We start from the raw sequence: 115343 nt of genomic DNA on the forward strand, positions 1-115343 counted from the left end.
TCTATTAATAGAGTAAGACCCCTCAGAGATGATGAGGTAGATAGGCTAGAAGTGGAAGTGCTGTGAGGCATGTAGCGGACTAGTACTAATCGGTCGAGGACTTAACCAAAGTCAAGAACGGAAGTTCAAGAAAAGATATGAGTGGTTTAATTTAGAAGAAGAATTTGATACTATTTAGTTTTGAGTGTAAAACTCAAAGAAGGTGTCGTATTGATAGCATAGAGGACACACCTGTTCCCATTCCGAACACAGAAGTTAAGCTCTATCACGCCGAAAGTAGTTGCCGGATCGCTGGCTGCGAGGATAGGAAGATGCGGTGCCATACATAGGGAGTACTCTGAGAGGAGTACTTTTGAAGGTAAGAAAGTAACAAAAGCAGAGAGAACGGAAGAATCGGGAGAGGTGTCCGAGTCAGGCCGAAGGAGCATGGTTGGAAACCATGTAAGCAAGGAATTGCTTCAAGGGTTCGAATCCCTTTCTCTCCATAGGGACGCTTAGCTCAGCTGGGAGAGCACCTGCCTTACAAGCAGGGGGTCACAGGTTCGATCCCTGTAGCGTCCATTGGTCGCATGGTCTAGCTGGTTAGGACGCCTGCCTGTCACGCAGGAGATCGCGGGTTCGAGCCCCGCTGTGACCGCTAATTACTGACAAACATGAACTATTAGTGTTATATATGAGGTGCAATTCCTCATCATGTTTTATCAGCTTTAGCTGAGAAATATTATTTATTGTAGGGATATAGTTAAACGGTAGAATAGCGGTCTCCAAAACCGTTGATGGGGGTTCGATTCCCTCTATCCCTGCCATGGCGGTAGTGGTGAAGTGGTTAACACACTGGTTTGTGGATCCAGCATGCGAGGGTTCGATCCCCTTCTACCGCCCTAATAAGGTGAAAACTTTATATTTGCCGTTGTGGCGGAATTGGCAGACGCGCTGGACTCAAAATCCAGTGGTGGCAACACCGTGTGGGTTCGACTCCCACCGACGGCATGATAAAAAATAGTATCTTACGAGATGCTATTTTTTTATGTAAATCGAGTTAATTTTACTCTGAAAATATCGTTAACGTTATTAGTATAATAGTACAATATGTTGCTAATAAATCAGCCCAATCACCAACTATGCCAAAAAAATGACACGTTAGGCCATTTTTATTGTTTTTTGTATGATTTCATTTTACAATTCTATTATTAACTATTAATGAGGTGTTCGAATGGAGAGTAAAAAGGGTAGTACATTTACAACTTTATTATGTTGTCTAATGGCTAATGGCATTTATTTAAACTTAGGGTCATTATTGACGCAAGAGAAAGTGGTGGCAGTAAAGGTAACGGATAAGTTGGTGAAAACGCTACATTTTGATACAATAGAGACATGATAATTGGAATTGGAAATGATACAGAATCAATTAGCCGTGTTGGACAAATTGATGAGCGTCAAATAAACTTTATAAATACGATTTTAACCGAATCGGAACGTGAGCAAGCTTCGAAACGTAAGGGAAAACATTACAATGAATTCGTTGCAGGCCGTTTTTCAAGCAAAGAAGCGTTTTCTAAAGCTACGGGATATGGCATCGGTGAAAAAGTACATTGGCATGACATTGAAGTTTTAAATGCTGATAATGGGCGTCCGATTATGCGTGTTAAAAATTTTGCATATATTACACATGTGGCAATTACTCATAGTGGTGATCAAGTTAATACGGTAGTCATTATTGAACGACTAACATTATGGGATCGTATGAGTTTGATATTGTTTCCGAAACGTGGGGTTTTGAAGTGATTGAAAATGATAATGTCGTTACTAGACCAACCTGGATTGAAATTGATTTAAAAGCAATTCAATACAATGCGCGACTCATTATGAAACATGCTGACGCAACACGAATGATTGCTGTGGTTAAGGCTGATGCCTATGGTCATGGTGCAGTTGCTGTGACGAAAGCGCTGTACGATATTGGTATCCGTGATTTTGCAGTGGCCACAATTTCAGAAGCACTGATATTACGACAAGAGGTGGATCATGATGATTTCAACATTCTGTTACTGGGTGTTCAAGATGTTTCACAAGTAAAGCTAATGGTAGAAAATCGTTTAATGCCTGCTGTTGGTACATTGGAATGGCTGTACCAAGCTGTTTCATTCTTGACAGATAGTCAAATATTAGATGTACATCTTGCCGTAGACACAGGAATGGGTCGTATGGGTGCTAATTCTCAGGCGGATGTAACTGAATTATATCACTTCATTCAAAAATCAAGTCAGTTACGTTTGAATGGTGTATTTACACACTTTGCTACTGCCGATGATGATAATGAAGCTTACTATAAGCAACAAGTCACGAAACTTTATCAATGGGTTAATGGTGCTGGTATTCCTAAAAAGTATTGGCATTTAGCTAATTCGGGTTCAGCGTTGTGGCATCATAATGAAATTGATACCGATACAATACGCGTAGGGTCAGTATTGTATGGGTTTAATCCTGGTTCACCTGCATTAGATATGTCTATTAAATTGAAAAATGTGTTATCGCTCAAATCACGTATGGGGGCCGTTCATCAATTACAAGCTGGTGAATCGGTGAGCTATGGCGCAACTTACACAGCTGAACATGCACAGTGGGTTGCTACCCTACCAATTGGGTATGCCGACGGCTATTTGAGACGTATGGGTGGCATGAAAGTACTAGTGTCAGGAGAAGAGGCACAGGTGGTTGGTCGTATTACGATGGATCAAATTGTTATCGCATTAGATAAACAATATCCTGTTGGCACCGAAGTCACGTTAATTGGTCGTGATGGTGATGAAAAAATTACCATTGAAGATTTTGCAACCTATGCTGGCACGATTCCCCATGAAATATTAACATCTTTTGGTGTAAGATTACCAAGGATATATCATTAAAGCGCTGAGGCGCGTACATAATAAGTGAGAAATTTATGAAAGAACTTAAAACAGTGATGCGAGGCGATGTTTTTTATGCAGATTTAAAACAGGGCATTGGTTCGGAGCAATCAGGTATTAGGCCGGTATTAATTATTCAAAATGATATTGGTAACGCAAACTCACCAACAACCATTGTAGCCGCAATTACATCACAAATATCAAAACCAAAATTACCAACACATGTCCTATTACCAGCTCATATGGGTGGTATCAAGCGAGACTCTGTCATCTTAGCAGAGCAGGTAAGAACAATTGATAAAAGGCGTTTACGTGACAAAATTGCCCATATAAATGTTAATTCACAGGAAATGCAGCAAGTAGCTCATGCCTTACGTATTAGTGTGGGATTGAAATAATTCTGTTAGACTATGTGACAATAATTAATTGTTGGGAAAAGTAATATGATTCAAAAAAGAATTTTATGGTTGGATTTAGCAAAGGGATTTACTGTTTTTTTGGTCGTCCTTGTTCACGTTATTGAAGGCATTTATAAAACGAATCAATTTCAGCAGTATAATTGGTTTTCAGAAATGATAATGGGACTATTATTTACGGTTGTTATGCCTATCTTTTTTGCTTTATCAGGGTATGTTTACAAGGCGTTGCCAACAAGCAAGTTGTTAATTAAAAGCTTGGTTCACAAACTTGTTAGTTTAGGTATACCGTATATTATTTTTTCAGTCATCTATGTTAGTTTGCAACATATGGGATCTGAAGTACATCAATTAAGCACATGGCAAGATCTAGGCAGAATTTATGCTGTACCAATTGGTTATTTATGGTACTTGTACGTGTTGTTTTTTATTTATGTTTTAGTTGGTATGATGAGTCTTTTGAAGGTGCCTGTTTTTTTACAGATAGGGATATATAGCATACTACTTTTATTAAATTTAGAGCATGTTATCACAATGCCTTATGCTTTTGACCGTCTGTTTATGTGGACTATCAGTTTTTATTTAGGGTATTTTTTTAAAGAAAATCCTACCATTTTGAACCGCAGAGGATTGTTTATTTTCAGTCTAACAATATTTGCTTTAGGATTGATATGGCAATTTCAACATGGTGATCCCTGGTATGATACAAACATGATGACACGAACAGATTTTATTGCTAAACTGGCTAGTGTGCCACTATTTTTATACTTATTCTCACATGTTAAGCTAGGCAAGGTCGGCAAATATTTTATTAAATATGGTCGTCACTCACTGATCATTTATTTGATTCATGCGCCAGTTGCGTCCATCGTGCGTGTTTTGTTAATTAAAATTGGTGTGCAACATTATTTTTTGTTAGTTATCCTGACATTCATATTTGCTTGGTTAATCAGTGTGAGCGCAGTATATATTGCACAAAAAGTCAAGTGGATTGATATCATCTTTAACCCTTATCAATATCTAGAGAAAATCAAATGATTTGGATAGGTAATAATGGCTAAAGTAAACATAAAATAAAAACCTCTTGACGGATCCAGTAAATTCTAGTAATATTAGCATTATCTTAGAGGATTAAGCAAATACATGTAAAGAGAGCTGATGGTGTTGAGAATCAGCGATGTTAATGCCCAAGGTTGCTAAGTGTTTATAATTGAAAGTAGTAAAAGTGGTTGTTAATACGAATAATATTAACAGCAATACAGGTGGTACCACGGTGAAAATCGTCCTAATTTAATTTTGAGGACGATTTTTTAGTACCATCATATTAAAGGAGAAAACATGCGCGATATTGATATGTCAACAAAATACAATCCCACAGCTGTTGAAACCGGTCGTTACGATCATTGGCAAGAAAAGAAATTGTTTGCCCCAGAATCCAATCAAGCAATTCAAGGTAATGAACCCGAACCGTATGCGATTGTTATTCCACCACCAAACGTGACGGGAAAGTTGCATTTAGGTCATGCTTGGGACACAACGTTACAAGATATGATTATCCGTCAGAAAAAAATGCAAGGTTTGGATGTGTTATGGTTACCAGGCATGGACCATGCTGGTATTGCAACACAAGCTAAGGTAGAACAGCGTTTGCGTTCTGAGGGTGTTTCACGATATGATCTGGGCCGTGAAAAATTTGTCGAACAAGTTTGGGACTGGAAGAACGAATATGCGGCGACGATCAAACAGCAGTGGGGTAAGATGGGCTTATCTTTAGATTTTGATCGTGAACGATTTACGTTAGATGATGGTTTGAATAAAGCTGTTAATAAAGTGTTTATTGACCTATATAATAAAGGCTTAATTTATCGTGGTGAGTATATTATTAACTGGGATCCACAAGCACGAACAGCCTTATCTGACATTGAAGTGATTTATCAAGACGATCCTGGTGCTTTTTATCATGTGCAGTATCCATTTACTGATGGCACGACATTTAATGGTAAAAATTATATTGAAATCGCAACAACGCGTCCTGAAACGATGTTTGGTGATGTTGCTGTTGCTGTGAATCCAAGTGACGAGCGCTACCAAGATTTAATTGGTAAAAAAGTCATTGTACCGCTTCTTAATCGAGAAGTACCAATTATTGCTGATGAATATGTTGAAAAAGATTTTGGAACAGGTATGGTTAAGATCACACCAGCTCATGATCCAAACGATTTTCAAGTTGGTAACCGTCACGATTTGGAACGTATTAATACGATGACAGAGGATGGCCATTTAAACGAAAATGCCGGTAAATATAATGGTATGGAACGTTTTGAGGCACGCCAGGCAATTGTTGCTGACCTTGAAAATGGTGGCTTCATGCTCAAAATAGAACCTATCGTGCATTCTGTTGGTCATTCGGAAAGAACTGGCGTGCCAGTTGAATCACGCTTATCCACACAATGGTTTGTTAAGATGGCGCCACTAGCTGAGCAAGCATTAGATATGCAAAAAAATGCTGATGAAAAAGTGACGTTTGTACCTGCAAGATTCGAGGATACATTCACACGTTGGATGGATAATATTCGAGATTGGGTTATTTCACGTCAATTATGGTGGGGTCACCAAATTCCAGCTTGGTATAAGAATAAGGGAACAGCGCAAGAAGAAATTTATGTAGGTGAAACAGTGCCTGAGGGAAATGGTTGGCAACGTGATCCAGATGTTTTGGATACTTGGTTTTCGTCAGCATTGTGGCCTTTTTCAACAATGGGTTGGCCTGAAAATCAGACAGATGATTTTGCACGATACTATCCGACCAATACACTTGTAACTGGCTACGATATTATCTTTTTCTGGGTAGCACGTATGATGTTCCAAGGCAAAGAGTTTACTGGACAACGACCATTTAAAAATGTTTTAATTCATGGTTTAATTCGTGATGGCGAGGGGCGTAAAATGTCTAAATCGCTCGGTAATGGCGTTGATCCTATGGATGTGATCGAAAAATATGGTGCTGATGCCTTACGATGGTTCTTAGCTACCGGATCAACACCAGGACAAGATGTTCGTTTTACGTATGATAAAATGGATGCGGCTTGGAATTTCATCAATAAAATTTGGAATGCTTCACGTTACGTTATTATGAATTTAGATGATGATACACCATCGACTTTGCCGGATGTGGATAAGTTATCATTGGGCGATAAATGGATTTTGTCACGCTTGAACAAAACAATTGCACATGTCACGCGTAATTTTGATAAATTTGAATTTGGTGAAGCAGGACGTGAGTTATATAACTTTATTTGGTCTGATTTTGCGGACTGGTATATCGAAATGACCAAGGAAACGTTAAATGGTCGTGGTGACAAGGCACCAGTTCAACAAACATTAGCGTATGTTTTAGATCAGACGTTACGTCTTTTACAACCAATTATGCCATTTGTTACTGAGGCTATTTGGCAAGAAATGCCTGATCAGGTTGGTCGGCAAGCTGATTTTTCAGTGACACGTTACCCAATTGTACAAGATGAGTTACTGGATGAGACGTCTGAGAAATCGTTTAAGTCGCTACAAGATTTAATTGTTGCAGTTCGTAATATTCGATCCGAAGCAAATGCGCCAATGTCAACGCAAATTGATTTGTTGGTGAAGACATCTGATGAAAAGCTGGTTGATATATTTAATACTAATGTTGATTACATTAATCGATTTGCTCATCCTAAGTCACTTCAAATATCGGCAGATATTCGCGTGCCTGATTTAGCAATGTCGCAAGTCATATCAGGAGCCGAAATATATGTACCACTGGCTGAATTAATTGATATTGACGAAGAAATAACACGTTTGTCAAGTGAAGTTAAGAAGTTTACTAACGAGGTAAACCGAGCAGAAAAGAAACTTGGTAATGAAAAATTTGTTAATTCAGCGCCGGAGTCGGTTGTTGCTGGAGAAAAATTGAAGCTTGCTGATTGGCAAACTAAGTTGGAGGCAACACAAGCACGTTTAAATGCGTTACAAGCAACGAAGTAAGTGATGGAAAGTCGGTTTTGGACCGACTTTTTCATTTATAGTGAAGGTACAATGACTGAATTTTATAAAGAAAATAAAAACCATCCTAATAATTATGAGTTAATACAAGTATCTGATCTTGATGTAGCAAGCGTTTGGGCGTTACAAGCGATGGCCCATTCAAAAGGTAAAGGACTCATAGCAAATGTTGATGATCCAATTAGTCTAGGGTTTTTAAAAGATCGCGGTTTTATACCTATTTACACCACTCATTTTGCTAAATTAAATGTACGAGATTATGCAGGTGAACCAGTTGTAACTGTAGGCGAATTAGAGGAAGACCTGAGACAAGAATTAGTTTTGCTATTACGTGATCATTATGAGCGTATTCATCGTGTAAATCCTGCTTCTAAAAAAATTAATTACCGAAATTTAATTTTCAAAACCAAAGATTTTGACTTCGAACATAGTGTTGTTCGGTTGTCGCATGAACATATTATCGCAGCAATTTTAATTTTCAAACGTACTGATGGTTTTCATCTCGGTTGGACATTCGGAGATGATGTGCCAACGTTATTAGGGCTTTGGCGTGATTTATTAGGCATTTTGCCGGTGGGGGACGTTTTGAAAGCTGAGTTTCAAGATAATGATGTGTTGGCGATGAGTGTCTATGATACTTTTTTGTGGCATCAGACGGAGCAGGTACAACAAACGCTATTATGGCAAAGTCATGCAAATGGGTTGCTTAAAAATTAAAATTCGATACAATAATATAAGTACAAAAAAACGTGTGCTGGACATACGCTTAGAGGGGAAAAAACATGCCCGGAAGTAAAATATTGGCGAGCGCGCATTATTTACCAACTGATATTGTGACTAATGATGATTTAAGCCAAATCATTGACACTAATGATACTTGGATTCAATCACATACAGGTATTAAGACACGGCATATATCACTACAAGGCGAAAATACAAGCGATTTAGCAACAAAAGCTGCTTTGTTAGCTTTGAAAGATACCAATTTAACAGCAAATGATATTGATGTCATTATTGTGACGACGTTTACACCTGATGGTCTAGCACCGTCAACTGCGGCACTTGTCCAACGTAACTTAAATGCTAAGAAGGCATGGGCATACGACATTATGACAGCTTGTGCGGGGTTTGTATTTGGATTAAGCACAGCTGATAAGTTTATTCGTTCTGGTGCGTATAAAAACATTTTGGTGATTGCCGCTGAGGTTAATTCCAAGATGATGGATTTTTCAGATCGAACAAGTACGGTTTTTTTTGGTGATGGTGCCGGCGCAGTTATTCTCACTGCTGATGATAATGATACGGGTGTCGTTGTTGGAGAAGAGTTGCATACGATTGGTAACCCAGATGTGGTACATTCTGGTAGAATTGCACCATTAAAAGAATTGTCAGCTACCAACTATCCAAAAACAGATGCGTTTTCTCAAATGGGGCACGATGTTTTTGATGAGGTCACGACACTAATTCCAAAGCATATCACAGACTTTTTGGCATCAAAGCAGTTAACACCACATGATGTTGACTACTTTATTCCACATCAGGCTAATTTACGTTTAATAGAATATATTGCCAATGCTTTGAACGAACCGTTGGAAAAATTCTCGACAAATATTGTTCGTAATGGGAACACCTCATCGGCTGGTATTGCTATAGGATTTGATGAACTTAACCATGCTGTTAACTTGCTAGGGAAAAAGGTATTATTAACAGGATTTGGTGCAGGATTTACTTATGGTAGTGTATTACTTGAATTCTAAAGAATTGTTTAAGGTGCTTAATAATATATAAGTCTTCAATAAAAGTTAAAAGTGGGTAAATAATATAGTTATTTACCCACTTTTAATTTGCGATATATCGTAGTAAAAGCTTGATGTATATAGGGTTACGCCTTTTTTTATGATGTCACACAAATGCAACATTGTCATAATATTGAAAAAGTGAAACAACCTATGTGTTATACAAGAAAGATATACTAGAAATTGTTCTTAAGATTTGTGTAACAACAGGTCTAAAAATTAATAAACATAATAAAAATTAAAATATTTGGAGTTATAACATGGGTGATACATTAAAGAAAACATTATTAGCAACAGCAGCCGGTGTTGCTACACTGGTGGGTGGACATGCAGTGGCCTCAGCTGATACAGTCGATGTTCAATCAGGTGACACGTTGAGTGGTATTGCTCAAGCAAACAACACAACAGCTGAAGAATTAGCAAAAGCAAATCATATCAGTGATAAAAACTTAATTATTGCTGGGCAAAAGTTGACAGTCTCTGCACCGACAGCCACATCGATTTCGGCAGACGGCACGACTTATACAGTGCAAGCAGGCGATACGCTATCTAAAGTTGCACAACAAACTGGTATTGATGTGACAACGCTGGTTAGTTTAAATAATTTATCAAGTGATAACTTTGTTTTGGCTGGTCAAGAATTGACATTGAAGCAAGCACAAACAGAAACCGTACCAACGGTTACGGCAACTGAACAGCAAGCAGCTACGCCCGCTGCCGCTAATGACAATCAAGTACTGACTGAAAAAGTAGCATATATTGCAGCCGCAGATACAGATAAAGATGGCTTTATGTCAGCAGCCGAATATAATACGTACAAGGCAAATGGTGGGGATACAACGCCGGCTCCTGAAGCTGCAGCAGCCCCACAAGTGCAAGCACCACAAACCCCACAGTCAACTACGACTGTTCCACAGAATGTTCAATATATTGCAGCCGCAGATACCAATAAAGATGGTTATATGACGGCCGCGGAATACACAGCCTATCAAGCTAATGGTGGTCAGCAGGCGCAAACAACAACAACGACACAAACACAAGTGACGCAAGTATCAACAGCCGTAACATCAGCACCTGCAGCTTCTTCAGATGCACAGGCGTTGGTTAATTCTTTGAACGCAAAACGTGCCTCATTAGGTTTGTCACCAGTATCATTGGATGCTAGTTTGTCAGCCCGTGCGCAAGCCCGTGCACAAAACGCAGCTGCTAATGGTGGTATTCCAACAAATCATTTTTCAACAAATGGTGAAGTTGTTGCCGTTGGTTTTTCAACAGGTTCTGTTATTGATGCTTGGTTCAATGAAACAAACATGATGACCCCGAACGGACAACCAGGACACCGTATGTGGGTAGCAAATTCACGTGCATCTGCTGTCGGATTTGGTATTGTTGGTGGTGTTATTGTGGGCGTTTCAGATGCCGGGCAATTTTAAATTACGAAGTTTATGATAGATAATTGGTTAGACATTGCATTAGCGCAGTTGGGGAAAAAGTATCGCTCCTCAGGTGCGTTTGTTGCATTTGTAATGAATGCATCGCAAAAACAACCCGTAAACCAGACTGGTGATTGGTCGTCAGAAATAATTGACTTAACTCATGAGGTTTACCAAATTAGTCCAGTCCCAGAGTCTAGTCCGGGAGACTTATTATTTTGGGGTATTGCACAACAACCGTATAGTGTTGGTATTTATGTTGGCGGTGCACATTATATTGCGGTAAATGAAAAAGATGCAACGGTTCAAGTACAAACTTTAACCCACAATTGGTATCCAACATTTTCAGGTAGTACAAGTTAATTTTGTAATGTAAATGTAACACACGGCATAAAAAACATTGTTTTGTAACGATAATGTATTTTTGAAAGCAAAGTGACAAAAATATAAAACACGGACGTTATGCTATTTTGATACAATTATCACTGTTGAGGCAAACTCAAATAACATTAACTTACATTTGACCAATTGAATTTTAAGGAGCTACTACTATTATGAAATCATCTACTATTATCAAATCTGCTGTTGCGACGGGTGCATTGGCCGTGGCTGGTGTTACGACAGTTTCTGCCAACACTGTTACTGTTAAATCAGGTGACACGCTATATAGAATTGCGGCTGAAAATGGCACGAGTGTTGCCGAATTAGCTAAAGCAAACGGTATTGCTGATGCTAACTTAATTTTCATTGGTCAACAGTTAAATACACAGACTTCAAGTGCCACACCAAAACAAGAATCTTCAACATCAAATGCTGCGCCAGCAAATAATGGCACATATGCTGTTAAGTCTGGTGACACATTGTACCACATCGCCGCATCAAATGGTGTGTCATTGGCTACCTTAGTTGCTGCTAATAACATTCAAAATATTAATTATATCTCAGTTGGACAAGTGCTGAATTTGTCAGGTCATACTGCTGCTAATACAACACAAGCACCAGCGGCTTCTGCACAAACGCAAACGTCATCAGCTGCAACAACAACACCAGCAGCTCCTGCACAAGCACAAACATCATCAGCTGTAACAACAACACCAGTAGCTCCTGAACAAGCACAAACATCATCAGCTGCAACAACAGCACCAGTAGTTCCTGTACAACAGACACCTGCACCCGCTGCCGCTAATGACAATCAAGTACTGACTGAAAAAGTAGCATATATTGCAGCCGCAGATACAGATAAAGATGGCTTTATGTCAGCAGCCGAATATAATACGTACAAGGCAAATGGTGGGGATACAACACCGGCTCCAAAAGTAGCCCCACAAGTGCAACCAGCACAAGCTGCGCAACCAACATCAACACCTGCAGCAGCTCCTGCACAAGTGACACCTACAGCTAATACAGCAGCTGCGACACCAGCGAGCGTCGCTCCAGTAGCTAACTCAACAGCACAGACTTTGTTGAACTCGCTTAACGCTAAGCGTGCAGCATTAGGTTTGTCACAAGTGACTTTGGATGCGGGCTTGACAGCCCGTGCACAAGCTCGTGCAGCTAATGCTGTTGCTAATGGTGGCTTGCCAACAAATCACTTTGCAACTAATGGTGAAGTTGTTGCTATTGGTTGGGGATTAGGTCAAGTTATTGATGCATGGTACAACGAAACAAATATGGTAACTAATGGTACACCGGGCCACCGTATGTGGGTTGCCAATGCAAATGCAACTTCTGTTGGTTTTGGTATCGTAGGTGGTACAATTGTTGCCGAGTCAAATGTTGGACAATACTAATAATTTTTTTAAAACGTCCACGAGGCGTTTTTTTATTTTGTATAATAGTATTAGAGGATAATATTTTATGACGTTACAGTTTATCGAATTATCAACTGAATCATACGCTGATTTTGAATCAAAACATGTACTTGGCACGTACACGCAATCAATTGCGCAGTATCAACTATTGTTGAAACGCGGACATAAGGCATTCTTAGTGGGGGTGACTGATAACAATGGCGTTGTGGCTGCAGCGTTAGTCACTACTGAAATAACAAGGTTAGGTCCTGCTTTTTTGTTTGATCGCGGACCGCTTTTAGATTTTCATAATAAAAGGTTGTTGAATTTTTTTGTCAATGAATCGCGTAAATTTGCGAAACAGCATGGCGCTTTGTACATGAAATGGGAACCGAATGTCACTTATGTTAAGACAGATAATAAGGGAAATTTACTTGAGGTACCAAATGATAATTTCCTGAGTCTAATGGTGCAACAGAATTTTGAACATGAGCCCTTTGAGTTTGGTATGTCAACAACAGGGTCACCAAGTTGGGAGTACGTGAAAAACTTATCTGGGTTGGTGGATAGTCAATCAATCGATAAAACATACAGTAAAAACGTCCAATATTACTTGAAAAAAAATAAGCAATTTGGTATTCAATTACGGCAGTTGTCACGAAAAGACTTACCGAGTTTCAAAAAACTAACACAGAAAACAGCTGAACGATTAAATTATCATGACAAGAGTCTCGATTTCTATGAAACAGTTTATGATACATATGGTGATCAGGCAACGTTTGTTTTTGCTGAACTTAATTTTGAAAAGTATATTACGTCTGAAAATCAAAAAATTATTGCTTTGGATCAAAAGTTGGCTAAGTTACAAGAAAAAATCGATAAATACCCTAAGTTAGAAAAATTCAAACGACAATATTTCGAATTTGATGATCAAAAAAAACATCATGTTAAGCGTAGTAACGTAGCGACAACACAAATGGCTGATGCTGGTATAAATGTTGTGACGGTAGCTGGTGCTTTGTTTATTGAACAACCACAAGAGGTAACTTATTTATATTCAGGTACTTATGAAGAATATATGGCATATTACGGGCCTTACCAAATTCAAGACATGATGATTAAAAAAGCGGCAAATGATGGCATTAAGCAGTATAATTTTTATGGTATTTCGGGACGTTTTGACGGTTCAGATGGTGTATTAGGATTTAAAACTGCTTTTGAAGGTGAGGCACGTCAATTGGTTGGACAATTTATACTGCCAGTCAAGCCACTGAAATATAAAATATATCGTTTGTTAAAAAAAATAACTGGTAGAAACTAGTCGTTAATACGTCACAACCCGTTTAAATTTTAATGGTATAATATTTAATATTGAACGGGGGTAATCATGGATAACCAAGGTACGAGTCGCACAGCGCGGCGCACACAAAACGATATGGGCCGGAAGCAACCACGGGACCCAAGACCACCACGCAAGCGTCGCAAGATTTGGCGGTGGCTCTTTATGATTATCATCATACTGATTATTATTCTTGGTGTTGTTTTTGCCAAGGCACTCAGTAATGTACACAAATCAGTTGATAATATGCAACGAAGCGCTAATATAACAAAAGCACGTGATGTCAAACAGGTTATAAAAGAGGGAAAACCGTTTTCTGTGTTGGTTTTAGGTACTGATACTGGGGCACTGCGAAGGGATCGTACAGGGCTAACGGATTCGATGATGTTAATTACGATTAATCCGAAGTCAAAGACGACAACAATGATGTCAATCCCACGTGATATTATGATGGCCATTTCTGGTGCTGAAAATACATTTCCGCAAAAACTTAACGCCGCTTTCCCAATTGCAGGAGTTGGCGCAGCAATGTTAACTTTACAGAATTATCTCAATGTGCCAATTGATTTTTATGTTTTGGCTAATATGGGCGGACTAGAAAAACTAATTGATCAAGTTGGTGGTGTGAAAGTTGCATCGCCATTGACTTTTACTTATACGCCAGAGGCTGATACAACGCCAGAAACGTATAAATTTGTTAAAGGGCAAGAGCAGTTTGAATATGCTAAGGATGGCAAAAATTTTAAAACATTTACAACAATGAATGGTAATGCTGCGTTGTCATTTTCACGCATGCGCTATGATGATCCACAGGGTGATTATGGTCGTCAGTTACGTCAACGTTTAGTTCTAAAAGCTTTGTTAAAAAAATCTGCTAGCATTTCGACGTTATTCAATTCTAAGTTTATGGCATCTATTTCAAAAAATGTTGAAACAGATATGAATTATAATGAGATGATGAATGTTGGTAAAAAGTATATGTCTGCTACAAAACATCAAGAATCCGATTACTTACATGGGGTTGGGGATATGTATGATGGTGTGAGTTATCAGATGGTGCCAGAATCTGAAAAACAACGTGTGACCAATAAATTACGTGAATCACTTACCTTAACAAGTAAGAAGACAGGGACACAATTTGGAAGTGCTGTACCGACATTGTCATATGGTGTAGCGGAAACAAATCTAAATACAATTAATGAAACTTTAGATCCACAATAGAGATGAGTTTGTTGCAGATAAAAAGCCAGTCACTTTCATGTGACTGGCTTTTTACATTTTCTAGATACAAAATTGACAGGAGGAAAACATATTAAGTTTACACTGAAAGTATTGAAAGAGGAATGGGGTATAGCACGTATGCAGTTGACAGGTAATCAAGTTCATCAAAATCAAGTTGATATTAATGAACAAAGGCAAAATGCATCTTTTCGAACCACTGATGGCGAAAAAAGAGTTGTTTTGATTTTACTAGGCGTGGGCATTTTATCGTTGTTAATTGCAACGTTTTTTGACAGAAATGTGACGCAAGCTGTGATGAATCAAAATTCTATTTTTGGCAATATTTTTCAAAACTACGCCGACCAAGGTGCACAAGTTGTGGCTTTTGTGTCTGCTGAGGTGATTGCTTGGTATATTTGGCGCCGTATAAATGACCAAGGTCTGAGGTACATAATGACTGGCGCGGCATTATTGCTAGCTTTTAATCAGTTATTGTCGTTACTACAAGATGCGCTAAGTTATACATTTTCAATGTTAAATAATTTATCAAAGGGTATACCGATGGGTGTAGCAAATAATACGGCTGCAGTTCAAAATTACCCAGAAATATTACGTTGGCTTTTAGCATTTGTAGCTATGATTATATTGTCTGCTATATTTGCTAATTGGTTTAGTAAAATATCTGATGCAGATGTTAATTATTTAATTGTCGTTGCCGTTGTTGGGATTGCAACAGTATTTGTTGCTCAGTTGATGATTGGTGACATGAAAGCGTTATGGGGACGTTTTAGGCCATATGAAATGACTACCGTATCGGGACAAACCATGAGTGAATTTACGCCTTGGTATCATATGAATGGTATTAATGGTCATAATTCTTTTCCTTCGGGTCATACGATGTCAGGTTGGCTGTTCTTATATTTGGCACTCTTCGTTCCACGACGTCATGTTACTACGCAAAAGAAGATGGTTATATTTGGTCTAGCGATGGGTATTTTGACAGCTATGAGCCGTGTTAGAATTGGTGCACATTGGTTGAGTGATGTGACAGTATCAAGTATTTTAGTTGGCTTGTTAATCTTTGCTGCTAGTCGTTTGATTGGTGCTCACTTTGTTGAAAACGCTGAACAGCAATCTTAGAATTAGTGTGCGTGCATTAATGCTTTTCGGTGAAAAGGCAATGCAAGTAAGGTTTGCACCTTAAATAAGAATGAATATAATATTTTTGGAGACAAAGCGCAATAGGCTGTTATGGTAAAAACGCTCAAAATCAGTTTTCTGATTTTGAGCGTTTCGTGTTTTGTGTAAACGGGATACCGTCACGCCATAAATAGCCGTGATAGTAGCTTTCCATGGCAATAATTTGAGATAGCGAAGTCAATGGCAGTATGCACCTTAACCATAGCATATCTGTTTTGAAAAAGGGAATAGCCATCATCAAAGCAGTGATCAAATAAATCACAATACGTCCTTTGAATGATAATTTACGTTCAAAAACAGCCTCATCAACATATATTATATAGTAACGATTATGATGAAGCCAATTTTCCAAACGTGGAGAAGATTTTGACCATAAAATAGTTGTTAGTACGTAAAAAACCGTAGTTGGTAATCCAGGAATCCAAATTGCAATGGTACCGATCGTAAAACTAATTAGACCAAGTAAGATGTAAATTATTTTCATAATGATATTGTAACATGTTTTAATACCCGTATGACGGCTTTTTTGATATACTAGTAAGTAATAAATAACATCTAGGATGCCAAAATGAGCTATTTAGCAATTGTCGATCTCGGTAGTAATTCAGCTCGCATGGTGGTTGAAGAATTACATGATGATGGCACGTACACGGAAATAGTCCGTGAAAAACAAGATACACGTATCGCGCAAAACATGGGTCCAGAACTGACTTTAAAAGAAGAACCCATTGCTCGTACGATTGAAACTCTGAAATATTTCCAAACGAAATATGTTGATTTCAATCCTACATTACGCGCCATTACAACAGCAGCTGTACGAATGGCACGTAATCAGGAGGCATTTTTAGCTCGCGTTGAAGCGGAAACGGGCATTGTATTTCAAGTGTTGTCTGGTAAAGAAGAGGCCTATTATGATTATCTTGGTGTTGTCTCAACGTTGACTATTACCGATGCAGTTATTTTAGACACTGGTGGGGCATCAGTTGAGCTGATTGCAATGCGTGATGGTAAAAACACTGCTGATGTTAGTCTGCCTTTTGGGGCAGTATCATTATCAGAACGTTTCAAATTAGCAAATAATGTTAACCCACTAGATATTGAAAATGCCTGTCAAAACATTTTTAAACAGTATCAGACGTTATCGTGGTTATCTGAACAACGTGGGTTACCGGTAGTATTATTGGGCGGCGCGAATCGTTCTTTAGCTCGTATGGGACGAACAGCTTTAGGCAAAGTGGCTGTCAATAACTTTCATGGGTTTAACATGACAATTGATAGAGTTAGTACGATTTTTGACAAAATCAGTCACATGACACGAGCACAGAGGGAAAATGTTGCCGGTCTTGAAATTGCACGTGCGGACATTATTATTAGTGGCTTATTACCCTTACTAACGCTTATGCGTATCATTGATGCACCAGAAGTGATTTTTTCAGAAAGCGGCGTACGTGAAGGCTTGATTGCCGAAACGATAAAAAATAATGACTAAAAAATACTATGAATTGACGCCGGATGAACGTTTGGCGTTTTTAAATTTAAATGAGTCGATTCGTAATGAGTTGCATGAAAATCAAAGTGCTAATAATGCACAAATTATTGAAAATTATATTAGTGATTTTCGTGTACCTATGGGCGTTTTAAAAGATATTATTGTCAATGGACGTCATGTATCAGTGCCAATGGCGACTGAAGAACCAAGTGTGATAGCTGCAGCAAATAATGGTGCACGACTACTAAATGGTGGTGATGGTATCAGTGTACGATTACCTGAACGAACAGCCATGATTGGTCAAATATTATTTACGGGGTGCCCATTTCATGAAATTGAGCATTATGTCGCGGCGCATCAAGAAGCGTTTTTTAAAACAGCACGCCAAGCTAAGCCTTCAATTTATAAGAGAGGCGGTGGATTACTATCAATTAAAGCACGTCAAGTTTCGAATGATGAGGTCAGTGTTGACTTTGAGGTAGATACAAAAGACGCTATGGGTGCAAATATTGTTAATACCATTTTAGAAGCTGAAGCGCCCCTGTTTAGTCATTTCGAGTCACATATATTGGGTGCTATTTTGACGAATTACGCCACATCACAATGTGTAACTGTCACTGGATATGTACCGGTAGAATTATTAGGTGGGTTACAGGTTGCTGAAAAAATTGTGGCATTGAACCAATTTTCAAAGCACGATTCATATCGGGCAACAACTGAAAATAAGGGCCTGTTTAATGGCATCAGTTCAGTTGTATTAGCAACTGGCAATGACTGGCGTGCTGTTGAAGCAAGTGGGCATGCATTTGCTAGTCAGTATGGCACATATCAGTCATTGACAACATGGCGCATCCAAGACAATAAACTATTTGGTCAGTTGTCGCTGCCTATTTCAGTGGGCACTGTTGGTGGTGTTATTTCTGCCATGCCACAGGCAAGAAATGCACTTCGCATAATCGATATTGCCTCAGCCGATGAGTTACGCGGTGTTATTTTAGCAGTTGGGCTGGCACAAAATTTGGCTGCGCTAAAAGCCATTGCATCTGGCGGGATTCAACGTGGTCACATGCGTATGCAATATCGTGCATTAGCATTACAAGTTGGCGCCTTGCCAGAAGAATTAGAATTACTTGTATCACAATTAAACAAATTGGAACACGTTGATGCAACCATTGCATCAAGATTATTAATGGAGATGAGAAAATGAATCCTAAAATTAAAACGTTACTACACGATGTCAATGCCGTTTATCCAGGGACAGTTATCACACGTGTGGCTGGTGAAGCGACAGGTGAATTACATGTTGATCGTATTGCTCAAGAAGTCTTAGGGGATAGGTTGCTGATTGAATTAGCTGAGGGGACGGAGCCAGACTTTTTATTTGGTGATGAGTTGTTAAAAATGTTGCTGACGTTGAACGGGATTGCACCGCAAATTTTCTTTGCTCTGACATTCAATGATGAAACACTCGATCAACAATTGATTCAAATTGCCACACGGATGCATCGGACAGTTGTGCACGCTATCACGTATCGCGAACTTCATAAACAAGGTATCTTGACAGCGAACACGGTGACTGCCTATTTAGCCGGTGTGAAATCAGAATTAACAATTGAACAAGGTGATTTAGATGATGAAAGTTTGTGGCGATTGCTTGTCTTGTTGGATGCGTTAATTTTTGCAAATGCAAGTGGTGCTGATTTTTCTGAGTTATCATCTGATTATCCATTGGCTTACACTGCGGCAAAAAAATTAGTATCTCCCATATTAGAAGCAGATCTTAAACAATCACGTCATATTCGTCGGCAAATCGTGTTGCTATTTGCGGGTGTTGATGATACTTTGACAGCTTGGGGGAAACCAACAGTGAATGCCAAAGAATATGTCACGTTAACAAGTGTATTATCGCAACGCCAATTAGATTTACCAGTAAGTCAGGCTTTTACAATTTTTCACTCTGAGATGACAGATTTTCAAACAAAGAAAACAGCTTACGTTGGTTTATCAAAAGTAGATTCGCAAAATAGCTTTGTAATTAGTAAGCCTGAGAATCAAGATTCTGCTAGCTTTTTTAAAGCACTTTACAAATTAAAAGTAGGAGACTTATTTAAACAGTTAGCGTTGCCTTATATTAATAGAGTGTAAATGGGGGAATCATGTTAATCACGCAAGAAATTCAAGAAAGCTTTGACCGTGCACAACGGATTGTTTTTATGACAGGGGCGGGCGTGTCAACACCGTCAGGCATCCCTGATTATCGTTCAAAAAATGGTATATATCATGGTGTGAATTTGCAGCCAGAATATTTATTATCTACTACTGCTTTTCGCGATGAACCTGAGAAACAATATCAGTTTATGATGGATAACATGTATTTTCCAAAGGCACAGCCTAATATCATTCACGAGAAGATGGCAGCATTAACGCGTCAAAATCGTGCTAAAATTATTACACAAAATGTTGATGATCTACATGTTAAAGCCAACACAAAATTGGATGATTTAGTGCGTTTTCATGGCTCATTGTATGATATTTATGCGCCGATTGATGGTAAAAAAGCACATGTGGCGGATTATTTAAAAGCGATGACACGTTTAGATGGCGCATTACTTAGACCACGCATAACATTTTACGGAGAGATACCCTTTGATGTTGAAAAATCAGCTTTATGGGTACAATCATCCGATTTGATTGTGATTGTCGGCACGAGCTTTCAGGTTTATCCTTTTGCAGGATTATTAAATTATGCTAATCCAGATACAAAAATTATTTCAATAAACCTTGAAAAAATTGAAACGTTGTTTAATATTAATCAAATTATTGGTAATGCGACAGATTTTTTTAAAGCATTAAGCATCTAAACAGCTTCGGCTGTTTTTTTAGTTATTGATATATAGAATGATTCTAACTTATGAAAGGCGTATGGCTAATGAGAAATGTGTATGCTATCATTAAATTATATTGAGAATTATCATCTAGCTGTGTCAGCCAAGAAGCAGCCAGATGATAGTTCATCAATTAAAAAAATAAAAATGTCACGACGCACTTATTTCAACTGTAGATTTTAAACGCGCCATTTTTGCGTGCATGAAAGTTTTTGGCTGGAAGCATTCTAATTTAAAAGTTTACACTCGAGTTAATGTCGATAACATTAGGAGAGTACAAACAATGATAAAAGTCCGAAATATGACGGTTGCCTATAGTGGGCAACCAATATTCACGAACCTATCAATCGCGTTTGAACCTGGGAAAATCACAGGGATTATTGGACCAAACGGTGCCGGTAAGTCAACAATGATTAAAGGTATTTTGGGATTGATACACAAGCAAAGTGGCGATGTGACTTTGCATGATAAACCGGTTGCTAAGCAACTAAAAAATGTTGCATATGTTGAACAACGTGCAGCGCTTGATTTAACATTTCCGATTAATGTTTTTGATACTGTTTTAACTGGAACCTATCCTAATCTTGGATTATTTAAGATTCCAAGTGAAAACGATAAAAGTGCTGCACGTCAAGCGCTAGCTGATGTTAATTTGTCGGAATTTTCACAACGCCAAATTGGTGAACTCTCGGGTGGACAATTGCAACGCGTTTTCGTTGCACGGGCAATTGTACAAGAAGCAGATGTGATTATTCTAGATGAACCCTTTGTAGGAATTGATATGAAATCCGAAGCAGAAATCATGTCAATTTTGAAACGTTGGCAAATGGCTGGAAAGACAATTATTGTTGTGCATCATGACCTTAATAAAGTGACCAAGTATTTTGATAATTTAGTTATTATCAATCGTGGTATTGTTGCTGCAGGACAGACGACAGAGGTCTTTACCAAAGAAAATATTACAACGGCCTTTAGTGGGGATTTGTCAACAATATTATTCTCAGATAAGGAGCCTGAACATGCGTAGTATAGGATTATTTATTGATGGTTTGATGCAATATAACTTTTTACAAACCGCGTTAATTACCTCAATTTTAGTGGGTATTATGTCGGGTATTATTGGCTCATTCATTATTTTAAGAGGTATGTCTCTGATGGGGGATGCCATCTCTCATGCCGTCCTCCCTGGTGTCGCTGTAGCATATATGTTAGGGATTAATATTTTACTTGGTGCTTCAGTATTTGGTATCTTAGCTGCATTGTTAATTGGCCTAGTGACATTAAAATCAAAATTGAAGAATGATACGGCAATAGGTATTGTATTTTCTGCATTCTTTGCATTAGGTTTTATTTTAATTTCATTAGCAGAATCAGCTACCAATTTACACCATATTTTGTTTGGAAATGTATTAGCAGTGTCGGATAACGATCTAATCACAACAGCCATTGTTTTAGCAATTGTCTTGATTTTTGTTGTGGTATTTTATAAAGAATTATTGATCACGTCATTTGATAATACTTTTGCGAAAGCATATGGATTAAAGACACAACTGATGCACTATGCCTTGATGTTGGTGTTGACGTTGGTAACTGTGACTGCATTGCAAACTGTTGGTATCATTTTGATTGTGGCGATGCTTATTACACCTGCTGCAACAGCTTATTTACTAACTAACCGTCTATCACATATGATGATTGTGGCGGCAATTTTTTCAGTCATTTCATCCGTAATTGGTTTATACATGAGTTACACATTCAATTGGGCTTCAGGCCCAGCGATTGTTTTGACAGCAGCAGTGTTCTTTAGTTTGGCATTTTTGTTCTCACCAAAACAAGGTATTATTTTTAAGAAAAAAATAAATTAATTCGAGTTTCAAAGTTAAAAGAAGACGGAGAAAAAATTATGATTAAGCGTTTAAGTATTATTGTTGCGACAGTAGTTGTTGTTTTGGGTGGTGTATTATGGTTTGTGAATAGTACTCACGGTGGGCAAACTAAAAAGCATAATAAGCTACATGTAGTTGCGACCAACTCAATTATTGGTAATATGGTTGAGGAAGTTGCAGGAGATAAGGTAGATTTGTATACAATAGTGCCTCGTGGTACAGATCCACATGAATATGAACCACGTCCGCAAGATGTATCAACAACCCAAGAGGCAGATGTTTTATTCCACAATGGTCTTAACTTAGAAACAGGTGGTTCAGGTTGGTTTAAAAAGATGTACCAAAATGCGGGGAAGAAAAACAATAAAGAAGTTTACTCTGTTTCAGCAGGTGTTATAGCTAAGCATTTGACGGATGCTGGTAAAGAAGATGAATTAGATCCGCATGCCTGGTTAGATATTCAAAATGGTATCAAGTATGTGAAAAATATTGAGAAAGTATTGATTGACAAGGATCCTGATAATAGCGATGCTTACAAGAAAAACGCACAGGCTTATATTACAAAACTGACTGATTTAGATAAAAGTGCTAAAACAAAGTTTAACGATATACCAGAAAACAAAAAAGTGTTAGTGACTTCAGAGGGCGCATTTAAATACTTCTCAGCAGCGTATGGTGTTAAACCAGCATTTATCTGGGAAATTAATACAGAATCACAAGGCACACCAGAACAAATGAAACAAGTGTTGGCTAAAATTCGTGCGAGCGAAGTGAAGTCACTATTCTTAGAAAGCTCAGTATCGCCCAAGGCAATGGAAAAGGTTTCAAAGGAAACAGGGTTGTCTATATATTCTAAAATTTATACCGATTCACTTGCCAAAAAGGGAACCGACGGGGGACACTTATTACAGCATGATGAAATGGAATTTGGATAAAATCGCTGAAGGTATGGCGAAATAAATGTAAAAAGTCATCACGTCATTGATGACTTTTTATTATGTTTATATATGAAACATAATTCATTTAAAAGTGGTATATTTAATATATAAAAAATATTGTGAGGAAAAGACATGACACAAATGAAGCAAAAACCCTATATTATCGGGATTACGTTGAATTTAGTATTCGTTCTAACAGAAATTGTATTTTCCCAATTAGCGCACTCAACAGCCTTGTTTGCTGATGCATTTCATAATTTGAGTGATGTACTAGCACTTGTTATTGCTTGGTTGGCTGTCGTTGTATTTGGGTTGAAGGCGACAAAGCGACATACATATGGCTGGCATAATTTATCAATATTAGCAAGTATCTTTAATACATTACTGTTGCTGTTTGCGGTTGTGATTATTTTCTATGAAGGCATCTCAGACATTATTAGTCCACCATCAGTATCGACGAGTGGTGCTACAGTGATGATTGTTGCTGCAGTGGGTATCGGCATTAACTTTTTCACTGCAATGCTATTTAAAGCCAGTGGTGCCCCAGATGAACATGGGCATCATCATGAACAAGACCTAAATTCAAAAACGGCCTATATTCATTTATTAGCTGATGCGGGTGTTTCTGTTGGTGTGATTGTTGGTGGTCTACTAATTCAGTTAACAGGTTGGAACATGATCGATGCAATCATATCAATGATTATAGGTATAATTATTATTGTTACATCATGGCCAGTCATGGCGTCAACTTTTAATTTGGCTATTAATGGGGTTCCTGACAGTGTTGATGAAGAGGCTATATTCAATTATCTAAACAATCATCCAAATGTCTCAAACTTGCATGATTTGCATATTTGGCCATTGTCTACTACAGAAACTGCCTTGACAGTGCATTTGTCTGCTGTAAAAAATGTTGATTCTCAAGAATTATTAGAAGATATTGCTGGCACATTACGTCGGAATTATCATGTGAACCATGTTACAATCCAAATTGAAACAGCAAAAGTCACAGAACCTTGTAATTTAATTTGACAAGTCACACAAATGTAACATTCTCATGAAAGGGGTTACAAAAACTAACAATACTGATTTTTTTCACATTTAATGTGAATTCATATTGAAAATAACATGTAAAAAATTTTTTTATAGACATTTCGTGTTGACGAATTAATAAAAAAGTGTAATATGTAATATGTATTAGGGCAGGAATAGTCGAGTTAGATACCTTTCATAAGCTTTTAACAACCCAGTTGAATGAAATCCTTTATGAAAATTATTTAGCACTACAATGCGTGTTTATTAACGTTAAGTGTTTGAAAAGTGAATACTAAATACGTATTTTAGTGAAAATTCGTTTGTTTTTGTCTTGAGGAGAAATCTAAAGGAGAATTAGAATGGATAATTCTAAAAAAGCAGATCATCGTATCGTGCAAGATGCGACTGATAACTTAAGTTTGAGCGATGTCAACAGCTCAATTGAAGCCCCAAAAGATGGGTCTTTCTGGCGAAAATTGTTGGCCTTTTCAGGTCCTGGTGCCTTAGTTGCCGTTGGTTATATGGATCCAGGTAACTGGGTAACATCAGTTGGTGGTGGTGCACAGTATCACTATGTCTTGCTGTCTGTTGTTTTGATTTCATCATTAATTGCAATGATGTTACAATATATGGCGGGTAAGTTAGGTATTGTTAAGCAAGAAGACCTAGCGCAGGCAACACGTGATCGCACAAATAAGCCTGGTGGTATTGCGTTGTGGATTATGACTGAATTAGCATTGATGGCCACAGATATTGCTGAAGTTATTGGTGGTGCCATTGCTTTACACTTGTTATTTGGGTGGTCAATGATTGCATCTGTTTTAACAACGGCATTTGATGTTATTTTACTGCTATTGTTAATGCGGTTTGGGTTCCGTAAAATCGAAGCCATTGTTATGACTTTGATTATCACAATTTTGGTTATTTTTGGATACTTAGTTATATTATCAAGACCTGAGTTATCAGCTTTATTTGGAGGTTATTTACCTCAACTCCAAGCAGTTTCAACACATGGTCCAAGAGGTGTTGATTCACCTATGGTTATGACATTGGGTATTATTGGCGCAACTGTTATGCCGCATAACCTTTACCTGCATTCATCAATCTCACAAACACGTAAGGTTGATCGTACTGACAAGTCTGCTATTAAAGAAGCTGTGCGTTTCATGACATGGGATTCAAATATTCAGTTGTCATTAGCGTTTGTAATTAACTCGTTATTGTTAATTCTTGGGGCAGCATTGTTCTTCGGTCATGCCGATAAAGTTGGGACGTTTGGTTCAATGTATAATGCTTTAGGTGATAATACAATTGCTGGTGCAGTTGCGTCACCAATTTTGTCAACGTTGTTTGCTGTTGCCTTGTTGGCGTCTGGTCAAAATTCAACAATTACCGGAACATTAACTGGTGAAATTATCATGGAAGGTTTCCTTCACATGCGTATTCCAATGTGGTTACGTCGAGTTGTTACACGTGGCTTGGCATTAATTCCAGTTATTGCCTTTACCTTGATTTATGGTGGTGCAGAAGATAAATTAGACCAGCTTCTGGTTTATTCACAAGTGTTCTTATCAGTTGCTTTGCCATTTGCGATGGCGCCATTAATTATGTTCACATCGTCAAAGAAGATTATGGGTGAAGAATTTGTTAATCCAAAATGGATGACCATACTTGGCTGGTTGACTTTCGTAGCACTGACAGGTTTAAATATTCAATTAATTGTTCAAATTATGGGACAAATGTTTGGCGCATAATAATAAGGTTAGGAGATCAATCATGAGCGAATTAAATTTAAATATCGAACCATTACAATTTAAAAATGTCGTTGTTGGTGTTGATGAGTCAGAACAAGGATACTTTGCTCTAGCCAATGCCATTCATCAAGCAAAAGAAGATGATGCAAATTTAATCATTGCGTCTGTGCTAGAGATGGGCGACTTATCAACAATTGATGCTTTACATTTGGGTGTCATAAAGGAAAAACGTGCTGAAATTGAAGATCATCTAGCTAAGTACAAGGCTTACGCTGAGTCACAAGGTACTAAGCACGTGTCAACAATATTTGCTGATGGTGCTAAGGCAGGTGAAGCACTGCTACAGGAAGTTGTGCCTAAGGTTCATGCAGATTTGATTATTGTTGGGGCCCATTCACGTGATGGGTTCTGGGAATCGCTAGGATCACAAGCTGCATATATTGCACGCCATGCTAAAATCTCATCAATGGTTGCGCGTAAAGCTAATTGATATATGTTTTAAAAAATGGTTTGAAATTATTTTAAGCTTAAAAACACGAAAACCCGATGATCTATAAGATCTTCGGGTTTTTTATACGATTAATGCATGTTTGGGAGGAGAGAGATCATCGAGATTTCGTGTGCTGGTATGACGCCCCAGCAATGATACCATTCACAACCAATACCTACCTTTCTAAAACTTGTCGTTGTTTGAGATGACTTGTTTTATTATTAAGACTAATATAACGTTAACAGATTAAATCAGTATAAACATAAACAACAAATGATTGGTTTGAGTTATTAATGTGTTAGTTACAGCTTGGGTAATTCAATACTTGTCGGGCCTGTTATAATATAGTTATGGAAAAAGAAATTATTGAATTGGAACAAATTTTCAAAATATTAGGTAATAAGCAACGCTTGACTATTCTTGAATTATTACGTGAGAGATCATATACTGTATCTGAAATTATCACGCTTTTAAATATGGAACAATCTGCAGTTTCACATCAGTTAAAAATTCTTCGTGAAGCGGAATTAGTGAAAACGCAACGGCATGGACGTGAAATTGTTTATTGCTTGAGTGATTCGCATATTCTGATTTTACTAGATAATGCCTTGAAGCATGTCACCCATGTGTTTAATCATAATAATTAGTCGGAAGGGTTGACGCCAGTTTATATATTTGGTATCCTTATATAGTTGTAAAGACAGAAGATAAGATACTTGCCGTTGTGGCGGAATTGGCAGACGCGCTGGACTCAAAATCCAGTGGTGGCAACACCGTGTGGGTTCGACTCCCACCGACGGCATAAATAGAGAAAAGTGCTACGAACTTATGGACAACATAAATTCGTAGCACTTTTTTATAATTCAATCGATAAGTCTAGTATTTTAAAATGATACAGTGCTTAACGTCTATCAAAAAAGGGTATAAAAAACCAAATCGCTAATATTTTGGTTTTTAAAAACGCTAATATTTATTTATTTGACCAGCCTTGTGACTGAAAAGTAGTTAAAATCCGGTCGAATTCTAATATTTTCGTGTCGTTCGGTAATTGCTGGGCTAAATAAAAATCATCCCATAGTTGTTGAACGCTTACAGGTACGTGTTCAAATGATGTATCGCCAGTAGTTAGAGCGTAAGCTTCCCGGCTCCATTCTGTGGTGATGTTGTATTCTAATCCATTCATTATGCTGTTTACCTTCAATAATAAAATTTTAGTTAGATATCTAATATAACACATAATTCAGCATACGACTATATATTGACCTCATCACGATAATAATGATTTTTCATTATGCAATTATATGATGAATATTCTTATTTATGATTGAATTTATCAATATTAGCAATGTTATGATATATAAATAACTGTAATAAAATAACAATTCAGTGTTGTTAATAAATTAAATTAAAATGATGTTTAATCTAATTAAAAAATACAAATCAACTTTGATAGTCAGTCAACATAAAACGATTAACCACCAATAAATAAAAACTATCACATGAGTTTCATCTAAATGAGTCTCCGTGATAGTCCTTCTGCAATCGTTTCGACCGCTTTTCCGTTAAGCGGCCAAAACAATTGAGATATTTCGATTTGAATGACTCAAAAGTTATGACCCCCTTTCCTAGATTACCTAAATCATACAACGTAAATCATTAAAAATCAATAAAATATTGCTAACAAGTTTGATATAATGAAGATAGTGTATGATAGTGTGCTACAAAGAACGAATATGACACGTTACATGTGAATGATATCAGGGATAATTAGTGGTAGAAAACTTGAAAATTAGGCTTTTTTCAGGTATTCTAATATTAGTTGTAATTAGCGCTTTTTGTGCTGCACAAACTTGAAACGGAGCAAAAAATTGACAGTTGAAGCGTTTATTTTAGCATTAAAAGAAGCTGGTATTACTTTAACAGATCAACAAATCAGACAATTTGAACAATATTTTAATTTATTAGTGGCTAGAAATGAGCAAGTTAACTTGACAGCCATTACTGAAAAAGATGATGTCTATCTCAAACACTTTTATGACTCACTCACTGTATTGTTCTATGAAAAAAAATTAAAGGTACCTGGGAAAACGTTAATTGATATTGGAACAGGTGCAGGGTTCCCATCATTACCTTTAAAAATTGTTTTGCCAGATTTGCAGATAACCATGGTTGATTCATTGCAAAAGCGTGTCAATTTTTTGCAAGAGGTTGTCACAGAATTAGGCTTATCTCATGTTGAAATTGTTCATGGTCGAGCTGAAGACATTGGACAAAAGCCCAAGTATCGCGAACAATTTGATTATGCTACAGCTCGTGCTGTCGCGCGAACAAGTGTATTGGCTGAATATACGCTACCGTTTGTTAAAATTGGTGGTCAATTCTTGGTTATGAAGGGGTCCGCTGCACAACAAGAACTGGTAGATGGTCAAAAAGCGCTTGTCACCTTAGGCGGTACTTTACAAAGTGACTTTGAGTTTACGTTACCAAACGGGGATACGCGTTCTATTCAAATTGTTGACAAAACCAAAAAAACACCAAAGCAATATCCAAGACAGGCCGGTACGCCTAATAGAAAACCGATTGGATAAACGTCTAAATATTAAATTGTTACAAATATTTTGATAAAGCATCGCCAGATATATTGACAGAAAGGACGTCAAAACGACATGGCACAAATCATTGCATTAGCCAACCAAAAAGGTGGCGTCGGAAAAACAACCACCAGTGTCAACTTAGGAGCAGCACTTGCTCAAGCTGGTAAGCGTGTTTTACTTGTAGATATTGATGCACAGGGTAACGCAACGAGTGGCTCTGGTGTCGATAAATCGGAATTAGAACGTGATAGTTATGACGTCATAGTTGACCTTGTACCCATACGTGATGTGATTGTTCCTACAGATAACTACGATCTCATGCCTGCTACTATCCAGCTGTCAGGTGCTGAAATTGAATTAGCTGGTCAAGAAAAACGTGAGTATCGATTAAAAAAGGCATTAGCAGCCGTTGATGATGATTATGATTTCATTTTGATCGATAACCCACCTGCATTGGGCTTACTAACAGTGAATGCATTTACAGCAGCAAATGCTATCTTAATTCCTGTGCAAACTGAATTTTATGCACTAGAAGGATTGGGCCAATTATTGAATACAATTGAACTTGTAAGAAAGCAATTCAATCCCGAGTTAGATATTTCTGGTATTTTATTGACCATGTATGACGGTCGAACTAACTTAGCCAAACAAGTTTCAGAAGAAGTGCGTAATTATTTTGGTAGCAAGGTCTACACAACAGTTATTCCACGTTCAGTTAGATTGAGTGAGGCACCTTCTTATGGACAGGCAATTATTGACTTTGATCCACGTTCAGTAGGCGCGCAAGTTTATAATGAGCTGGCGCAGGAGGTATTGAAACAATATGGCAATTAAAAAAGGTGGCCTTGGCAAGGGTTTAGGCGGATTATTTAACGCCAATAATGTAACTGAAGAGGCATTAGAGCATACAAAGGCGGTCACCAAGCAGGCGACTGCGACTGAACAGGTGGTGCGTATTAATTTGGTTGATGTTGAAGCCAACCCCTTTCAACCACGTCACCGGTTTAATGATGAGCGGCTAGAAGAATTATCTCGTTCTATTAAGCAAAATGGTGTTTTAACACCTATTATTGTTCGTAAGCATGACCGTGGGTATCAGATTATTGCTGGTGAACGTCGTGTCCGTGCATCTAAATTAGCTGAACTAACTTATATTAGCGCAATTGTGCGCGAGGTTGATGATGACACGATGGCCGCAATTGCTTTAATTGAAAACTTGCAGCGTGATGATTTAGATGTGATTGAAGAGGCGCAAGCTTATGATAATTTAATGCAGCAATTACATTTGACACAAGCCCAAGTTGCTGAAAAAGTTGGCAAGGAACGTACAACCGTTGCCAATGCGTTGCGCCTACTTAAATTGCCACAATCCGTGCAAGAATTGGTAGAAAAAGGTGACTTGTCCATGGGCCACGCCCGCGCTTTGCTTGGTTTAAAATCAAAAGCAAAGCTAGAGGAGGTGGCACAGTTAATCATTACACGTCATCTAAATGTGCGACAAGTAGAGTCTTTAGTGAGACAAATAAATAATGGTACGACTGAAAAAAATGAGAAAGTAGTGTCACCTTATATAACGTCACTGGCAACGCAACTGGAGGAAAAGTTTGGCACAAAGGTTAACGTCAATGTTGGTAATAAGGGTCATGGTAAAATTGAAATTAGCTATTTGTCCAATGATGATTTAAGTCGGATTTTGAATTTACTAGATATTGAGGTTGATTAGTATGGCCGAGGCAATCGATTATAAATTACAAGATATCGTAGAAATGAAAAAGCCACATGCATGCGGTACTAACGCTTGGAGGATAACGCGCGTTGGTGCTGACATTAAGCTGACATGTACAAATTGTGGCCGTGGTATTATGATGTCTCGCTTTGATTTTAATAAGCGATTAAAGAAAGTTTTAGTATCTGCTGAAACAAATTAGCAGTTTTGGTTTAGGAAAGGAAACGTGCTCCAAGTAGCAAACGATTGTTGTTCTCATTTTTCTAGATGAAGGTATTATTTTCAGTAGTAAAATTGATGATGTTTATGGCAGTCGGTTACTTGTCACACATTAAAATTATGGCACTTACAGCAGGAATTGTTGGTCTTCCAAACGTCGGTAAATCAACGTTATTTAATGCAATTACGCAAGCAGGCGCAGAAATGGCTAATTATCCATTTGCGACGATTGAACCAAATGTGGGGATGGTTGAAGTTCCTGATGATCGATTGGCTCGTATCCAAGAGATTGAACCTGCCGATAAAATTATTCCGACTACTTTTGAATTTACCGATATTGCTGGTATTGTAAAAGGTGCCTCACAGGGTGAAGGACTCGGGAACAAATTTTTAGAAAATATCAGGCAAGTTAATGCTATTATTCATGTTGTTCGTGCCTTTGATGGTGACGATATTATTCATGTGAATGGTATTGTTAATCCATTAGATGATATTGATACAATCAATACGGAGCTTATTCTTGCTGATCTTGAGACAATTGACAAGCGGTACAGTAAGGTTGCTCGTGCGGCCAAGGGTGCAGACAAAGCTGCTAAAGCAGAATTTTCCGTGTTAGAAAAAATCAAGCCAGCATTAGAAGCTGGAAAATCTGTCCGGACCCTTGATTTTACTGATGAGGAACAAAAAATTGTTAAGGGCTTATTTTTGTTAACAACGAAACCAGTACTGTATGTTGCTAATTTAGCAGAAGATGATATGGCTGATCCTGAAGCATCTAAGTATTTTAATGATATTAAAACATTTGCTGCGACTGAAGGTGCAGAAGTTATTGGTTTGTCTGCTAGCGCAGAGGAAGAAATTGCACAGTTGGCAGATGAGGATAAGGCTGAATTCTTAGAAATGGCTGGCGTTACAGAGCCTGGATTAAATAAATTAATTCGAGCGGCCTATCATTTATTGAATTTACGTACTTTTTTTACTGCTGGCGGGAAAGAAACGCGTGCTTGGACATTTAAATCTGGTATGAAAGCACCACAAGCTGCTGGTGTCATTCATTCAGATTTTGAACGTGGCTTTATTCGTGCAGAAACAATAGCTTTTGATGATCTAGATCGTCTAGGATCAGTTAAAGCCGTTAAAGAAGCAGGTAAATTACGTTCAGAAGGTAAAGAATACATTGTTAATGATGGCGACATCATTGAATTTAGATTTAATGTTTAAATCACTTAAACCTAGAGTAACTTTACCTAAACATCATCAATGTATATCCTTGGAGGAAGCAAAATGTCAGAAGAAAAACAGCATTTGACAAATAAAAATGAAGATTTTATATTTCGTTTTAAAAGATTACTTGCCCAAAATGGTCAACTATCTGGTGAAAAAATAGACGAAATTACTACTGAGGTTGAGCAACGATTATTGAGTGCCCAAGGAACTGGAAAAACTGCAGCACAGTTATTTGGGACACCGACTCAAGCAGTTCAACAGTACTTAGATCCACGTAATAATACTAAAAAACTACATGAATATAAGTTTTGGAATTTAGCGTTAGATACGTCGCTTGCTATATTAATGTTGTTTTTGGCTGTTTTTGGGGTGTCCTTATTCTTCTCAAAAAATGCCAATAATCAGGGCGCGGGCATTGTGTCGTTAATTTTGATTTCGGCACTTGGTGGATCAATTTATACGGCAGTCGTTGTGAAGCTAACACCTAACCCAAAAGGCAAACAACAAGCTAATGCTAAAAGCAATCGTTGGTTGTACCTGATTGGTGCTGTCTTAGCCTGGTTAATTGGCTTTTTGGTTCTTGGTATGTTACCACCAATGATCAACCCAACACTGCCACCAGTAGTTTATATTGTTTTATTAGGTCTAGCTTATCTCCTTTTCCGTTGGAATCGGCAACAGTCGGGACTAAAAGGTGGTTTCTTAGCAATTAGTCAGTTATCACAGCAAGCACGTTTGGAAGCATCACAAGCCAAAAAGTAAGAGGATCTGAAAATGAAAATTTTAGTTGTCGACGATGATATTGAAATTGCTGAATTACTTGAGATTTACCTTAAAAATGAAGGCTATGAGCCTATTATGGCAGTTGATGGCAAAGAAGCCTTGTCTAAGCTCAATACAAATCCAGACATCGCATTAATGATTTTGGATGTGATGATGCCAAATATGAATGGTCTGGAAGTTGTAAAAGTCGTTCGTAAAGATAGTCGTATTCCAATTCTAATGTTATCAGCAAAGTCTGGTGATATGGATAAAATTCAAGGATTGATAACTGGTGCGGACGATTACGTTACTAAACCATTTAATCCACTGGAGGTTATGGCACGTGTTCGTTCTTTATTGCGCAGAGCAGAAAATTCAGTGCAAGACAAAACACCAGATGTGTTAGATATTGGCTCATTATTTATCAACAAAGATAGTCATGAAGTGAAAACAGCGGATGGTGATCTTGTTAACCTGACTGCCTTGGAATTTGGTATTTTATATTTGTTGGCATCGCATCCTAATCGTGTCTTTTCAGCAGATGATATTTTCGAACGTGTTTGGCAGCAAGAATCAGTTGTTTCTGCTAAAACAGTGATGGTTCACGTGTCACATTTACGGGATAAAATAGAAGAGGCAACGAGTGGCGATCAGGTTATTCAAACTGTATGGGGCGTTGGCTATAAGATTGAAGTAAGCTAATGAAAAATTTTGCGTTGCTTTTAAAGCACAATCGCACAAAAATTTATTATGCGGTGGTGACGATCTTGTTACTGCTGCTTTTTAGTTGGACTGTGATAACGAGCATACCAATGATAATCACAGTTGAAGGCTTTTCAAACACTATTGGCCGGTGGTTCATGTTTGTGTTATTGATAGTTGGTGATGTTGGCATCTTAAGTTGGCAATATGTCAGGTGGCGACAGACAGAAAGTATTTTAAGGCTAATTCGCCATTTACAGCGTATGGCAGATGAAAATTCGGACGGTATAATTGATTGGCGAGCCGACTATGCACCAAAAACCCAAGCGCTAATTAATGTTTCTAACCAGATTGCTAAAAATACCCGTCAAATTAGAGAAGAAGAGCGACAAAGTGAACGGTCGAAAGATGAAATGATAACTAATATTTCACATGATTTACGAACACCGTTAACTGCCATCATTGGTTACTTAGGTTTAGTTGAGATGAACGCTGACGTATTGAGCCCTGCAGAACGAGCAAAATACATTCACACGGCCTACGACAAATCTAATCAAATGAAGGTGTTAGTTGAAGACTTATTTGCATTTTCACAGACTCAAGCACATGATGCAGTTCTTAATATGACGACACTCAGCCTTGGTGATCTATTTGCCCAGTTATTAGCCAGTTATGAAATTGAGGCACAAGAAAAAAAGATTGAATTGACCCAAATTACTAATCCAGAAACAATTATGTTAGAAGCTGATTCTGATAAACTAGCGCGTGTTTTAATGAATCTAATTACCAATGCTATGAAGTATGGAGAAGGTGCGACTTTTGTCAAATTAACTGCGCAAGTGAAAGATAAAACTGTTGAAATACGCGTCGTCAATGATGGTGCTAAAATTCCAAGTAAAGATATTGTAGACATTTTTGGTCGTTTTTATCGGGTCGAAAGCTCACGTAATAGTAAGACGGGAGGAACTGGGTTAGGGTTAGCTATTGTTAAAGGTATTATCGAGCAACATCAGGGGTCGGTATTTGCTACATCAGATGATGATTTAACATCATTTATTGTAACAATGCCGTTAAAGCAACACTAGGGAGAAGAAATAATGAGACGTATTAAGGTTATTGGGGTGAGTGTTGTCATGCTTTTTTTGATGACAACAACGGTTTCAGCAAGTACATTAGCTAAACCACTAGACATCAAGCAGGATGTGAGTTCGGCTATTGTGATTGATGCTGGAACTGGTCAGATACTAGCAGAAAAAAATTCTGATGAACTAGGACCTATTGCATCACAATCTAAACTATTAACTGCTTATGCTGTTCTAAAGGCCATCGATTCAGGGAAAATAAAGTGGTCAGATAAAGTTACAATATCAAAAAAGGCTGATTTATCTAAACAAGATAGCCATATGTTTTCTCATTTAGCAGTTAAAGCAGGCGATCGATTAACTGTGCGTGAATTATATAATACGATGATTACTTTGTCCTCTAATGATTCAGCCTTTGCACTTGCTGAATATTTAACACCAAAAAAAATGACTACAGCCCAAGCTTTACAGTCCTGGGCTGAAGAATTACAATTAACGAAATCGAAATGGTATAATTCTGCAGGTCAAGTTAATCAGGATGCCTTTGAAAATAAAGTGACCAGTGCACCAGATAATGCAGTGAATTTAGCAAGCCCAAAACATGTTGCAATGATTGCACGAGAAATAGTGAGATTAGATCCAGATATTCGTAAACTAGCAACAAGTACACATGTTTCATACCATTTAACAAAAAATTATGTTGTTAATGAGCCAACAGAAATGACAAAAAATTGGCCATATTTAATTAATCCTAATCATCTCATTATTGAGGGGCTGAAGACAGGTTCTACACCAGAATCTGGTGCGGCATTTACGGGTATCATTAAAGATGCCAGTGGTCATGAATTCATAACTGTTGTTAATGGTGCAGCAAGTTATATGGATGAGGTGCAACGTTACCAAAAAACGTTAAATATTGTTAATGCCGTTTTAGCTGACAAACAAGCAACGACTTTTAGCAAGGGAACAGTTTTGTCACAAGCTAAACACGTGGATTTACCTCGCATGAAGCAATCTCATATGCCAGTAAAAATTGCGCAAACAAAGACAATTTGGGTTAATAAAGGATCAAAGCTGACACCAGAAATAAAAGTATTTAACGTTAAAGGTAAATCTGTGAAAAAAAATCAGAAAGTTGCGAATGTCACGTTCAACTTAAGTGGTGCACAGTATTTACCAAATGGGCATAATCATAATCACGCTGTTGAGTTGGCTGCGACACAAAAAACAACGAAGGCTAATTTTATCGTACGCGCATGGCGGTCAATTGTGCATTCATAATTGATTTTGTAACAACTTGAAAAAGTTGTTTTTTTTTAACTTCTCAAATGACGTATAATGTGTTATTATATTGGTATAGACCAATGTGGTATAGACCAGTTGACAAGGAGAAAACGATGGAACTGATTAAAGTTAAAAATCCAGCAGAAGGTGCTCAAAAAGCCTTTGATATTTATCAAGCAGCGTTAGCTAGTGGTGTAAAAGTACTTGGTTTAGCAACAGGGTCGACACCAATTGCATTATATGAAAAATTGACAGAAAGTACGTTAGATTTCTCAAATGTGACGTCAATTAATTTAGATGAATATTTAGGGTTATCTGGAGATAATGAGCAAAGTTATCACTACTTTATGAATCAATATCTTTTTAACAAGAAACCCTTTAAAAAATCGTATCTACCAAACGGTATTAGTGATAATCATGAGGCCGCGGCTGTACAATATGATAAAATTATTTCTGAAAATCCTATTGACTTACAGTTACTAGGTATTGGTCGTAATGGCCATATTGGTTTTAATGAACCAGGTACATCATTTGAGTCAACAACACATATTGTTGATTTAACACAATCAACAATTGACGCAAATGCACGGTTTTTTGACAAGTCATCTGATGTACCGACGCAGGCGATCTCTATGGGAATCGCATCAGTTATGTCTGCAAAAAAAATCTTATTAATGGCTTATGGGATTGATAAAGCTGACGTCATTGCTGCCACTGTTAATGGTCCAGTGACAGAAAAGGTACCAGCTTCAGTACTTCAAAATCACGATAATGTTACAATTATTATTGATGAAGCAGCTGCAACAAAATTGTGATAGAATAATATTGTAAGCGCTTAACATATATTAAGGAGGAAAGCAGTCACCTGGGCATTTTAAACAGGTGAAATTGCGGGTAATACTATGGCACACATCACATTTGATACAAAGAACATTGAAAATTTCGTGGCTGATCATGAGTTTTCTGAAATGCAACCCTTGATTACAATGGCTGATCAACAGTTACGGAATCGTACGGGAGCTGGTGCAGAATATTCTGATTGGGTGACACTACCAACGGATTACGATCAAGAAGAATTTGCTCGTATCCAAGCGGCAGCAAAAAAAATACAATCTAATTCAAAAATCTTGGTTGTTATTGGTATTGGTGGTTCATACTTGGGTGCCAAAATGGCCGTTGATTTCCTCAACCCAGTATTTAACAATGAGTTAGCAGATGATCAACGCCAAGGTGTTAAAATTTACTTTGCAGGTAATTCGACATCCGCCGCATATTTGAATGATTTAGTTCGTGTTATTGGTGATCAAGATTTCTCAGTTAATGTGATTTCAAAGTCAGGAACAACGACAGAACCATCAATTGCTTTCCGCGTTTTCAAGCAATTACTTGAAAAAAAATATGGTGCAGCTGCCGCTAAAGAGCGTATTTACGCGACAACAGATGCAAACCGAGGAGCCTTGCATGATGAAGCTCAAGAACAAGGTTACGAAACATTTACGATTCCTGATGGCGTTGGTGGTCGTTTCTCTGTATTGACTGCTGTTGGTTTGTTGCCAATTGCCGCTTCTGGTGCAGATATTCAAAAGTTAATGTCTGGTGCTAAGGATGCACAAGACGAGTATTCAGATTCTAATATTGAAAAGAATGAAGCTTATAAATATGCCGCTGCTCGTCGTATTTTGTACGATAAGGGTTACACAACAGAGTTGCTAATTAATTGGGAACCATCTATGCAGTACTTGTCAGAATGGTGGAAACAGTTGATGGGTGAATCAGAAGGTAAAAATCAAAAGGGTATTTATCCATCATCTGCTAATTTCTCTACGGACCTACATTCGCTTGGTCAGTACATTCAAGAAGGTCGTCGTGATTTGTTCGAGACAGTTGTGAAACTTGACAATCCTGTTTCAAACTTGGACTTGCCACATGAAGATGGTAATAATGATGGTTTGCAGTATTTAGAAGGCATTACCATTGATGAAGTCAATACAAAAGCTTCACAAGGCGTGACATTGGCTCATATTGATGGTGGTGTACCAAACTTGGCTGTGCATTTGCCAGCACAAGATGCTTATTCATTGGGTTATTTGATTTATTTCTTTGAAATGGCAGTGGGCGCATCGGGTTATACATTTGGTATTAATCCATTCAACCAACCAGGTGTTGAGGCTTATAAAACAGCTATGTTTGCACTGTTGGGTAAACCTGGCTATGAAGAAGCTACCAAGGCATTTCGTGCACGCTTAGGCGAATAATTTGTTGGATTACCATATTTATTTTTAAAACACTCAAAGACTTTGAGTGTTTTTTTGTGAGCAAATAAAAAGTTAAACGTATTATGCCAATGATCCTGAAAGGCATAGGCTATGAACAAAATAATAGATGAAGCAATTAAGCAACAAGCAAATGATATTTACATATTACCAATTTCTGATAATTGTTATGTTATTAAATTTCACGTGGACGGTAGTGCTTTCGAGTTGAAAAATATTAGTGAAACAGATGCACAATTGATGATTTCAGCAATTAAATACCGCGCTAAAATGAATATTTCTGAACGACGTCGACCACAACTAGGACGTTTTCAGCATGATAATATTTGGTTACGCGTATCCACTGTGGGTGATTTTTTAAATCGAGAAACAGTTGTGCTTAGAATTATTTATCAACAACAAAACAACCAACAGTGGTTGGAATCTAAACAATTCGAAGAATTAAAGCAATCTTTACCTAGCTCAGGATTGTTTTTGATTTCTGGACCTACGGGTTCCGGAAAAACAACAACACTATATCGTTTGTTAGAACAAGTATCAAATGAAAAATTAGTCTTAACAATAGAGGATCCGGTAGAGATTCAGCAACCAAAATTTGTACAGTTACAAGTTAATGAGGATGCAGGTATATATTATGATGATCTCATTAAAGTTGCGTTACGCCATCGGCCAGAAATTTTATTGGTCGGTGAAATTCGAGATGGGATAACAGCAAAAGCTGCAATACAGGCAGCTTTAAGTGGACACCTTGTTTTGAGTACTGTTCACGCAATGTCTGCACGAGATGTGATTCTACGTTTACAGGATTTAGGTGTCGACAAGCAGCAATTAGGAACAGCATTGTCTGGCGTTGTCTATCAACGTTTAGTACCAACGACTAGTAATCAACAGGCTGCATTGATAGATAGACTTGATGAGATGCTTATTAATCGTGTATTGCGAGACGAACCAGTGCTGAAATTTACCAAAAAATGGCAGGAGGTTTTAAAATATGCTGCATCAACTCACAAGATATCACAAAAAACAGCTCACACGTTCCAAACGCTTTAAAATCCGAGAACAAATTTTATTCTTTCAAGAATTAGGAGAATTATTGCAATCAGGGTACAGCATATCACAAAGTTTAGATATTCTAGCGAGCGCGCATAGTAAGTGGTATCAGTGGCTGACAGAGGTGAGGTATGGTTTGAATCAAGGATTAGCATTACATCTTATTTTGCAAAAAAACGTCAGTAGTCAAATTTTACTACAGCTCAAGTTGGCGGATCAACATGGTAATTTATCGGAAACGTTAGTAGCCATTGGACAAAATTTGGCTAAGTTACAACAACAACAAAATAAGGTCATGCAAGTGATGCGCTATCCTTTGATTTTGTTAAGTATACTTGGTGCAATGTTGGTGGGATTAAAATATTTATTATATCCAATATTAAATCAGTGGCAAGATAAAGCAGCATCATCTGACATACCGAATCCTGCGTATACTTATTTTTTTGGTGGTGTGGCTTGTTTGTTATTATTTGGATTAATCATTATATGGCATCGTAAAACGGCACGTCAAAGATTAATTATTTTAGTTAAATTACCTGTGATTCGTACCATCGCTAAAACAATTGTGACATATCAAGTCACGCAACAGCTAGCAACATTATTAGCCAGTGGACTAACTGTTCCAGAAATTTTGGAAGAAATGGTTCAATCTGATTTACAAAATGCAAGATCAACGGTATTTGCAATTGTGAATCATGCGCATATCAGTTTAAAACAAGGGCAAACGATTGAAAATTATGTTTTAGCACAACCTTATTTTAATCGATCATTAGCAGGGTATTTTTCGCGTGGGCATAAGCCCAAAGAACTTGCAAAGTATTTGTCTTACTACGCAAAAACACAATTTCAGTTGCTTATGCAACAAACTGATCGTTTAATTAGCACAATGCAGCCATTGTTTTTTGGCATTATTGGGGTAGCCATTGTTGGCTTGTACATGTCAATGTTATTACCAATGTATCAATCTATCGGAGGATTATATCAATGAAATTTTTTAAGAAAACGAAAAAAGCTTTTACATTAATTGAGGCGGCAATTGTTTTGTTCATTATTAGCTTGCTCATGCTATTAATTTTACCTAATTTAAATATGCAGCGTCAAAAGGCTGTTGAAACGCACACGACTGCTATGGTATCTACAGTGCAGACGCAAATTGACCTTTATGCCAACGAACATCCTGAAAACCAGTCAATAACAATAAATGACCTTGTATCCGGTGGTTATTTAACGACTAAACAATCACAAAAGGTGAAGGATTTAAATATTACAATAACGCACAATGAAGCACACAAATAAGGCATTTACATTATTAGAATCTTTGATGGTATTGGGTGTTTTGGCAAGTATGTTATTAGTGGGTTTTACAAAGATACCGAAATCTCAGCACACCAATCAATGGGAAGCAACTTTTAAATCACAATGGCAACATGCTCGTTTGACTGCGCAACAGGAACAAAAAACACAGGTGGTTAATTTTGAGGCACAAACCATATCTTTTGGCCGTGAGGTTATTAAATATCCTCACGGTTATCAAAACGCTTCACCTAAAAGTATACGTATTTTAAAAACTGGCTATGTCGCGCCGACGACAATAACATTAACGAGTGGTCATCAAACATTTAAACTCATTTTTAATTTAGGGGGTGGTGATTATCGTATCGAAAAAAAGTAAAAAAGGATTTGTATTAGCAGAAGCTTTAATGACGCTCATATTAGTTAGTACAGCACTTTGTTTTGAATATGAACAACTAAAAGATTTTAACTATCATGACAAGCGATTAAAAAAACAGTACCAAAACGCGACGCAAGAACGAATTAATGCTTTGGAAGTATGGTATGATTATGCTAAAAAGTAGGTATACTGCTTTTACATTGATTGAATCTTTAATCGCACTCATTGTCGCCTCGCTTATTTTACTAACCATACAGTTTAGCTTGCCATTACTAAAAGTACAAGTTAATTTACCGTTGGATGTGGCGTTGCAAACTGTTATAAAACAAGTTGAGACGCAAAAATACACCATGCTAGCAACTGATTTACATAGTATACGTTTGAATAATACTGAAGGTAAAAAAATGAATTTGATAGTTCATAACAATAAATTGCAATTATCAGCGGAAGGTGCAGGTCAAATTATTTTATTACGTGATGTTAAAGCGTTGAACGTTGTGGATTTTCAGAGTTATTTAAAACTGGAAATTGTATCTGAAAATGATCAAAAAGTAATGGGTATTATGCACCTGAAAAGGGAAAAGCGACATGAATAAACGACGATCAGGAACTATTTTTGTTTCGGCAATTATCATGTTAGGTCTGCTTGGCGGGCTTTTCGTATTACAAAATGCAGCGTTTAATGCACAATTAGGTTCGCGTGCTAAAATGATTACACTAGCAAAGGTAGATACAATACAATTACAAGTCAGTTTAGCTTATCATAAAAATCAGCAGAGTAATCTCAAAATAGAAAACACACAGATAATTATGGTCGAAAAAGATATCCACATAAAGATGGGAAATAAAACATATGTTAGAGAGCTACTTGTGAAATCACCTTGAAAACTTTGTGAAAAAACGCTAAAATAAGGCTATGACACAAGAAAAAATAGCACAAGGTTTTGATGCCTTAACAACAAGTATGCAGGCATTAGCACAGGATATGGACGTGAGTATCACTGATGCCTTGATTGAAATAATAGAAGATGTCCATGCTGGTAGTATACATCATGAACTTGGTAAACCTACAGATGAAGTTACCCAAGAGATTAGCCAAGCAATAAACACGGTTGATTGGTCAAATATTGCGCGAGGTGATTTACGCAAAATCTTGCAGTTGGCTATTTTAAAAGCTAATCGTGATGATAAATTACAAGCGAATCATCAGTTGACACCTGATGGATTGGGCTATTTACTGGCTGATTTTTTGTTGCAAACAGCTAATTTATCAAATGGCGATACCATCCTAGATTTAACAGTTGGATCTGGTAATCTACTAAATACAATTAATGATGTCCTACTAATGCATGATATAACTATTAATCGGGTAGGCATTGATAATGATGACACGCAATTAGCTTTGGCGACCGCTGTTGACCAATTATTAAATCAAGGTACGACTGAATTCTATCAAGAAGATGTTATTGCAGTAGATAATGCACCAAAAGCTAAAGCGGTCATTGCAGATCTACCAGTAGGTTACTATCCTTTAGTGCCATCAGATAGCTATACAACACGTGCTAGCGATGGGCGTTCGTTGACACATCATCTTTTAATTGAAAAGAGCTTAGATTTTGTTACTGACGATGGCTGGGTATACCTGATTGTACCAGCAAATGTGTTGTCAGGTGCGCATGCAAAAAAAATCTTACAATTTGTGACGCAAAAAGCGCAGTTAAAAGCATTTTTACAATTGCCTAATGATTTTTTTAAAGATCAACGGGCAGCAAAAGCAATTTTAGTTCTTCGTAAGACGGGTGTTGGCCCTTATAGTGAAGTGTTGATGGGACAGTATCCTAACTTGAAAGATATTGATGCATTGAAAAAATTTTTGCAAGAAATTGCAGCTTGGGTTAAACTTAATAAAGAACAAGACAGAGCGTGATGCTGCCACATGGCATTGAGATGTAAGGCGCCTGGACAGAAATATCCTGAAAGTACCCTATATTTTTTAACATGTAGTTAATACAAACGCGTTTAAGGAAGACAGGTAAAAATAGAATCATGGCTAAGACAATGGCTGTTAATGCAGGTAGTTCATCATTAAAATTTCAATTATTAGAAATGCCAGCTGAACAAGTAATTGCACAAGGTGTTATCGAACGAATAGGCATGGATGATGCCATTGTGACAATTAAGTACGGTGCAGATGTTCAAGGAGAAAGGTTGATTGGTCATTTAGAAGAAGACGATGAACATATTACTTTATCCAAGAATGGTAAAGGCAAAAAGTATGAAAATGTACTTGCAATTAAAGACCATCAACAAGCAATTAATTTCATGTTGCAAAAATTGACAGATCTTGGTATTATACAAGACTTCAATGAAATTACCGGTGTAGGGCACCGAGTAGTTGCAGGTGGTGAATGGTTTAATCATTCAGTTGTTGTCACTGATTCAGTCTTAGAAAAAATTGATCGTTTGGCAGATTATGCACCACTGCATAATCCGGCAAACGCCATGGGAATACGTGCTTTTCAGAAGCTATTACCTGATGCATTATCTGTGGCAGTATTTGACACGTCTTTCCATCAGTCTATGCCCGAAGAAAATTATCTTTACTCACTGCCGTATGAGTACTATACACGCTATGGCGCGCGTAAATATGGTGCACATGGGACTTCACATCGTTATGTTGCTGCTCGTGCAGCTGACATGATGGGAAAAGATTTATCAGCGTTAAAGTTAATCACTTTGCACTTAGGTGCTGGCGCCTCAATTACTGCTATTAAAGATGGCAAATCACTTGACACATCAATGGGATTTTCACCACTTGCTGGTGTAACAATGGCAACTCGTTCTGGAGATGTTGATTCATCGTTAGTTTATTATATTCAAGAGCGTGAAGGATTAACCAATGATGAAATGCTGACCATTCTAAATAAGAAGTCTGGTTTACTCGGATTATCAACAATCTCTTCAGATATGCGTGACCTGTTAGATGTACAGGATACAAATGATCATGCTAAATTAGCCGTGAAAATATTTGTTAACCGTATTATCAAGTATGTGGGGCAATATATTGCTGAAATGGGGGGCGTTGATGCCCTTGTATTCACTGCAGGTATTGGTGAAAATTCGGCGCCAGTTCGAAAAATGATTATTGATCGACTGAGTTATTTTGGCATCGAACTAGATGCCGACGCGAACCAGACACGTGGTCAAGAGATTGAAATTTCAACAAGTAGTTCACATGTGAAGGCATTATTAATTCCAACAAATGAAGAACTGATGATTGCACGTGATGTTGAAGCACTGAAGTAACATCTGTTAATCTTTCGGATAGAAAATATGATAGAATGTAAGGACGACTAGTGTGTAATATGCTAGTCGCTTTAATATATAATGACAATTTTAGAGGTCAATCATGGAATCCAGAAAAGCACGACACCAACACGAAATTAAAGCTGCCGAATCATTGGATGCAGCACAAAGCACATTAAATAACCCAACGCCGGGTAAGAAACGTAAAAAAGGGCGTGGTAGAAGAAATCGAGTGATTGCATTTATTTTATTAATTATTGTATTAATTGGTCTTGTATTTGGTGTAAAGAATTTGTTAACGGATAAGAATGCTGCGTTGAATCCTAAAGACACAACGTTTAAAAGAGTCCAAATAGCTGCAGGATCGACACCGGCGCAGATGGGACAAATACTTGAAGACAAAAAAGTCATTAAGAGTAGTAAGTATTTTTATAAATATGCGATGTCACAGGGTGCAGAAAAATTAAAGGCTGGTACGTATCAGCTGTCACCTTCACAAACAATACCGTTAATTTTTGAACAAATGGCGAGTGGTCCATCAGCAGCACCTAAATTATCTAAGGGCTATGTTTTTGTTGCTGTTGGCGAATCAGCTGATCAAGTTGCAAGAAATATTGCTGGACAAGCGAAAGATGTCTCAGCACAGGCTATTACTTCTGAATTTGACAATAAAGCATTAATTTCAGAGATGCACAAGAAATATCCTGATTTGTTATTAGGTGTAGAGAAGTCGAACACGAAGTCAGGAAAATTGCTTGATTATGTTTATCCACAAGCATTTGATGTTCATAAGGCTAAAACAGCTAAAGAAGTTATTTCAATACTACTTGAGTCTTCTAACAACACAATGCAACCATACTATAGTACGCTTAAAGCTAATGGCCTACCAACACCAAACGTTATGGCACTACTCGCAACATCCGGCAAATCAGAATTTGAACGTCGCTTGGCTTTTGTCAAAAAAATTGCACCATATGCACAAGAACTATCGAAAAAATATGGTCTGTTAGCCTCCGTCTCAATTGCACAGGCTGCACACGAATCTAACTGGGACAATTCGAAGTTGTCTTCGAAGTACAATAATTTTTACGGAGTCAAAACACAAGATGAAACACCTGGAAAATCGGTTGTACTAGATACCACAGAGTATGTTGATGGGAAGCCAGAAACGCAGAAGGCACGTTTTGCTATTTATGATAGTTGGAAGGACAGTATGCGCGAGCATGCTGAAACAATTGTTAACGGGAACACATGGAACCCAGACCAATTTAAGGATGTTATAGCGGCTAAAAATTATAAACAAGCTGCAGAAGCACTTTACGATAATCATTATGCAACAGATGTGAATTATACAAAACTGTTAATTAATGTTATTGAAACTTGGAATATGCAACGTTATGATAAATAAGGAATTAAAAAAACGCATATTTTATGATGTGCGTTTTTTGCGTTAGAAGTTTTCGGATAAGTGAATGGCAGTATATTGAATGATTAATTTATCTTTCTAAATAGATGGTTTAATCTGACCACAATATAAATAATGAAAACGTTTACAGAAAATTCGAAAAAAGGTTGTGTAAACGTTTTCATTATTGTACAATAAGGAGTGTTAAAAATGGTGTTAGCACAACACTGTACGAAAAAGGAGTTTTATCAATTATGAATTTAGCGATTTTACTAGCATTAGTGCCAGCACTGGCGTGGGGCTCAGTTGGCCTGGTTAATACGAAAATGGGCGGGTCTGCCGCACAACAAACATTGGGGATGACCTTCGGTGCACTTATTTTTGGTTTAGGGACAATGTTTTTATATGTGATGCCAAATCATGCCTATATGGGACGTGAAATTTGGACCGTTGGTATTTTGTCAGGCTTAGTCTGGGCAGTCGGAACAGCGGGGCAATTTTTAGCAATTAAAGATTTAGGTGTTTCCTTAGCGATTCCGTTATCAACAGCAGGACAGATTGTTGCCAACGCTTTAATGGCTGCCGTTGTTTTGGGTGACTGGAAAACAGGTAAAATGTGGGCGATAGGTATTATATCTATTGCAGCCGTTGTGATTGGTGCAACTTTAATTTCTGCACGTGATAAAGCCTTGAATTCTGGCATTACTGGTCAAGCACAGGCCAAAAGCATGACAAAAGGTTTGATTTATTTAGCTATTTCAACTGTTGGCTTTATGATTTATTTTGTGTTACCTAACTTTCTAAACAAAATTAATTACATTTCAGATGCCATTAAAAATAAAAATAGCGGCGTTGACTACATGACCGCTATTGTTGGACCGCAGGCCATTGGCCAGGTGATTGGTGCATTTTTGATTGTTATCTTTGTCTTGAAAGAGGCAGACAAAATGTTTGCCAAACCAACTTGGAAAAATATATTGACAGGATTAGTTTGGGCCGTTGGTAATATTTTCATGTTTATTTCAGCTGCCAATCCAGCAATTGGTCAAACAATTGCAACCACATTTTCACAGCTAGGCATTATCGTGGCGACGTTTGGTGGGATTTACTTATTGGGTGAAAAGAAATCAAGTTACCAAATGAAATTAATCATTACTGGTACAATATTAGTTGTTGTTGGGGCCATTATTATTGGTAATATCAATAATTTTGTCTAACTTATCATTATTTGGTTATCACCACACAAAAAGGCTTGCTATTCTTAGCAAGCCTTTTTGTGTGGTATTACTTTTCAACTTTCAAAATTTCAACGGTAATATTATCACCACTAGGCAGTGGTACGGCAACCTTATCGCCAACTTTTTTACCAATTAATGCGACAGCCATTGCTGATTCATTTGAAATCTTTCCTGATAATGGATCTGATTCTGTTGAACCAACGATAGCGTAAGTTTCAGCTTCTTCATCTGGTAACTCTTTAAATGTAACTGTTTTACCAAGTGATACTTCATCAGCAGCTGTTGCGTTAGGGTCAATAATTTCAGCGTTTTCAATCATCTTTTTTAAGGTTTGGATTCGGCCTTCTACGAAAGCTTGTTCATCTTTTGCTGATTGATATTCGGAATTTTCAGATAAATCGCCGTATGAACGAGCGATTTGGATTCTTGTTGTAATTTCTGGACGTTGTCTAGTAATGAGATCTTCCAATTCAGTTTGTAGTTTGTCACGACCTTCGGCCGTCATTGGAAATACTTTTTCTTCTGACATAAAAACAGTTTCCTTTCAAAATTGCAGTTTTATTGCAAATAATAAGCAGAATGAGCATATCATGCAGAGCACTTTCTTGCAAGCTTTTTATGATGGATAGCAGAAATAATAAGGAACAAGCATGCGAATAATGAGAGCCAACTGCCGATGATAAATAGTGGTGGCGTGTATTTGAATTGAATCGTGTGTTTTCCAGGTATTGTTTTAACCGCTAGAAAATAATTTGCGACCTTTTGTGATGTCACGGATTTGCCGTCTAATGTCACCTGCCAACCTGGTACATTAGGAATTGTTGTCATGATCAGTGGTTGTTTAGCGGTGGTAGTGATATTGCCCGTAATTTTACGCTCATTACGACTAGTTATTTGGAGCGGATGACGCTTTAATGTGGCAACATTATTTTCAAATTGATGATTATTCAGTCGGTAAAGTGTGAAATTGTTTAAAACAAGCGTCTGAGTTTGTTTAAATCGGACAGTGACCGTCTGCGTTTTATTTTTGGCATTTGTAGCGAGATTAACAATAACTGTATGACGATATGAACTAAACTGGGTAATGATTTTGCCATTAATCAATAAGTCAAAGTTTTTAATTGGCAAAGCTGCACCGAGAGTGAGATAGTAACTATCGTTAGTTGTTGGTGTGAATTTCAAATCTAATTGAGCTGGCTTTGTCTTGTCGTTTTTAATCAATGTTGCACCTGTGATAGCTGTTGGTGCGTTGACATTTTTACCAATAGATTGCTGGAAATTTGCGACGTTAACAGACGAACTTGTATCACCAGATAATCCTTGCCAAACGTTACCTTGATTTTGAAGGGGATTATTTTGTAGCATTTTTGTCTTCAACACGTCATGATGTGCGGCAAACGCAATTGGTAACGCGTTTTTATTCTGCCAAACACGAACTTGATCTGAATTAGATGTTGGCAAATAGTGTGCCGTATCTGGACGATAGCCGATTAAATGCGTGTTTGGTTCTCCTGGTTTGTTAGAAGCTTTAGCATTAGGGGTTATCATATATTTCATCCCCAGTAGTGCATCAGACAATAAGCTACCATTGCTGTAAACGACATAATTATCGCCCTCTGGTTGACCAAAGTCACCAAAAAAACTTGGTGTCATTTTTGGTAAAGCTGAACTAAAGTGCGACCCACCATAATAATCAAGCATCATAGAATCGCCACGTGTTCGTTGAAATGTCTGCGCGACACGATACCATGACTTATCGTTTTTAATCGTGTGATCAGCAGTATTGAGGGCTTTGATCGCATTTTGGTATTCAGTGTTTGTTAAATAAGAAAAACGATTGAGAGATAAGGCTAGATTAGCCGTCAAAGAAAGCATTGTGAGCAACATCAAGAAAGGAAACCAAAATCGGTCATGTTGTTTAAACATCAATTGTGCTAGTGTCAGTAGAAAGATACCTATAAAAATAGCAATACTTTGTTGATTGATATAAGCAATCGTGTGATCGACAGTCAGTGCATAACTACTCAAGCAACCCAAAGCAATCAGTAATGCTAGAACTGTTTTTAATCGTGGTTGCCAAGTAGGCTGCCATGATAATGCTGCTAAATAAATGATGAAGAAGCTGATGATGAAACTAAATCGGTAAGGATACCACACTGGATATTGAAAGCCATGAAATAATAATGTTAAAGGCGCCCATGTTGTTGCTAAAAATAAGAAAGCAAGGATAATTGTACCACCAAGCTTAACGTACCAACGCAAGATCTTCGTGGTGAAAAAAGTGATGAGTGTGATTAATATAAACGCAGAAACATAAAAATTTGCTTGTCCTGTTTGCATTTGATCAAAATCAAAACTACCAGGAATGAGTTTGAGTAAAAGTTTCACGGGATTATTATCAAATTTTAAGGACCAGTCAGAATTATATTGTGATTTTCCTAGTTTTAATTGGTAATAGGTTGGGAGAATAAGCCAAGCGCTTAACGCACCACCAGTCAAGCTTCCTAAAACAAACTGTTTAAAGGTAATCCACCGTGATTTTATTTGATTTGGCCATGTGATACGCCAAATGAAGTAGATCGTGATAAAAATGGCAATCATGTACCCAATGTAATAGTTACTGATAATTGTTAAAGCCAGAATAAGGGCATATTGCCACCAAGTTGCACGATAAAAAAGCTTCTCTAACTGTAAAATGAGGAGGGGGAGTAAGATGGCAGCATCTAGCCACAGTAAATTAAGATCGTTTGCAATGAACCAACCAGAAAGCGCATAATTAATTGCAAATAATGTGATATAGTAACCATTTTGAAGCTTGAGTTTTTTGATAAGGTAGGCCATTGAAAGACCAGCCATACCAAATTTTAAAACAGTTACTAATAAAATGGCGGCAGGTAATTGTATAATAGGAATAAAGAGATAAATGAAGTTAAATGGGCTCATCAAATAATATGCCCATTCGCCAATCATATCACCACCTAAAGCATTACTAAAAGAATAAAAGAAACTGCTTGGATGTGATAATAAAGTGTGCTTAAAAGCAGCAAATTGATCAATGTACTGTTGACCTAAGTCAACTGTTAGAATAGAATTAGTGCCAAAAGGGGCCATGCCACGGTAAATAAAATACCCTAACATGAGTAATAAAGGCAACCAAAAACTAAGGGCTAGTGGTGAGATGAAGCATTGTTTTTTACTCATGCTACTAATATACCAAATTTTTACTGTAATTTTAGCGCAAAAACTGTATTTGTGGTAATCTAGATAGATAGTTTATTGATAAATTGGGGTCAAACATGCAACGTAATCCTTACCTAGAAGATCGTGATAAAAAAAATAACGCCAGTGCTAATTTGCCTGTTCGTTTGAATATATTACTCGGTATCTCACTGACATTGATGATCGCCTTAATCGTTCAGTTAGCTTTTTTAACGATTAAACAAGGTGCCTATTACCAAAGTGAAGTGAACCGAAATGATGAAACAATTGAAAAAGGAAACACCCCACGTGGGATGTTTTATGACGCAACAGGCCGTGTGATTGCCGGTAATAAGGCTCAGGCAGCCATTACCTTTACACGTGGGACGTCAGTAACTGGTCTCACTATGCGTAAGACAGCCATTAAATTAAGTAAATTAATGACGGTTGATACTAAACGCTTGAGTGAACGTTCAAAAGTTGATTTTTATTTGGCTAGCAAGGCTAATAACGAAAAAATATCGAAAAAAATTACAAAAGCGCACAAAAATGACAAAATTGCGTTAACGCCAGATCAAATTAATAATTATCAAGTCGCGTATGTACAAAAACATCATTTGGCTGATCATGTGGATCCAAATGCGGCTATGATTTTTCAACGTATGAGTGGGGCGTATACGTTGTCTACGACTTTTATTAAAGAATCAGATGTGACTAACAATGAATTAGCAGAAATTGGGGAACACCTAAGTGAATTTCCTGGCATTAAACTGGGTACAAGTTGGTCACGCCAATATCCAGAAGGAACAGAGTTTAAATCCCTAGTTGGCACAGTAACGAATGAAGCAACTGGCTTACCTGAAGATCGACTACATACGCTATTGGCACAAGGTTATTCACAAAATGAGCCCGTGGGAAATTCAAGTTTGGAGAAGGGCTATGAATCTATTTTAAAAGGTTCTTCTTCGCAAACACTTGTGACTACTGGTAGTGACGGGCAGGTCAAGTCGTCTCAGATCAAGTATAATGGACAAGCTGGTGACAACGTTAAGTTAACCATTAACGCACAGTATCAAAATGCTGTGCAAAAAATATTGGAAGATAATTTACCTGCTGGTGATGTTGAAGGCGCATACGCAACGGTTATCAATCCCTATACTGGTGGTATTTATGCAATGGGTGGCGTTAGTCGTGACTATGCAACAGGTAAAAAAACAGCTAATCCACTTGGCAATATGAATGCAGCGATTGTTATGGGATCAGTAGTTAAGCCAGCTGTACTGGCGACTGCTTTTCAAAAGGGCGTTATTTCGCAAGATAATACTGTGCTTTCGGATCAAGGCATTAAAATTCAAGGCACACAAGAAATTACTTCATACTGGAACAAAGCCGGTACGCCAATACCAGTTGATGCACAAACAGCGTTAGAACGATCATCCAACACGTATTTTGTGCAATTGGGGATGAAAATTGGTGGGCAGACGTATAGTCCAGGTGCGCCATTAGGGTTGCGAGCTGACGCTTTTCAAACGTTACGTAATGGTTTAGGTCAGTTTGGCCTAGGAACTAAGACGGGTATTGATATTGATGGTGAAACGGCAGGCTATCGTGGACCAACTACTGGTGAGGCACAGGGTAAATATTTGTATGAATCCTTTGGACAGTATGATTCATACACGACTTTACAGTTGGCACGCTTTGTATCAACAATTGCCAACGGTGGCTATCTTGTCGCACCACATGTAGTTGGCTCTGTGCTACAGAGTCAACCAAACAGTGATAAACAAAAAACTGTTTGGACAGCTTCACCATCAGTTCAGGGTCAAGTTAATCTAGATTCTGGAGAATGGGATACGATAAAATCTGGTATGAATCGTGTTGCCAACGGATCCGATGCTTGGAATACAGGTGGCTCAGATTTGCATAAGTTGACACCACACGTATATGCGAAAACAGGGACAGCAGAAACCAAAACCAATGGTCATGACACTTTTACAGAATCAATGGTTGCCTACGTACCTGGACAACCAATGGCTATGGCGTTAGCGATACCTGGCATGAACAATTATTTGGATGGCACAAACGGTAAAATAGCAGCGCAAATTATTGATGCTTATTGGAAATACGTTCAAGCTAAGCCAGATACAAAGTAAACAGATTGAAAAGCGCAGTGATTAATCACTGCGCTTTTGTATTAAAAATAATGTTGTCATGATCATAAAATTAATATTATATTTTTTTAATTTAGAATTATTCTTGATTAAATAACGTGTACGTCATAAAATAGACTTATACCACATTTAGATAACGGGGGAAAATATGTTAATCAATCCAGATAAAGCGCAAGATGTGTGGAAAGATGCTGGCGAACATGTGCAATTTACGGTTTTAAAGTTAAATAGGGATAATCAGGAAGCAGCACAAGAGGCCATACAAGTATTTGCAGACCGATCACAAGCAATTATTAGATCGTTACGCATTAGAGACGCTCATCTAACAGCTGCGTCAGGATTAAAGGTTGCTTTTGGATTTAGTAACCGTGCTTGGGACTACTTATTCCCCAACCAACCTAAACCAATTGAGTTAGAAACTTATGAAACATTGAGTGGGCCGAAATACAGCATGCCTGCAACTGATGGTGATTTATTTTTTCATATTAGAGCGAGTAATGAGGCTGTCGTATATGAAACGCAGACACAGTTTATGCGATTTTTAAACGCATTCACAACTGTTGTTGACGAAACCAAAGGCTTTCGTTACTTTGAGGGACGTGCAATTATTGGCTTTATAGATGGTACAGAAGCACCAGGTGTTGAAGATTCTGCTGCTTATGCATTAATTGGTGATGAAGATCAACAATTCATTAATGGGTCGTATGCTTTTGCACAAAAATGGCAACATCATATGGATTTTTGGAATCACCTCAAAACAGAGGCGCAAGAAAAAGCAGTTGGTCGAGAAAAGTTTACAGATATTGAACTTGAAGATGAGGATAAATATAGTAACGCGCATAATGTGACGTCAAAATTTGAAAAAGATGGTGAAGAGCAAAAAATCATTCGTATGAATGTGCCTTTCTCTCAGCCTGCTGCTGGACAAACGGGTACTTATTTCATAGGCTATGCGAGACATTGGTCTATTACTAAAGGTATGTTACAAAACATGTTGGACCAGTCCGATTTTTTATTGACGTTTTCAGAAATATTATCTGGTCAGCTTTTCTTTATTCCTTCCCGAGAGACATTGTCACAAATTGCTGATGGTCGCTTTAATCAGTAATTGTTAAAAAGAAGTCAAACACCTCGTGAGGTATTTGACTTCTTTTAGGTTAACTGATTGTGTCTGATATGGCGACAGAATCTGAAACATACGTTTCAGGACTTAAAATAATTTTTGTGATAAATTCAGCTACACTAGTACGTGTGATTGGACCACCAGAAACAAGTTCATCGCGTGCTATTTGAACATGAAGGTTTTGCATGATATTATCATCAATAAGTTCATTAGGACGAATGATTGTGTAGTCTAGTGCCGATTGCTCAATACGTGAAACGGCGGCTGCCTGATCTCCCATATAAGTGTTTTCATTGTCCACTGTGCCTAATATATTAGCCCATAAATCCTTTTTGTCATCAGGAAGTTCATTGTGAACACCAATCGTTGCGACCCAAATGAGTCGTTTGACACCAGCAGTATGCATCGCATTAACAACACTGTTCGCAGCGGACTTTTGGCGGCCTTCCGCACCAATGTTCGCATAAACAATATCGATGTCTTTAAGTGCTGCAACCATAGCCTCTTCATTAGCAGCGTCGAGCGCCTTGATGCCTTTATTTGGACGGGCATGAAGTGAGGTTAATGTTATTTGTGTGTCGGTTTCTGCTAACATAGGCACAACGAGTTTTGCAATTTGGCCGTTAGCGCCAAGAATTAATAGTTTTGTCATGCCTTTATTTTAGCATGAAACGATCAGAAGCGGTAAAATTGATATAAGAAAGCGTGAGGTTTTTAATGTCATTATCTTATCAACAGCTATTAACTGCCATACCCTTAATCCTACAAGGTGGTCATGTGCCCACAATTGTCGGGGAAGCTGGTATTGGTAAATCTGCTTTAGTGTTTGAACTCGCTAAAAAATTAAATGCTAAATTATTTACGACAGTTGTATCGTTGTCAGAAAAGGGGGATTTGGCCATACCAATTCCGCCTTTAACCGAATCAGCTTTTCTGACGACAAAGCATTATGGGCAATTAGCTGACGTGAAATTTGGCTATACACATACAGTGATTCAAATTATTCAGCAAGCTGAACGCCATCCGAATCAACCGATTATTTGGTTTTTAGATGAATTTAACCGTGGATCACAAGCGGTACAAGGTGAACTAATGAATTTGGTGTTACAACGCCAAATTAATGATTTGATTTTACCATCAAATGTGCGTCTTATTTTGGCTGAAAACCCAGATGACACGATGGCGGGATTTGAAGAATCTGAATATGCTGTGCAAACATCTGACGCAGCGATTAAAGACCGTACCACACGTCTCGTGATGTCGGTATCAGTTAGTGATTGGTTGACTTGGGCAAAACAGGGCAATCAGCGTCCAAATATTCATGAGTCGGTCCAACAATTTATTGCTGAAAACGCCGAACTGTTGTATCCTGAGGCGCGGAGTGACGATCTCGATCCGACACCACGTGCATGGCAACGCGTATCGGATAATTTATATGAGTTGCATCACTTATCTCAAAAATTACAAGATGAACTGTTATTTGATATCGTAGCTGGTGATTTAGGACAACCTGTTGCGACACAATTTGTTAGTTTTATACGAGACCATCTGCCGAGCTTGTCAGCAAGTGACGTTTTCGAGTCATTACCAATGGGACCCGAATTGCCAATAATAATTCGGGAAAAGTTCAAAGAGATGTCGGAAATACAAAAAGCGACTGTGATGAAAACAGTGTTGTTAACTGCAGATGTGACGTCAAATGATCATGCTGGTCGCTTTAGTGCAATGTTGAATATGATGGCACCAGATGGTCAATATGCCTTGGTAAAACAAATGACTAGTGCACCTATTTTGGATGATTTATATGCTTCGGAGGCGCACTATGCTAACGTTTTGTATCAGCAAATTATGGACATAGCGACACGATGAACAGCAGTCAAACAAACAATTTGATTATTGATGGTATTAAAACATTACTAGATGAGGCACCTTTTTATGGGCATGTTATTATGAATTTGTCGCGAGAAATGGATGTCAACGCACAAAATGCATTGTCATTAAAATGGCAGGCACACCAGTGGTTGTTGGTGATTAATCCAAAAATATTGACGCAATTATTGACAAATCATAAACAAATTGCGTTAGCATTAGCCCATGAGGCGCTGCACATTATTTGGCAGCATCCACTGCGTTACGCAAAAGAACGGCGACAAAATAACGTGGTTGATATTGGTACAGATATTGCTGTTAATCAATATTTGCCTCAAACGTTGGGTGAATTACCGCATGCTATGACATTACAAACGATTTTTGATATGTCTGGTAAACTGTTACCATTGCATGAAGACTCGTCAACTTATATGGCGCTTGTTGCCCAATTATTTGACAACGTGCCATCTTTGGGTCAAGATAATGTTGATGGGCATGGCAGTTGGTCTAGTATTGGGACGGCCACGGAAGAATCGGCTGCTGCCTTGGCCTTGGTAATTAAAAAAGCTGATGAAGACACGAAGTTATCTGGTCGTGGTAAAATAGACAGTCGTGTACAACAACAAATTGATGAGATTGTCGTACCGAAACGTCATTGGCGATCAGTGTTACGTATGGGGTTAAGTCAAATGCCGAATAAACGTCAGTCATCTCGTGCACGGTTTAATCGAAGACAAGCTTATCGTTTAGATTTATTAGGCGAAATTAGTACATATGATGCACAGGTTGCTGTTTTTATTGATAATTCTGCCTCGATTTCTAACCAGCAAGTCGGGCAGATGTTGGCCACTGTTTTACAGCTAACACAACAACTTGATGCTGACGTGCGTGTTTTCTCTTTTGATACACAGGTTCACGATATTAAAAAAGTGACAAAGTGGGTACGACATGCAGGCGGTGGGACAACATTTCAATGTATTTTTGATACCTTGTTAGAACGCCAGTTCAACCCGATGCAGACCGTTGTCATCATTCTAACTGATGGTGAAGGTGAAAAAAGTCAGTTAAAAACAAAATTTAAGCATGTGTACTGGTTACTACCACCCCAAAAAACGCTAAGTATCCAGAAGCCTTTTGGTCAAATATTACGCTTTTGAGCGTACACGCTATCATCAAGTTCAGACATACAAGAGGTTAAAATGACTGAAAAATTAAATCCAACAGATTTACGTAGTTTTATTAACAAAGACGGTCGTTTTAAACGCGCTGAAGCCTTACTCAATAATCATTGGGAATCACTCATTTTGAATGATACGTGGGGTATGATGTTAATTACCTTAGCAGACATTACCTTTGCTAAAAAATTAAGCGCTGCAAATTTGGTAACAACAACTGTTGATTTGACAACGTTTGCCGGTGTACAGGCATTTATTTTATCAAATCAAACACGGCTATCACCAAATGTTGTCAACGCACTAAAGGAGCCTTTTTTATGAAAATTAATTTAGTGTTAGCGCCAGAACAAGAACCTGCTGAACTTTTAGCCTTGCAATCGATGCATCCAACAAACTGTTTTTATTTGGCCAAAGAGTCGCAACTGGCTGGTACAAATATGTTAATTTTAGATGATCCGGATTTAGTCGATAAGTTTCAACGGCCTATTAGTTTTGATAGCGTGATTATTTCTGGATTATTGCAAGGTCAAGTGATACATCAAATAGCCTTTCAAACTAAAGGTCATCAAGATGAACTGGTGACACAATTGCTACCTGATGATGCTGTTTTGGCACAAAATAGCCAAGGTAAGGCTGAGTTCATGTTGTGGAGTTTTTGGCCCGATCATTCGGCATTGGCTGATTATTTGGTGAGTGATAACTATACGCAGATGAAACAATTAATGAAAAATCCCTATACAACAAGTTACACACATGTCACTTCAGAAAGTCAATTATCACTGACACATCAGATGCGGGATTTTGATAATCAAACATGGTGGGGATAATTTCCTCTTGCATAGGGCACTATTCTGGTCTACAATAAATGCATAAACTAATATTTTTATCTGGGGTGCCGTTTGGCTGAGAAATACTCATTGAACCTGATCACGATAATGCGTGCGAAGGGAGATACGTTGACAAATATGAAATTACAGCATAATGATGCCTACTTTTATAACTGTTGACTGTTTTTCCTTTGTGAAAATCAGTCAACAGTTTTTTATGTTAAAAAGTGCGAACCATTTTTTAGACAAAAGGAGATCATTTTGGAAATGAGACAAGGTATAGGAACGAATAAGGTATTGCGTAAACTCGCGTTGTCCGGCGTTATCACGGCGTTATCATTTGCAACGTCAAGTGTTGTCGTATTGCCTAATATGGCACCTTTTCAACACTTTTTTAATGTCATAACGGTCGTCATTCTCGGGCCATGGTATGCAGTTGCTATCGCATTTTTAACAGGTGGGTTGCGTATGATTTTAGCTGGTCGCACGATTTTGGCTATCGTTGGTGCCATATTTGGTGCCGCTATTGGCGGTATTTTATATCGTCTGACTGGTAAGTATATTGCTGTAGTTATTGGCGAAATCATTGGAACAGGGATCGTTTCAGCGATTGTTTCAGTACCAGTGATGAACTATCTTTACCACGCTAAAGTACCAAGTATTTATTTTTATGTTCCGTTCTTCTTGCCGGCAGCCGTAGTCGGTGCAATGTTGGGATACATCTTTTTAAAGTTTATGAAACAAACGAAACTATTAGACAAGCTACAGTGAAACATATTAATCAAGTAACGAAAGATTAAAGGATGGTAAAATAATGGATTTATTAGAATTAAAATCAAAAACACCGTTAGTTTTTAACTATGCAAATTATGTGACGCCACAATTTGTTGCCAATGTCGTTAACGTTGTGGGAGGCTCACCAATTATGGCACGTGAAATTGACGAGTTTAATGACTTGGTAGCTATCAGTGATGCTGTGGTCGTCAATACAGGGACTTGGAGACGGTCAGAACTACCTGAAACAATTAAACTCATTCAAATAGCTAATCAAGCCAAAAAAGTTGTGGTTTTGGATCCTGTTGCTGTTGGTATCCCTTCAAGAAGTGTACCAGTTAAAGCTGTGATGACTGACTCACAAGTTAATGTTATTCGTGGTAACGCTGCCGAAATCGCGTGGTTTGCAGGAATTGATTTTACGAGTCATGGGATTGATGCCACAGGAAACGGTGACGTCCAAAAAATTGCCAGCTTGGCTGCGCAAAAAACAGGCGCTATTATTGCGCTCAGTGGTCAAACAGATGTCATCAGTGACGGACATACAACTCAAATGATTGCTGTTGATGTGCCACTTTTAGCGACAAATGTTGGGACAGGTGATGCCTTATCCGCTTTGGTGGGGATGTTTAATAGCGATGAAGTGACCGTAGAGAACACTGCTCGTGCTATGGCAATGATGAAGTTAGCAGGTGTGAGAGCAAGTCAAACAGTGAAAACACCTGGATATTTTGCCAATCAAGTGTTGGATGAATTATATTTAATTAAACAGGATGAATTAGAAGAATTCATACGTTCGGAGGTTCAAAATGGCTAATGAAACCCCACAAGTAATGACAATTGCTGGTACAGATTCTAGCGGTGGTGCAGGCGTATCTGCTGATTTAAAAACATTTTTTGCACACCACGTATATGGCGCGAATGTGATTGTATCAGTTACTGCTCAAAACACCATTGGCGTCCAGGATGTTCAAATGGTGACGCCAGATATGGTGACACAACAACTCACATCTGTGGGAAATGATTTAAAAATTAGTGCCTTTAAAACAGGTATGTTAGGTGATGCGGTAACTGTTCACACGGTAGCAGCTGCTATTTTGAAACAAGATTTTGGAGACTATATTTTAGATCCAGTAATGATTGCTAAAGGCGGTGCCCGTTTGTTAACTGAGCAGGCTATTGATGCCGTAATAAGCGATTTATTACCCTTGGCAACCCTAGTGACGCCTAATCTACCTGAAGCGGAAGTATTGGCGCATAGTCAAATTAAAACGCATGAAGATGTTGCAGATGTAGCGAAGCGAATTCAATTGCTTGGCGCTAAAAACGTGTTACTAAAAGGTGGACATGGCAATGAGAAAAAGGTATATGATTATGTCTTACTTGAGAATGGCGAGCATTTTTGGATGACAAGCCAACGTGTTGATACAGTTCGGACGCACGGTACAGGGGATACCATTTCAGCAGCTATTACTGCTCAACTTGCTTTGGGGGAAACGCTTAAAAATGCCATTATTACTGCTAAGGCCTATGTCGATGCGACTATTCGAAATGGTATCTATGTGGGGCATGGGCACGGACCGTTGAATCATTCAGCATCAGTAATAGATAGTAATCAACCGGAGGTTTTAGATGATCTTTAAACAAGCTATGTTGGCGCGATATTTTATCTTGGGCACACAAAATGTGGCCAGTGAGGCAGTTTTCTTTGATGTTTTAACACAGGCATTGGCCCATGGCATTACGTTATTTCAATACCGTGAGAAAGGCCCGGGAGCTTTAACTGGATCAGAAAAGCGCAGAGTTGCGCAACGTGTCCGTGAACTGACAACACAGTACCAAGTGCCGTTGGTTATTGATGACGATATTGATTTAGCACATGCTATCAAGGCAGATGGTGTTCATTTTGGTCAAGGAGATGGCGATATTAAAAAAAATATTCAAGCCAGCCAACCACTATTTGTTGGTGTATCTGTTTCAACCCAAGAGGAATATGATCGTATTGCTGGTTTGAGCGGTATTGACAATGTTGGTATTGGCCCAGTATTTGCGACAATGAGTAAAGCAGATGCCAAGCCAGCCATTGGTATTTCGGGGCTACAAGGGCTTGTTAGGCAAAGTCAATGGCCGGCGATTGCCATTGGTGGCATTTCACAAGCTAATTTGCCTGATGTATTAAAAACCGGTGTGGCAGGTGCGTCAGTCATTAGTATGATTAGTGCGAGTGAAAATATTGCCAAGACATTAGCATTTTGGAAGCAACTATCCTAATTAGTTGTTTTTTTTTGCAATCAAATCATATTTGCCGTATAGTATATGTTATATGATAAATAGTATTGGAAAGGACAGGTTATGGGTATACAAACGCCAACGGAATTGCTTGATGGCACGGTTTTAGCTATTTTAGATAAGCAAGACTTATATGGTTATGCACTCACAAAAGAAGTTCAACGTCATGTCAGTGTGTCGGAGTCAACGATGTACCCTGTATTACGGCGACTTGAGAAGGGCGCAGAATTAACAACTTATAGTGAACCTTTTGAGGGTCGTGTTCGAAAATATTACCGATTAACAGCTGGTGGAAAGCAACATCTAACAGTTATTAAATCTGATTGGGAAAATTTTGCGACAGGAATTAATGCCATCTTAGGAGAACAAAAATGAGTTATTTAAATGAATTGGAAGCACACTTACATGCTTTACCACGTGATGAACGTGAAGAAATGATGGCCTACTATGATGAATATTTTAGAGATGGTAATTTATCTAATAATGAGGCACGACAGCAATTTGGTACGCCAAGGCAATTTGCGCGTCGATTAGTAGCTGATTATTATATGAATGCAGACGATGCGACAGCATTGAAACCGAAGAAGCAGTTACACATGATTTGGGTAGTCATATTGGCGATACTAGCCTCACCAGTTGTCTTGCCAATAGCTATAGTTGTGTTAGCGCTACTTGTTTCTTTACTAGCTATAGTTGTTTCAATTGTGATTACAATCGTTATGATTATAGTATCCATACTTGTGGCAGCTGTGACAGCTATCATTGCAGGTTTTGCTGTCATCTTTAGCTCACTTACTGGGGGTATTTTCTCAATTGGTGTGGGCCTAGCGGGAATTGGTGTATTAATTCTTGTTGTACCATGGTTTATAAGGGGCATTTATTCGTTATTTAACGGTTTTGTACGTTTAATCAAATTGACTGGCCGTCGTTTTATCAAGAAAGGGGTAAATCATGAAGCGTAGAACTATGATTGGTTTGTCACTGTTAGTAATTGGTACTGTCATGGCAATATCCTCAGCCTTAATTGAGAGACCAGGCAGTATTAGTTGGCATGATAAATTTTCATACCAAAAAGCGGGTGCATTAAAAACGCATGATTTGTCGCAACAGATACCATCAAAAATTGAAGATATTAAAGTATTGACGATTGATAATAGTGATAAGGCAGTTTATATTGAACGTGGCGATCATTTTGCAATTACCGAAACGCATATTGGTAATGATGAGAAAACGAAAGTGACTTATTCAAAGGGAACCTTAGCTGTTAAAAATGTTGTTAGGTCTCATCACTTGTTATCATTTGACTGGCGTCGATTGTCTGAAAACAAAGCACGTTTAACGATCACTGTTCCAGACAGTGTGCAACTGAAAACCATTAATGTGGCACAGAGTAATGGTGATGTGACAATATCTGATGTCAGGGCAGATGATATTAAAGTGCAGTCAGAAAATGATGATGCCATTCTGACGCGTGTTGCAGCAAAAAATGCTACCATTAATTTAGAAAATGGTGAGGCCGAGTTACATCAATTGACAGTTGACAATTTGCAAGTTCAATTAGACAATGATGATTTAAGTTTGGTTTCTAGCGCTGTTAAAACAATCAAAACTGACCTACAAAACGGAGATGCAGACATTGAGCATAGTCAAATCGTACATGGTGGGTACATCCGTAATGAGAATGGTGACATTTCAATAGAAACAACAAAGTTACCCACATTTTCAGCACGAACGGAAATGGGCGACACCGACGTGGCACCTGGATTTGTTGGGCAACAGCGAGGTAAGGGCGATTTGATGATTCAAACTCAAAATGGTGACATTGAAATTGAATAGCTTAAAAGGGGATTAAAGTGAACCATATTACTCGTCGGGGCACGCATAAAATGAAACTTGGTAAACGAGTAAACCTTAAGCGTCAACCATTAGATATGTACAAAGTCACATTACACACCAGAAGACGACAAATCATTCGTCGGTTGATACAGATTATCGGTGTTATTGGTTTAATCGGTACGCTTGTTATTGGTTTATATCTATGGCATGCTGGATTACTCACAGATCAAATGCTATTACGTCATATGATTGAACGTTTTGGCCTATTAGGGCCAATCGTTTTTATAGGCGTTCAAATCATACAAGTCGTTTTGCCCATTATTCCTGGTGGTATTACGCTAGCCGTGGGGCCGTTATTATTTGGCCCATGGTTAGGTTTCATTTATAATTATGTTGGGATTGTCATTGGCTCCTTATTATTATTTCAAATTGGTCGTACATTTGGCATCCCATTAGTGGAGACGCTTGTGCCACGCAAAATATATCGTAAATATATTGATAAGTTGAACGGTAAAAGATGGGTTAATTTATTTATAATTATGATGGTGCTGCCGATTGCACCAGATGATGCGTTAATATTATTAACGAGTTTAACTAAAATGCCATTTAAACAATTTTGTTGGATTTTAGTTTTAAGTAAACCAATCGGGATTGCTTGTTATAGTTTTGTTTTGTTGTATGGCTTTGATTGGCTGCTTAAAATATTTGGAATGTAGGTCATTATGAAAAAAGATCGTATTAAAAATTGGTTAACGCGTTTTATCAAAGGTGTTTTCATTGCTTTAGGGTTTATTTTACCAGGTGTTTCGGGTGGCGTTTTGGCTGCTATTTTGGGATTATATGAACGCATGTTAAACTTTATGGCGCATGTCCGTCAAAATTTTAAACGTGATTTCTGGTATTTTGTGCCGGTAGCATTAGGTGGTATTGCTGGAATCATTTTATTGAGTAACCCATTAGCCTATTTGCTAACCACTTATAAGGCAATTGTGCTATGGGGGTTTGCTGGTGCCATTGTCGGGACGTTGCCATCCTTATTTAGAGAAAGTGCTAAAGAAGGACGTCATCGTTCTGATTGGTATGTTTTTGCGATAACAGCTATCGTTGGCGGTTTGTTCTTATACTATATGACAGCTATTTTTGGTCATATACCAGTTAATTTCTTCTCGTGGATTTTAGCAGGCGGTTTAATTGCCTTGGGCGTGATTATACCAGGGTTAAGTCCATCTAATTTACTGTTATATTTGGGATTGTTTGACCCAATGATTGAGGGATTTAAAAAGGCAGATCTTGGTGTGTTTATTCCTATGGGCATTGGTGGTTTATTGACATTGCTTCTTTTTTCAAAAATCATGCATTATTTATTGCAGAATTTCCATGCCAAAGTCTATCATTTTATTTTAGGCATCGTTGTTGTATCAACACTTTTGATTGTTGTGCCACCTGTGGCTGACTATTCTGGATTTACAGCCATGAGTGTGGTAATCAGTGCTGTATTATTTGCGTTAGGTGTATGGCTCGGCTACTGGATGAGTCATCTTGAACAAAAATATAAATAAAATATCAAAAAGGCAGAATCATCGTATCCTCGATTCTGCCTTTTTATTATGATGTTGGAATTAAATAAACTGTTCGGATAAGTCTAAGAATTCATTAATATCTGCTTGAATTAAATCAACCCCTGCTTGCCAAAAATCAGGTTGTGTCAAATCAACATTAAGATGTTTTTTTGCGAGATTCTCTGAAGACATATTCGCCGTGTCACGTAATAGGGCAATGTACTTATCTTCAAAATCGGTCCCTGCCTTTTGTGCTTCAGCATAGATTCCAGCTGAGAAAAGGTATCCAAACGTGTATGGGAAATTGTAAAATGGAACAGAATCAATAAAGAAATGCAACTTAGAAGACCAAAAATGGGGATGACGAACATCTAAAATACCGTCAAACGCATCAATTTGTGCTTGATCCATCAACTCATTTAAGCGTTGGGGCGTCACAATACCAGTTTGTCTTTCTGTATAAAAAGCATCTTCAAACAAAAAACGAGCATGAATATTTAAAAACATAGCAATTGGATTGGTCATTTTAGCATCCAGTAAAACAAGTTTTTCAGCATCTGATTTGGCACCTTTAACATTAGCGTCGTTGACAATTAATTCAGCAAATGTCGAAGCAGTTTCTGCAACATTCATCGCATAGGCATCACGCCATAATGGTAGATCAGTCAACTGTGCTGAATGGAATGCATGACCTAATTCATGGGCAATTGTCGCAGCATCATTAACGGACCCTGTATAAGTTAAGAAGATACGTGATTCGTGTAAATCTGGGACAGACTCCATGTAACCGCCGGGTTGTTTGCCAGGGCGATTTTCGGATTCTATCCAGCGATTTTCAAATGCCATTTCTGCAAAATCAGCCATTTTTGGTGAAAATTTACCAAATTGTGCAATAATAAAAGCGGCGGCATCATCATACGAAACTTCTTTTGGTTGATAATCACCAATATGTGTCAAAGGTGCGACTTGATCTTGCCAGCCTATCGTTTTCAAACCAAGGAGTTGCTTTTTACGATCAAAATAGGGTTTAAACATGGCTTTGTTGTCATCAACAACACGCCACATGGTGTCTAGCGTGGCTTGTGACATACGATTCATTTCAAGTGGCTGTTCCAGATGTGACTGACGACCATGTGCTTGTTGGTTTGTTAGACGAAAGCCCGCCAAATGATTCAGTGTGTCTGCGGCAAGATTCTCAGCCTGTTGCCACATCTTTTCGTAATTCGCCATGATATCAGCGCGGGTTTTGCTATCTGGTTCGCCATCAAGCATATTTAACGCTTGACCAGCAGAAATATGCCTTGTCTTGCCATCATTGGCATCTGTATAAGTCATTGATAGTGAAGCAGATATGGTATCATAATGTTGCGACCAGGCTTGTTGACCATCTAAGTCAAATTTATTAATCAAAGTCTCTGTTTTGTCGTCTAGTAGACGTTTGGCATCTGTTCGTAATTCAGTTAAATAGAAAGCAATTGGTGACAGACGTGGTGATTGGCATATTGTGATAAATGTTTGTTCATCTAGGGCTAGAAGTTGTTTTTGAAATTGATTTAAGGGTGCTGAAAAATCAACAAATAGTTTCCCTAGTTTATCAAAGTGTGGGGTATAAATACTGTTACCATAGTCTACTGATGACAAACCGTTGACAAAAATACTAATCGTCCCAAGGCCAGAACCAATTGTTTGTGCCAAATCGGCTAAATCAGCGATTTGGTCGGCGGAGGAAGCTGTTCCGTCAATTTGTTCATTAAATGCTTTAATTTGTTTTCCGACAAGTTCATATTTTTGTGCGAGTTGTGGGGAGTTAATACCACCAGGATAGATACTTTCTAAATCCCAAGTTTGTGAATAAGTCATGTTTGTTGGTCACCTCTTTTTAAGTTTCTTTTAGTATAACATTTTATATGATTGCATTATGATAATTAAATCATGCAATTCTCATCATAAGATCTATTTAAATTATGGTTGTCTTATTGTCATGCAACCACAGGCAGTGTAAAATTAATAATTTAAGGGGTAAACGAATATGCACAACTTAGTCAAATGGTTAATTGGCCTTGTTTTTATCATAACACTAGTCTTATTTGTGGCAGGTATGTATTTCTTCCATGTCGCTCAGGTGCGTGATTCACAAGCTGATCAGCCAGACGCCTTGCGCTCAAAAGAAAATCCACTTTATCATTATGAACATACTTTTTTAGCACGTCCAAAGCAAACGTGGCATGAAACATCTAAAGATGGTTTGAAATTAGTTGCTTGGTATGTTCCTGCCGAGAAAAAGACGAATAAAACAGCGGTTTTGGCACACGGTTGGCATAATAATAAGACAACAATGGCTATTTATGGTGAACTATTTCATGAACTGGGTTATAATGTCTTGATTCCAGACAATCGATCGCATGGCGAATCACAGGGAAGAATAATCGGTTATGGTTGGCTTGATCGGCGCGATTATATCCAGTGGCTAAATCAAGTAGTTGCTAAAAACGGTCAAGATTCGGATATTATCATGTACGGGATGAGTATGGGAGCAGCTACAGTCTTGTCAACATCTGGCGAGTCTGATTTGCCTAAACAAGTTAAAGCTGTTATTTCTGATTCATCTTACACGAGTTTATGGGACGAAACAAAACATGAAGCAGGCGACATGTATAATCTACCGTGGTTCCCACTTGTTCCGGTGGTATCGGGTATATCAAAAGTGCGTGCTGGCTATTTCTATGGTGAGGCTAGTCCGCTAAAACAAGTCGCAAAAAGCACGCGACCAACGCTATTTATACAAGGTGGCGCTGATACGTTTGTGCCTACTCGAATGGTCTATCCACTTTATCGTGCTTTACGCGCACCGAAAGCATTATGGATAGGTAAAGGGTCAAAGCACGTTCAAAGTTTCAATGACCATCCTGTTGCGTACAGGGAACAAATCCAAAAATTTTTGATGCAGTATGATCGCTGATGAGTAGTTAATAAAAACATTTTAAAGTAGTATCACGAAACTATTTTAAAGTGTTTTTTAGCACGGTCTTATCGGGTTGGTATTTTTCATGATATAATAATGGATATTAAATGAGGAAAAATTTATGCAATTAGCATCAGAAAAGATACAACAGGCTGATCACTGGCAGCGCTTAGTGATTAAAGTTGGGACAAGCACAATCGTTGAAGCATCAGGTGAAATAAATTATCCCATTATCAATCGTTTGTCGCAAACATTAACACAGCTGAGAAAAGATGGGCATGAGGTGATTTTGGTCACATCTGGTGCCATTGGCGTTGCACTTCAACAAATGAAGATTGCAAAAAGGCCAACCGCTATTCCAGAGCAACAGGCGTTAGCAGCCATTGGTCAAAGTTACTTGATGGCGATTTATAATCAAAGTTTTGCATTTTATCAGCAACATGTTGGTCAAGTTTTATTGACTTATGATGTCTTTAGTAACAAACAGATGCTATCAAATACGATTAATGCGATTGAATCAATGTTGGCTCAAAATGTTATTCCAATTATTAATGAAAACGATGTCATTGCAGTGGATGAACTAGAACATCAACATTCGTTTGGCGATAACGATCGCTTAGCTGCCATTGTGACGCATGAAACAGGCGCTGAGGGGTTAATTGTCTTAAGTGATATTAATGCTTTATATACTGCTAATCCGTATGTTGACCCTATGGCTGAGCCAATACCATTGGTTACGCGTATCACTGAAGAGTTATTGGCAGGCGCTGTTGGTTCATCCCAATTAGGAACAGGTGGTATGGCAACAAAGCTTTATGCTGCTGATTATTTGATGTCAAAAAATCGAAAAATGGTGTTGATCAATGGCGATAATCCAGCAACTATTTTAGATATTGTGAATGGACAACAAGTTGGTACGTTATTTAAAGGAGAATGATATGGTCTTAACTGTAGAGGAAATTGGACAACGTGCCAAGAAGGCGACAAACCAAGTTGCGGCGCTAACCATTGAAAAACGAAATGCGTTATTATTGCAAATGGCGCAGGCAATCATAGATCAACAAGATGCAATTATTGCGGCCAACAAAGAAGACTTGGCTGAATATGGTCATACATTGAGCGGTCCAATGCAGAAGCGGCTAACCTTGGATGCTGTGGCCATTCAGGATATTGCGCAATCGCTAAAAGCTGTTGCTACGTTACCTGACCCCTTAGCCGGTCCTTATGATCAGTGGCAAACACATGTTGAATTGAAAATCATCAAAAAAATTGTACCACTTGGTGTCGTTGCCATGGTTTACGAGGCACGTCCTAATGTCACTGTTGATGCGGCAGCATTGACTTTGAAATCTGGTAATGTTGTTATTCTACGTGGTGGAAAGGAAGCTATCCATAGTAACACTTTTCTAGCAGGCGTTTTGCGACAAGTGTTGACTGATAGCCAGTTAAATCCTGATATTATTCAATTGATTACTGACACATCGCACGATTCAGTCAATGATTTACTACATATGAGGAAAATAGTTGATGTTCTTATTCCTCGTGGTTCAGCAAAGTTTATTGATTTTGTTGTGGCTAATGCAACCGTTCCGGTGATTGAAACTGGTGCGGGAAACACGCATATCTTTGTGGATGACTCAGCCGATCAAGATGAGGCCATACGTATTATCCACAACGCAAAAACGCAAAAACCGTCTGTTTGTAATTCAGCTGAAAAACTATTGATTCATGAAAGTATTGTGGCAAAGTTTTTACCTAAAGTTGCTACTAAGCTGGTATCTTCTCACGTTGAATTAAGAGGAGACGATGCTAGTCGTCAGATCGACCAAAATATTTTACCAGCAACAGCGTTAGACTGGGATACAGAGTATAATGATCTCATCATGGGTATTAAAATTGTTGCAGATGCAGATGCCGCCATCGATTGGATTAATCAGCATACAACGCATCACTCCGAGACAATCATTAGCGAGACGCCAGAACATGTCGTTAAATTTATGAATGCTGTTGATGCAGCTGTTGTTTATCAAAATGCCTCTAGTCGTTTCACAGATGGGTTTGAGTTTGGATTTGGTGCCGAGATTGGTATTTCAACCCAAAAATTACATGCGCGTGGGCCTATGGGATTACCTGCATTAACAACAATCAAATATGAAGTATTTGGTGATGGGCAAATCCGTGTGTGATAATGAATAACTATCGGTGCTTTGATTGTTAGATTATTGTTTTAACAGACGACAAATAATAGGAGAGTAACCCATGAAAATTTATGCTGTTCGCCATGGACAAACCATATTTAATGTACTTGATAAGGTGCAGGGTTGGGCAGATACGCCATTAACCAAAAAAGGCGAACAAGATGGCGTTGCTGCAGGACAACGTTTAAAAAATGTCCATTTTGATGTCGCGCTAGCATCAGACACATCACGAGCAATCCATACGGCAGAATTTATCTTAGCTAAAAATAACCATCCAACACCGCAGTTGACATATACGCCGGATTGGCGTGAGTTCTTTTTTGGTAGTTTTGAAGGCGGTGATAATAAAGCCATGTGGGGCGCTACTGCAAAATCTTTGGGTATTGATACGGAACAACCTGATGAGTTGGCACGCCATGTAGACATGACAAAAATTATGAACGCAATTCATGAAGTAGATTCAAAACATCTTGGTGAAGATGCCGCTGCTTTTTGGCAAAGAATGGATCAGTCATTGGCTAAATTACAGCAAACGTATCATGATGAGGATACAGTTTTACTTGTGACACATGGTCAATTAATTTGGAATTTAGCACAAAACTATGGGCATTTAGAAACAGCTGATCGACCAAAAAATGGTGCAGTAGCCGTATTTAACCTTGATAAAAATGGCCATTTTAGTGTTGATAACTTTAATGATGTGACAACCATTTTCTAAAGTAACAACGATGTCCGCTAGAATATAAAAGGAAGCTAAATCATATTTAGCTTCCTTTTATATTAATTGCTCAAAACAGAGAGCATCAATGTTTGAAAATCAGTAACAAAACGGTCAGTATCAACTAGTATAGCTGCTTTTGAACTTGTTGGTTCGAGCAGTTTGTCCTTATCACCAATTGTTCGGCCATAATCACCACTTTTTTTATCATATGTTACACGCATAGATAAGGGTAATGTCGTGACATATGTTGGATCAATGCCAACAGCTACAGCTAATGGGTCGTGTAAAGCAGCACCCTTTTTATCAATACCCAGGTTAGCGTAGGCATCAATATAAAAATCCATTAATTCAGCAAATTTATTAGCAGCTTTTGTACCTAAATCACGCCAAGCAGTCGTTTCTTGTTTAGTGAGTAGTGTTCTCAAAGTCACATCTAAACCAACCATTGTGAGGTTCTTTTGATGTGTAAAAACATAATCAGCATCTTCAGGGTCTTGATGAATATTAGCTTCAGTAAACGGTGTCACATTGCCTGGTACTGTTAATGCGCCGCCCATCAAAGTAGTGTTTCCGATGAGTGTTGCGACTGCGGGATCCTTTTTAATAGCAGTTGCTAAGTTTGTGAGCGGACCAGTAGGAATAAAAATTAAATCGTCTGAGAATTGGTGTGCAGATGTAATTAAGAAATCAACGCCACTTTGTGTTTCAACATGACGTGGGGATGTTTCCAAAACAACGTCGCCAATACCGTTTTTACCATGGATCAGCTGTGAAATGGGCATCACATCAAAATGATCAGTTGTTGACGAGTGACTTTCACCAATAAAGGCGGGGACATCATCGGCACCAAGTAAATGCAATAGGTTTAATGAGTTTTGTGCAGCTGTCTCAATTAAGGTATTACCGTAACTTGAAATAATACCAATAAGATCAACATTGGGATCTGCCACTGCATAAGCCAATGCTAGGGCATCATCAATGCCGGTGTCGAGATCAAGGATCATTTTTTTCTGAGCCATATTTTTTTTGTGTTTAGGTAACTACCTGTCAACACTTTTCCTCCGTTTAATTAATAAGTCTATTATACCGATTACAGCAAAAAAATGTATCAAAAGCGCGTGATATAATGGTAAGGTAAAACATTGTAGTTGAAAGGATATGTGTCCTCTTATGGAACAAGAAATATATGATATTGCCGTGATTGGTGGTGGACCAGTAGGCATGTTCACGGCTTTCTATGCCAGTTTACGTCACGTTAAAACAATATTAGTTGAGAGTTTGGCAACGCTAGGTGGCCAAGTCACTGCCCTTTACCCCGAAAAAACGATTCTAGATGTTGCTGGTTTTTCTGGTATTAAAGGGTCAGCATTTATTGCAGAACTAGATAAACAATTACACTTATTTCCAGTAGATATTAAAACAGAAACAACTGTGGTTAATGTTGAACAAACTGGCGAGTTATTCACAGTAACGACGGATGTCGGTGAACCATTTCAAGCTAAAAAAGTCATTATAACAACTGGCAAGGGGGCGTTTGAACCACGTAAAATGCAAGTTGAGGGTGTTGATGAACTTGTGGGCCAGGGTGTGCATTATTTTGTGACGCATAAACAGGATTTTGCTAATCATCATGTCGCAATTGCTGGTGGCGGTGACTCGGCAGTCGATATGGCAACGATGTTAAACCAAGTCACGGCATCAACAACAATTATTCATCGTCGTGATAATTTTCGTGCGATGGAACAAAGTGTGTTGGCATTAGAACAATCAACCGTCATAAGAGAAACGCCGAAAAAAATAACTCATATTGAAAAGGAAAATAATGGTCAGCTAAAAATTACTTTAGAACAAGTAAAGGATAGTGACAGTGTTAGTGACATATTAGTTGATGATTTAATTATTAATTACGGGTTTATTTCAGAAAACAAAACGATTCAAGGCTGGGCAATTCAGCCAGAAATTTCTGGACAAGTTTTTAAAGTAGATCAAGCAATGCAAACTAGTGTACCAGGCATTTTTGCTGTCGGGGATGCGAGCCATTATAGTGGTAAGTCTGATTTAATTGCTATTGGATTTGGTGAAGCACCACATGCGGTGAACGCGGCAATACGTCAATTTGATCCCTTACGTGGTGGCCCTGGTCACTCAAGTTCTATGGTATTAAAAGATGGCACAATCAGTTAACAAGAGCGTTAAATATATTAAAGCTTATCAACATAATGTTGATAAGCTTTTTTCATTTCTGGTGAAACCGTTGTTTCAAATAGATGTTTTTTCAGTAAATCATAATTTAATTCTTCAAGTTTCAAACGGTATTTGTCTGGATACAGGGTCACAATGGCTTGACGGAATGCCGCGTAATTTTTCTGATATGTCGGAGAATCTAATAAATATAGTTCGCCAATTGTAATCATTTTTTGTGATGCAAAATGATATAACGACAATGGTGTGTAGTGTGCGCGGGCGTTTAATTGTATCACTTGAAATAATAGTGGTACATATTGCTGTGCTTTTTCACTAGACTTGATGCTCGATAAAGCACCAAAAGCAAACCTGAGCCCAAGTGACTGGTTAAAATAGATGACACTTTGTTGCGCAGCCGACAAATCGCCAAAATTGTGCGAATTATTAATGCTTTTAGTGAGCGTGGCTAATAAATTATGTAAAACATTCACGAATTCTGCTTCTTTAAAAATAACATTATCAAATTCTAATTTAAGTGATACCAGTAAATTGACTTCTTCTAAACCGTATTCACCTTCAAGTAGGACCGATTTTAAAGCAAAGCGTAAATCGCTCGGTATGTCCAAGTTAAAAGCATTTTTTGAAGTCATACGGTAGAGCCTGACGGCTGATTTTAAACGTTCGATATTATGCGTTAAATAAAACTCATTGAGCGAGATGTCATAAGTTATAACTGAGGGTAAATTGGTTGTTGATTCATATAATTGAAATTTGTTGTCTGCTATTGTTTTCATATGGGCAACTTCTGAGAAGGTTGTCCGTAGGTAGCGGACGGCGTCCAGAAATTGTAGTGTTGTAATATCAGTTTCACCTTTAACATAACGATACCAAGCAGAATTTGACACATGAATGAAATCTAAAAGACTTGATAATTTAACGCCTTTGTTCTTGCGTATTTCATTTAAAAGGCGACCAATGGTTTGGTTTGATCATTAGTTGCCCACTATTCTGAATATGATATGTTTAATATTCATTTTAATATATTATGTTAGGAAAAACACCCCGATTTTGGGACAAAGTCGTTGAGTGTACGTTGGGCTATTATAATGTCAAAGGTATCGCTTTTTTAAAATATGTAAATAATATGTTTATATATAAGAAAAAGGCTTAAATTAACGGGCCATATAGGGAGCAGAGAGTCAATGAAATTAAAAAGGGTTTTATTATTGTTATCAGGAGCAGTGATAGTGATTGGTGGGGGTGGTTATGTTTACATGCAGCAGACGCATGTCAATCAGGCGACTAAATCAAGTCAACCAACAAATTCTAAAATTAAATCACAAAAAAAACCATCATCAAAGATTAAAAAGCAACAAACTGGTATGAATTTACCACAATTAAGTGATCAGAATTTTTCAAGTGTCGCAGGCACTTGGAAAAATTCTGCAGGCGATACATTAGTAGTGACCGAAAAAGGCATGTTGTCAATAAAGTATGATGGTCAAGTGAGTAACGATCAAAAGATATATATCGCATCTGGGTCAATATCTTCAGGAGAACAAAGTTATCATATTGGTTCAAAAGTAGAAGATGGTATTTTGCAAACAGTCATGGGGAATGATCCCTTACCGACGACGCCTGGTGCTTCGGTACTTACCCCTTTTTGGTTTATTCCTAAAGGTGTAGATGTTAAGAAAGTGACTAGTATGACTTTTAATGGTCAATCTGATCAATCTCAGGATCGCTTATTTACAGGGCAACAATTTGATGAACGTAACATCTACGTGCGAGAACAAGCAACAAATAGCCAACAAACCAATACAAATGATTTCAAATTACCGCAAATAAATGATCAGTTGACCTTTTCTTCAGGTGCTGGTGGGTGGCAAACAACTTTAAAATTGAATCCTGATGGCCAATTTTCGGGTGAGTATTTGGCATCTTCTATGGGTGATACAGCAGCAGATCACCCCAATGGTACAAGTCAAAACGCGATTTTTAGTGGTAATTTCAATAAAATTAAACGCGTCAACGAGACAAGCTATCAAATGCGGATTGATCAATTGAATTTAGATCATGCCATTGGTCAAACTGAAATTGTTAACGGTGTTAAAAAAACATGGGTAAAGCCTTATGGTATGGATGATCCCGACAAATTCACTTTGTATTTACCGGATCAAAAAATATCGGACTTACCATCAAATTTCTGGCGCGACAAATCGGGGACAACCTGGAATGAAAACTTAAAAACGCAAGATAAGCTTAATCGCTATGCTTTACTGAATCAATCGACGGGATATACTTTTTTGAGTCCGGAAATAAGTAACGCAAATTAATATTGTTGAACATACAGCTATACATTGGCTGACAAAAAAGAAAAAGAGGAAAAATTATTATGAAAGATTTAAACTTGAATGATCTACCTAAAAACGATTTGATGGCATTGTTAACAACTGCGTATCAATACCTATCTGATGAGAAAAAAGCCGAGGATCAAATTGCAACAATTAATCGACGTATACATCAAGCATTGCAAGCACCTATCGGTTTTCAAGTCGTATTTCGATGGGGGGTGCCTGTTGGTGCTTTTGTGATCACCATGGTTGTGATATCTAGTATTCTTGGACCTATTATTGGTTTTGTTGTCGGTGCCGTAGCAGCCTATTTTGCTTATGGTTATAGTAGTGGTAAAAAAGATAAGATTTTATCAAAAGAAAAAATTTCTAAATACCAGCAACTAGCATCAAAAGCACAATCTGAATTGACTGTTTATCAAGAAAGTGGTGAATTCAATGATAGTCTGGTGTTTTTACCTAGAGAATGCACAAATATCTATGCGGTAGCAGCTTTATATAATATTTTGTTAACTGGCCGAGCAGATACTTGGAAAGAAGCTATTAACAAATACGATTTGGAAAAAAACAATGCTGAAATTAAAGCTAACCAGAAAGCAATGATACAAAATCAAAAGTCACAGATACAAGCTGCTGAAGCAAGTAATATTTTATTAAACAATGTGCAAACTAGTATTGCAGCACAAACAGGTGTCATTATGGCACAAATGGCTCAGATTGATAATATGAACCGCAGTATTAATAGTGTTGGTCAAAGTGCCTCATCTATCGCTAATAATATTAGCAATATCAGAAACAGAAAGTAATTGGGGATAAGTAAATGGGTTTATTAAAAATGTTCGGTAATCATATTAAACAGCAAACACTTCAGCAACTAGCCGATTCAAGTGGAATTGCACGTGATATGATCAAAATAAATGATATTAAAAAACGTAAAAGTGCACAACATCAATATGGCGTACGGCTGGAATATGTACCAGATACAGCTGAAGAAGCATTGATTAACTTATCTCATGAATTACTTAATATGTCAGAAGAGGAAGTTTTCCAATTGGTAGCAACAACACCAGTTATCTATGCTAGTGGTTTGAGCCTAACGGAATCTAAAGAAATTGTTAAATACTTAAAAAATATTGATGTTAAGGCAAGCGTTGCAGGTTAGAAATAATATCTAATCTAGAGAAACATTCACATGTTTAAAGAAAAGAGAAAGAATCCATGAATAATCACAAAATGACACGTAGAGAACGTTATGCAGTGAAAACGCCAACTCAAAAATTAGGTGTTGCAACGGCCACAGCTATCACACTGGCAACGATTGCAACGGGGACAACGAAGGCTAGTGCTGATAGTGTTCAACCAACTACAAGCACACCTGAACAAGCAACACCTTCAACACAACCAGATGAAAAGGCACAAGCTACCGCTAATTATGATGCTGCCAAGGCATCTGAAGCTCAAAAGTTAGCCGATGCTCAAGCACAACAAAAAGCGCAAGAAGAGGCCACAGCCAAGGCAAACGCCGAAGCTGAAGCGGCTAAACAAGCTGCTAATGAAAAAGCACAAGCTGATGCGCAAGCGCAACAAAAAGCAACTGACGAAGCTAATGCACAAGAAGCCGCTCAAAAGGCCGCTGAACAAGAAGCCGCTAACCAAGCAGCTCAGGCCCAAGCTCAAAAAGATGCTGAAGTTGCCCAACAAGCAGAAATTGCTAAGCAACAACAAGAAGCTGCTGACTTTGCAGCGCAACAAGCAAAAGAAACTGGTTCTGCTCAAGAGCAACGTGATGCTGTCACAGCACAAAACCAACAAGATATTGCTAATGCACAAGCCGCAAAAGCCGCTCAAGATGCAACAATTGAGGCAAATGCCAAAGCTGAGCAAGACGCTGCCAAAGGGCGTCAAGATGAAGCCAACAAGTTAGCTGATGCAACGCAAAAGGCTGACACAACAACAGCTCAAATCAAGCAAGCCGATGAAACAAAGGCTCAAACTGAGGCCAACACAAAAGCTGAAGCAAATCAAACTCACAGCAATGTAACTTCAGAAAAAGCTTCTCAAGCCACAGTTGATGCTGCCCAAAAGACAGTGAATAACTCAAGTTCAAAAACAGTCAAACCAGCAATACCGGCAAATCCATATGACGATAATGCTTTCAATGAAGAACATCTCATTGAAGAAGAGGGTAACTTACCAACACATATCAGTGACCCTCATATTCCAGCTAGTCACGTTAATGATGCCGGTTATTATGATTATTATCCTTATTCAGGAGAAAATGATACTACTGCCAAAATCAATGGCGATGCAACAACAGCACAACAAGCTGAATTATCAGATTATGCCATGACGTTAATCAATTCATATCGTACAGCCAACGGCAAGTCTGCGGGCATCTTATCAACAAATAACCAAAAAGCTGTTGATGAATCAGTTAAATATCGAAAAGAAGCTGGAGCTGGTTTCACACACACTCAATCTCTTGGGTCATCTGCTACAACTAAGACAACTCAAGCCTACGCTGACTTAAACCTATTCAACAATTCTGAAAACATGGGTGTTTCATCATTATCTGAATTGACAATGTTATCAGCTAAGACCGCATTATTGAACATGATTACTGCAATGATTTACCAAGATGGTGCTCATGGTAATGGCCATTTACGTAACTTTATGACAAATGACTTACGCATGGCATTTGCTTTGCAACAGTCTACAGCTGGAGATTATCCATATATCTTCATTTTCCAAGGTTCTGAAATCAATGACAAAAGCAACCCTGCCAATGCAGATGACCAACCTTTGACATTGAAGTCAGCTGCTCAAATTGAAGCTGCTCGTGGTGGCAACAATGACGCGGCTGTAAAAGCCTTAGTTGCAGCTCAAACAAGCTTGGAACAACTCCAAAAAGACAATGCCAAGAAGTTGGCTGATGTTCGCATTAACAACAAGCAAGCTTTGGATAACATCAACACAAAGTATGCCAAGATTATTGCCGACATTACAACATCCCACGATGCAACAATTGCCAACAATGCAACAAGTTATGCCAATGACGTTGCTCAAATTAAGGCATTAGCAACAGCGCAACATAATGATAACGCCACAAAGTTAGCCGAAACATTGGCAACACTAAAGGACAATTATGATGCCAAGTTAGCCAACATCAAAGATGTACCGGCTGACGAACTAGCAGCCAAGAAGGCATCAGACAAGGCAAAGTTTGAACAAAGCCAAGTCCAAGCCTTAGCCGACTTCAAGGCCGACCAAGCAAAAGCTGAAAGTGCCTTAGAAACAAAGTTAGCCAATGACTTGGCAACATTCAAGGCCCAATTGGATGCTGATGTCGCAAGTAAAGCGGAAGCAGGAGCCAAGAATCTTGACGCCTTGAAAGCTTCAAATGACAAAGCTTACAACGATTTAGTTGCTGCAAACGCCCAAGCATTGGCTAATTTGAAGGACTCAAATGCCAAGAGCTATGCAAAGGCACAAGCAGATAGTCAAGCATACTTGGACAGTATTAACCCAGCCAATGCTAAGCCTGCAACGCCCAATAAGCCAGCAGACAAGCCAACGACTGAAACACCTTCAAAGACTGATGACGGGGTGAAGCCAAGTTCAGTTGGATCAATGACATTAGATGAATACTATGCAAAGCTTAAAGAAACAGCTATAAATCAAACAACAGGTGCAAGTAATCATTCACCTAAATCAACAACGAATCAGCAAACGTCAACTAACAATGACCATACGACACAAGCTTACTTTGATCGACTGGTTCAATTAGATCACTCAACTTTGCCAGTTGGCGGTTCAAATCAGACAACCAATAACCAGGCTAATGTAGTAACACCAGGTTCTAATAACCAGCATAACGATAATGTTGTCTACGATGCGAGTGCCAAAGTGCTTAATACGGTAACAGCTGTTCAAAACAAAAAAGTTATAGCGACTTTACCTAGCAATGACGCCATTTCAAACGTACCACAATCACCCGTGGACTTACCAAAGACCGGCGTAGAATCATCAAAGTCACTCGCAGTATTAGTTGGTATGGTTGGTTTACTAGGTATATCCGTTTATGTACCAAAGCATATGAAAAATAAACGAGTATGATATCGTATTAAGGTGATAATCATGTTTAAACTATAAATACTAAAAATATTATGTTGCGCAATTAAATTTTCTAAAAATTTACTCAAGCGACATAATATTTTATTATTTACAGGGGTTAACCTGGTGATTTTAAAAAATTTTGATTAACGTTGATATTTATATTACAATAAATAGCGTACTGATTTTAATAAGAAAAGTAATGATAGGGAGAAAAGGTATGGCAACAAAGAAAGAATGGACAGAATATTTTGAGCTTATCAATGATCGACAGCCTAACGCAGAAGAAGTTTTGGCGGCGATTGAAAGTGGCGAGATTTCAGTGCATACAAATGATACGCAAACAAACAGCACAGCGCCTAAAGCAGAATTGTCTGAAGATGCCAATCGCGTATACACGAATGCCAAGCAACATGCAGGTAATTACTGGACTTGGATTAAGCCTATTGTGGTTCACCCAAGTGAGCAAACTAATGTCACAAGTAACATTTTCTTGTGGCTGACATTTGCTATTGCAACTATTACGGGTGCCTTTTCATTTTCAAATGTTGTGCGACGAGGTCTTAATACTGCTTACCAATCGTATTCATCATTTAGTGGTAGTGAGGCTACCACAGTCCGTCAACAATTGAGTTCATTCAACACGCAATTGTTTTTCTATACGGTTGTTGTATTTGCTATTTTGTATTTAGCTGCTATACCTGGTTTATTGTTGATCAATCGACAAGCTTTTAACCTCAAGACAAACGTATTAAAGTACTTAAAGTGGTTTGCACCATTAGCTTTGATTAACATCATTGGTGCTATTTTATCATTCTTAGTACCCATTCCATCGATTTCTATCTCATCAATAGATGATGTTTCATCAATCATGCAAACTATTTTTAGCTCATTTGGCATTATAGCAGCGGTTATTGTGATTGGTATTGCGATCTTAACTAGTGGGCAACAATTTATTGTGACCGAAGCACATCAAGGTAAGCAAAGAATAGATGCTTTATGGTTAGTATTAGGTCAGTGGATCATTACGATTATTGTTATCTGGATTGAACTGAAGTTTATCATCGTGCCATTACTAGAGACTTTGTCAAAATCAATTGGAAATGTGTGAGGTGAGATAAGATTAACATGGATCAGAAAAAAGTTTGGTTGGCCGCATTTAAAGCAGCTAACCATCGTAACCCAACAATAGAAGAGGTCAGCAAAGCCGCAGAGCAAGGCTTTGTTTTACCAAATGACGACGCAACAGAAACAAGTCAGGCCGATGATACAGTAGAACCAGTGACGCCGTTAGTCACACCTGCAACAGCGTGGCGTGAAAAGTTTAAGTTAGATAATGGGCGGTTACCTAATCTTGATGAAGTACGTAACGCTAAGCAAAATGGTTTTCAAAGTACAAAGCCATTAGCACAACCAACACCAGAACCAACGCCGGAACCAGTGAATACAGTGCCGAAAACACCAATGGCAAAAGGTAAGAAAATTGCCTTGACTATTGGTATTGTCGTTGTTGCCATCATTATTGGCCTCTTTGTTTGGGGTAATAAGTATTACGCTAAGTCAGCCACAGCAGACCGCACGTTAACAGTATTGAAGTCTGGCAGTGCAACAAAATATGCTAAAAACATCGTGTGGTCTGATACTAAAAAGCCGATTAAATCAGATGAGTTAACACCTTTTGTGAATTACATGAATGATGATAGTTGGTCAAAGCAACGTCAAAATAATGTCTATGATCAATTGATGTCTGGTGCAAGTGCAGACGGTTATACTTTCACACAGGTCGGCAAACATTTCTTGTTTTTCCCTGATTATAAGCTAACAATCAAGCCAGTTGATTTTGATGTTGCAACCAATAATAAGGGAATTACCCTTAAGATGAATGGCAAAACGATTGGCACATCTGATTCTGACAGCTATTCAAAACCCTTGAAGAGACAAGTCAGTGGTTTATATAAGTTTACTGCTACCGGAAAAATTAACGGGCAAGATGTTGCAACGAGTGATGAACGCACAATCAGCAGTAACACCAATGTCAACCTAGCCATTGATATGATTAGTTTTGATGTGAATTCAAACTTAACGTCAGGTGATCTATACATTGGTAATACGAAGATTGACACGTTGAAAGATGGGTTATTACAAGTTAAAAATATGCCAATTAGCAAGGGCGCAACGGCCTACGTTGAAGCTAAATTTGGCGATCAAACAATCAGATCAAGTAAAATGAGCTTGAAGGATTTGTATGATGGCGAGAGTATTGACTTAGATGCGAAGGGCTTGATGACTGAAAGTGACGCTGATAATACGATTTCATCTATGTACAATGCGTTAGGTTCTTACGCATCCGACGAAGAAGACAGTGATAGCTTGACAATGTTTAAAAATGGTGCCAACAATAAAGCTTATCAAGATTATAAGCAGATGATTCGCCATAATTTACATGATGCCAAACGTAATGCTGATTCTGTGTCATTTAACACGCCAGATGTGAAGTCTGTTAAGCAAACAAGTCTGACCACAGCAGATGCGGTTTACCAAGTTAAAACTGATTTTTATTATGCTTCAGATACCGATAAAGATGGTGATACATCTGGTGATTTGACGCAAACGTTCGAATTAACTGCTCATTTAGTTTATGACAAACGAAGTGATACATGGCAGATTGATTCGATTGATCCGGATCAAAAGAAAATTTCAGAAGATAGTACAGTCGACTAAAAAATGACCCAATACATACAGTATTGGGTCATTTTTATTTTACTTGATTGGAAATCTTGACCTTAGCAGTTTTATAATCGATTTGAATACCTGGTTGAACATTGAAAATCCAATAGTTGAAATTTAACGTCTTCCCGTTATCTTGAACTGATTTAGCCATATAGTGCACACCGCGTGCCAAGCGGTCGTCACCAACATAAAGTGGGGTCACTTGCGCGCGAATTTTTATATTTGGGTGCTTTTTTATGGCATCACGAATATCATCTTCAGGTACAAGTTGACCAGGGTAAGCATTTTGTACACGGGTACCAGTGGTCATATTTTCAGTCACCATCGTTGGCATACCAAAGAATTGATAACCGACAATATGTGACTTATTCCATAGTGCCTGTTTCCCGTTTCCTAATTTGACATTAGGGTTATTATGATAGCCACCAACCCACTTTTGACCATCAAAGCGATCATTGATAAACCAACCTGAAGGACGGACATCATAGCCAATTCTTTCTGGACGCGCAGTTACTTTATTAATAGCGGATTGACTAGCTAAAAAGTTACCTTGCTGTGAACGCCCTTGATTATCAAGCGGGGATAAACTCAGACCATCAACGGGACGTAACTTTGAGGCTTGTGACGGAAATGTTTGTGTCAATTCTTCATTTGTGAAAGTTGCTTGATTATTATTGATATGAACAATGTCACCATCTAGTGTGCCATCCCATTTCAAATTTAAGAGTGCTTGGTTATTTGTAGCTGTTACTTTGGCATACTTTGATTTTGGTGCAGGGGTGCCATGATGATCTTGTTGACTTTGCCAAAAATAAAAGCCAAACAGCGCAATAACAATAATTAAAGATAATAATTTATTTTGTGGGGGTTGTTTCCGTTTATAGGTCCGTTTTCTTGCCATCGTTATTCTCCATATCAAATCTTTTAAAATCATACCATTTTTAACGCAAAATAAAAACCAGACCATGCTGTTTAATTAGCATGACCTAGGTTGATTAAATCATTTCGACAAATCCCATTCTGCTTTAAATTGTTCGAGGAAATCAAGCATGAATTGATGACGACTGACAGCAATTTGACGTGCAGTTTCAGTGTTTAAACGGTCTTTTATCAGTAATAATTTTTCATAAAAGTGATTAATTGTTGTACTATCATCGTTACGATATTGCGCTTTATTTTTCGCAATGCGCGGGGCAATATTTGGATCATATAAGGTGCGGTTTTTGACAGCACCATAAGTTATTGCCCGCGTGACAGCAATAGCACCAACAGCTTCTAAGCGATCGGCATCTTGTACAATTTGACCGTTAATATCAAGCGGTTTAGCTTGACCCTCAAGTGACTTGGACCACGACATATTGTCGATAATTGCAATGATATGATCAATCGTATCTTGTGTGATTTCAAGATGTTGTAAAAATTGTATGAGATTGGCCTTCGCTTCTAAGGCTTCGGCTTCAGTATTGAATAATTTATCATCGTACACATCATGTAACAATGCAGCAGCGCGAACTACAAAAGCATCGGCACTTGGTTCGTTAAGCAAAATTCTGTTAGCTAAAGCAACGACACGATTGATGTGGTCCACGCTATGACCTGAATTGTCTTGATCCAATGCTTGTTGCATATAATGCGTGATTTCTGTAAGTTCTGTCATGATTCATTCCCCTTTATCAATCATCATTGTTCTAACGTAGTTAGTTTATCAGTTTTATGCTCACGATGAAAGGCCAAAATTTGTCTTATATGGGTGAGCGTCGTTTAATTTCAGAGAAAAACTATGAAAAATGCGTCAACTTCGTTATAATTATCTTATAAAGTAGGCCTCATACGGCAAGAACACGTCTCATTAATTGATGGCGTGATAGAAAGAGAGACTCATATGTCAGAACCAAATAATGTCCTTTTTAACACAGCTAATCTTACAGATTCGGCAGTCGTTTATGATAAATTTTCAAAAGCAGAACAACAATTTTCTGTCAAGAAAGATAAGACTTTCTATATTACAACACCAATTTATTATCCATCTGGTAAATTACAATTAGGGAATACCTATACAACAGTTTTAGCAGATGCTGCTGCACGGTACCATCGTTTACTTGGTGAAGACGTTCATTTTTTGACAGGTACGGATGAACACGGACTTAAAATACAACAAAAAGCGCAAGCTGCAGGTATATCTGAGATTGATTACTTAGATGGTATGGCTAAAGATATTAAAACACTTTGGTCTTTGATGGATATTTCATATGATGACTTTATTCGTACAACAGAAGATCGTCATGAAAAAGCAGTTCAAAAAATATTTACCACATTACTTGAAAACGATGACATTTATAAAGGTGAATATGAAGGTTGGTATTCTGTTTCTGATGAGGAATACTTCACAGAATCACAACTAGCTGAAGTATTTCGGGATGAAGATGGTAATATGATTGGTGGTAAGGCACCATCAGGTCATGAAGTTGAATTAGTTAAAGAAGAAGCATACTTCTTCAAAATGAGTAAGTATGCCGATTGGTTATTAGAATACTACAAGTCACATCCGGAATTTATTCAACCAGAAGCGCGTATGAACGAAATGATTAATAATTTCATCGCACCAGGATTGGAAGATCTAGCCGTGACACGTGCTTCTGTGGATTGGGGAATTCCAGTACCAGGAGATGAAAAGCATGTCATTTATGTCTGGATTGATGCCTTATCAAACTACATCACAGCGCTTGGTTATGACTCTGACAATACGGAGGCATTTGATAAATTCTGGCCAGCCAATGTCCAATTAGTTGGAAAAGAAATTGTGCGTTTCCATACGATTTATTGGCCAATTATGTTGCATGCTTTAGGTCTTGAGTTACCAAAATCGGTTATTGGCCATGGTTGGCTTGTCATGAAAGACGGTAAAATGTCTAAGTCTAAGGGAAATGTGATTTATCCCGAAGTCTTAGAAGCGCGTTATGGTCTGGATGCTGTACGCTATTACTTATTGCGTGCCATGCCATTTGGCAATGATGGTGTCTTCACACCCGAAGACTTCGTGGCGCGTGTGAACTTTGACTTAGCTAATGATTTGGGTAACTTATTAAACCGTACAGTGGCGATGATTAATAAGTATGAAGGCGGCGTTGTACCACAATTGCAAACTGGCCAAACTGACTTTGACGAAGATTTGGTACGTACGGTGGAAGAAGCCATCGTGTCTTATAATCAAAACTTTAAAGCACTGCGAACAGCTGATGCTTTGGAAAATGTTTGGGTCATCATTCGACGTGCTAATAAGTACATCGATGAAACACAACCATGGGTTTTGGCTAAAGATGACACGCAAAAGGCTATACTATCAAATGTTATGGCACATTTAGCAGGTGCCTTGCGTATTGTTGCTGTACTGCTACAACCAGTGTTAACACAAGCACCACGCAAAATATACGAACAACTTGGTTTTGAGTATCCTGAAAACGGCGTACGCATTGCTGGATTAACATTTGGACAGTTGCCAACTGGTGGCAAAGTTGTTAAAAAGGGTGAACCCATTTTCCCACGTCAAAATGTTGAAGAAGAAGTGACCTTTATTTCCGGATTGGTATCAAAAGACACAAAGGGTAAGGGTCGTGCAGTGAAAGAAGAAGCGAAAAAGACGGCGGTGACAGAAACGTCAGAACGTGACTTGATTACTTATGATGATTTTGCAAAAATTGAAATTTTAGCAGCTAAAATTGTGAGTGGGGAAATTGTTGAAAAGTCTGAAAAGTTACTCAAGTTTACGCTTGATGATGGTTCAGGTAAACCACGACAAATTCTATCAGGTATTCGTAAATGGTACGCTGATCCAACTGTATTAGTTGGCAAGACAGTAGCTATCGTGGCTAACATGAAGCCACGTAAAATGGCAGGTGAGTTGTCAGAGGGGATGATTTTATCGGCTGAGAAAAATGATATTGTCACAGTGACTATTTTGCCAGATTCAATTGAACCGGGCTCAGGCATTGAGTAATAAGGAGGCAACTTTTAGTAGTTGCTTTTTTATTTGATTTGACGAAAGTGAAATTGTTAACTAAAATGATATATAAAGTAAACATTTTAATCATGGCGGAGGGAAATAATGAATACAGCTGATAAATTATTGGATTTGTTGATTAATGCAACTGATGATGGTTGGGTGTCAGGTGAGTCGATTGCACAGCAGTTAGGCATGACTCGCACTGCCATCTGGAAGTCGATTAAAAAACTTGAATCTCAGGGGCATCTGATTAATAGTGTCCGTGGGAAAGGCTATCAATATGTTGAGGGCGCTAAAATTTCCGTTGCTGGTATTAATAAGTATTCAAAATATGATGTTGAGCTTAAAGTATTTGATACGATTGACTCGACTAATGTGTATGCAAGAGAAAAGTTATCTTCTGGTGAAATTACTCAAAACACAGTGATTGTTAGTGAGCGGATGTCGGCGGGTATTGGTCGATTGGGACGCAGTTTCTTTTCGCCTAAAAATACGGGGATGTATGTCACTTTTGCTTTACCATTGCCTGTTGGTACAACAGTCAATCCTGGCCGTTTGACGACGAGTACAGCAGTAGCGACATCAAAAATGGTTAAGGAAGTATTTGACATTGATATCGCGTTTAAATGGGTCAACGATTTATTGTATCAGGATAAAAAAGTTGGTGGTATTTTAACCGAGGCTATAACAGATTTTGAAAGTCAACAGTTTTCATCGCTGGCTGTGGGTATTGGCATGAACCTTGCCAATCCTGAGGGTGGATTTCCAGCAGAAATCACGGACAAAGCTGGTGCGTTAACTGACGAACTGATTGTATCAAGAAACAAGGTAATCGGTCTGTTAATTAATTATTTCTTTGATATGTATCAGAATTACCAAGATGGTCGTTATATACCACAATATCGTGAAAGGGTAGTCGGTATTGGACAATACGTTGAATTAAAACGGGGCCAGATCAATTTGACCGGCACAATTAAAGCAATTGATGATGATGGTCGATTAGTGCTTGATACAAAAGAAGGGACGGTATATGTTAATTCTGGTGAAATTACTAAATTAATGTTGCCAAACAATAATTATCAAGGGTAATTAAGAAGAGCATTCACAAATTTTTGTGGATGCTTTTTTAATGCAGTCTTTTGATAATTTGTAATTCTGCTAAGGTGACAAAGAAAATCAAGATAATATCGATCATAAAATCAATCAAACTGGTAAATCCTAGTAGTCCTGTGACTTTAATTGTGTCACCTATATAAAATTTAATAATCAAACATTTATAGACAAAACCAATTAAGTGAATCATAACTAAACAAATATAATTACTGATTAGGGTATTTAAGAATCGATGATGATTAAATAGTGTGTTGCCTTTTCTAACGATAGTGGCAAAAAATGGCATCAGTGTAAAAGCTATCAAAAAACCAAAAGTTACCCTAAATACATAACCTAAGCCACCACCAGAAGCAAATATAGGCAAGCCTAATAAGCCAGATACAAGATAAAGTATTGTTAACCAACTGCCATATTTTGCACCGAGAATGGGATAAATTAAGAAAATAAATGCCGTTTGTAGTGAAATATAGTCGTAAAACGGAATAGGAATGGCTATTTTTGAAGAAATGACCAATAATGCAAAATAAATGCCAATTTTACTAATAGTTTGTGCGTCTATACGAACGTTAGTTTGTTTTTCCATGGTTTAGTATCCTTATATGCTATAAATGTTAACCTGTTTCAAATAAAAAGATAACATCAAATGCAAAGTGTTGTCAAATGTGTTAACCTTAAAATGTAATAAAGTTAACATTTATCCCGGAGGTATAATATGAATTATCAAAAACGTAGTCAAGAAGTATTATGGCTACCATTTACACAAATGAAAGTCTATGATGAAGAGCCAATTGTCATTGAAAGTGGACGAGGTATTCGACTACGAGATACTAATGACAATGAGTACTATGACGCGAACTCATCAGTTTGGTTAAATGCACTAGGACACCATAACAATGAGTTAAATCAAGCCATTATTGATCAATTAGAACAAATTGCTCATTCATCAACGTTGGGTATGGCCAACGTACCAGCTATTGCTTTGGCAGATAAGTTGGTCAGTTTAATGCCGACAGGATTGGATCGTGTTTTTTACTCCGATAGTGGTGCTACAGCAATGGAAATTGCAATGAAAATGGCTTTCCAATACTGGCTAAATATTGGCATCAATACTAAAAAGAGATTTGTTACAATGCAAAATGGCTATCATGGTGATACGATTGGTGCGATGAGTGTTGGTGATATCGACATTTATCATAAAATCTATGAGCCGCTGTTATTTAAAAATTACATTGCGCCATATCCTAATGTCTATCATCACGAGTCTCACGATCCAGAGATAACAAAAAAAGATTGCTTAGAAAAATTAGAAGCTATTCTGAGTCAACATCATCATGAGATTTGTGCACTGACAATTGAACCGATGATGCAGGGCGCTGGAGGAATGATCGACATGCCCCATGGTTTTTTAAGTGGTGTGCGCGAACTTTGCTCAAAATATCATGTTTTAATGATTGCTGATGAAGTTGCTGTTGGATTTGGGCGAACAGGTAAAATTTTAGCATGTGATCATGAAAATGTTGTGCCAGATATTTTGGCAGCTGGGAAAATGCTGACAGGTGGCTATTTGCCATTGGCCATCACTATGGCGTCTGAAAAAATATATCAAGCGTTTTATGATGATTATGATGAAATGAAAACATTATTTCATGGGCATTCTTATACTGGTAATCAATTGGATTGTGCCGTAGCTTTAAAGAATTTAGAACTGTATGAAAAATATAATATAATTGAAAATGTGACAGAAAATGCAGCTTATATGCATAATGAATTACAGCTACTGTATGCTATAGAGAGTGTCGGCAATATTCGACAAATTGGTTACATGGTTGGTATCGAATTAGTTCAGAATAAAGCGACTCGGCAACCTTTTGATTCTCACCTAAGGGTCGCTTGGCGCGCGACACTGATGATGCGAAAACTTGGTTTACTCACAAGGCCACTAGGTGATACCATTGCTTTCTTACCGCCACTGATTTCAACAAAAGAAGAAATAAAGCAGATGATTTCTATCATCAAGGCAGGTATTCAGCGTGTGACGGAAGAAGTGAACGATGGGAAATAAAGGTTTTTTTATTACAGGAACCGACACAGAAATCGGTAAAACGTTTGTGACAGCTGAATTAGCGAATTATTTAAACACACACGACCAAGATTTTGGTGTTTTTAAGCCTTTGATGAGTGGGGCATGTAGGGAAAATCAACAGAGTGATGCTTATGTTTTAAAAGCAAGATCTCATGTTTCCGACAGTTTAGAGGAAATTAATCCTTTTCAATGGCAAGAAGCTCTTGCGCCAGCATTAGCACAAAAACGTGCAAAAACGAATATCACATTGGACGACGTATTAGAAAAATATCGTGTATTGTCTCAGAAACATAAAAGTATGCTTGTTGAAGGCGCAGGTGGTATTACTGTCCCTTATGGTGATAATTTTAATGTCGTAGATTTAGCATGTGCCTTGGATTTACCATTAATTATTGTGGCACCAAATAAATTGGGAGTCATTAATCACATTGTATTGACTATTGCATTTGCGAAACAGCATCATTTGACAATAGCAGGTATCATTTTTAATGGTGCTAAGCAGAAAGGTATTGTAGAAGATACTAATTTGTCATTATTGAAAAATCTAACTGATGTACGTATTATTGGCGAATTACCGTGGGTCACAGAGCAGTTAGCTTTTGAAAAATCTTTGGATCAGTTTATTGATATAAGTTCGTTTTTGTGATTTTGTGATCATAACAAAAAACGAATAATCAGTGATTTTGACTACAAATTTTATGCTCAATACGACAGTCATTTACATTTATGTTAAGGAAAAAACAAATAATATTATTGATTAGCTACATTCGCTCAAAACCGCACTTTGTGCTATAATATGTTTGTTGACAAAAGTCAAAAACAAAATCTTTGGAGGATCTAAACACATGACTGTTAAGATTGGTATTAACGGATTTGGACGTATTGGCCGTTTGGCTTTCCGTCGTATCCTTGAATTATCAGATAAGGCTTCAGACATTGAAGTTGTTGCAATTAACGATTTAACTAGTCCTGATATGTTGGCATATTTGTTGAAGTATGACTCAATTCACGGTACTTTACAAGCTGAAGTTTCATCAGATGACACTGGCATCATTGTTAACGGCAAGCACTATTCAGTTTATGCAGAACGTAATGCTGCAGACTTGAAGTGGGTTGCTAATGATGGCGTTGACTATGTCTTGGAAGCTACTGGTTTCTATACATCAGCCGAAAAGTCACAAGCTCATTTGGATGCTGGTGCTAAGAAAGTACTTGTTTCAGCACCAGCCGGTGCTGTGCCAACAGTTGTCTATGGTGTTAACCAAGATATCTTAACTGCAGATGACACGATTGTTTCTGCTGGTTCATGCACGACACAATCATTGGCACCAATGGCTAATGCATTGAACAAGGAATTCGGTGTTAAAGCCGGAACAATGACAACAGTGCATGCTTATACAGCTTCTCAAGCTTTGCAAGATGCACCTAAATCAGGATTTGCTAAGCGCCAACAAAACCGCGCCGCTGCAAACACAACATTGCCACATTCATCAGGTGCTGCCAAGGCTATTGGTTTGGTTATCCCTGAATTGGATGGCCGTTTGCAAGGACACGCATTCCGTGTACCTGTTATCGATGGTTCAGTAACTGAATTGACAGCAACTTTGGACAAAGAAGTTACTGTTGATGAAGTAAACGCAGCAATGAAGAAGTACGAATCAGAATCATTTGGTTACAATGGTGATGGTCTTGTCTCAACAGATATTATCGGCGACACACACGGTACAGTATTTGATCCAACACAAACTGAAATTACAACTGGTAATGGTTCACAATTGGTTAAGATTTCTGCTTGGTATGACAACGAATACGGTTTCACTTCAAACATGATCCGTACATTGTTGCACTTTGCTACTTTGTAAAAAAGTAAAAGATTTGGATTTTATAAGTTTCTGCTCATTAATCTTAATCTTTTATGGTCTGCTTAGGCAGGCTTTTTTTGTGCGCATAAACTTTTTTGTGTCATATATGATATACTTTATACAGTTATTTGAAAGAGGTTTCGCCGTGAAAGTTGCATTTTCATCAGACAATCATTTTGATTTAAATAAAATAGATGTTAAACGTGCAATGCATATACAAGCGTTGTATTTATTAAATCACGACATTAATTTATATGTTATTGCCGGTGATTTGTTTAATGATTTTAATAAATCACTCGCATTTGCGCGTGATATGCAGGATGTTCTGGGTGATAAAGTGATGATTCGTTTTATTGCCGGGAATCATGATATGGGTAACGGCGTCACCTATGACGAACTTGAAAGTGATATTGATCCACTTTATTTCCATAATAAATTTATTGATTTAACACCAAACGTCAGGTTAATTGGTAATAATGGGTGGTACAACTATGATTTTGTTGGTGATGACTATACAGAAGCGCAAATTCAAAGCTTTAAAAAAGCCTTTTGGTATGATCGTCGGATTAAACAGCCTGTTTCAGATAAAGAACGATTTAATCGTAATATGGCTCAAATTAGGTCACAATTAGACAAAGCTGACCATAAACAAACAGTTGTTGTATCACATTTTGTACCCCGAATTGACTACATTAAGCGGTTTCCAAATGGTCTTTCACGTCTAGATATGGCGAATGCATTATTAGGAAGTGAACAGTTAGGCCAAATATTAGATCATTCCTATACGATTGACACGATCACAGGACATCTTCATTTGCATCCAGCACCGCTAAAAGTGGGTAATAATACCTACTATAATGCGGCTGTTGGTTATAACACCGCACGTGTACACGAATGGGCAAGCGATGATTTCATAACAGAATGGCAAAATCATCTCATAACATTGGAATTTTAAGATGCTGGTAACAGCATTTTTTTATTGTTTTTTTAAATTAGTTTGACTATCGAAATAAATCATGAGATAATTTTGTTATTATATATTTCGATAGTCGAAGTATTAGACGAAAGGAAATGTGTTTGGTAAGCATTAGTATGACGACTAATCATATACTGCCAAGCACGCTTACACATACTATGCCAGTGCTTACAACAACAGAAATTATGGCCCTTATTCCAAACCGATATCCTATTCTTTATATGGATTATGTTGAAGAAATGGTGCCTGATGAATCAATTGTTGCGGTTAAAAACGTGACAATCAATGAACAGTTTTTCCAAGGTCATTTTCCGGGAAATCCTGTCATGCCAGGCGTACTTATTATCGAGTCATTAGCGCAAGCTGCCTCGATTTTAATCTTATCATCACCACAGTTTAAAGGTAAGACGGCCTACATGACAGGTATTGATAATGCTAAGTTCAAGAAAATGGTTGTGCCAGGAGATGTACTAAAGTTACATGTTTCATTTGGCAAGCTACGTTCGAACATGGGGAGTGTTATCGTCGAAGCCAAAGTTGATGGCAAAACAGCAACATCTGCTGAGCTGATGTTTGTTGTTTCACCAGATGAAACAGAATGAACGAATCAGTATTAGAAGATTTTGAAGAATTAAATAATGAACTTGTTTCCGTGTTTAATAATGTGATGTGGATCGAAGAAGCTGCCTTGAAGCAAAGTTATTTTTCAGATATTACATTAAAGGATATGCATACAATTGATGCAATATCTATGTATTCTGAAAAGAGTGCTTCGCAAGTAGCTAAAATAATTCACTTGACGCCAAGTGCCATGACCACCGCTATCGATCGATTGGTTGATAAAGGGTACATTGAAAGACGACGCTCTAATACAGATCGTCGTGTTGTCCGCTTGGGTTTAACGCATAAAGGACGCGTTGTTTATCGTGCACATCAAGGCTTTCATCGTGATTTAACACACAACCTTCTGGACAATATGCAACCATCAGAAGCTGAAACCGTCAAACGGGCAATTCATAATTTAGTGAGCTATTTAGCAAATGTCATTAAACAATAAAGGGGAGCTATGGAAAAGTTAAAAATTGTGGCGTCAGCGCGACAACTTCCAGAGCAGCAAGTTACGAATCAAACATTGAGTCAAATAATGGACACCAACGATGATTGGATTTTCAGTCGTACAGGTATTCACCAACGACACATTGTGACCAATGAAAACACAAGTGATTTAGCAATAAAAGTAGCTACGCAATTACTTAATAAAACAGGGATTGCAGCAGAAACGTTAGATTTTATTATCGTCAGTACCATGTCACCAGACAGTTTATCACCAAGCACCGCAGCTATTGTGCAGGGCGCTATTGGTGCTGATAATGCGTTTGCATTTGATTTAAGCGCAGCTTGTTCAGGCTTTGTTTATGGCATGAGCGTAGCTTCTAGTTTGTTAGCTACAAGGTATCATCGTGGTATAGTTATTGGTGCAGAGGTATTATCTAAATTAGTGGATTGGCAAGATCGTACCACGGCAGTATTGTTTGGTGATGGCGCGGCAGGTGTACTTGTCGAGACAACACAAGATAATGTCGGATTACTGGCGGAAGAACTTCAAACTTTTGGTAACAAGGGAGAAAATCTAATCGCAGGTCGGTTTGCCAACAAAAATCCATTTTCTGGTGAAATTAGCCCAGAAGACCCCTATTTCCATCAAAATGGTCGGGAAGTTTACAGTTTTGCAACACGTGAAGTCCCTAATGTTTTACAAATTGCATTAGATAAGGCAAATGTTTCAGCAGATGACGTTGATTACTACTTATTACACCAAGCTAATGCGCGCATTGTATCTTCAATCGCTAAACGTTTTGGACAACCGGCAGATAAATTTCCAACAAATATGGCTCAAAATGGTAATACAAGTGCAGCTAGCATTGGATTATTGTTCGATGATTTAATTGAGTCTGGACAGGTACATGCTGGACAAACTATTGCGTTCGTAGGCTTTGGTGGCGGCTTAACTGTCGGTGCACAGATATTTAAAATTTAATTTCTCGGTGTAGACGGCTGCACCGTAAAAATCTAACGAAAATACATAATACAAGAATAGTAGGAGAATAAAGTTATGACAGATGCAGAAATTTTTGACAAAGTTAAAGAAATATTGGTTGATCAATTTGATTTAGAAGAAAATGAAGTGACTTTAACAACAGATTTGACAAACGATATTGATGCAGATTCATTGGATTTGTTTGAAGTTTTGAACCGCGTTGAAGATGATTTTGACATTAAGTTGGCTGTTGCAGAAAACATTAAGACAACACAAGACTTGGTTGACAAAGTTAAGGAACAATTGGCAGCTTAAATGTTACATGTGATCAATTATTGATCACGTACATATTTTATTTAAAGGAAAAAAGATGGTAACTAACGTAGATAACCCAATTTTTAAAAAATTAGGCATGAAGTATCCCATTGTTGAAGGTGGCATGACCTGGGCTGGTACAGGAGCCTTGGCAGCTGCTGTTTCTGAAGGTGGTGGTTTGGGATTTATTGGTACTGGCTACTGGCACGGTGAGGATGTACGTAAAGAAATTAAACGTGTCAAGTCACTTACTGATAAGCCATTTGGCGTTAATGTGATGCTACTTAGTCGGCATATACGCGAAGTGTTTGATGTGATTATTGAAGAAGGCGTGGCAGTTGTAGCCACTGGTGCTGGTGATCCGTCACCGTTCTTGGAAGAATTACACGCCGCTGGTATTATTGTTATGCCAGTTGTTCCGTCTGTTTCTTTGGCCCGAATGATGGAAAAAAAAGGTGTTGATGCCGTTATTGCTGAAGGTATGGAATCTGGTGGTCATATTGGTATGCTAACGACCATGACTTTAGTACCGCAAGTTGTTGACGCTGTTAATATTCCAGTTATTGCAGCTGGTGGTATTGGTGATGGTCGCGGTGTTGCTGCAGCATTTATGTTGGGTGCAGCAGGTGCTCAAATGGGTACGCGTTTCTTGACGGCCACCGAATCTGAAGTACACCCTAACTTTAAAGCTAAAATTATTAAAGCCAAGGACATTGACACGATTGTGACTGGAAATATCATGGGTAATCGTGCGCGTGTATTAAAAAATAAAATGGCTAAAAATTTTGTCAAAAATGAAGTCAATGAGCTGCAGAAAGAAAAACCAGATGCAGCGGCAATAGAAGCGCTTGAGTCAGGAACATTACGTCGTGCAGTACAAGAAGGCGATAAAGAAGGTGGCGCATTCATGGCTGGTCAAGTATCTGGCATGATTAGGGATGAAAAGCCGGCAGCTGATATTTTGTCTGATATATGGGCACAAGCAACTGATTTGATGGGGATTGAAAATAAAACACGAGTATAACAGCCGACAAATGTCGGTTTGGTTGTAAATAGATAGTATATGGGGTTCAATATGAAACTAGGTATCTTATTTAGCGGGCAAGGTGCACAACAAGCTGGTATGGGTTCTGATTTATATCAGGCTTTACCAGAATATAAAGCAACAGTTGATCAAGCCTCCGATATTTTAGGTTACGACTTACAAGCGGTGGCCAATGATGAGAACAAGATTAAACAGACAGCTTATGCACAACCCGCTATTTTAACAATGAGTCAAGCAATAGTCAATGCTTTAGGTACTGCCTTGCCAAAACCAGTAGCTGGATTAGGATTGAGTTTAGGTGAATATTCTGCTTTGTCAGCTAGTGGTGCTTTAGCGTTTGACCAAGCTGTAGCAATTATTAAAGATCGTGGTATTTATATGCAATCAGTTGGGGATGCTAACCCAGGTAAAATGGTTGCGGTTATGGGTGATAACCAAAAACTGGTTGAAGATGTCTTATCTGATTTACAATCAGAAGGCAAACGTGTTTACCCAGCTAATTATAATACTTTTGCACAATTGGTTATTGGTGGCGTGGCGGCTGACGTGGACATTGCGGTTGACGCATTGACTGCAGCTGGTATAAAGCGCATGGTAGAACTACCAGTGTCAGGGGCGTTCCATACGCCGTTGTTAAAGGATGCAGCATTACAGTTGACAACACGTTTAGCTGGTGAGACATTCAACGATCTGACATATCCAGTATACTCAAATACGACAGGCGAGTTGTTCACACCAGAGACATTGTTTGATACATTAACAAAACAAATCATCTCACCAACTTATTTTGCACAAGCCATGCAAAAAATGTTAGATGATGGCGTTGATACATTCTTAGAGATTGGCCCATCTGAAACATTGGTCAAGTTTGCTAAAAAAATTGCACCAAAAGAAGTTAAGCGTTATGCGATTACTGATATGGATAGCTTTAATACCGTACGTGATATCTTGCTAGCAGAAGGAAAGGAAGTTTAACATGACGGATTTTAAAAATAAAACAGTCTTAGTGACTGGTTCATCAAGAGGTATTGGCCTTGCTATTGCAAAAGCCTTTGATGCTGCTGGCGCAAATTTGATTTTGCATGCACGGTCAGAAATTAAGCCGGAAGTGTTGGCTGAGTTCCAACAAACGCCTCGAACATTGCAGTTTGATATTTCTGATGCAGAAGCTGCAGAAGCAAGTATCAAAGCATTGTATAAGCAAGAAGGTTTCGCGGGTATTGATGTATTAATCAACAATGCTGGTATCACAAAAGATCAGTTGGCCATGGCAATGTCTCCTGCTGATTTTGCTAATGTTGTGAATGTTAATTTAAACGGTACTTTCAATGTCACACAGCCTGTTTTTAAAAAAATGATTCGTCAAAAGCATGGTGCAATTATTAATTTGAGTTCAGTCGTTGGTCTGATGGGAAACATGGGCCAGGTCAATTATGCAGCTTCAAAGGCTGGTATTATTGGCTTTACGAAGTCTTTGGCAAAAGAAGGTGCACGACGTGGCATTCGCGTGAATGCCATTGCGCCAGGTATGATTGTTTCCGACATGACAGCAGTTTTGCCAGAAACAACGCAAAGTGAAATTTTGAAAAACATACCGTTGTCGCGTTTCGGTGAGTCAAGTGAAGTTGCCGAAGCCGTATTATTCTTAGCTGGTAGTGCTTATATTACAGGTCAAACCTTGACTGTTGATGGCGGTCTATATATTTAATTAAAGGAGAAACATATGTCACGAGTAGTAATCACTGGACTTGGTGCAGTTACACCACTTGGAAATGATACAGAAACATTTTTGAATGGTATTTTTAACGAAGAAATCGGGATCAAACCTATTACAAAATTTGACGCTTCAGAAACAGGTATTACGGTCGCTGGTCAAGTTGATGGTTTTGATGCGGCAAAGCGTGTTGGGAAAAGAGATGCACGTAAACTAGATTTGTTTTCTCAGTATGCGATTGATGCAGCGGACCAGGCATTGGAGAATGCTGGATTGAAATCACCAGAGGGTTCAGAAAATCCAACGACTGTTGAGGATCCTAATCGTTTTGGGGTTATCTTGGGAAATGGTATTGGTGGATTGACAACAATCCAAGAACAGGTTATTAAAATGCATGACAAGGGGCCACAACGTGTTAGTCCATTGTTTGTCCCAGAATCAATTCCTAATATGGTATCCGGTAATGTATCCATTCGTTTTGGTGCAAAAGGTGTCAATTATACAATTGTTACAGCATGTGCTTCGGCTACTAATGCGATTGGCGAAGCTTTCTGGCGTGTTCAATCAGGTAAAGCAGATGTTATGTTGACAGGTGGTTCAGAAGCAACTGTCAATGAAATTGGTATTGCCGGTTTCGCGGCATTGACTGCGTTATCAACAGAAGAAAATCCTGCTGAAGCTTCAAAGCCATTTGATAAAAATCGTCATGGTTTTGTGCTTGGTGAGGGTTCTGGTATTCTAGTTATCGAAAGTTTGGAACATGCACAAGCGCGTGGCGCAAACATTCTAGCTGAATTAGTAGGTTATGGTTCATCATCTGATGCGTACCACATGACATCACCAACGCCTGACGGCGAGGGTGCTGCACGTGCGTTGACAGACGCATTGACAGATGCGAAGTTAAAGCCTGAACAAATTTCATATATTAATGCTCATGGTACAGCGACTGGTGCTAATGATTCAGGTGAAGCACATGCCATAGCAACTGTCTTTGGTGAAAATTCATTACCTGTTTCATCTACAAAAGGTATGACAGGACACTTATTAGGTGCTGCGGGTGCTATTGAAGCTTTGATTTCAGTTGCTGCATTAACACGTGGTGAATTACCTGTCAATGTAGGTGTTGATGAACAAGATGATGACACACGTGTCATCAATTTAGTTACAAAAGAAAACAAGCACCAAGCACCAGAATATGTTTTGAGTGCAAATTATGGTTTTGGTGGGCATAACGCCGCTGTAATCTTTAAAAATTGGCACAATGAGGCTTAATCCATGAGTTTAAATATTAATGACATACATGAATTAATGAGTAATTTAGAGAATAGCTCATTACGCGAATTTAAAATAGTCGATGGTGATTTTAGTTTACATTTGTCCAAAAATGAAAATGCAGCAGTGGTTAACACCTCAAATGCGGTAGCAACACCGGCTGCACCATTACCAGCTGTAACGACTGAGACACCATCTGCTGATTACCCATTAGCGCAACCAAGCAATGAGGGCGTGGAAATTGTTGCACCAATGGTTGGTACGGTTTATCTCCAACCAAAACCTGAAGCACCGATGTTTAAATCAGTCGGGGATAAAGTTGCTGTTGGCGAAACCGTTGCCGTGATTGAAGCCATGAAATTGATGACAGAAATTCATAGTGACGTAGCAGGAACAGTTTCTAAAATTCTTGTTGAAAATGAAGAAGTTGTTGATTATAACAAGCCTTTGTATATTATCGATAAAGACTAAAATATGCGGTTTTTCCGCGTACATATTTAAAATAGGAGGAGATGTATAAAGCAGTATTAACACTAATGCTGTTTTATGCCTAAATAAAAATGACCGTATTAAATACCCAACAAATTATGGAAATCATACCTCATCGTTATCCAATGTTAATGTTGGATACAGTTGAAGAATTAGTTCCTGGAGAAAAAGTTGTTGCTTTTAAGAACATTTCAATTAATGAAGAAATATTCCAAGGACACTTTCCTGGTAATCCCACATTTCCGGGCGCATTAACCGTTGAAGCATTGGCACAAGCTGGTGCAGTTGCTTTACTGTCATTACCTGAATATAAGGGTAAAACAGCTTACTTTGGTGGTATCAAAAAAGCGCGTTATCGCCAAATGGTACGTCCAGGTGATCGTCTAAGACTAGAAGTGACAATTGAACGTCTTCGTGGACCAATTGGTACAGGTAAGGGGACTGTTTGGATTGGTGATAAAAAAGCAACAACTGCTGAACTAACATTCATCATTGGAGATTAACTGTGTTTAAAAAAGTATTGGTCGCAAACCGTGGCGAAATTGCGGTACGCATTATCCGAACATTAAAAGAAATGGGCATCGCATCAGTTGCCATCTATTCGACTGCTGATAAGGATAGTCTACATGTACAGTTAGCTGACGAAGCGATTGCTGTTGGTGGACCAAAGCCGAAAGATTCATATTTACATATGAAAAATATATTGTCTGCTGCACTTTTAACAGGTGCTGAGGCAATTCATCCGGGCTATGGCTTTCTATCCGAAAATGCTTTGTTTGCCGAAATGGTTGGCGAAGTTGGTATTAAATGGATTGGACCACGGCCAGAAACAATTGATCTAATGGGCAACAAATCCAATGCACGCGAAGAAATGAGAAAAGCGGGCGTTCCGATTATTCCTGGATCAGATGGTTTCATTCGTGATTTTTCAGAAGCCAAAGCGATTGCCGATAAAATTGGTTATCCATTATTATTGAAAGCTGCTGGTGGTGGTGGTGGTAAAGGGATGCGTTTTGTTTACCACGAAGACGAATTGTCAGAAAAATTTGATTCAGCTCAAAATGAAGCACGTGGTGCTGTTGGCGATGATCACATGTATGTTGAAAAAGTCATGGAAAATGTGCGACACATTGAAATGCAACTCATTCGTGATGACAATGGCCATGTGATTTACTTTCCTGAGCGAAATTGCTCATTGCAGCGTAATAACCAAAAAGTGATTGAAGAATCACCAGCGACTGGTATGACAACAGCTATGCGTCAACACTTGGGTGAAATCGTTACTAAAGCTGCCCAGGCAATTACCTATGAAAATACTGGTACAATTGAATTTTTACAAGACAAAGATGGTCATTTCTACTTTATGGAAATGAACACACGTCTTCAAGTGGAACACCCTGTCACAGAAATGGTGACTAATCTTGATCTGATCAAATTGCAAGTCATGGTCGCAGCTGGTTATGATCTACCATTAACGCAAGATGAAGTGGGTGTTGATGGGCATTCAATTGAAGTGCGATTGACAGCTGAACAACCTGCCAATCATTTCGCGCCAAGTGCGGGAACAATTGATTTTGTATTCTTACCTACTGGTGGACCTGGCATACGTCTTGACGCACCACTTTATAATGGTTACAAGGTACAACCATTTTACGATTCTATGATTGGAAATTAATCGTTAAGGGTAAGACACGTGAGGAGGCGCTGATTAAAATGCGCCGAGTGGTCGACGAAATTGTGATTCAAGGCGTGGAAACGAGCCGTGACTTTCAAAAGGCGTTGTTAGATGATCCACATGTACAAAGCGGTGATTTTGACACACGTTACTTAGAAACTGAATTTTTGCCACGCTGGGTACAAAGTTTGCCAAGTGGTGAATAATATAATACCGCGTATGGTGACATATGCGGTATTGTTGTATGAGAGATGCTTAGTCAGGCATTTTTAATTTATTATGAATGATTAGGAGACATATTTTAGCTATGGATTTATATGATAATCAAAAATCAACCTCGAAAATTAAGCGTGATGCTTCGGTTAACGATCGTATTCCAGATGGTTTATTTTTAGCTTGCCCTTACTGTGGTGTGCAACTATACAATAAACAACTGGGACGTTATCGTGTTTGTGCACACTGTGGTTATGGATTTCGCCTTCAGGCACGCGAGCGTGTTGAACAGCTAACAGAATCATTTGAAGAAATAGATTCAGAAATTGAAATGACAACACCAGTTTTTCCAGGTTATGCTGAAAAATTAGAACGTGCTAAATCACAAACTGGTTTAGGTGAATCCGTTTTGACAGGTATTGCCACGATTGAATCTGAAAAAGTAGCCTTGGGAATTATGGATTCATATTTTATGATGGGTTCATTAGGGACCATGACTGGTGAAAAAATTACCCGTTTATTTGAGTATGCAACAAGTCATTTATTACCTGTTGTGCTATTTACTGCCTCCGGTGGTGCACGAATGCAAGAAGGTATTAATTCATTGATGCAAATGGCTAAAATTTCGGCAGCTGTAGCGGCTCATCAAGAGGCAGGACTTTTATATTTAGTTGTCCTAACTGATCCAACGACGGGCGGTGTGACAGCTAGTTTTGCAATGCAAGGTGACATTACTTTTGCTGAGCCACATGCACTTGTTGGCTTTGCGGGGGCACGTGTTATTGAATCAACCATTCATGAAAAATTGCCAAAAGATTTCCAGCGTGCTGAGACATTGTTAGAAAATGGCTTTTTAGATCAGGTTGTACCGCGAGCTGATCTTAACAAAATGATTGCAAAAGTAGTCAAGCTGCATCGTGTAAGGGAGATTTAATATGGCTGTAAATATTGGATTAAAGTTATTTAAACGAGAATTAACGCCTGCTGAGATTGTTAAAAAATCTCGAGAAGATCGCTTTTTAGCCCATGAAATTATTGATGGTATTTTTACAGACTTTGTAGAATTACACGGTGATCGATTAGGTGGTGATGATTCGTCTGTGATTGGTGGTATTGCTGCTTTGAATGGCACACCAGTAACAGTTATTGTCATTGATAAGGGTGTTGATATTCATGATAAGTTGAGCAAACGAAATGGTTCACCAGAACCTTGGGGTTACCGAAAAGCACAACGTTTGATGCAACAGGCAAATAAGTTTCATCGACCTATTGTTACGTTTATTAATACACCAGGTGCTTTTCCAGGTAAAACTGCTGAAGCACAGGGTCAGGGCGAAGCAATTGCGCAATCTATTTTAAAATCTATGAAATTGACGGTTCCGATGATTGCGATTATATATGGTGAGGCTGGTTCCGGTGGTGCATTGGCTTTAGCAGCCAGCGATCAAGTTTGGATGTTCCAAAATGCGACTTATTCAATTTTGTCACCAGAAGGTTTTGCGTCAATTTTGTGGAAAGATAGTAAACGCTCTGATGAGGCAGCTGCAGTTATGGGGCTAACGCCAAAGGACTTGTTGGAGAAAAACGTCATTGAATATATTATTCCAGAATCACGCAACCATCCGCGTGTGTTTAATTTGATTCGTAAGCGTCTTGATGATGAGTTTAGAACATTAAATACGTTAACACCTCAGGAATTACTAAAACAACGACGTGACCGCTTTAGAGCGTTTTGATGTGTTATAATAGGTTGTAAGCTGATTAAATTTTGAATAAAATACATAGAACCATTGTATTTTTATTTTTGGGGTCGTTCTTGGAATTCGACAGGTCGTTTAGGGCATGGACTGCGTTTCGCCAACCGGGCGTAAAAACGGGCAGACTTTTTAACTGCAAAAAATGAAAACTCTTTCGCAATCGCTGCTTAAAACACAGTGACGCGTAACTTAATCTTGGTCTCTGACATCTAAGGTTAGGTCATAAAAGGTCAGATCGTGTATAATTTTACATCTGGAGATTATACGTTAAATTAATCAGATTAGTGACCAGTAGCTGCCTTGTGTTGTGGCGTAACTGGTTATGAAATTTAAATGACAGCACTATAAGCGTAGAGGTTCATGTACCGGACGGTTTGGACAGGGGTTCGAATCCCCTCGGCTCCACTAAGCATGTCATGGCGTTGCATCAGGTTTCAAAAACCTTGATGTAGCGCCTTTTCTTATGAAAAACGTTGCACTATATTGCATGGTATTTCAAGTAAAATAACACATTTTAACACAATAAAACCACGTTCTAACATGAGACAAGTAGAACGTGGTTTTATAGTCTTAAATATTATGGGCACGATGTATGATATTACTGATTATGACAAAAGGGCATTTAATGTTCAGTTCAAACGTAATAAACTGTCCTGATTTATACTACCAAACAATTAATAATTACAATGGACTATATAACTTCTAAATTTGTAGAACAGTTAGTTTAAAACAAGTACAGAAACTGATAAATATGTAGCGAATAGTAACCATAATAAGTAAGGGACTAATAGCAGCTTAATGGGCCGCCTATCTATCCAGATAATAGCCATAACCAAAATATCCATTACCACGATCATTATGGTAGCGAATAGAAAATTTGAAAACGAGAAGAATACAACGGTCCAAAATATATTTAATGTTAGTTGCACATACATATAGGTATAGAGTATGTGTCGATTGTTCTTCACAAAACTTAGGTTAGCACAATAAATGCCAAGTAAAATATAGAGTAGGCCCCATGCTGGCCCAAACAGCCACTTTGGTGGTGCTAGTGGTGGTAGAATTAAACGTACCATATATGTCGCCTATTGACAGACCACGTATCCATTCGACACTGAATGATGACAATGTGCCGAGAATTAAAATAGCTACAATAAATGCTATGGATTTTAGTGTGACAGAATTTCTCTTCATGTTATAATTCTCTTTCAGTTTCACGCACTCATAAACTATCAACTACTAAAAGTCATATCAAGTTGTTCATTTATTTTGTCAACTTGGTGATGCTTTTTCAAAGTTATTATTGCTTACTATGTCTAATAATAAAAAAAACAATCAGCTCACTAAGCCATACGATGGCAAAAAATATGAAAAGCACGCCTATGTTTAACAAGCGTAGCTTAGTGTTCATGACAGCTCCCGTACCGTCAATGTGACGTAGCCACAGAAAAATACTAATGATTAGAAATAGCATGACGCTACTGATATTAAAACTTAGCCAAGTGTTGTGTCTCATAATTGTTCTCCTAATACTTATGTTGCTGATGTACGCGATGCTTTTTTACTTCAGAAAATCTACGATGAAGCTGATAATAACAAAAATGAGCAAAAAAGTACCAAAATACTTTTGAATTTTTTGGCGTGGGTTTGGTTTTTTAGAAGCTCTAATTAGTAGGGCACCAGATAGTAAAAAAATAATTTGTAATGCGGTGCTCATGTCGTCCCCTATAATGCTTTTAACGTGGTTCTGCACGTGTGTCGTATTTTAATAAACTCTAGAATGCTTTAAACGTTATGATATAAGTGTATATAAAATTATCAATATTTTTATACACTTATATCATACCAAACAAAGCCACCTATTTAAAGGCGGAAACGAATCAACAGGATTGTAACTTGTACGATTATTATGTATACTGTCTAGTAAGTATTAATAGGAGAAATATAGTGGTAACAATAATTTATTGGGTCGTTATTTTGACTTTACTCATCACAGGCCTGTTTACAGGATATCGCAGTTATCGCTATGCGAATTTAAAATTACATTGGTATACTTACCTATTGTATATTGCTATATTTTTAAGTTGGCTAACTGTCACACCACAATTTAATGTTAATTTCTTTGTGAATTTGATTGTCGTATTTGCAATTTTATTTTTAATGACTACGATGCAACGCCAATCTTAAATAAAGTAACAAAAAACGACCTGATTAGGTCGTTTTTTGTTACTTTATGATAATGTTCTATGTGACATGATACTATCATGTCCTAAGAGTATCTGTTCAATTTCTGATGCAAATAAATTTCTTGGAATGGCTCGTAAATGCTTGAAATAGGGGATTTTGCGTAGCTTAAAAGCAATTAATCCAGGTAAATAAGAGGATAAACGGTCATGATCGAAGATAATACCAGGATAAACCATAAACGCCCGTTGCGATAATTTAGTTGCTGCCATTTGTTCAACAATTGATTTAGCGTTTAAATAGGGCTTCATGAAAAAAGGACCAGTATTAGCCGAAACAAATAGGAAATTTGGGCGCTTCTCTTCTAATAAAACATCTATAATCTGCTTAGCTGGTGAAACACTGTTCTTTTGATATGACTGATGTTTTAAAGGGTTAGGAAATAAAATACCAACTGCATCAATAACCCAATCGGCATCAGAGACAATAGCACGCCACTGTGTGGGGTCACTCAAATCAACGGCATGGTAAGTTGTGGTGTCTTGGTTGTTAGGTGAAAATACATGACGCGATATGCTGTGGACATCGAATAATTCCGGAGAAAGATGTTTGATTAAGCCTTGACCGACAAATCCAGTTCCTCCGACGATGACAACCTTTTGTTGTGTAAATTTGTCCATATGGTTCACCTTTCTGGTCAGTCATTGGTGTCCCAATCAATGCTGCCACTATTGCTATTGTACCAAAAAGCTGGCGTAATATAAATGACTACCTGAAAGGTGCAAAAAATGAGTTATTAAAGAGGAATTCCGAGCAGCATCGATTATTTATCTTTATCTACTTCTTCAAATTGACCATCAAACGTACGATCTGTTGCATGGTTTTTGGGTGGTTTTGTGAAATTTTTTCTGATCCAAAAGGCTAATACAATTAATATCAACACACCGACAACAGCAAAGAAATTTTTGATAACAAACGTGACTAATAGTACCAGAATAATGGCTAATATCAATCTAGAAACGATACCAAATGTATTGAAGAAAAGCGCTGCGAAAAAATAAATAATGAGAAACAAAATTAAAAGTGGCATAACAAGTAGATTAAGCATAGGAGACCTCCATTTTTTAGTGCATGATTGAAAAATTATAATAAGTTGGTTGCTTTTTGTGTATTTGCAAAATGTAACTTAGCATAGTGACGTAATGATTTACCTTGTTTTAACAGTTGTGCAGCGACTTGATCGACCTCACGACCAGCACCGATAGGTAAAACAATACCAGCTTCTTGACTTAGAGAAGCCATAGAATCCAGCTCAACGACTCGTGCCAGAATTGAAGCGGCTGCAACGCTAAGATGGTACTGTTCACCTTTTGTTGTGAAGTAAACATTTTGGCGAATAATGTGTTGCTGCTTAGCACGTTGCAAATAGTTAAAGTATGTACTTTCTTGTGCAAATTGATCAATAAGGATACCATCGGGGCGTGTCGGGTCTATTTTTTCTAACACCTTGCCAAGGACAAAATTGTGAGAAATTGCTTTGAGCTGATTCACGTTATTGGTTGGTTGCAATTGATTATACTTCTCAGGCATTAAATTAACAACATGGTGTGGTAGGCGCGCAATAATTTCTGGTGCAATTTGTCTCATTTTGTCATCAGTTAATGTTTTAGAATCAGCGATACCTAATTGTCGCACCCATTTAAGGTCTCGTTGGGACACAAAAACAGCAGCCGTGGTGAGTGGCCCAAAATAAGCACCAGCACCCACCTCGTCAGAACCAAGCACGGACCAATTGGAAAAGTCCTCAGGTAAATGGTTACCAGGGCGGGTGATTGTTTTATTAACTGACTGGATTGTTTTCGGTTTGGCAGGTTGCCAAAGTGCCGCTTCTTGTGAGAATCCCGGGCCTTGAAACATCACTTTACCAGACCGGTAGCCAGTAATTGTCGTACGACTATTTTTTGCTGAAAAAATGGCACCGGCAGGTAGTGATAGTGTCTGATTTTTAGCATAGTAGTTAGCCATTTTTTGAAGTATTTTAGGTGTCACTTGTATAACTGTTTGCATATACTAAGTATATCAGTTTTTGTTAGTAGAAATATGGTGTATAATTGATTAAATATACTGAGGGAAAAAACGATGGTTACTCAAAACGAAAAAAAACACTTTAAAGCTAATTTAGCTGGAAAAGATTATACAATTTCAGGGCATGCGACACTAACACATGTGAAAGCAACCGAAACCTTGTTTAACAAACAATGGCAGCAAATTAAGACTGTTGCCCCAAACTTATCACCTTATGATCAAGCCGTATTATTAACTTTTAATACGCTCTCCGATCAGTTATACAAGCAGGCGGAAATTGACCAATTGAAAGCACAAGTTTTAACATTACAAGAGGCTTTGGAGCAAGAGAAAAAAACGCAAAAATCTAATTTGAAGCGTGGTGCCAAGAGTGCCATTGGTTCAATCATTGATGATGCTAAAAATGAAAGTCAAGCGCGAGCAACTGATAAACTATTCAAGCAAGGAACACATGTATGATACTACTAATTATTGGCTTTATTTTTATATTAAGCTGGGTTATTTCTGGGTACCGTCACGGTCTCGTTAATGGCCTGCTACGATTGGCACTTTGGTTTATTGTTTGGTACATCGCTATTAAGTTTGCTAGACCAGTTGGTGCTGTGTTAACTCAGTTTGTTGATGGCCAATTTGTTCGTACAGGGGTGCCCCAGCATGTAGTCAACCAAGGCTCACAATTTTTGGCCTCGGGATTAGTCTTTAGCTTACTCATTATGCTTGGTGGTACAGTCAGTCATTATGTTTTACGCTCGTTAAAAATCATTCGGCATATACCACTGTTAGGATGGGTTGATGGCGCTCTTGGTGCCTTTTTGTATGGGGCAATTGGTATGGTAATTGCTTTTTTTGCTTTGGAATTACTGTCAGTTGTGCCTAATGTTTGGATACAAGATCAATTTTTAAATACACCGGAGTTGAACCGGTTACTTGATAACGCACCTTTTTTTGCACAACAAATCTATCAATGGTGGTTATGATAGGCTAATATTTAGAAATTAAAGATCGCAATATGTAGGTGTTGGAGCCCACAATAATCATGAACAAAAAAGTATTGAAAACCTTAGAATACGACAAAATCAAGTTACAATTACGCCAGTTTTTGTCAACACCTGTTGGCTTACAAGAGGCAGAGAATTTATATCCTGAAACAAATATTGAAACTATTAACTATTGGTTGCTTGAAACTGCCGATGGTGTTTTAATTGATCGCTTGAAGGGCGGCATTTCACTGACGAAATTAGCTGATATTACCACACACCTTAAGCGATTAAACATTAGTGCCAGTTTAAGTGCAACTGAATTATCAGAAATCAGTAATGTCTTACGTAATACGAATAGCGTTGTTAATTTTTTTGCTCAGATGAGAGATGAGGCAATTGGTGAGTCGTTACAAGTGTTGCCAGAACAAGCAGCGCGTTTAGTTTCATTGCCTGATGTTACCCGCCAAATACAACGAGCAATTGATGTCACTGGTCGTATTAATGATGAGGCTTCTTTTGATTTAAAGGCCATTCGTGGCAAAATTACAGGTCATGAGCAAGCGGTTAAAAATAAAATGCAAGCCTATACTAGGGGCAAGTCGGCACAATATTTAAGTGACCCAATTGTGACAATTCGTAGCGATCGTTATGTGCTGCCAGTTAAAGCAGAGTACCGTAATCAGTTTGGTGGCGTTGTTCATGATCAAAGCCAAACAGGTCAAACGTTGTATATTGAACCACAAGTTGTTGTTGAACTTAATAATAAATTAAGTGAGTTGCGAGTGAAAGAACATGCTGAAGAACAACGTGTGTTACAAGAATTATCTGCTACGTTGATGCCTTATACTTCAGAGTTAGCGCAAAATGTGACTATTTTAGGCCATTTTGATTTTGTTAATGCAAAGGCACGATTGGCGGCACAATTGGATGCTATGCAGCCAATTGTTAATATGAACAACTTTGTTGATTTACAACAAGCGTGGCACCCGTTGTTGGATAAAAATATTGCTGTTGCAAATGATATCGCTTTGGGAGAGGACTATAAAGCCATTATCATCACAGGACCAAACACAGGTGGTAAAACAATTACGATTAAAACACTAGGGTTGTTACAGTTGATGGCCCAGTCAGGTCTGTTTATTACGACAAAACGGCCTTCAACCGTCGGCGTTTTTAATGAGATTTTTGCAGACATTGGGGATGAACAGTCAATTGAACAAAGTTTATCCACATTTAGTTCGCACATGGCAAACATTGTATCGATGATTGATCAAATCGATAGTCGTACCTTAGTTATTTTTGATGAACTTGGCGCAGGAACAGATCCATCTGAAGGCGCTGCATTGGCCATGGCAATATTGGACAAAGTGGCTAGTTTAGGTGCTTATGTCATTGCGACAACACATTATCCAGAGCTGAAACTATACGGTTACAATCGACCCGAAACGTTAAACGCATCCATGGTTTTTGATGTCGAAACATTGCGGCCAACTTATCAATTTCTAATGGGTGTTCCTGGACAGTCCAACGCATTAGCAATTGCCAAAAGGCTAGGTTTGGGGCTAGATGTTATTGGCGCGGCAACGTCGCTTACTGATAAATCAGATCAAGATCTAAACCATATGATTCTTGATTTGGTAACACAACGTGATGCGGTTAAAAAGCACAATTTGGAATTAGAATTACGCTTAAAGACAACAAAAGAGCAATCAGAATCACTGGCTGAAGAACGACGACAATTGGAACAAAAGCGTGCACGCATTGTTTTGGATGCTAAAAATGAAGCTAATCATATTGTAGCAGCGACAAAAAAACAAGCCGATCAGTTAATATCAGAAATTCGTAAAGAACGCTTAAATGCGGGTCAACAAGCAGGAAAGCTAAGTGAACAAGATTTGCAAGCTAAAAAAGGCCAGCTAGATAAACTGAAACAAAACGGTAGTTTAGAAAAAAATAAAGTTCTCCAAAAAGCTAAGCGTGCTAAAGCATTAGCTGCTGGTGATGAGATTGTGGTAAAGTCATATAATCAACAAGGTGTCTTAGTTAAACAGCATAGTAATGGCCAATGGGAAGTTGAAATGGGCATATTAAAAATGTTAGTTGACGATGACGATATTATCAAAACTGAAGCAACAGCTAAGGCGCAACAGGTCAAAACTAAACAAAAGAGACAAAAAGTGGCTAAGACAAGTATAACAGGCGGCTCATCACGTCGCACGGCTAGCGCTAACTTAGATTTGCGAGGCGTACGTTACGAGGCCGCCATAGCTGAACTTGATCGTTACTTAGATACTGCTGTTTTAGCAAATCTTGGCGCCGTAGAGATTATTCATGGCAAAGGGACAGGCGCATTACGAAAGGGCGTAACAGAATTTTTGCGTTCAGACCGACGTGTCAAATCATTTCATTTTGCAAACGCAAATGCTGGCGGAGACGGCGCTACAATTGCTGAACTCACTTAATTAACATAGAGTAGAAGACGTATGGCTAACGTCTTCTACTTTTTTACCACCAGCATAGATGTTTTTGTGTGATGAAGAAGCATACAGATGTAATGTGGTAAAATGATTAATAATAGTAAGTTTAAAAGTTATTCGATCAGGTTATGATGTTAAAATAACAAATACAAATATCAGGGGGCTGAGATATTAGATGCCAGAATTACCAGAAGTTGAAACAGTACGTCGTGGTTTAGAAAAATTGATTATTGGAAGCCAAATTAAACAAGTTAAGTTACCGTATCCCAAAGTGATTACAGGTGACTCACAGGCATTTGTAACGGGTGTTTTAAATGCAACGTTTCACGCAATTGATCGTCGAGGTAAGTATCTATTATTACGGTTATCTAATGGGCATACCATTGTGTCACACTTAAGAATGGAAGGACAATATTCTGTTGAACCACTTGGTGCACAGCCGTATAAACACACCGAAATTATTTTTGAATTAGATGATCAGCGCGCTATTTTTTATAATGATACACGGCGCTTTGGTCGTATGGTTCTGACAACGACAGATCATGAAACAGATGAAGTCCAGTCTCTTGGAAAGTTGGGACCAGAGCCGACTGATGTGTCACTCACGTTGCCCTATATGATAGATATTTTTTCACGTTCCAAGAAACCGGTTAAAAGTTTTTTGTTGGATCAAAATAAAATTGCTGGTATTGGTAACATATATGCAGATGAAGTACTATGGCAAAGTAAAATTCACCCAGAAACACCGGCCAATGAGCTGTCTGAAATTGAACTGGCAACCTTGCGTCAGAATATTATCAGTGAAATGAAAATGGCAATTAAAAATCATGGCACAACAGTACACAGTTTTAGCAATGTATTTGGTGAGGTTGGCCAATTTCAAAATAAATTAGAAGCTTATGGCCGTGTTGGTCAACCATGTCTCCGTTGTGGTGAGCCATTGGTGAAAATAAAAGTAGGTCAACGCGGCACAACATATTGCCCCGTTTGTCAAGTGAAGTATTCTAGGAGAACTAATGAAGTCAGTGGAACCAATTAGTATTAGTGGTGTTAAGCGTGAGGCACGCGAATTGTATCATGGCCATTTTAAAACTGCAATTAAGATTAATATTATTCCAATTATCACAACAGTGTTAGCGACATTGGCTACGGGAATACTTGTCTATTCAATTTTTACCAATCTTTCCGCTACGGTCGATGTTCCAGTTGACAATACAGATACTGGTTTAACTCAAATTTATTCTATTTTAAGAAGTATCTTAAGCGACGCCGTGCAGTTGCTATTCCTGTGGACGGCCAGTTGGACATTAATTGATTGGTATGAAAGCCCTAAGGATACACCGAGTCTAAAGGACAGTTTTCAGCTCTTTAGACGTGGGAATGTTTGGCATACTTTTCTGCTTGCACTTGTACAAAATATGTTGCTATTTTTATGGACGCTGTTGTTCTTTATTCCAGGTATAGTCAAAGGTTTTTCTTATTCTCAAACTTACTTTGCTTATAAAATCGATATTGAGAATCACACAAGGCAACCACAATTAACAGATTATATAACCGTTAGTCGTCGGATAATGGCCGGTCGTAAGTGGGAGCTGTTTTTGTTAGAATTAAGCTTCATAGGCTGGCATTTGTTGGGTATACTTACTGCTGGGTTGGCTTATATCTATGTGGTGCCTTATTTGAATGCAACACGAGTAGCTTATTCACGACATTTATTCACTTTGGCAATGACAGAGAGTGTGGCAAAATAATATGTTGATTGTTGGGTTAACGGGCGGCATTGCTACTGGAAAATCGACTGTTAGTCGGACATTACGAGAGGCTGGTTTTCCCGTTGTTGACGCTGATGTCGTGGCACGCGAAGTAGTTGAACCAGGGACACGAACATTAGAAAAAATTAAATTAGCTTTTGGGCCAAATATTATTGAAAACGGGATTCTGAATCGTGATAAATTGGGGCGTATTGTGTTTGGTAATCAAGCTGAATTGACACGATTAAATACAATTATGCAACCAGCCATTCGGTCAACGATGTTGGATAAAATTGCTTTTTGGAGAACACAGCAAATTCCCATTTTAATTATTGATATACCACTTTTGTTTGAACGTGGTTACGATAAGAAAGATATAATCGATAAAATTGTTGTCGTTCATACGACCGAAGCGATTCAAAAATCACGTTTGGAAGCCCGGGATGGGTTAGACAGTACTCAGGCGCAAAATCGTATGAAATCCCAGATACCAATAGCCGAAAAAATCGCTGGTGCTGATTATATTTTGGACAATAATGGTGATAAGATGTCTTTAGCAGTACAAATTGAAAAATTGATAATAGAATTAAAGGAAATTGCTCCAAAATATGACGCAAAATAACAGCACAATTGAATTTCATGCAACAGCGGGTGCTTTTTTTCAAGCGGATCATTTGATTACGCCTGATGATTTATCACGTGTTTTTAATTTGTACTTGCCTTTTATTGGTGCAACTAGTTATGCGTTGTATCATTTATTAGTGAACGAATTACCTTTTAATCACGAACAACTCAAGCGCCAAGATCATAATTTTATTATTGATAGTTTGAATATCAGTTTACCCAATTTTGTCAAATGTCGCCGGCGTTTGGAAGCTGCTGGATTAATGAAAACGGTTTATGAAAAAGATGCCATGGGCGAGGTTTATGGCTATCGTTTGTTAACACCTTTGGCAGCTGATAAATTTTTTAAAGAACAACTATTATCTGGTTTGTTGTATAAATTTGTTGGTGAAGAGCGGTATTTAATACTTGAAAAACGGTATGGTATACAAGGGCAAGTCAAACTCACCGGTAACGATATTTCAGCAAGATTTTTACAAGTTTTCCAAAATCAAAATGATTTAAGTGTACCGACAACACCATTAGTTTATCAAGATGCAACGATACAGCCAGATGCATCAACTTTTAAATTTGATGATTTTTCAGAGATGATTCGTGGCGCACATATGGCTACAATAGTGTCACATCGTAATTTTCTAGTTGCAATGCACATGACGTATGGTGTTGATGAGGTGACGCTTGCGGGGGTGGTGAACCAAAGCATCACATTAGATACGCATGAAATTAATGAGCAAGAGGTGCAACGTCTGTTGAGACAACAAGTGACGCGTCATGTTTCTGCCAATAAAGTGGCATCCGAACCGGAACAATTACAAAGTGTACCTGAAATTAAAAATACAGAAGCCCGTGCTTTGATTGAAATAGCGCGTACGACAAATGCACAAGAATTTTTAGGGTATGTGAAAACAACGTTAAAAAGTGGTTTGGTACTCAAAAAAGAACGTGATTTAGTGGATTATTTAATAGCGCAAAGTACACTACCAATGCCGGTCGTTAATATTTTGGTACACTATGTATTAATTGGTTTACAAAATGACAGTTTAAAAGCTGCTTTGGTGACAACAATTGCTGATTCATGGACGCAAAATCGGGTAGATACCCCTGAAAAAGCATTAATTCAAATTCAACAACGTCAAAAGGCAAACCAAGAACGTCAAGAGAAACGATTCAGTCGTCATGCGAGACCTGAAAAAACAACACCAAAATTTGTAACTAAACCAGGTACAGATAATGGTAATGAGACGGTATCAAATGCAACTGTTGAAACTGACAGTGCCGCTGCTGCTTTAGCAAAGCTGAAGAATATAAAGACGAAAAACTAATATGCAAAATTTAGCAGAAGTATTAAAAAAAATACAACAGAAGTATCCTAAAATTGAAGAAACAAAGTTAGCTGAGGTTGTGCAACAAATTGCAGACGATGAAGATGTGCGTCTTTTTTGGGAAGCGCATCAAAATGAATTACGTCAAGACGCGTTTCAATTAACAATGATGGATCTTCATGAATTTATACAACAAAAGCAACGATTGGCTCGTGGGGAAAAATCACTTTATCCAGGCTATTATCCAGAATTAGCCATTGAAAAGGGTTATCCTCATGTTCGCTACGTTGCTGAGAAATCCACAAAGTTGCAACTCATGCAGGCAGAAAAATTGACATTATATAAAATGCCAAAGGCTATTCGCGATGCTGATTTACAAACTATTTCAGTTGATTCAGGCCGAGCAGGTGTTGTCACTGCCATTGTAGATATTTTGACACGTTTACTTGAGAAAAGTGATACGTATGTTCGCGGTCTTTATTTGTATGGTCAATTTGGTGTTGGAAAAACATATTTGATGGGCGCACTAGCCAATGCCTTAGCGGCGAATAGTATTGGTGTTATGCTTATTCATTTCCCATCTTTTGCGGTGGATTTAAAGAACACCATTGGTAGAGATAATACCAATCGTGAGCGATTAGTTAACCAAGCAAAAACGTCGCCAGTTTTGATTATTGATGATCTTGGGGCCGAAAATTTAAGTATGTGGATTCGTGATGACATTCTCGGTGTTATTTTAGAATATCGCATGCAAAATGAGTTAACGACATTTATAACATCAAATTTTGATATGGATGAGATGGAAAAATATTTATCCGAAACACGCGATGACCGTGATCCAGGAAAAGCTGCACGGTTAATGCAACGTATTAAATTTCTCACACAACGCGCAGAAGTCAGTGGCAAAAATCGACGGTTAGAGCATTGACGTTTATTAAGCGAACAAAAAAATATTGGTTTGTTGGTTTAGCAGTCATGTTGTCATGGTTTTTTTTACGGCATGATGCGTTATTGTACGCCAATCCAGTTGGTCAAGTACAGCATGTCAGTGACAAGGCAACGCAAACAGTAACTGATGAACATAACAATTCAGATGTGATTCGAACGCAAGCACTAACCATTCGATTACTGAATCGTCAAGGGACAATCAAAATATCAAATACTTATGCACAGTCCCAAGTTATTTCTAATAAATATCGTGTTGGGGATCAATTACTTTTAGAAAACATTGACGGCAATATGCATATTTTATCATTAAAAAGGGATGCTGTTGTGGGTGCGTTAGCAACGTTACTTGTTGGCTTGCTAGTTATTTATAGTAAGTGGCGAGCGACAAGTTGGTTATTGCTCAGTATGTTAATCAATATTGGTTTATTTGGTGTTGCTGTTGCTTTAAATGTTCACGCAAAAAATGCCAATGTTTTTTTACTATTTAGTGTATTGGCTGTATTATTTGCAACAGCTAGTTTGGCGCTCGTATTAGGTAAAACGCTACAAATGGCAATTACGTTATTAACGACACTAACGACAACTGTGCTGACAATTGGCCTATTGATAATTGTTTTACGATTCACAAATAATGCGGGTGTTCATTTTGAAACGATGTCGTATGTCACGCAAGTACCAGTCACATTATTTATGGCACAGACGATTATCGGTGTTCTAGGTGCTGTAATGGATGAGGCAGCAGACATCGTGGCTATGCAATTTGGCATGCAACGTGAAAATGCGACACGGCATTTTTCTGACTATTGGCACGCAGGTATGTCAGTTGGTCGCGATATTATGGGGACATTAATTAATGTGCTGTTCATGATATTTATCGCGGAAACGTTGCCAATGGTTTTTTTGATGTTACGTAATGGCAACCATTGGACTTATATTATGGATCAAATCATGAATTTGGGCATCTTGCAAACAGTTATTTCCGGTATTGGCATTGTTTTAGCAGTTCCTGTAACTAGTGCATTAGTTGGCTGGATTATGTCAAGAAAGGTCGGTACCCAATGAATGCAATTGGACTCTTGGTAATCATTTTATTCATACTCATGGTTTTTGTTGGTAAAGGCCAGGGCGTCAAGGCGTTTTTAGGGCTGTTATGTAATTTTTTGGCTATTTTTATATTA

The 115343-nt window shown here is 38.1% G+C and carries 117 protein-coding genes, 7 tRNA genes, 2 rRNA genes, 1 other RNA gene, 2 pseudogenes and 1 riboswitch (2 of these 130 only partly in view); of the genes and pseudogenes, 113 read left to right on the forward strand and 16 right to left on the reverse strand.

Annotated features, from left to right (window positions below):
* The 22 genes from LKI_RS05060 to LKI_RS05160 form a co-directional block, all read left to right on the forward strand.
* Positions 1-109: ribosomal RNA gene (locus LKI_RS05060) — 23S ribosomal RNA — on the forward strand; it begins 2807 nt to the left of the window's first position.
* 94 nt (positions 110-203) lie between these two features.
* Positions 204-320, forward strand: a 5S ribosomal RNA gene (gene rrf, locus LKI_RS05065).
* Between the two features lie 76 nt (positions 321-396).
* A tRNA-Ser gene (locus tag LKI_RS05070) sits at positions 397-485 on the forward strand.
* 3 nt (positions 486-488) lie between these two features.
* Positions 489-561 (forward strand) — tRNA-Val (locus tag LKI_RS05075).
* Between the two features lie 2 nt (positions 562-563).
* A tRNA-Asp gene (locus LKI_RS05080) sits at positions 564-637 on the forward strand.
* A 95-nt stretch (positions 638-732) separates the two neighbouring features.
* A tRNA-Trp gene (locus tag LKI_RS05085) sits at positions 733-806 on the forward strand.
* Positions 807-808: 2 nt separating this feature from the next.
* Positions 809-881, forward strand: a tRNA-His gene (locus LKI_RS05090).
* A 25-nt stretch (positions 882-906) separates the two neighbouring features.
* Positions 907-990, forward strand: a tRNA-Leu gene (locus LKI_RS05095).
* A gap of 223 nt (positions 991-1213) precedes the next feature.
* Positions 1214-1378, forward strand: a complete 165-nt coding sequence (locus LKI_RS10995) for a hypothetical protein (protein WP_013975306.1) — start codon at positions 1214-1216, stop codon at positions 1376-1378.
* A complete protein-coding gene (gene acpS / locus LKI_RS05100) occupies positions 1375-1785 on the forward strand; it encodes a holo-ACP synthase (protein WP_013103098.1) in 411 nt (136 codons plus the stop codon). Before LKI_RS10995 ends, acpS begins: the two co-directional genes overlap by 4 nt.
* Complete coding sequence (gene alr, locus LKI_RS05105; RefSeq protein WP_187286365.1) at positions 1734-2906, forward strand: alanine racemase; 1173 nt, start codon at positions 1734-1736, stop codon at positions 2904-2906. The genes acpS and alr overlap by 52 nt, the downstream gene beginning before the upstream one ends.
* A gap of 35 nt (positions 2907-2941) precedes the next feature.
* Entirely contained in the window at positions 2942-3304 is a 363-nt protein-coding gene (locus LKI_RS05110) for a type II toxin-antitoxin system PemK/MazF family toxin (RefSeq protein ID WP_013103100.1), read from the forward strand.
* Between the two features lie 45 nt (positions 3305-3349).
* Positions 3350-4360 (forward strand): acyltransferase family protein, encoded by a 1011-nt coding sequence (locus LKI_RS05115; RefSeq protein ID WP_013103101.1) that lies wholly within the window; start codon positions 3350-3352, stop codon positions 4358-4360.
* Between the two features lie 300 nt (positions 4361-4660).
* Positions 4661-7345, forward strand: a complete 2685-nt coding sequence (locus tag LKI_RS05120) for a valine--tRNA ligase (RefSeq protein ID WP_013103102.1) — start codon at positions 4661-4663, stop codon at positions 7343-7345.
* A gap of 51 nt (positions 7346-7396) precedes the next feature.
* Positions 7397-8080 (forward strand): hypothetical protein, encoded by a 684-nt coding sequence (locus LKI_RS05125; RefSeq protein WP_242651991.1) that lies wholly within the window; start codon positions 7397-7399, stop codon positions 8078-8080.
* Positions 8081-8145: 65 nt separating this feature from the next.
* Positions 8146-9120 carry a beta-ketoacyl-ACP synthase III gene (locus LKI_RS05130; RefSeq protein WP_013103104.1) on the forward strand — a complete coding sequence of 325 codons (975 nt, stop codon included), beginning with the start codon at positions 8146-8148 and terminating at the stop codon, positions 9118-9120.
* A 299-nt stretch (positions 9121-9419) separates the two neighbouring features.
* Positions 9420-10592, forward strand: a complete 1173-nt coding sequence (locus LKI_RS05135) for a LysM peptidoglycan-binding domain-containing protein (protein WP_013103105.1) — start codon at positions 9420-9422, stop codon at positions 10590-10592.
* 12 nt (positions 10593-10604) lie between these two features.
* Positions 10605-10955 (forward strand): NlpC/P60 family protein, encoded by a 351-nt coding sequence (locus LKI_RS05140; protein ID WP_013103106.1) that lies wholly within the window; start codon positions 10605-10607, stop codon positions 10953-10955.
* Positions 10956-11146: 191 nt separating this feature from the next.
* Positions 11147-12382, forward strand: a complete 1236-nt coding sequence (locus LKI_RS05145) for a LysM peptidoglycan-binding domain-containing protein (protein ID WP_013103107.1) — start codon at positions 11147-11149, stop codon at positions 12380-12382.
* Positions 12383-12449: 67 nt separating this feature from the next.
* Positions 12450-13703 (forward strand): peptidoglycan bridge formation glycyltransferase FemA/FemB family protein, encoded by a 1254-nt coding sequence (locus LKI_RS05150; protein ID WP_013103108.1) that lies wholly within the window; start codon positions 12450-12452, stop codon positions 13701-13703.
* A 66-nt stretch (positions 13704-13769) separates the two neighbouring features.
* The gene (locus tag LKI_RS05155) at positions 13770-14942 is read left to right on the forward strand and encodes an LCP family glycopolymer transferase (RefSeq protein WP_013103109.1); all 1173 of its coding nucleotides are present in this window, start codon (positions 13770-13772) and stop codon (positions 14940-14942) included.
* 138 nt (positions 14943-15080) lie between these two features.
* Positions 15081-16082 carry a phosphatase PAP2 family protein gene (locus tag LKI_RS05160; RefSeq protein ID WP_013103110.1) on the forward strand — a complete coding sequence of 334 codons (1002 nt, stop codon included), beginning with the start codon at positions 15081-15083 and terminating at the stop codon, positions 16080-16082.
* Positions 16083-16212: 130 nt separating this feature from the next.
* Here LKI_RS05160 and LKI_RS05165 read toward each other — a convergent pair whose 3' ends face one another.
* The gene (locus LKI_RS05165; RefSeq protein WP_013103111.1) at positions 16213-16626 is read right to left on the reverse strand and encodes a YbaN family protein; all 414 of its coding nucleotides are present in this window, start codon (positions 16624-16626) and stop codon (positions 16213-16215) included.
* 84 nt (positions 16627-16710) lie between these two features.
* Here LKI_RS05165 and LKI_RS05170 point away from each other — a divergent pair, with 84 nt between their 5' ends.
* The 12 genes and pseudogenes from LKI_RS05170 (at position 16711) to LKI_RS05225 (ending at position 27421) form a co-directional block, all read left to right on the forward strand.
* The gene (locus LKI_RS05170; RefSeq protein WP_013103112.1) at positions 16711-17631 is read left to right on the forward strand and encodes a Ppx/GppA phosphatase family protein; all 921 of its coding nucleotides are present in this window, start codon (positions 16711-16713) and stop codon (positions 17629-17631) included.
* The gene (locus LKI_RS05175) at positions 17624-18838 is read left to right on the forward strand and encodes a hydroxymethylglutaryl-CoA reductase, degradative (RefSeq protein ID WP_013103113.1); all 1215 of its coding nucleotides are present in this window, start codon (positions 17624-17626) and stop codon (positions 18836-18838) included. Before LKI_RS05170 ends, LKI_RS05175 begins: the two co-directional genes overlap by 8 nt.
* Positions 18835-19776, forward strand: coding sequence for a hypothetical protein (locus LKI_RS05180; protein ID WP_013103114.1), 942 nt, complete (start codon positions 18835-18837; stop codon positions 19774-19776). The genes LKI_RS05175 and LKI_RS05180 overlap by 4 nt, the downstream gene beginning before the upstream one ends.
* An 11-nt stretch (positions 19777-19787) precedes the next feature.
* Positions 19788-20492 (forward strand): NAD-dependent protein deacylase, encoded by a 705-nt coding sequence (locus LKI_RS05185; RefSeq protein WP_013103115.1) that lies wholly within the window; start codon positions 19788-19790, stop codon positions 20490-20492.
* A 307-nt stretch (positions 20493-20799) separates the two neighbouring features.
* Positions 20800-21543 (forward strand): metal ABC transporter ATP-binding protein, encoded by a 744-nt coding sequence (locus LKI_RS05190; RefSeq protein ID WP_013103116.1) that lies wholly within the window; start codon positions 20800-20802, stop codon positions 21541-21543.
* Positions 21536-22381: a metal ABC transporter permease gene (locus tag LKI_RS05195; protein ID WP_013103117.1), complete on the forward strand. Its 846-nt coding sequence runs from the start codon at positions 21536-21538 to the stop codon at positions 22379-22381. Before LKI_RS05190 ends, LKI_RS05195 begins: the two co-directional genes overlap by 8 nt.
* 41 nt (positions 22382-22422) lie before the next feature.
* Positions 22423-23362: pseudogene (locus LKI_RS05200) on the forward strand (metal ABC transporter solute-binding protein, Zn/Mn family).
* Positions 23363-23472: 110 nt separating this feature from the next.
* Positions 23473-24372: a cation diffusion facilitator family transporter gene (locus LKI_RS05205; RefSeq protein ID WP_013103119.1), complete on the forward strand. Its 900-nt coding sequence runs from the start codon at positions 23473-23475 to the stop codon at positions 24370-24372.
* Between the two features lie 362 nt (positions 24373-24734).
* A complete protein-coding gene (locus LKI_RS05210; protein WP_013103120.1) occupies positions 24735-26129 on the forward strand; it encodes an Nramp family divalent metal transporter in 1395 nt (464 codons plus the stop codon).
* Between the two features lie 22 nt (positions 26130-26151).
* Positions 26152-26619, forward strand: coding sequence for a universal stress protein (locus LKI_RS05215; RefSeq protein WP_013103121.1), 468 nt, complete (start codon positions 26152-26154; stop codon positions 26617-26619).
* 350 nt (positions 26620-26969) lie between these two features.
* Positions 26970-27266: an ArsR/SmtB family transcription factor gene (locus tag LKI_RS05220; protein WP_013103122.1), complete on the forward strand. Its 297-nt coding sequence runs from the start codon at positions 26970-26972 to the stop codon at positions 27264-27266.
* A gap of 71 nt (positions 27267-27337) precedes the next feature.
* A tRNA-Leu gene (locus LKI_RS05225) sits at positions 27338-27421 on the forward strand.
* A gap of 168 nt (positions 27422-27589) precedes the next feature.
* On the opposite strand, the gene LKI_RS05230 is transcribed toward LKI_RS05225, so the two are convergent.
* Complete coding sequence (locus LKI_RS05230; protein ID WP_013103123.1) at positions 27590-27802, reverse strand: hypothetical protein; 213 nt, start codon at positions 27800-27802, stop codon at positions 27590-27592.
* A gap of 685 nt (positions 27803-28487) precedes the next feature.
* Between LKI_RS05230 and rsmG the strand changes: the two genes are divergently transcribed.
* From rsmG to LKI_RS05340, 22 genes are all read left to right on the forward strand, one after another.
* Complete coding sequence (gene rsmG, locus LKI_RS05235; RefSeq protein WP_013103124.1) at positions 28488-29207, forward strand: 16S rRNA (guanine(527)-N(7))-methyltransferase RsmG; 720 nt, start codon at positions 28488-28490, stop codon at positions 29205-29207.
* A 78-nt stretch (positions 29208-29285) separates the two neighbouring features.
* Entirely contained in the window at positions 29286-30047 is a 762-nt protein-coding gene (locus LKI_RS05240; RefSeq protein ID WP_013103125.1) for a ParA family protein, read from the forward strand.
* On the forward strand, positions 30037-30936 hold the full coding sequence (locus LKI_RS05245) for a ParB/RepB/Spo0J family partition protein (protein ID WP_013103126.1): 900 nt from the start codon (positions 30037-30039) through the stop codon (positions 30934-30936). The genes LKI_RS05240 and LKI_RS05245 overlap by 11 nt, the downstream gene beginning before the upstream one ends.
* Position 30937: 1 nt before the next feature.
* Positions 30938-31141: a DUF951 domain-containing protein gene (locus tag LKI_RS05250; protein WP_013103127.1), complete on the forward strand. Its 204-nt coding sequence runs from the start codon at positions 30938-30940 to the stop codon at positions 31139-31141.
* 137 nt (positions 31142-31278) lie between these two features.
* On the forward strand, positions 31279-32379 hold the full coding sequence (gene ychF, locus LKI_RS05255; protein ID WP_013103128.1) for a redox-regulated ATPase YchF: 1101 nt from the start codon (positions 31279-31281) through the stop codon (positions 32377-32379).
* 63 nt (positions 32380-32442) lie between these two features.
* The gene (locus LKI_RS05260; protein ID WP_013103129.1) at positions 32443-33147 is read left to right on the forward strand and encodes a DUF1129 domain-containing protein; all 705 of its coding nucleotides are present in this window, start codon (positions 32443-32445) and stop codon (positions 33145-33147) included.
* Positions 33148-33159: 12 nt separating this feature from the next.
* Positions 33160-33849, forward strand: a complete 690-nt coding sequence (locus LKI_RS05265; protein ID WP_013103130.1) for a response regulator transcription factor — start codon at positions 33160-33162, stop codon at positions 33847-33849.
* Positions 33849-34934, forward strand: a complete 1086-nt coding sequence (locus LKI_RS05270; RefSeq protein ID WP_013103131.1) for a sensor histidine kinase — start codon at positions 33849-33851, stop codon at positions 34932-34934. The genes LKI_RS05265 and LKI_RS05270 overlap by 1 nt, the downstream gene beginning before the upstream one ends.
* Positions 34935-34946: 12 nt before the next feature.
* On the forward strand, positions 34947-36212 hold the full coding sequence (locus LKI_RS05275; RefSeq protein WP_013103132.1) for a D-alanyl-D-alanine carboxypeptidase family protein: 1266 nt from the start codon (positions 34947-34949) through the stop codon (positions 36210-36212).
* Between the two features lie 116 nt (positions 36213-36328).
* Positions 36329-37030, forward strand: a complete 702-nt coding sequence (locus LKI_RS05280; RefSeq protein WP_013103133.1) for a glucosamine-6-phosphate deaminase — start codon at positions 36329-36331, stop codon at positions 37028-37030.
* Positions 37031-37117: 87 nt separating this feature from the next.
* Positions 37118-38470: a glucose-6-phosphate isomerase gene (locus LKI_RS05285; protein WP_013103134.1), complete on the forward strand. Its 1353-nt coding sequence runs from the start codon at positions 37118-37120 to the stop codon at positions 38468-38470.
* 111 nt (positions 38471-38581) lie between these two features.
* Positions 38582-39538 (forward strand): competence type IV pilus ATPase ComGA, encoded by a 957-nt coding sequence (comGA, locus tag LKI_RS05290; RefSeq protein WP_013103135.1) that lies wholly within the window; start codon positions 38582-38584, stop codon positions 39536-39538.
* Positions 39480-40526 (forward strand): type II secretion system F family protein, encoded by a 1047-nt coding sequence (locus LKI_RS05295; RefSeq protein ID WP_013103136.1) that lies wholly within the window; start codon positions 39480-39482, stop codon positions 40524-40526. The genes comGA and LKI_RS05295 overlap by 59 nt, the downstream gene beginning before the upstream one ends.
* The gene (gene comGC, locus LKI_RS05300; RefSeq protein WP_013103137.1) at positions 40523-40834 is read left to right on the forward strand and encodes a competence type IV pilus major pilin ComGC; all 312 of its coding nucleotides are present in this window, start codon (positions 40523-40525) and stop codon (positions 40832-40834) included. Before LKI_RS05295 ends, comGC begins: the two co-directional genes overlap by 4 nt.
* Positions 40818-41210: a type II secretion system protein gene (locus LKI_RS05305; protein WP_013103138.1), complete on the forward strand. Its 393-nt coding sequence runs from the start codon at positions 40818-40820 to the stop codon at positions 41208-41210. The genes comGC and LKI_RS05305 overlap by 17 nt, the downstream gene beginning before the upstream one ends.
* Before the next feature lie 28 nt (positions 41211-41238).
* Positions 41239-41394 (forward strand): hypothetical protein, encoded by a 156-nt coding sequence (locus tag LKI_RS05310; protein ID WP_242651992.1) that lies wholly within the window; start codon positions 41239-41241, stop codon positions 41392-41394.
* Entirely contained in the window at positions 41375-41806 is a 432-nt protein-coding gene (locus tag LKI_RS05315) for a hypothetical protein (protein ID WP_013103140.1), read from the forward strand. The genes LKI_RS05310 and LKI_RS05315 overlap by 20 nt, the downstream gene beginning before the upstream one ends.
* Positions 41799-42095, forward strand: a complete 297-nt coding sequence (locus LKI_RS05320; protein ID WP_013103141.1) for a hypothetical protein — start codon at positions 41799-41801, stop codon at positions 42093-42095. The genes LKI_RS05315 and LKI_RS05320 overlap by 8 nt, the downstream gene beginning before the upstream one ends.
* 31 nt (positions 42096-42126) lie before the next feature.
* The gene (locus tag LKI_RS05325) at positions 42127-43137 is read left to right on the forward strand and encodes a class I SAM-dependent methyltransferase (RefSeq protein ID WP_013103142.1); all 1011 of its coding nucleotides are present in this window, start codon (positions 42127-42129) and stop codon (positions 43135-43137) included.
* A gap of 119 nt (positions 43138-43256) precedes the next feature.
* On the forward strand, positions 43257-44516 hold the full coding sequence (locus tag LKI_RS05330; RefSeq protein ID WP_013103143.1) for an acetate/propionate family kinase: 1260 nt from the start codon (positions 43257-43259) through the stop codon (positions 44514-44516).
* A gap of 103 nt (positions 44517-44619) precedes the next feature.
* On the forward strand, positions 44620-45924 hold the full coding sequence (locus tag LKI_RS05335; protein WP_013103144.1) for a glycoside hydrolase family 73 protein: 1305 nt from the start codon (positions 44620-44622) through the stop codon (positions 45922-45924).
* Between the two features lie 251 nt (positions 45925-46175).
* Positions 46176-47138, forward strand: a complete 963-nt coding sequence (locus LKI_RS05340; RefSeq protein ID WP_013103145.1) for a GRP family sugar transporter — start codon at positions 46176-46178, stop codon at positions 47136-47138.
* Between the two features lie 67 nt (positions 47139-47205).
* On the opposite strand, the gene greA is transcribed toward LKI_RS05340, so the two are convergent.
* Together greA and LKI_RS05350 are read right to left on the reverse strand one after the other, a co-directional pair.
* Entirely contained in the window at positions 47206-47688 is a 483-nt protein-coding gene (gene greA, locus LKI_RS05345) for a transcription elongation factor GreA (protein WP_013103146.1), read from the reverse strand.
* Positions 47689-47747: 59 nt separating this feature from the next.
* Positions 47748-50360, reverse strand: a complete 2613-nt coding sequence (locus tag LKI_RS05350; protein WP_013975295.1) for a YfhO family protein — start codon at positions 50358-50360, stop codon at positions 47748-47750.
* Between the two features lie 95 nt (positions 50361-50455).
* On the opposite strand from LKI_RS05350, the gene LKI_RS05355 reads away from it, so the two are divergent.
* Together LKI_RS05355 and LKI_RS05360 are read left to right on the forward strand one after the other, a co-directional pair.
* A complete protein-coding gene (locus tag LKI_RS05355; RefSeq protein WP_013103148.1) occupies positions 50456-52510 on the forward strand; it encodes a penicillin-binding transpeptidase domain-containing protein in 2055 nt (684 codons plus the stop codon).
* Positions 52511-52676: 166 nt separating this feature from the next.
* On the forward strand, positions 52677-53636 hold the full coding sequence (locus tag LKI_RS05360) for a Dyp-type peroxidase (protein WP_013103149.1): 960 nt from the start codon (positions 52677-52679) through the stop codon (positions 53634-53636).
* Positions 53637-53685: 49 nt separating this feature from the next.
* Here LKI_RS05360 and LKI_RS05365 read toward each other — a convergent pair whose 3' ends face one another.
* The gene (locus tag LKI_RS05365) at positions 53686-54303 is read right to left on the reverse strand and encodes an NAD(P)H-binding protein (RefSeq protein WP_013103150.1); all 618 of its coding nucleotides are present in this window, start codon (positions 54301-54303) and stop codon (positions 53686-53688) included.
* 65 nt (positions 54304-54368) lie between these two features.
* Here LKI_RS05365 and LKI_RS05370 point away from each other — a divergent pair, with 65 nt between their 5' ends.
* From LKI_RS05370 to LKI_RS05430, 13 genes are all read left to right on the forward strand, one after another.
* Positions 54369-55520 carry an AAA family ATPase gene (locus tag LKI_RS05370; protein ID WP_013103151.1) on the forward strand — a complete coding sequence of 384 codons (1152 nt, stop codon included), beginning with the start codon at positions 54369-54371 and terminating at the stop codon, positions 55518-55520.
* Positions 55517-56677 carry a vWA domain-containing protein gene (locus tag LKI_RS05375; protein ID WP_013103152.1) on the forward strand — a complete coding sequence of 387 codons (1161 nt, stop codon included), beginning with the start codon at positions 55517-55519 and terminating at the stop codon, positions 56675-56677. The genes LKI_RS05370 and LKI_RS05375 overlap by 4 nt, the downstream gene beginning before the upstream one ends.
* A 42-nt stretch (positions 56678-56719) precedes the next feature.
* Positions 56720-57016 carry a hypothetical protein gene (locus tag LKI_RS05380; protein ID WP_013103153.1) on the forward strand — a complete coding sequence of 99 codons (297 nt, stop codon included), beginning with the start codon at positions 56720-56722 and terminating at the stop codon, positions 57014-57016.
* Positions 57013-57522: a hypothetical protein gene (locus LKI_RS05385; protein WP_013103154.1), complete on the forward strand. Its 510-nt coding sequence runs from the start codon at positions 57013-57015 to the stop codon at positions 57520-57522. The genes LKI_RS05380 and LKI_RS05385 overlap by 4 nt, the downstream gene beginning before the upstream one ends.
* 51 nt (positions 57523-57573) lie before the next feature.
* A riboswitch (TPP riboswitch) is annotated at positions 57574-57662 on the forward strand.
* 127 nt (positions 57663-57789) lie between these two features.
* A complete protein-coding gene (gene thiW, locus LKI_RS05390) occupies positions 57790-58293 on the forward strand; it encodes an energy coupling factor transporter S component ThiW (protein ID WP_013103155.1) in 504 nt (167 codons plus the stop codon).
* Between the two features lie 43 nt (positions 58294-58336).
* On the forward strand, positions 58337-59113 hold the full coding sequence (gene thiM, locus LKI_RS05395; RefSeq protein WP_013103156.1) for a hydroxyethylthiazole kinase: 777 nt from the start codon (positions 58337-58339) through the stop codon (positions 59111-59113).
* Positions 59106-59939 (forward strand): bifunctional hydroxymethylpyrimidine kinase/phosphomethylpyrimidine kinase, encoded by an 834-nt coding sequence (gene thiD, locus LKI_RS05400; RefSeq protein WP_013103157.1) that lies wholly within the window; start codon positions 59106-59108, stop codon positions 59937-59939. The genes thiM and thiD overlap by 8 nt, the downstream gene beginning before the upstream one ends.
* Positions 59929-60567: a thiamine phosphate synthase gene (thiE, locus tag LKI_RS05405; protein WP_013103158.1), complete on the forward strand. Its 639-nt coding sequence runs from the start codon at positions 59929-59931 to the stop codon at positions 60565-60567. Before thiD ends, thiE begins: the two co-directional genes overlap by 11 nt.
* An 81-nt stretch (positions 60568-60648) precedes the next feature.
* Complete coding sequence (locus LKI_RS05410; protein WP_013103159.1) at positions 60649-60960, forward strand: PadR family transcriptional regulator; 312 nt, start codon at positions 60649-60651, stop codon at positions 60958-60960.
* Entirely contained in the window at positions 60957-61547 is a 591-nt protein-coding gene (locus LKI_RS05415; RefSeq protein WP_013103160.1) for a DUF1700 domain-containing protein, read from the forward strand. Before LKI_RS05410 ends, LKI_RS05415 begins: the two co-directional genes overlap by 4 nt.
* A complete protein-coding gene (locus LKI_RS05420; protein ID WP_013103161.1) occupies positions 61537-62421 on the forward strand; it encodes a DUF4097 family beta strand repeat-containing protein in 885 nt (294 codons plus the stop codon). The genes LKI_RS05415 and LKI_RS05420 overlap by 11 nt, the downstream gene beginning before the upstream one ends.
* 50 nt (positions 62422-62471) lie before the next feature.
* Entirely contained in the window at positions 62472-63137 is a 666-nt protein-coding gene (locus LKI_RS05425) for a TVP38/TMEM64 family protein (RefSeq protein WP_013103162.1), read from the forward strand.
* A gap of 6 nt (positions 63138-63143) precedes the next feature.
* Positions 63144-63980, forward strand: coding sequence for a DUF368 domain-containing protein (locus LKI_RS05430; RefSeq protein ID WP_013103163.1), 837 nt, complete (start codon positions 63144-63146; stop codon positions 63978-63980).
* A gap of 60 nt (positions 63981-64040) precedes the next feature.
* On the opposite strand, the gene LKI_RS05435 is transcribed toward LKI_RS05430, so the two are convergent.
* Positions 64041-65840 (reverse strand): M3 family oligoendopeptidase, encoded by a 1800-nt coding sequence (locus tag LKI_RS05435; RefSeq protein WP_013103164.1) that lies wholly within the window; start codon positions 65838-65840, stop codon positions 64041-64043.
* A gap of 169 nt (positions 65841-66009) precedes the next feature.
* On the opposite strand from LKI_RS05435, the gene LKI_RS05440 reads away from it, so the two are divergent.
* The 4 genes from LKI_RS05440 (at position 66010) to LKI_RS05455 (ending at position 69858) form a co-directional block, all read left to right on the forward strand.
* The gene (locus LKI_RS05440) at positions 66010-66939 is read left to right on the forward strand and encodes an alpha/beta hydrolase (RefSeq protein WP_013103165.1); all 930 of its coding nucleotides are present in this window, start codon (positions 66010-66012) and stop codon (positions 66937-66939) included.
* Between the two features lie 124 nt (positions 66940-67063).
* Entirely contained in the window at positions 67064-67879 is an 816-nt protein-coding gene (gene proB, locus LKI_RS05445; protein WP_013103166.1) for a glutamate 5-kinase, read from the forward strand.
* A 1-nt stretch (position 67880) separates the two neighbouring features.
* Positions 67881-69128, forward strand: a complete 1248-nt coding sequence (locus tag LKI_RS05450; protein ID WP_013103167.1) for a glutamate-5-semialdehyde dehydrogenase — start codon at positions 67881-67883, stop codon at positions 69126-69128.
* Positions 69129-69201: 73 nt separating this feature from the next.
* Positions 69202-69858: a histidine phosphatase family protein gene (locus LKI_RS05455; RefSeq protein ID WP_013103168.1), complete on the forward strand. Its 657-nt coding sequence runs from the start codon at positions 69202-69204 to the stop codon at positions 69856-69858.
* 62 nt (positions 69859-69920) lie between these two features.
* Here LKI_RS05455 and LKI_RS05460 read toward each other — a convergent pair whose 3' ends face one another.
* Complete coding sequence (locus LKI_RS05460) at positions 69921-70880, reverse strand: nucleoside hydrolase (protein ID WP_013103169.1); 960 nt, start codon at positions 70878-70880, stop codon at positions 69921-69923.
* Between the two features lie 151 nt (positions 70881-71031).
* On the opposite strand from LKI_RS05460, the gene LKI_RS05465 reads away from it, so the two are divergent.
* Complete coding sequence (locus LKI_RS05465) at positions 71032-72045, forward strand: NAD(P)/FAD-dependent oxidoreductase (protein WP_013103170.1); 1014 nt, start codon at positions 71032-71034, stop codon at positions 72043-72045.
* Between the two features lie 17 nt (positions 72046-72062).
* Here the strand turns inward: LKI_RS05465 and LKI_RS05470 are convergent, their stop codons facing one another.
* Positions 72063-72839 (reverse strand): hypothetical protein, encoded by a 777-nt coding sequence (locus LKI_RS05470; RefSeq protein WP_013103171.1) that lies wholly within the window; start codon positions 72837-72839, stop codon positions 72063-72065.
* Positions 72840-73247: 408 nt separating this feature from the next.
* On the opposite strand from LKI_RS05470, the gene LKI_RS05475 reads away from it, so the two are divergent.
* The 6 genes from LKI_RS05475 (at position 73248) to LKI_RS05500 (ending at position 81233) form a co-directional block, all read left to right on the forward strand.
* On the forward strand, positions 73248-74381 hold the full coding sequence (locus tag LKI_RS05475) for a DUF6287 domain-containing protein (RefSeq protein WP_013103172.1): 1134 nt from the start codon (positions 73248-73250) through the stop codon (positions 74379-74381).
* Positions 74382-74440: 59 nt separating this feature from the next.
* Entirely contained in the window at positions 74441-75205 is a 765-nt protein-coding gene (locus LKI_RS05480; RefSeq protein ID WP_013103173.1) for a hypothetical protein, read from the forward strand.
* Between the two features lie 14 nt (positions 75206-75219).
* The gene (locus LKI_RS05485) at positions 75220-75561 is read left to right on the forward strand and encodes a hypothetical protein (RefSeq protein ID WP_013103174.1); all 342 of its coding nucleotides are present in this window, start codon (positions 75220-75222) and stop codon (positions 75559-75561) included.
* A 56-nt stretch (positions 75562-75617) separates the two neighbouring features.
* On the forward strand, positions 75618-78515 hold the full coding sequence (locus LKI_RS05490) for an SEC10/PgrA surface exclusion domain-containing protein (protein ID WP_013103175.1): 2898 nt from the start codon (positions 75618-75620) through the stop codon (positions 78513-78515).
* 217 nt (positions 78516-78732) lie between these two features.
* Positions 78733-79623, forward strand: coding sequence for a hypothetical protein (locus LKI_RS05495; RefSeq protein WP_013103176.1), 891 nt, complete (start codon positions 78733-78735; stop codon positions 79621-79623).
* Between the two features lie 17 nt (positions 79624-79640).
* Positions 79641-81233: a zinc ribbon domain-containing protein gene (locus tag LKI_RS05500; protein WP_013103177.1), complete on the forward strand. Its 1593-nt coding sequence runs from the start codon at positions 79641-79643 to the stop codon at positions 81231-81233.
* A gap of 34 nt (positions 81234-81267) precedes the next feature.
* Here the strand turns inward: LKI_RS05500 and LKI_RS05505 are convergent, their stop codons facing one another.
* A complete protein-coding gene (locus LKI_RS05505) occupies positions 81268-82143 on the reverse strand; it encodes a DNA/RNA non-specific endonuclease (RefSeq protein ID WP_013103178.1) in 876 nt (291 codons plus the stop codon).
* A gap of 99 nt (positions 82144-82242) precedes the next feature.
* The gene (locus LKI_RS05510; RefSeq protein WP_013103179.1) at positions 82243-82899 is read right to left on the reverse strand and encodes an HD domain-containing protein; all 657 of its coding nucleotides are present in this window, start codon (positions 82897-82899) and stop codon (positions 82243-82245) included.
* A gap of 225 nt (positions 82900-83124) precedes the next feature.
* Between LKI_RS05510 and metG the strand changes: the two genes are divergently transcribed.
* Positions 83125-85236 (forward strand): methionine--tRNA ligase, encoded by a 2112-nt coding sequence (gene metG, locus LKI_RS05515; protein WP_013103180.1) that lies wholly within the window; start codon positions 83125-83127, stop codon positions 85234-85236.
* Positions 85237-85344: 108 nt separating this feature from the next.
* Positions 85345-86331, forward strand: coding sequence for a biotin--[acetyl-CoA-carboxylase] ligase (locus LKI_RS05520; protein WP_013103181.1), 987 nt, complete (start codon positions 85345-85347; stop codon positions 86329-86331).
* Between the two features lie 37 nt (positions 86332-86368).
* Here the strand turns inward: LKI_RS05520 and LKI_RS05525 are convergent, their stop codons facing one another.
* Positions 86369-86938 carry a biotin transporter BioY gene (locus tag LKI_RS05525; protein WP_013103182.1) on the reverse strand — a complete coding sequence of 190 codons (570 nt, stop codon included), beginning with the start codon at positions 86936-86938 and terminating at the stop codon, positions 86369-86371.
* A 129-nt stretch (positions 86939-87067) separates the two neighbouring features.
* On the opposite strand from LKI_RS05525, the gene bioA reads away from it, so the two are divergent.
* The 18 genes and pseudogenes from bioA (at position 87068) to ssrA (ending at position 102202) form a co-directional block, all read left to right on the forward strand.
* Positions 87068-88417, forward strand: a complete 1350-nt coding sequence (bioA, locus tag LKI_RS05530) for an adenosylmethionine--8-amino-7-oxononanoate transaminase (protein WP_013103183.1) — start codon at positions 87068-87070, stop codon at positions 88415-88417.
* Positions 88407-89084, forward strand: coding sequence for a dethiobiotin synthase (bioD, locus tag LKI_RS05535; protein ID WP_013103184.1), 678 nt, complete (start codon positions 88407-88409; stop codon positions 89082-89084). The genes bioA and bioD overlap by 11 nt, the downstream gene beginning before the upstream one ends.
* A gap of 199 nt (positions 89085-89283) precedes the next feature.
* Positions 89284-90300: a type I glyceraldehyde-3-phosphate dehydrogenase gene (gap, locus tag LKI_RS05540; RefSeq protein ID WP_013103185.1), complete on the forward strand. Its 1017-nt coding sequence runs from the start codon at positions 89284-89286 to the stop codon at positions 90298-90300.
* Positions 90301-90445: 145 nt separating this feature from the next.
* Positions 90446-91255: a metallophosphoesterase gene (locus LKI_RS05545; RefSeq protein ID WP_013103186.1), complete on the forward strand. Its 810-nt coding sequence runs from the start codon at positions 90446-90448 to the stop codon at positions 91253-91255.
* 179 nt (positions 91256-91434) lie between these two features.
* Positions 91435-91878, forward strand: coding sequence for a 3-hydroxyacyl-ACP dehydratase FabZ (gene fabZ, locus LKI_RS05550; protein ID WP_041762829.1), 444 nt, complete (start codon positions 91435-91437; stop codon positions 91876-91878).
* The gene (locus LKI_RS05555) at positions 91875-92333 is read left to right on the forward strand and encodes a MarR family winged helix-turn-helix transcriptional regulator (RefSeq protein WP_013103188.1); all 459 of its coding nucleotides are present in this window, start codon (positions 91875-91877) and stop codon (positions 92331-92333) included. Before fabZ (LKI_RS05550) ends, LKI_RS05555 begins: the two co-directional genes overlap by 4 nt.
* Positions 92334-92342: 9 nt before the next feature.
* Positions 92343-93314 carry a beta-ketoacyl-ACP synthase III gene (locus LKI_RS05560; RefSeq protein WP_013103189.1) on the forward strand — a complete coding sequence of 324 codons (972 nt, stop codon included), beginning with the start codon at positions 92343-92345 and terminating at the stop codon, positions 93312-93314.
* Between the two features lie 75 nt (positions 93315-93389).
* Positions 93390-93629, forward strand: coding sequence for an acyl carrier protein (locus LKI_RS05565; protein ID WP_013103190.1), 240 nt, complete (start codon positions 93390-93392; stop codon positions 93627-93629).
* Positions 93630-93684: 55 nt separating this feature from the next.
* Positions 93685-94653, forward strand: coding sequence for a nitronate monooxygenase (locus tag LKI_RS05570; RefSeq protein WP_013103191.1), 969 nt, complete (start codon positions 93685-93687; stop codon positions 94651-94653).
* Between the two features lie 51 nt (positions 94654-94704).
* Positions 94705-95649: an ACP S-malonyltransferase gene (locus LKI_RS05575; protein WP_013103192.1), complete on the forward strand. Its 945-nt coding sequence runs from the start codon at positions 94705-94707 to the stop codon at positions 95647-95649.
* Between the two features lies 1 nt (position 95650).
* On the forward strand, positions 95651-96382 hold the full coding sequence (locus LKI_RS05580; RefSeq protein WP_013103193.1) for a beta-ketoacyl-ACP reductase: 732 nt from the start codon (positions 95651-95653) through the stop codon (positions 96380-96382).
* A gap of 15 nt (positions 96383-96397) precedes the next feature.
* Positions 96398-97660, forward strand: a complete 1263-nt coding sequence (gene fabF / locus LKI_RS05585) for a beta-ketoacyl-ACP synthase II (protein WP_013103194.1) — start codon at positions 96398-96400, stop codon at positions 97658-97660.
* 3 nt (positions 97661-97663) lie between these two features.
* Complete coding sequence (gene accB, locus LKI_RS05590; protein ID WP_013103195.1) at positions 97664-98131, forward strand: acetyl-CoA carboxylase biotin carboxyl carrier protein; 468 nt, start codon at positions 97664-97666, stop codon at positions 98129-98131.
* Between the two features lie 89 nt (positions 98132-98220).
* Positions 98221-98652, forward strand: coding sequence for a 3-hydroxyacyl-ACP dehydratase FabZ (gene fabZ / locus LKI_RS05595; protein ID WP_013103196.1), 432 nt, complete (start codon positions 98221-98223; stop codon positions 98650-98652).
* Positions 98653-98654: 2 nt separating this feature from the next.
* Positions 98655-100030 (forward strand): annotated as a pseudogene (accC, locus tag LKI_RS05600) (acetyl-CoA carboxylase biotin carboxylase subunit).
* A gap of 101 nt (positions 100031-100131) precedes the next feature.
* On the forward strand, positions 100132-100971 hold the full coding sequence (locus LKI_RS05605) for an acetyl-CoA carboxylase carboxyltransferase subunit beta (RefSeq protein ID WP_013103199.1): 840 nt from the start codon (positions 100132-100134) through the stop codon (positions 100969-100971).
* Between the two features lies 1 nt (position 100972).
* Positions 100973-101773: a carboxyltransferase subunit alpha gene (accA, locus tag LKI_RS05610; RefSeq protein ID WP_013103200.1), complete on the forward strand. Its 801-nt coding sequence runs from the start codon at positions 100973-100975 to the stop codon at positions 101771-101773.
* Positions 101774-101843: 70 nt separating this feature from the next.
* Positions 101844-102202: a transfer-messenger RNA gene (gene ssrA, locus LKI_RS10755) on the forward strand.
* Between the two features lie 311 nt (positions 102203-102513).
* On the opposite strand, the gene LKI_RS05615 is transcribed toward ssrA, so the two are convergent.
* Together LKI_RS05615 and LKI_RS05620 are read right to left on the reverse strand one after the other, a co-directional pair.
* Positions 102514-102870, reverse strand: a complete 357-nt coding sequence (locus tag LKI_RS05615; protein WP_013103201.1) for a TspO/MBR family protein — start codon at positions 102868-102870, stop codon at positions 102514-102516.
* Between the two features lie 224 nt (positions 102871-103094).
* On the reverse strand, positions 103095-103310 hold the full coding sequence (locus tag LKI_RS05620; protein WP_013103202.1) for a DUF3923 family protein: 216 nt from the start codon (positions 103308-103310) through the stop codon (positions 103095-103097).
* A gap of 431 nt (positions 103311-103741) precedes the next feature.
* On the opposite strand from LKI_RS05620, the gene LKI_RS05625 reads away from it, so the two are divergent.
* Complete coding sequence (locus LKI_RS05625) at positions 103742-103981, forward strand: hypothetical protein (RefSeq protein WP_013103204.1); 240 nt, start codon at positions 103742-103744, stop codon at positions 103979-103981.
* Positions 103982-104025: 44 nt separating this feature from the next.
* On the opposite strand, the gene LKI_RS05630 is transcribed toward LKI_RS05625, so the two are convergent.
* The 3 genes from LKI_RS05630 to rnhC all read right to left on the reverse strand — a co-directional run bounded on the left by LKI_RS05630 (position 104026) and on the right by rnhC (position 106045).
* Complete coding sequence (locus LKI_RS05630; protein ID WP_013103205.1) at positions 104026-104658, reverse strand: NAD-dependent epimerase/dehydratase family protein; 633 nt, start codon at positions 104656-104658, stop codon at positions 104026-104028.
* Positions 104659-104801: 143 nt separating this feature from the next.
* Positions 104802-105086: an AFWIR motif membrane protein gene (locus tag LKI_RS05635; RefSeq protein ID WP_013103206.1), complete on the reverse strand. Its 285-nt coding sequence runs from the start codon at positions 105084-105086 to the stop codon at positions 104802-104804.
* Between the two features lie 35 nt (positions 105087-105121).
* A complete protein-coding gene (rnhC, locus tag LKI_RS05640; protein ID WP_013103207.1) occupies positions 105122-106045 on the reverse strand; it encodes a ribonuclease HIII in 924 nt (307 codons plus the stop codon).
* A 72-nt stretch (positions 106046-106117) separates the two neighbouring features.
* Here rnhC and zapA point away from each other — a divergent pair, with 72 nt between their 5' ends.
* The 10 genes from zapA to LKI_RS05690 form a co-directional block, all read left to right on the forward strand.
* Positions 106118-106522, forward strand: coding sequence for a cell division protein ZapA (zapA, locus tag LKI_RS05645; RefSeq protein ID WP_013103208.1), 405 nt, complete (start codon positions 106118-106120; stop codon positions 106520-106522).
* Positions 106519-107040, forward strand: coding sequence for a CvpA family protein (locus LKI_RS05650; protein WP_013103209.1), 522 nt, complete (start codon positions 106519-106521; stop codon positions 107038-107040). The genes zapA and LKI_RS05650 overlap by 4 nt, the downstream gene beginning before the upstream one ends.
* Before the next feature lie 59 nt (positions 107041-107099).
* On the forward strand, positions 107100-109505 hold the full coding sequence (locus LKI_RS05655) for an endonuclease MutS2 (protein WP_013103210.1): 2406 nt from the start codon (positions 107100-107102) through the stop codon (positions 109503-109505).
* Between the two features lie 190 nt (positions 109506-109695).
* Positions 109696-110559, forward strand: a complete 864-nt coding sequence (mutM, locus tag LKI_RS05660; protein WP_013103211.1) for a bifunctional DNA-formamidopyrimidine glycosylase/DNA-(apurinic or apyrimidinic site) lyase — start codon at positions 109696-109698, stop codon at positions 110557-110559.
* Positions 110537-111271, forward strand: coding sequence for a DUF975 family protein (locus tag LKI_RS05665; RefSeq protein WP_013103212.1), 735 nt, complete (start codon positions 110537-110539; stop codon positions 111269-111271). The genes mutM and LKI_RS05665 overlap by 23 nt, the downstream gene beginning before the upstream one ends.
* Position 111272: 1 nt before the next feature.
* Positions 111273-111893: a dephospho-CoA kinase gene (gene coaE / locus LKI_RS05670; protein WP_013103213.1), complete on the forward strand. Its 621-nt coding sequence runs from the start codon at positions 111273-111275 to the stop codon at positions 111891-111893.
* Positions 111880-113217, forward strand: a complete 1338-nt coding sequence (locus LKI_RS05675) for a replication initiation and membrane attachment family protein (protein WP_013103214.1) — start codon at positions 111880-111882, stop codon at positions 113215-113217. Before coaE ends, LKI_RS05675 begins: the two co-directional genes overlap by 14 nt.
* Position 113218: 1 nt before the next feature.
* Positions 113219-114145, forward strand: a complete 927-nt coding sequence (gene dnaI, locus LKI_RS05680) for a primosomal protein DnaI (RefSeq protein WP_013103215.1) — start codon at positions 113219-113221, stop codon at positions 114143-114145.
* Positions 114142-115227 (forward strand): YibE/F family protein, encoded by a 1086-nt coding sequence (locus LKI_RS05685; protein WP_013103216.1) that lies wholly within the window; start codon positions 114142-114144, stop codon positions 115225-115227. The genes dnaI and LKI_RS05685 overlap by 4 nt, the downstream gene beginning before the upstream one ends.
* Positions 115224-115343, forward strand: partial view of a YibE/F family protein gene (locus tag LKI_RS05690; RefSeq protein ID WP_013103217.1) — the 5' portion only. 663 nt of this gene lie beyond the right edge of the window; only the first 120 of its 783 coding nucleotides appear in the window; its start codon is at positions 115224-115226; its stop codon lies beyond the right edge, outside the window. The genes LKI_RS05685 and LKI_RS05690 overlap by 4 nt, the downstream gene beginning before the upstream one ends.

The organism is Leuconostoc kimchii IMSNU 11154, from assembly GCF_000092505.1.
Lineage (GTDB): Bacteria > Bacillota > Bacilli > Lactobacillales > Lactobacillaceae > Leuconostoc > Leuconostoc kimchii.

Excerpts from the sequence above, each read along its gene's own strand:
- LKI_RS10995 (WP_013975306.1), top strand. The coding sequence starts at position 1,214 with ATGGAGAGTAAAAAGGGTAGTACATTTACAACTTTATTATGTTGTCTA.
- acpS (WP_013103098.1), top strand. The coding sequence starts at position 1,375 with ATGATAATTGGAATTGGAAATGATACAGAATCAATTAGCCGTGTTGGA.
- alr (WP_187286365.1), top strand. The coding sequence starts at position 1,734 with ATGGGATCGTATGAGTTTGATATTGTTTCCGAAACGTGGGGTTTTGAA.
- LKI_RS05110 (WP_013103100.1), top strand. The coding sequence starts at position 2,942 with ATGAAAGAACTTAAAACAGTGATGCGAGGCGATGTTTTTTATGCAGAT.
- LKI_RS05115 (WP_013103101.1), top strand. The coding sequence starts at position 3,350 with ATGATTCAAAAAAGAATTTTATGGTTGGATTTAGCAAAGGGATTTACT.
- LKI_RS05120 (WP_013103102.1), top strand. The coding sequence starts at position 4,661 with ATGCGCGATATTGATATGTCAACAAAATACAATCCCACAGCTGTTGAA.
- LKI_RS05125 (WP_242651991.1), top strand. The coding sequence starts at position 7,397 with ATGACTGAATTTTATAAAGAAAATAAAAACCATCCTAATAATTATGAG.
- LKI_RS05130 (WP_013103104.1), top strand. The coding sequence starts at position 8,146 with ATGCCCGGAAGTAAAATATTGGCGAGCGCGCATTATTTACCAACTGAT.
- LKI_RS05135 (WP_013103105.1), top strand. The coding sequence starts at position 9,420 with ATGGGTGATACATTAAAGAAAACATTATTAGCAACAGCAGCCGGTGTT.
- LKI_RS05140 (WP_013103106.1), top strand. The coding sequence starts at position 10,605 with ATGATAGATAATTGGTTAGACATTGCATTAGCGCAGTTGGGGAAAAAG.
- LKI_RS05145 (WP_013103107.1), top strand. The coding sequence starts at position 11,147 with ATGAAATCATCTACTATTATCAAATCTGCTGTTGCGACGGGTGCATTG.
- LKI_RS05150 (WP_013103108.1), top strand. The coding sequence starts at position 12,450 with ATGACGTTACAGTTTATCGAATTATCAACTGAATCATACGCTGATTTT.
- LKI_RS05155 (WP_013103109.1), top strand. The coding sequence starts at position 13,770 with ATGGATAACCAAGGTACGAGTCGCACAGCGCGGCGCACACAAAACGAT.
- LKI_RS05160 (WP_013103110.1), top strand. The coding sequence starts at position 15,081 with ATGCAGTTGACAGGTAATCAAGTTCATCAAAATCAAGTTGATATTAAT.
- LKI_RS05165 (WP_013103111.1), bottom strand. The coding sequence starts at position 16,626 with ATGAAAATAATTTACATCTTACTTGGTCTAATTAGTTTTACGATCGGT.
- LKI_RS05170 (WP_013103112.1), top strand. The coding sequence starts at position 16,711 with ATGAGCTATTTAGCAATTGTCGATCTCGGTAGTAATTCAGCTCGCATG.
- LKI_RS05175 (WP_013103113.1), top strand. The coding sequence starts at position 17,624 with ATGACTAAAAAATACTATGAATTGACGCCGGATGAACGTTTGGCGTTT.
- LKI_RS05180 (WP_013103114.1), top strand. The coding sequence starts at position 18,835 with ATGAATCCTAAAATTAAAACGTTACTACACGATGTCAATGCCGTTTAT.
- LKI_RS05185 (WP_013103115.1), top strand. The coding sequence starts at position 19,788 with ATGTTAATCACGCAAGAAATTCAAGAAAGCTTTGACCGTGCACAACGG.
- LKI_RS05190 (WP_013103116.1), top strand. The coding sequence starts at position 20,800 with ATGATAAAAGTCCGAAATATGACGGTTGCCTATAGTGGGCAACCAATA.
- LKI_RS05195 (WP_013103117.1), top strand. The coding sequence starts at position 21,536 with ATGCGTAGTATAGGATTATTTATTGATGGTTTGATGCAATATAACTTT.
- LKI_RS05205 (WP_013103119.1), top strand. The coding sequence starts at position 23,473 with ATGACACAAATGAAGCAAAAACCCTATATTATCGGGATTACGTTGAAT.
- LKI_RS05210 (WP_013103120.1), top strand. The coding sequence starts at position 24,735 with ATGGATAATTCTAAAAAAGCAGATCATCGTATCGTGCAAGATGCGACT.
- LKI_RS05215 (WP_013103121.1), top strand. The coding sequence starts at position 26,152 with ATGAGCGAATTAAATTTAAATATCGAACCATTACAATTTAAAAATGTC.
- LKI_RS05220 (WP_013103122.1), top strand. The coding sequence starts at position 26,970 with ATGGAAAAAGAAATTATTGAATTGGAACAAATTTTCAAAATATTAGGT.
- LKI_RS05230 (WP_013103123.1), bottom strand. The coding sequence starts at position 27,802 with ATGAATGGATTAGAATACAACATCACCACAGAATGGAGCCGGGAAGCT.
- LKI_RS05240 (WP_013103125.1), top strand. The coding sequence starts at position 29,286 with ATGGCACAAATCATTGCATTAGCCAACCAAAAAGGTGGCGTCGGAAAA.
- LKI_RS05245 (WP_013103126.1), top strand. The coding sequence starts at position 30,037 with ATGGCAATTAAAAAAGGTGGCCTTGGCAAGGGTTTAGGCGGATTATTT.
- LKI_RS05250 (WP_013103127.1), top strand. The coding sequence starts at position 30,938 with ATGGCCGAGGCAATCGATTATAAATTACAAGATATCGTAGAAATGAAA.
- ychF (WP_013103128.1), top strand. The coding sequence starts at position 31,279 with ATGGCACTTACAGCAGGAATTGTTGGTCTTCCAAACGTCGGTAAATCA.
- LKI_RS05260 (WP_013103129.1), top strand. The coding sequence starts at position 32,443 with ATGTCAGAAGAAAAACAGCATTTGACAAATAAAAATGAAGATTTTATA.
- LKI_RS05265 (WP_013103130.1), top strand. The coding sequence starts at position 33,160 with ATGAAAATTTTAGTTGTCGACGATGATATTGAAATTGCTGAATTACTT.
- LKI_RS05270 (WP_013103131.1), top strand. The coding sequence starts at position 33,849 with ATGAAAAATTTTGCGTTGCTTTTAAAGCACAATCGCACAAAAATTTAT.
- LKI_RS05275 (WP_013103132.1), top strand. The coding sequence starts at position 34,947 with ATGAGACGTATTAAGGTTATTGGGGTGAGTGTTGTCATGCTTTTTTTG.
- LKI_RS05280 (WP_013103133.1), top strand. The coding sequence starts at position 36,329 with ATGGAACTGATTAAAGTTAAAAATCCAGCAGAAGGTGCTCAAAAAGCC.
- LKI_RS05285 (WP_013103134.1), top strand. The coding sequence starts at position 37,118 with ATGGCACACATCACATTTGATACAAAGAACATTGAAAATTTCGTGGCT.
- comGA (WP_013103135.1), top strand. The coding sequence starts at position 38,582 with ATGAACAAAATAATAGATGAAGCAATTAAGCAACAAGCAAATGATATT.
- LKI_RS05295 (WP_013103136.1), top strand. The coding sequence starts at position 39,480 with ATGCTGCATCAACTCACAAGATATCACAAAAAACAGCTCACACGTTCC.
- comGC (WP_013103137.1), top strand. The coding sequence starts at position 40,523 with ATGAAATTTTTTAAGAAAACGAAAAAAGCTTTTACATTAATTGAGGCG.
- LKI_RS05305 (WP_013103138.1), top strand. The coding sequence starts at position 40,818 with ATGAAGCACACAAATAAGGCATTTACATTATTAGAATCTTTGATGGTA.
- LKI_RS05310 (WP_242651992.1), top strand. The coding sequence starts at position 41,239 with ATGACGCTCATATTAGTTAGTACAGCACTTTGTTTTGAATATGAACAA.
- LKI_RS05315 (WP_013103140.1), top strand. The coding sequence starts at position 41,375 with ATGATTATGCTAAAAAGTAGGTATACTGCTTTTACATTGATTGAATCT.
- LKI_RS05320 (WP_013103141.1), top strand. The coding sequence starts at position 41,799 with ATGAATAAACGACGATCAGGAACTATTTTTGTTTCGGCAATTATCATG.
- LKI_RS05325 (WP_013103142.1), top strand. The coding sequence starts at position 42,127 with ATGACACAAGAAAAAATAGCACAAGGTTTTGATGCCTTAACAACAAGT.
- LKI_RS05330 (WP_013103143.1), top strand. The coding sequence starts at position 43,257 with ATGGCTAAGACAATGGCTGTTAATGCAGGTAGTTCATCATTAAAATTT.
- LKI_RS05335 (WP_013103144.1), top strand. The coding sequence starts at position 44,620 with ATGGAATCCAGAAAAGCACGACACCAACACGAAATTAAAGCTGCCGAA.
- LKI_RS05340 (WP_013103145.1), top strand. The coding sequence starts at position 46,176 with ATGAATTTAGCGATTTTACTAGCATTAGTGCCAGCACTGGCGTGGGGC.
- greA (WP_013103146.1), bottom strand. The coding sequence starts at position 47,688 with ATGTCAGAAGAAAAAGTATTTCCAATGACGGCCGAAGGTCGTGACAAA.
- LKI_RS05350 (WP_013975295.1), bottom strand. The coding sequence starts at position 50,360 with ATGAGTAAAAAACAATGCTTCATCTCACCACTAGCCCTTAGTTTTTGG.
- LKI_RS05355 (WP_013103148.1), top strand. The coding sequence starts at position 50,456 with ATGCAACGTAATCCTTACCTAGAAGATCGTGATAAAAAAAATAACGCC.
- LKI_RS05360 (WP_013103149.1), top strand. The coding sequence starts at position 52,677 with ATGTTAATCAATCCAGATAAAGCGCAAGATGTGTGGAAAGATGCTGGC.
- LKI_RS05365 (WP_013103150.1), bottom strand. The coding sequence starts at position 54,303 with ATGACAAAACTATTAATTCTTGGCGCTAACGGCCAAATTGCAAAACTC.
- LKI_RS05370 (WP_013103151.1), top strand. The coding sequence starts at position 54,369 with ATGTCATTATCTTATCAACAGCTATTAACTGCCATACCCTTAATCCTA.
- LKI_RS05375 (WP_013103152.1), top strand. The coding sequence starts at position 55,517 with ATGAACAGCAGTCAAACAAACAATTTGATTATTGATGGTATTAAAACA.
- LKI_RS05380 (WP_013103153.1), top strand. The coding sequence starts at position 56,720 with ATGACTGAAAAATTAAATCCAACAGATTTACGTAGTTTTATTAACAAA.
- LKI_RS05385 (WP_013103154.1), top strand. The coding sequence starts at position 57,013 with ATGAAAATTAATTTAGTGTTAGCGCCAGAACAAGAACCTGCTGAACTT.
- thiW (WP_013103155.1), top strand. The coding sequence starts at position 57,790 with ATGAGACAAGGTATAGGAACGAATAAGGTATTGCGTAAACTCGCGTTG.
- thiM (WP_013103156.1), top strand. The coding sequence starts at position 58,337 with ATGGATTTATTAGAATTAAAATCAAAAACACCGTTAGTTTTTAACTAT.
- thiD (WP_013103157.1), top strand. The coding sequence starts at position 59,106 with ATGGCTAATGAAACCCCACAAGTAATGACAATTGCTGGTACAGATTCT.
- thiE (WP_013103158.1), top strand. The coding sequence starts at position 59,929 with ATGATCTTTAAACAAGCTATGTTGGCGCGATATTTTATCTTGGGCACA.
- LKI_RS05410 (WP_013103159.1), top strand. The coding sequence starts at position 60,649 with ATGGGTATACAAACGCCAACGGAATTGCTTGATGGCACGGTTTTAGCT.
- LKI_RS05415 (WP_013103160.1), top strand. The coding sequence starts at position 60,957 with ATGAGTTATTTAAATGAATTGGAAGCACACTTACATGCTTTACCACGT.
- LKI_RS05420 (WP_013103161.1), top strand. The coding sequence starts at position 61,537 with ATGAAGCGTAGAACTATGATTGGTTTGTCACTGTTAGTAATTGGTACT.
- LKI_RS05425 (WP_013103162.1), top strand. The coding sequence starts at position 62,472 with ATGAAACTTGGTAAACGAGTAAACCTTAAGCGTCAACCATTAGATATG.
- LKI_RS05430 (WP_013103163.1), top strand. The coding sequence starts at position 63,144 with ATGAAAAAAGATCGTATTAAAAATTGGTTAACGCGTTTTATCAAAGGT.
- LKI_RS05435 (WP_013103164.1), bottom strand. The coding sequence starts at position 65,840 with ATGACTTATTCACAAACTTGGGATTTAGAAAGTATCTATCCTGGTGGT.
- LKI_RS05440 (WP_013103165.1), top strand. The coding sequence starts at position 66,010 with ATGCACAACTTAGTCAAATGGTTAATTGGCCTTGTTTTTATCATAACA.
- proB (WP_013103166.1), top strand. The coding sequence starts at position 67,064 with ATGCAATTAGCATCAGAAAAGATACAACAGGCTGATCACTGGCAGCGC.
- LKI_RS05450 (WP_013103167.1), top strand. The coding sequence starts at position 67,881 with ATGGTCTTAACTGTAGAGGAAATTGGACAACGTGCCAAGAAGGCGACA.
- LKI_RS05455 (WP_013103168.1), top strand. The coding sequence starts at position 69,202 with ATGAAAATTTATGCTGTTCGCCATGGACAAACCATATTTAATGTACTT.
- LKI_RS05460 (WP_013103169.1), bottom strand. The coding sequence starts at position 70,880 with ATGGCTCAGAAAAAAATGATCCTTGATCTCGACACCGGCATTGATGAT.
- LKI_RS05465 (WP_013103170.1), top strand. The coding sequence starts at position 71,032 with ATGGAACAAGAAATATATGATATTGCCGTGATTGGTGGTGGACCAGTA.
- LKI_RS05470 (WP_013103171.1), bottom strand. The coding sequence starts at position 72,839 with ATGAAAACAATAGCAGACAACAAATTTCAATTATATGAATCAACAACC.
- LKI_RS05475 (WP_013103172.1), top strand. The coding sequence starts at position 73,248 with ATGAAATTAAAAAGGGTTTTATTATTGTTATCAGGAGCAGTGATAGTG.
- LKI_RS05480 (WP_013103173.1), top strand. The coding sequence starts at position 74,441 with ATGAAAGATTTAAACTTGAATGATCTACCTAAAAACGATTTGATGGCA.
- LKI_RS05485 (WP_013103174.1), top strand. The coding sequence starts at position 75,220 with ATGGGTTTATTAAAAATGTTCGGTAATCATATTAAACAGCAAACACTT.
- LKI_RS05490 (WP_013103175.1), top strand. The coding sequence starts at position 75,618 with ATGAATAATCACAAAATGACACGTAGAGAACGTTATGCAGTGAAAACG.
- LKI_RS05495 (WP_013103176.1), top strand. The coding sequence starts at position 78,733 with ATGGCAACAAAGAAAGAATGGACAGAATATTTTGAGCTTATCAATGAT.
- LKI_RS05500 (WP_013103177.1), top strand. The coding sequence starts at position 79,641 with ATGGATCAGAAAAAAGTTTGGTTGGCCGCATTTAAAGCAGCTAACCAT.
- LKI_RS05505 (WP_013103178.1), bottom strand. The coding sequence starts at position 82,143 with ATGGCAAGAAAACGGACCTATAAACGGAAACAACCCCCACAAAATAAA.
- LKI_RS05510 (WP_013103179.1), bottom strand. The coding sequence starts at position 82,899 with ATGACAGAACTTACAGAAATCACGCATTATATGCAACAAGCATTGGAT.
- metG (WP_013103180.1), top strand. The coding sequence starts at position 83,125 with ATGTCAGAACCAAATAATGTCCTTTTTAACACAGCTAATCTTACAGAT.
- LKI_RS05520 (WP_013103181.1), top strand. The coding sequence starts at position 85,345 with ATGAATACAGCTGATAAATTATTGGATTTGTTGATTAATGCAACTGAT.
- LKI_RS05525 (WP_013103182.1), bottom strand. The coding sequence starts at position 86,938 with ATGGAAAAACAAACTAACGTTCGTATAGACGCACAAACTATTAGTAAA.
- bioA (WP_013103183.1), top strand. The coding sequence starts at position 87,068 with ATGAATTATCAAAAACGTAGTCAAGAAGTATTATGGCTACCATTTACA.
- bioD (WP_013103184.1), top strand. The coding sequence starts at position 88,407 with ATGGGAAATAAAGGTTTTTTTATTACAGGAACCGACACAGAAATCGGT.
- gap (WP_013103185.1), top strand. The coding sequence starts at position 89,284 with ATGACTGTTAAGATTGGTATTAACGGATTTGGACGTATTGGCCGTTTG.
- fabZ (WP_041762829.1), top strand. The coding sequence starts at position 91,435 with ATGCCAGTGCTTACAACAACAGAAATTATGGCCCTTATTCCAAACCGA.
- LKI_RS05555 (WP_013103188.1), top strand. The coding sequence starts at position 91,875 with ATGAACGAATCAGTATTAGAAGATTTTGAAGAATTAAATAATGAACTT.
- LKI_RS05560 (WP_013103189.1), top strand. The coding sequence starts at position 92,343 with ATGGAAAAGTTAAAAATTGTGGCGTCAGCGCGACAACTTCCAGAGCAG.
- LKI_RS05565 (WP_013103190.1), top strand. The coding sequence starts at position 93,390 with ATGACAGATGCAGAAATTTTTGACAAAGTTAAAGAAATATTGGTTGAT.
- LKI_RS05570 (WP_013103191.1), top strand. The coding sequence starts at position 93,685 with ATGGTAACTAACGTAGATAACCCAATTTTTAAAAAATTAGGCATGAAG.
- LKI_RS05575 (WP_013103192.1), top strand. The coding sequence starts at position 94,705 with ATGAAACTAGGTATCTTATTTAGCGGGCAAGGTGCACAACAAGCTGGT.
- LKI_RS05580 (WP_013103193.1), top strand. The coding sequence starts at position 95,651 with ATGACGGATTTTAAAAATAAAACAGTCTTAGTGACTGGTTCATCAAGA.
- fabF (WP_013103194.1), top strand. The coding sequence starts at position 96,398 with ATGTCACGAGTAGTAATCACTGGACTTGGTGCAGTTACACCACTTGGA.
- accB (WP_013103195.1), top strand. The coding sequence starts at position 97,664 with ATGAGTTTAAATATTAATGACATACATGAATTAATGAGTAATTTAGAG.
- fabZ (WP_013103196.1), top strand. The coding sequence starts at position 98,221 with ATGACCGTATTAAATACCCAACAAATTATGGAAATCATACCTCATCGT.
- LKI_RS05605 (WP_013103199.1), top strand. The coding sequence starts at position 100,132 with ATGGATTTATATGATAATCAAAAATCAACCTCGAAAATTAAGCGTGAT.
- accA (WP_013103200.1), top strand. The coding sequence starts at position 100,973 with ATGGCTGTAAATATTGGATTAAAGTTATTTAAACGAGAATTAACGCCT.
- LKI_RS05615 (WP_013103201.1), bottom strand. The coding sequence starts at position 102,870 with ATGGTACGTTTAATTCTACCACCACTAGCACCACCAAAGTGGCTGTTT.
- LKI_RS05620 (WP_013103202.1), bottom strand. The coding sequence starts at position 103,310 with ATGAGACACAACACTTGGCTAAGTTTTAATATCAGTAGCGTCATGCTA.
- LKI_RS05630 (WP_013103205.1), bottom strand. The coding sequence starts at position 104,658 with ATGGACAAATTTACACAACAAAAGGTTGTCATCGTCGGAGGAACTGGA.
- LKI_RS05635 (WP_013103206.1), bottom strand. The coding sequence starts at position 105,086 with ATGCTTAATCTACTTGTTATGCCACTTTTAATTTTGTTTCTCATTATT.
- rnhC (WP_013103207.1), bottom strand. The coding sequence starts at position 106,045 with ATGCAAACAGTTATACAAGTGACACCTAAAATACTTCAAAAAATGGCT.
- zapA (WP_013103208.1), top strand. The coding sequence starts at position 106,118 with ATGGTTACTCAAAACGAAAAAAAACACTTTAAAGCTAATTTAGCTGGA.
- LKI_RS05650 (WP_013103209.1), top strand. The coding sequence starts at position 106,519 with ATGATACTACTAATTATTGGCTTTATTTTTATATTAAGCTGGGTTATT.
- LKI_RS05655 (WP_013103210.1), top strand. The coding sequence starts at position 107,100 with ATGAACAAAAAAGTATTGAAAACCTTAGAATACGACAAAATCAAGTTA.
- mutM (WP_013103211.1), top strand. The coding sequence starts at position 109,696 with ATGCCAGAATTACCAGAAGTTGAAACAGTACGTCGTGGTTTAGAAAAA.
- LKI_RS05665 (WP_013103212.1), top strand. The coding sequence starts at position 110,537 with ATGAAGTCAGTGGAACCAATTAGTATTAGTGGTGTTAAGCGTGAGGCA.
- coaE (WP_013103213.1), top strand. The coding sequence starts at position 111,273 with ATGTTGATTGTTGGGTTAACGGGCGGCATTGCTACTGGAAAATCGACT.
- LKI_RS05675 (WP_013103214.1), top strand. The coding sequence starts at position 111,880 with ATGACGCAAAATAACAGCACAATTGAATTTCATGCAACAGCGGGTGCT.
- dnaI (WP_013103215.1), top strand. The coding sequence starts at position 113,219 with ATGCAAAATTTAGCAGAAGTATTAAAAAAAATACAACAGAAGTATCCT.